The 112711-nt window shown below is 69.1% G+C and carries 96 protein-coding genes and 1 tRNA gene (1 of these 97 cut by a window edge); 39 read left to right on the forward strand and 58 right to left on the reverse strand.

Annotated elements, in window-relative coordinates; translation table 11 throughout:
- Positions 1 to 309: 309 nt before the first annotated feature.
- The 6 genes from J2851_RS15825 to J2851_RS15850 all read right to left on the reverse strand — a co-directional run bounded on the left by J2851_RS15825 (position 310) and on the right by J2851_RS15850 (position 6159).
- Positions 310 to 1023 carry a histidine phosphatase family protein gene (locus tag J2851_RS15825; protein WP_307420748.1) on the reverse strand — a complete coding sequence of 238 codons (714 nt, stop codon included), beginning with the start codon at positions 1021 to 1023 and terminating at the stop codon, positions 310 to 312.
- The gene (locus J2851_RS15830; RefSeq protein ID WP_209767350.1) at positions 1020 to 1424 is read right to left on the reverse strand and encodes a DUF6285 domain-containing protein; all 405 of its coding nucleotides are present in this window, start codon (positions 1422 to 1424) and stop codon (positions 1020 to 1022) included. The genes J2851_RS15825 and J2851_RS15830 overlap by 4 nt, the downstream gene beginning before the upstream one ends.
- Positions 1424 to 2482, reverse strand: a complete 1059-nt coding sequence (locus tag J2851_RS15835; protein WP_209767351.1) for a phosphotransferase family protein — start codon at positions 2480 to 2482, stop codon at positions 1424 to 1426. The genes J2851_RS15830 and J2851_RS15835 overlap by 1 nt, the downstream gene beginning before the upstream one ends.
- Before the next feature lies 1 nt (position 2483).
- Positions 2484 to 3680 carry an acyl-CoA dehydrogenase family protein gene (locus J2851_RS15840; RefSeq protein ID WP_209767352.1) on the reverse strand — a complete coding sequence of 399 codons (1197 nt, stop codon included), beginning with the start codon at positions 3678 to 3680 and terminating at the stop codon, positions 2484 to 2486.
- A gap of 77 nt (positions 3681 to 3757) precedes the next feature.
- Positions 3758 to 5392, reverse strand: a complete 1635-nt coding sequence (locus tag J2851_RS15845) for an acyl-CoA synthetase (protein ID WP_209767353.1) — start codon at positions 5390 to 5392, stop codon at positions 3758 to 3760.
- 122 nt (positions 5393 to 5514) lie between these two features.
- Complete coding sequence (locus J2851_RS15850; protein WP_209767354.1) at positions 5515 to 6159, reverse strand: ATP-dependent Clp protease proteolytic subunit; 645 nt, start codon at positions 6157 to 6159, stop codon at positions 5515 to 5517.
- A 204-nt stretch (positions 6160 to 6363) separates the two neighbouring features.
- Here J2851_RS15850 and J2851_RS15855 point away from each other — a divergent pair, with 204 nt between their 5' ends.
- Positions 6364 to 7074 (forward strand): Crp/Fnr family transcriptional regulator, encoded by a 711-nt coding sequence (locus J2851_RS15855; protein ID WP_209767355.1) that lies wholly within the window; start codon positions 6364 to 6366, stop codon positions 7072 to 7074.
- Positions 7075 to 7230: 156 nt separating this feature from the next.
- Here J2851_RS15855 and J2851_RS15860 read toward each other — a convergent pair whose 3' ends face one another.
- From J2851_RS15860 to J2851_RS15870, 3 genes are all read right to left on the reverse strand, one after another.
- Positions 7231 to 10101: an SUMF1/EgtB/PvdO family nonheme iron enzyme gene (locus J2851_RS15860; RefSeq protein ID WP_209767356.1), complete on the reverse strand. Its 2871-nt coding sequence runs from the start codon at positions 10099 to 10101 to the stop codon at positions 7231 to 7233.
- Positions 10102 to 10305: 204 nt separating this feature from the next.
- Positions 10306 to 12090: an adenylate/guanylate cyclase domain-containing protein gene (locus J2851_RS15865; RefSeq protein WP_209767357.1), complete on the reverse strand. Its 1785-nt coding sequence runs from the start codon at positions 12088 to 12090 to the stop codon at positions 10306 to 10308.
- 79 nt (positions 12091 to 12169) lie between these two features.
- Positions 12170 to 13321: a DUF4384 domain-containing protein gene (locus J2851_RS15870; RefSeq protein WP_209767358.1), complete on the reverse strand. Its 1152-nt coding sequence runs from the start codon at positions 13319 to 13321 to the stop codon at positions 12170 to 12172.
- A 353-nt stretch (positions 13322 to 13674) separates the two neighbouring features.
- Between J2851_RS15870 and J2851_RS15875 the strand changes: the two genes are divergently transcribed.
- Positions 13675 to 13902 carry a DUF1150 family protein gene (locus J2851_RS15875; RefSeq protein WP_209767359.1) on the forward strand — a complete coding sequence of 76 codons (228 nt, stop codon included), beginning with the start codon at positions 13675 to 13677 and terminating at the stop codon, positions 13900 to 13902.
- Between the two features lie 159 nt (positions 13903 to 14061).
- On the opposite strand, the gene J2851_RS15880 is transcribed toward J2851_RS15875, so the two are convergent.
- From J2851_RS15880 to J2851_RS15900, 5 genes are all read right to left on the reverse strand, one after another.
- Positions 14062 to 14394 carry a hypothetical protein gene (locus J2851_RS15880; RefSeq protein ID WP_209767360.1) on the reverse strand — a complete coding sequence of 111 codons (333 nt, stop codon included), beginning with the start codon at positions 14392 to 14394 and terminating at the stop codon, positions 14062 to 14064.
- Positions 14395 to 14414: 20 nt separating this feature from the next.
- Positions 14415 to 15329, reverse strand: a complete 915-nt coding sequence (locus J2851_RS15885; RefSeq protein WP_209767361.1) for an OmpA family protein — start codon at positions 15327 to 15329, stop codon at positions 14415 to 14417.
- Between the two features lie 108 nt (positions 15330 to 15437).
- On the reverse strand, positions 15438 to 17021 hold the full coding sequence (locus J2851_RS15890; protein ID WP_209767362.1) for a DUF4384 domain-containing protein: 1584 nt from the start codon (positions 17019 to 17021) through the stop codon (positions 15438 to 15440).
- Positions 17022 to 17058: 37 nt separating this feature from the next.
- Positions 17059 to 17655, reverse strand: a complete 597-nt coding sequence (locus J2851_RS15895) for a DUF4399 domain-containing protein (RefSeq protein WP_209767363.1) — start codon at positions 17653 to 17655, stop codon at positions 17059 to 17061.
- 31 nt (positions 17656 to 17686) lie between these two features.
- The gene (locus tag J2851_RS15900; protein ID WP_209767364.1) at positions 17687 to 18166 is read right to left on the reverse strand and encodes a DUF4399 domain-containing protein; all 480 of its coding nucleotides are present in this window, start codon (positions 18164 to 18166) and stop codon (positions 17687 to 17689) included.
- A 269-nt stretch (positions 18167 to 18435) separates the two neighbouring features.
- On the opposite strand from J2851_RS15900, the gene J2851_RS15905 reads away from it, so the two are divergent.
- A complete protein-coding gene (locus J2851_RS15905; RefSeq protein ID WP_246500702.1) occupies positions 18436 to 19908 on the forward strand; it encodes a mechanosensitive ion channel family protein in 1473 nt (490 codons plus the stop codon).
- Positions 19909 to 20042: 134 nt separating this feature from the next.
- Here J2851_RS15905 and J2851_RS15910 read toward each other — a convergent pair whose 3' ends face one another.
- Together J2851_RS15910 and J2851_RS15915 are read right to left on the reverse strand one after the other, a co-directional pair.
- Positions 20043 to 21212: a DUF2336 domain-containing protein gene (locus J2851_RS15910; RefSeq protein ID WP_209767365.1), complete on the reverse strand. Its 1170-nt coding sequence runs from the start codon at positions 21210 to 21212 to the stop codon at positions 20043 to 20045.
- Positions 21213 to 21243: 31 nt separating this feature from the next.
- On the reverse strand, positions 21244 to 21753 hold the full coding sequence (locus J2851_RS15915; RefSeq protein ID WP_209767546.1) for a MarR family winged helix-turn-helix transcriptional regulator: 510 nt from the start codon (positions 21751 to 21753) through the stop codon (positions 21244 to 21246).
- 361 nt (positions 21754 to 22114) lie between these two features.
- Here J2851_RS15915 and J2851_RS15920 point away from each other — a divergent pair, with 361 nt between their 5' ends.
- The 3 genes from J2851_RS15920 to J2851_RS15930 all read left to right on the forward strand — a co-directional run bounded on the left by J2851_RS15920 (position 22115) and on the right by J2851_RS15930 (position 24048).
- Complete coding sequence (locus J2851_RS15920) at positions 22115 to 23071, forward strand: alpha/beta fold hydrolase (protein WP_209767366.1); 957 nt, start codon at positions 22115 to 22117, stop codon at positions 23069 to 23071.
- Between the two features lie 169 nt (positions 23072 to 23240).
- Positions 23241 to 23570 (forward strand): hypothetical protein, encoded by a 330-nt coding sequence (locus J2851_RS15925; RefSeq protein WP_246500703.1) that lies wholly within the window; start codon positions 23241 to 23243, stop codon positions 23568 to 23570.
- A gap of 151 nt (positions 23571 to 23721) precedes the next feature.
- Positions 23722 to 24048 carry a hypothetical protein gene (locus J2851_RS15930; RefSeq protein ID WP_209767368.1) on the forward strand — a complete coding sequence of 109 codons (327 nt, stop codon included), beginning with the start codon at positions 23722 to 23724 and terminating at the stop codon, positions 24046 to 24048.
- Between the two features lie 237 nt (positions 24049 to 24285).
- Here J2851_RS15930 and J2851_RS15935 read toward each other — a convergent pair whose 3' ends face one another.
- The 3 genes from J2851_RS15935 to J2851_RS15945 all read right to left on the reverse strand — a co-directional run bounded on the left by J2851_RS15935 (position 24286) and on the right by J2851_RS15945 (position 32659).
- Positions 24286 to 26049, reverse strand: coding sequence for a methyl-accepting chemotaxis protein (locus J2851_RS15935; RefSeq protein ID WP_209767369.1), 1764 nt, complete (start codon positions 26047 to 26049; stop codon positions 24286 to 24288).
- Between the two features lie 144 nt (positions 26050 to 26193).
- The gene (locus J2851_RS15940; protein ID WP_211114344.1) at positions 26194 to 30480 is read right to left on the reverse strand and encodes a translocation/assembly module TamB domain-containing protein; all 4287 of its coding nucleotides are present in this window, start codon (positions 30478 to 30480) and stop codon (positions 26194 to 26196) included.
- Positions 30481 to 30733: 253 nt separating this feature from the next.
- Complete coding sequence (locus J2851_RS15945; protein ID WP_209767371.1) at positions 30734 to 32659, reverse strand: autotransporter assembly complex protein TamA; 1926 nt, start codon at positions 32657 to 32659, stop codon at positions 30734 to 30736.
- Between the two features lie 273 nt (positions 32660 to 32932).
- On the opposite strand from J2851_RS15945, the gene typA reads away from it, so the two are divergent.
- The 5 genes from typA to J2851_RS15970 all read left to right on the forward strand — a co-directional run bounded on the left by typA (position 32933) and on the right by J2851_RS15970 (position 37045).
- Positions 32933 to 34759, forward strand: coding sequence for a translational GTPase TypA (typA, locus tag J2851_RS15950; RefSeq protein WP_209767372.1), 1827 nt, complete (start codon positions 32933 to 32935; stop codon positions 34757 to 34759).
- Positions 34760 to 34885: 126 nt separating this feature from the next.
- Positions 34886 to 35362, forward strand: a complete 477-nt coding sequence (locus J2851_RS15955) for an OsmC family protein (protein WP_209767373.1) — start codon at positions 34886 to 34888, stop codon at positions 35360 to 35362.
- Between the two features lie 111 nt (positions 35363 to 35473).
- Complete coding sequence (locus tag J2851_RS15960) at positions 35474 to 35899, forward strand: hypothetical protein (RefSeq protein WP_246500704.1); 426 nt, start codon at positions 35474 to 35476, stop codon at positions 35897 to 35899.
- The gene (locus J2851_RS15965) at positions 35896 to 36435 is read left to right on the forward strand and encodes an anthrone oxygenase family protein (protein WP_209767374.1); all 540 of its coding nucleotides are present in this window, start codon (positions 35896 to 35898) and stop codon (positions 36433 to 36435) included. Before J2851_RS15960 ends, J2851_RS15965 begins: the two co-directional genes overlap by 4 nt.
- The gene (locus J2851_RS15970; protein ID WP_209767375.1) at positions 36413 to 37045 is read left to right on the forward strand and encodes a TetR/AcrR family transcriptional regulator; all 633 of its coding nucleotides are present in this window, start codon (positions 36413 to 36415) and stop codon (positions 37043 to 37045) included. The genes J2851_RS15965 and J2851_RS15970 overlap by 23 nt, the downstream gene beginning before the upstream one ends.
- A 57-nt stretch (positions 37046 to 37102) precedes the next feature.
- Here J2851_RS15970 and J2851_RS15975 read toward each other — a convergent pair whose 3' ends face one another.
- The 3 genes from J2851_RS15975 to J2851_RS15985 all read right to left on the reverse strand — a co-directional run bounded on the left by J2851_RS15975 (position 37103) and on the right by J2851_RS15985 (position 37957).
- Complete coding sequence (locus J2851_RS15975; protein WP_209767376.1) at positions 37103 to 37270, reverse strand: hypothetical protein; 168 nt, start codon at positions 37268 to 37270, stop codon at positions 37103 to 37105.
- Entirely contained in the window at positions 37270 to 37446 is a 177-nt protein-coding gene (locus tag J2851_RS15980) for a CsbD family protein (RefSeq protein WP_209767377.1), read from the reverse strand. The genes J2851_RS15975 and J2851_RS15980 overlap by 1 nt, the downstream gene beginning before the upstream one ends.
- A gap of 103 nt (positions 37447 to 37549) precedes the next feature.
- Positions 37550 to 37957, reverse strand: a complete 408-nt coding sequence (locus J2851_RS15985; RefSeq protein ID WP_209767378.1) for an HIT domain-containing protein — start codon at positions 37955 to 37957, stop codon at positions 37550 to 37552.
- Between the two features lie 432 nt (positions 37958 to 38389).
- On the opposite strand from J2851_RS15985, the gene J2851_RS15990 reads away from it, so the two are divergent.
- From J2851_RS15990 to egtB, 3 genes are all read left to right on the forward strand, one after another.
- On the forward strand, positions 38390 to 41002 hold the full coding sequence (locus tag J2851_RS15990; protein ID WP_209767379.1) for a glycosyltransferase family 2 protein: 2613 nt from the start codon (positions 38390 to 38392) through the stop codon (positions 41000 to 41002).
- Between the two features lie 142 nt (positions 41003 to 41144).
- A complete protein-coding gene (locus J2851_RS15995) occupies positions 41145 to 41693 on the forward strand; it encodes a hypothetical protein (RefSeq protein WP_209767380.1) in 549 nt (182 codons plus the stop codon).
- A gap of 178 nt (positions 41694 to 41871) precedes the next feature.
- Positions 41872 to 43170, forward strand: coding sequence for an ergothioneine biosynthesis protein EgtB (egtB, locus tag J2851_RS16000; RefSeq protein WP_209767381.1), 1299 nt, complete (start codon positions 41872 to 41874; stop codon positions 43168 to 43170).
- Between the two features lie 130 nt (positions 43171 to 43300).
- Here egtB and J2851_RS16005 read toward each other — a convergent pair whose 3' ends face one another.
- Positions 43301 to 44449: a nicotinate phosphoribosyltransferase gene (locus J2851_RS16005; protein ID WP_209767548.1), complete on the reverse strand. Its 1149-nt coding sequence runs from the start codon at positions 44447 to 44449 to the stop codon at positions 43301 to 43303.
- A gap of 382 nt (positions 44450 to 44831) precedes the next feature.
- On the opposite strand from J2851_RS16005, the gene J2851_RS16010 reads away from it, so the two are divergent.
- The 3 genes from J2851_RS16010 to J2851_RS16020 all read left to right on the forward strand — a co-directional run bounded on the left by J2851_RS16010 (position 44832) and on the right by J2851_RS16020 (position 47879).
- A complete protein-coding gene (locus J2851_RS16010; protein WP_209767382.1) occupies positions 44832 to 45365 on the forward strand; it encodes a flagellar basal body-associated FliL family protein in 534 nt (177 codons plus the stop codon).
- 141 nt (positions 45366 to 45506) lie between these two features.
- On the forward strand, positions 45507 to 46859 hold the full coding sequence (gene gor, locus J2851_RS16015; RefSeq protein ID WP_209767383.1) for a glutathione-disulfide reductase: 1353 nt from the start codon (positions 45507 to 45509) through the stop codon (positions 46857 to 46859).
- A gap of 123 nt (positions 46860 to 46982) precedes the next feature.
- On the forward strand, positions 46983 to 47879 hold the full coding sequence (locus J2851_RS16020) for a manganese catalase family protein (protein ID WP_209767384.1): 897 nt from the start codon (positions 46983 to 46985) through the stop codon (positions 47877 to 47879).
- 429 nt (positions 47880 to 48308) lie between these two features.
- On the opposite strand, the gene J2851_RS16025 is transcribed toward J2851_RS16020, so the two are convergent.
- On the reverse strand, positions 48309 to 49655 hold the full coding sequence (locus J2851_RS16025) for an AmpG family muropeptide MFS transporter (RefSeq protein WP_209767385.1): 1347 nt from the start codon (positions 49653 to 49655) through the stop codon (positions 48309 to 48311).
- 216 nt (positions 49656 to 49871) lie between these two features.
- On the opposite strand from J2851_RS16025, the gene J2851_RS16030 reads away from it, so the two are divergent.
- The gene (locus J2851_RS16030; protein ID WP_209767386.1) at positions 49872 to 51260 is read left to right on the forward strand and encodes a class II 3-deoxy-7-phosphoheptulonate synthase; all 1389 of its coding nucleotides are present in this window, start codon (positions 49872 to 49874) and stop codon (positions 51258 to 51260) included.
- Between the two features lie 99 nt (positions 51261 to 51359).
- Here the strand turns inward: J2851_RS16030 and J2851_RS16035 are convergent, their stop codons facing one another.
- The 4 genes from J2851_RS16035 to J2851_RS16050 form a co-directional block, all read right to left on the reverse strand.
- The gene (locus J2851_RS16035) at positions 51360 to 51815 is read right to left on the reverse strand and encodes a flagellar basal body-associated FliL family protein (RefSeq protein WP_307420759.1); all 456 of its coding nucleotides are present in this window, start codon (positions 51813 to 51815) and stop codon (positions 51360 to 51362) included.
- 140 nt (positions 51816 to 51955) lie between these two features.
- On the reverse strand, positions 51956 to 52834 hold the full coding sequence (gene panC / locus J2851_RS16040) for a pantoate--beta-alanine ligase (protein ID WP_209767388.1): 879 nt from the start codon (positions 52832 to 52834) through the stop codon (positions 51956 to 51958).
- Between the two features lie 161 nt (positions 52835 to 52995).
- Positions 52996 to 53160: a sugar tyrosine-protein kinase gene (locus J2851_RS16045; RefSeq protein ID WP_209767389.1), complete on the reverse strand. Its 165-nt coding sequence runs from the start codon at positions 53158 to 53160 to the stop codon at positions 52996 to 52998.
- A 492-nt stretch (positions 53161 to 53652) separates the two neighbouring features.
- Positions 53653 to 53727: transfer RNA gene (locus tag J2851_RS16050), tRNA-Val, on the reverse strand.
- 204 nt (positions 53728 to 53931) lie between these two features.
- Between J2851_RS16050 and J2851_RS16055 the strand changes: the two genes are divergently transcribed.
- Positions 53932 to 54816, forward strand: a complete 885-nt coding sequence (locus J2851_RS16055) for a DUF3108 domain-containing protein (protein WP_209767390.1) — start codon at positions 53932 to 53934, stop codon at positions 54814 to 54816.
- A 28-nt stretch (positions 54817 to 54844) separates the two neighbouring features.
- Here the strand turns inward: J2851_RS16055 and J2851_RS16060 are convergent, their stop codons facing one another.
- Entirely contained in the window at positions 54845 to 55156 is a 312-nt protein-coding gene (locus tag J2851_RS16060; RefSeq protein WP_209767391.1) for a hypothetical protein, read from the reverse strand.
- A gap of 148 nt (positions 55157 to 55304) precedes the next feature.
- A complete protein-coding gene (gph, locus tag J2851_RS16065) occupies positions 55305 to 55970 on the reverse strand; it encodes a phosphoglycolate phosphatase (protein ID WP_209767392.1) in 666 nt (221 codons plus the stop codon).
- A 353-nt stretch (positions 55971 to 56323) separates the two neighbouring features.
- On the opposite strand from gph, the gene glmU reads away from it, so the two are divergent.
- Both glmU and glmS read left to right on the forward strand, forming a co-directional pair.
- On the forward strand, positions 56324 to 57679 hold the full coding sequence (gene glmU / locus J2851_RS16070; protein WP_209767393.1) for a bifunctional UDP-N-acetylglucosamine diphosphorylase/glucosamine-1-phosphate N-acetyltransferase GlmU: 1356 nt from the start codon (positions 56324 to 56326) through the stop codon (positions 57677 to 57679).
- 104 nt (positions 57680 to 57783) lie between these two features.
- On the forward strand, positions 57784 to 59610 hold the full coding sequence (gene glmS, locus J2851_RS16075) for a glutamine--fructose-6-phosphate transaminase (isomerizing) (protein WP_209767394.1): 1827 nt from the start codon (positions 57784 to 57786) through the stop codon (positions 59608 to 59610).
- A 179-nt stretch (positions 59611 to 59789) separates the two neighbouring features.
- Here glmS and J2851_RS16080 read toward each other — a convergent pair whose 3' ends face one another.
- Positions 59790 to 61955, reverse strand: a complete 2166-nt coding sequence (locus J2851_RS16080; RefSeq protein WP_209767395.1) for a TonB-dependent receptor — start codon at positions 61953 to 61955, stop codon at positions 59790 to 59792.
- A gap of 205 nt (positions 61956 to 62160) precedes the next feature.
- Positions 62161 to 62748, reverse strand: a complete 588-nt coding sequence (gene mepK / locus J2851_RS16085; protein ID WP_209767396.1) for a peptidoglycan L,D-endopeptidase MepK — start codon at positions 62746 to 62748, stop codon at positions 62161 to 62163.
- Between the two features lie 452 nt (positions 62749 to 63200).
- Between mepK and J2851_RS16090 the strand changes: the two genes are divergently transcribed.
- From J2851_RS16090 to J2851_RS16100, 3 genes are all read left to right on the forward strand, one after another.
- Positions 63201 to 64517, forward strand: a complete 1317-nt coding sequence (locus J2851_RS16090; RefSeq protein ID WP_209767397.1) for a pentapeptide repeat-containing protein — start codon at positions 63201 to 63203, stop codon at positions 64515 to 64517.
- A gap of 474 nt (positions 64518 to 64991) precedes the next feature.
- Positions 64992 to 65441: an Lrp/AsnC family transcriptional regulator gene (locus J2851_RS16095; RefSeq protein WP_209767398.1), complete on the forward strand. Its 450-nt coding sequence runs from the start codon at positions 64992 to 64994 to the stop codon at positions 65439 to 65441.
- 16 nt (positions 65442 to 65457) lie between these two features.
- The gene (locus J2851_RS16100) at positions 65458 to 66111 is read left to right on the forward strand and encodes a LysE family translocator (RefSeq protein ID WP_209767399.1); all 654 of its coding nucleotides are present in this window, start codon (positions 65458 to 65460) and stop codon (positions 66109 to 66111) included.
- Between the two features lie 36 nt (positions 66112 to 66147).
- On the opposite strand, the gene J2851_RS36345 is transcribed toward J2851_RS16100, so the two are convergent.
- Positions 66148 to 66276 carry a hypothetical protein gene (locus tag J2851_RS36345; protein WP_264655835.1) on the reverse strand — a complete coding sequence of 43 codons (129 nt, stop codon included), beginning with the start codon at positions 66274 to 66276 and terminating at the stop codon, positions 66148 to 66150.
- 281 nt (positions 66277 to 66557) lie between these two features.
- Between J2851_RS36345 and J2851_RS16105 the strand changes: the two genes are divergently transcribed.
- Complete coding sequence (locus J2851_RS16105; RefSeq protein WP_307420764.1) at positions 66558 to 67574, forward strand: patatin-like phospholipase family protein; 1017 nt, start codon at positions 66558 to 66560, stop codon at positions 67572 to 67574.
- Between the two features lie 4 nt (positions 67575 to 67578).
- Here the strand turns inward: J2851_RS16105 and J2851_RS16110 are convergent, their stop codons facing one another.
- Positions 67579 to 68526 carry an SAM-dependent methyltransferase gene (locus tag J2851_RS16110; protein WP_209767401.1) on the reverse strand — a complete coding sequence of 316 codons (948 nt, stop codon included), beginning with the start codon at positions 68524 to 68526 and terminating at the stop codon, positions 67579 to 67581.
- Positions 68527 to 68743: 217 nt separating this feature from the next.
- Between J2851_RS16110 and J2851_RS16115 the strand changes: the two genes are divergently transcribed.
- A complete protein-coding gene (locus tag J2851_RS16115) occupies positions 68744 to 68989 on the forward strand; it encodes a (2Fe-2S)-binding protein (protein WP_209767402.1) in 246 nt (81 codons plus the stop codon).
- A gap of 423 nt (positions 68990 to 69412) precedes the next feature.
- The gene (locus tag J2851_RS16120; RefSeq protein WP_209767403.1) at positions 69413 to 69718 is read left to right on the forward strand and encodes a hypothetical protein; all 306 of its coding nucleotides are present in this window, start codon (positions 69413 to 69415) and stop codon (positions 69716 to 69718) included.
- 18 nt (positions 69719 to 69736) lie between these two features.
- Here the strand turns inward: J2851_RS16120 and J2851_RS16125 are convergent, their stop codons facing one another.
- From J2851_RS16125 to J2851_RS16135, 3 genes are all read right to left on the reverse strand, one after another.
- The gene (locus tag J2851_RS16125; RefSeq protein WP_209767404.1) at positions 69737 to 71461 is read right to left on the reverse strand and encodes a sensor histidine kinase; all 1725 of its coding nucleotides are present in this window, start codon (positions 71459 to 71461) and stop codon (positions 69737 to 69739) included.
- A 115-nt stretch (positions 71462 to 71576) separates the two neighbouring features.
- Positions 71577 to 72179 (reverse strand): response regulator transcription factor, encoded by a 603-nt coding sequence (locus J2851_RS16130; RefSeq protein ID WP_209767405.1) that lies wholly within the window; start codon positions 72177 to 72179, stop codon positions 71577 to 71579.
- Entirely contained in the window at positions 72176 to 74209 is a 2034-nt protein-coding gene (locus J2851_RS16135) for a PAS domain S-box protein (RefSeq protein WP_246500705.1), read from the reverse strand. The genes J2851_RS16130 and J2851_RS16135 overlap by 4 nt, the downstream gene beginning before the upstream one ends.
- Before the next feature lie 166 nt (positions 74210 to 74375).
- On the opposite strand from J2851_RS16135, the gene J2851_RS16140 reads away from it, so the two are divergent.
- The 4 genes from J2851_RS16140 (at position 74376) to J2851_RS16155 (ending at position 78460) form a co-directional block, all read left to right on the forward strand.
- The gene (locus J2851_RS16140; RefSeq protein WP_209767406.1) at positions 74376 to 75404 is read left to right on the forward strand and encodes a TRAP transporter substrate-binding protein; all 1029 of its coding nucleotides are present in this window, start codon (positions 74376 to 74378) and stop codon (positions 75402 to 75404) included.
- 283 nt (positions 75405 to 75687) lie between these two features.
- Complete coding sequence (locus J2851_RS16145) at positions 75688 to 76365, forward strand: TRAP transporter small permease (protein WP_209767407.1); 678 nt, start codon at positions 75688 to 75690, stop codon at positions 76363 to 76365.
- Positions 76362 to 77660 (forward strand): TRAP transporter large permease, encoded by a 1299-nt coding sequence (locus J2851_RS16150; protein WP_209767408.1) that lies wholly within the window; start codon positions 76362 to 76364, stop codon positions 77658 to 77660. The genes J2851_RS16145 and J2851_RS16150 overlap by 4 nt, the downstream gene beginning before the upstream one ends.
- Positions 77661 to 77806: 146 nt before the next feature.
- Positions 77807 to 78460 carry a glutathione S-transferase family protein gene (locus J2851_RS16155; RefSeq protein WP_246500706.1) on the forward strand — a complete coding sequence of 218 codons (654 nt, stop codon included), beginning with the start codon at positions 77807 to 77809 and terminating at the stop codon, positions 78458 to 78460.
- Between the two features lie 15 nt (positions 78461 to 78475).
- On the opposite strand, the gene J2851_RS16160 is transcribed toward J2851_RS16155, so the two are convergent.
- Positions 78476 to 80056 (reverse strand): methyl-accepting chemotaxis protein, encoded by a 1581-nt coding sequence (locus J2851_RS16160; RefSeq protein ID WP_209767410.1) that lies wholly within the window; start codon positions 80054 to 80056, stop codon positions 78476 to 78478.
- A gap of 53 nt (positions 80057 to 80109) precedes the next feature.
- Positions 80110 to 80832 carry a substrate-binding periplasmic protein gene (locus tag J2851_RS16165; RefSeq protein WP_209767411.1) on the reverse strand — a complete coding sequence of 241 codons (723 nt, stop codon included), beginning with the start codon at positions 80830 to 80832 and terminating at the stop codon, positions 80110 to 80112.
- A gap of 223 nt (positions 80833 to 81055) precedes the next feature.
- Here J2851_RS16165 and J2851_RS16170 point away from each other — a divergent pair, with 223 nt between their 5' ends.
- Together J2851_RS16170 and J2851_RS16175 are read left to right on the forward strand one after the other, a co-directional pair.
- On the forward strand, positions 81056 to 83107 hold the full coding sequence (locus tag J2851_RS16170; RefSeq protein WP_209767412.1) for a molybdopterin-containing oxidoreductase family protein: 2052 nt from the start codon (positions 81056 to 81058) through the stop codon (positions 83105 to 83107).
- 310 nt (positions 83108 to 83417) lie between these two features.
- Positions 83418 to 84515 (forward strand): NAD(P)H-dependent flavin oxidoreductase, encoded by a 1098-nt coding sequence (locus J2851_RS16175; RefSeq protein WP_209767413.1) that lies wholly within the window; start codon positions 83418 to 83420, stop codon positions 84513 to 84515.
- Between the two features lie 16 nt (positions 84516 to 84531).
- On the opposite strand, the gene J2851_RS16180 is transcribed toward J2851_RS16175, so the two are convergent.
- From J2851_RS16180 to J2851_RS16230, 11 genes are all read right to left on the reverse strand, one after another.
- Positions 84532 to 85560 carry a GGDEF domain-containing protein gene (locus J2851_RS16180; RefSeq protein ID WP_209767414.1) on the reverse strand — a complete coding sequence of 343 codons (1029 nt, stop codon included), beginning with the start codon at positions 85558 to 85560 and terminating at the stop codon, positions 84532 to 84534.
- Positions 85561 to 85679: 119 nt separating this feature from the next.
- Positions 85680 to 86192 carry a pentapeptide repeat-containing protein gene (locus J2851_RS16185; RefSeq protein ID WP_209767415.1) on the reverse strand — a complete coding sequence of 171 codons (513 nt, stop codon included), beginning with the start codon at positions 86190 to 86192 and terminating at the stop codon, positions 85680 to 85682.
- A 53-nt stretch (positions 86193 to 86245) separates the two neighbouring features.
- Positions 86246 to 86767, reverse strand: a complete 522-nt coding sequence (locus tag J2851_RS16190; protein WP_209767416.1) for a thioesterase family protein — start codon at positions 86765 to 86767, stop codon at positions 86246 to 86248.
- Positions 86768 to 86815: 48 nt separating this feature from the next.
- The gene (locus J2851_RS16195; protein ID WP_209767417.1) at positions 86816 to 87223 is read right to left on the reverse strand and encodes a HEPN domain-containing protein; all 408 of its coding nucleotides are present in this window, start codon (positions 87221 to 87223) and stop codon (positions 86816 to 86818) included.
- On the reverse strand, positions 87213 to 87533 hold the full coding sequence (locus J2851_RS16200; RefSeq protein WP_209767418.1) for a nucleotidyltransferase domain-containing protein: 321 nt from the start codon (positions 87531 to 87533) through the stop codon (positions 87213 to 87215). Before J2851_RS16200 ends, J2851_RS16195 begins: the two co-directional genes overlap by 11 nt.
- Positions 87534 to 87593: 60 nt before the next feature.
- Positions 87594 to 91085 carry a methionine synthase gene (metH, locus tag J2851_RS16205; protein ID WP_209767419.1) on the reverse strand — a complete coding sequence of 1164 codons (3492 nt, stop codon included), beginning with the start codon at positions 91083 to 91085 and terminating at the stop codon, positions 87594 to 87596.
- 55 nt (positions 91086 to 91140) lie between these two features.
- Positions 91141 to 91614 carry a DUF29 domain-containing protein gene (locus J2851_RS16210; protein WP_209767420.1) on the reverse strand — a complete coding sequence of 158 codons (474 nt, stop codon included), beginning with the start codon at positions 91612 to 91614 and terminating at the stop codon, positions 91141 to 91143.
- 4 nt (positions 91615 to 91618) lie between these two features.
- The gene (locus tag J2851_RS16215) at positions 91619 to 92092 is read right to left on the reverse strand and encodes a DUF29 domain-containing protein (protein ID WP_209767421.1); all 474 of its coding nucleotides are present in this window, start codon (positions 92090 to 92092) and stop codon (positions 91619 to 91621) included.
- A gap of 4 nt (positions 92093 to 92096) precedes the next feature.
- Complete coding sequence (locus J2851_RS16220; protein ID WP_209767422.1) at positions 92097 to 92573, reverse strand: DUF29 domain-containing protein; 477 nt, start codon at positions 92571 to 92573, stop codon at positions 92097 to 92099.
- A 91-nt stretch (positions 92574 to 92664) separates the two neighbouring features.
- Positions 92665 to 93546: a methylenetetrahydrofolate reductase gene (gene metF / locus J2851_RS16225; protein WP_209767423.1), complete on the reverse strand. Its 882-nt coding sequence runs from the start codon at positions 93544 to 93546 to the stop codon at positions 92665 to 92667.
- Entirely contained in the window at positions 93543 to 94526 is a 984-nt protein-coding gene (locus J2851_RS16230; RefSeq protein WP_209767424.1) for an ArsR/SmtB family transcription factor, read from the reverse strand. The genes metF and J2851_RS16230 overlap by 4 nt, the downstream gene beginning before the upstream one ends.
- A gap of 434 nt (positions 94527 to 94960) precedes the next feature.
- Between J2851_RS16230 and J2851_RS16235 the strand changes: the two genes are divergently transcribed.
- The 3 genes from J2851_RS16235 to J2851_RS16245 all read left to right on the forward strand — a co-directional run bounded on the left by J2851_RS16235 (position 94961) and on the right by J2851_RS16245 (position 98186).
- Positions 94961 to 95746: an MlaA family lipoprotein gene (locus J2851_RS16235; protein WP_209767425.1), complete on the forward strand. Its 786-nt coding sequence runs from the start codon at positions 94961 to 94963 to the stop codon at positions 95744 to 95746.
- Positions 95747 to 95894: 148 nt separating this feature from the next.
- Positions 95895 to 96467 (forward strand): MlaC/ttg2D family ABC transporter substrate-binding protein, encoded by a 573-nt coding sequence (locus J2851_RS16240; RefSeq protein WP_307420436.1) that lies wholly within the window; start codon positions 95895 to 95897, stop codon positions 96465 to 96467.
- A gap of 198 nt (positions 96468 to 96665) precedes the next feature.
- On the forward strand, positions 96666 to 98186 hold the full coding sequence (locus J2851_RS16245; protein WP_209767427.1) for a pentapeptide repeat-containing protein: 1521 nt from the start codon (positions 96666 to 96668) through the stop codon (positions 98184 to 98186).
- 66 nt (positions 98187 to 98252) lie between these two features.
- Here J2851_RS16245 and J2851_RS16250 read toward each other — a convergent pair whose 3' ends face one another.
- Complete coding sequence (locus tag J2851_RS16250; protein ID WP_465251417.1) at positions 98253 to 99323, reverse strand: BP39L family lectin; 1071 nt, start codon at positions 99321 to 99323, stop codon at positions 98253 to 98255.
- A gap of 622 nt (positions 99324 to 99945) precedes the next feature.
- A complete protein-coding gene (ettA, locus tag J2851_RS16255; protein WP_209767429.1) occupies positions 99946 to 101622 on the reverse strand; it encodes an energy-dependent translational throttle protein EttA in 1677 nt (558 codons plus the stop codon).
- A 123-nt stretch (positions 101623 to 101745) separates the two neighbouring features.
- Here ettA and J2851_RS16260 point away from each other — a divergent pair, with 123 nt between their 5' ends.
- Positions 101746 to 102213: a YaiI/YqxD family protein gene (locus J2851_RS16260; RefSeq protein WP_209767430.1), complete on the forward strand. Its 468-nt coding sequence runs from the start codon at positions 101746 to 101748 to the stop codon at positions 102211 to 102213.
- Between the two features lie 6 nt (positions 102214 to 102219).
- Here J2851_RS16260 and J2851_RS16265 read toward each other — a convergent pair whose 3' ends face one another.
- Together J2851_RS16265 and J2851_RS16270 are read right to left on the reverse strand one after the other, a co-directional pair.
- A complete protein-coding gene (locus J2851_RS16265; RefSeq protein ID WP_209767431.1) occupies positions 102220 to 103557 on the reverse strand; it encodes an exonuclease domain-containing protein in 1338 nt (445 codons plus the stop codon).
- Between the two features lie 172 nt (positions 103558 to 103729).
- Positions 103730 to 104413 carry a hypothetical protein gene (locus tag J2851_RS16270; RefSeq protein WP_209767432.1) on the reverse strand — a complete coding sequence of 228 codons (684 nt, stop codon included), beginning with the start codon at positions 104411 to 104413 and terminating at the stop codon, positions 103730 to 103732.
- A 452-nt stretch (positions 104414 to 104865) separates the two neighbouring features.
- Here J2851_RS16270 and J2851_RS16275 point away from each other — a divergent pair, with 452 nt between their 5' ends.
- Positions 104866 to 105315 (forward strand): TadE/TadG family type IV pilus assembly protein, encoded by a 450-nt coding sequence (locus tag J2851_RS16275; RefSeq protein ID WP_209767433.1) that lies wholly within the window; start codon positions 104866 to 104868, stop codon positions 105313 to 105315.
- An 18-nt stretch (positions 105316 to 105333) separates the two neighbouring features.
- On the opposite strand, the gene J2851_RS16280 is transcribed toward J2851_RS16275, so the two are convergent.
- Positions 105334 to 107121 carry a putative bifunctional diguanylate cyclase/phosphodiesterase gene (locus J2851_RS16280; RefSeq protein WP_209767434.1) on the reverse strand — a complete coding sequence of 596 codons (1788 nt, stop codon included), beginning with the start codon at positions 107119 to 107121 and terminating at the stop codon, positions 105334 to 105336.
- A gap of 259 nt (positions 107122 to 107380) precedes the next feature.
- On the opposite strand from J2851_RS16280, the gene J2851_RS16285 reads away from it, so the two are divergent.
- Positions 107381 to 107839 carry a hypothetical protein gene (locus J2851_RS16285; RefSeq protein ID WP_307420440.1) on the forward strand — a complete coding sequence of 153 codons (459 nt, stop codon included), beginning with the start codon at positions 107381 to 107383 and terminating at the stop codon, positions 107837 to 107839.
- Between the two features lie 122 nt (positions 107840 to 107961).
- Here the strand turns inward: J2851_RS16285 and J2851_RS16290 are convergent, their stop codons facing one another.
- From J2851_RS16290 to malQ, 3 genes are all read right to left on the reverse strand, one after another.
- Positions 107962 to 109626, reverse strand: coding sequence for a methyl-accepting chemotaxis protein (locus J2851_RS16290; protein WP_209767435.1), 1665 nt, complete (start codon positions 109624 to 109626; stop codon positions 107962 to 107964).
- Positions 109627 to 109938: 312 nt separating this feature from the next.
- Positions 109939 to 110418, reverse strand: a complete 480-nt coding sequence (gene bfr / locus J2851_RS16295; protein ID WP_209767436.1) for a bacterioferritin — start codon at positions 110416 to 110418, stop codon at positions 109939 to 109941.
- A gap of 129 nt (positions 110419 to 110547) precedes the next feature.
- On the reverse strand, positions 110548 to 112711 hold the 3' portion of the coding sequence (gene malQ / locus J2851_RS16300; RefSeq protein ID WP_209767437.1) for a 4-alpha-glucanotransferase. 32 nt of this gene lie beyond the right edge of the window; only the last 2164 of its 2196 coding nucleotides appear in the window; its start codon lies beyond the right edge, outside the window; the stop codon is at positions 110548 to 110550.

Consider the following 112711-nt stretch of genomic DNA (forward strand, 5'->3'; position numbering starts at 1 on the left):
CGGCAACATAGGACCGCGCCCGTTGCCGCGCCTCAACCCGGCAGAACCGCGACCCAAGCCGTCCCATCAGCGCATCCAGAGCGACCTCCCAGCCCTTCGCCTCGGCAACCGTCGTCATGCTCGGCATCCTTTCCGCAGAACGCCAACTCAACAGACGCAGAGACCGATGATCCCGGCTGTAGTACTAACCCTCCCCCACCTTCGGCGAGGGAGGGGACTGCCGCCACTCCGCGACCCAGCCCCTCCCCCCGTCGAAGATGGGGGGAGGTTGGGAGGGGGGCCCAGCGCAACCACTCCCCCACAAACACCTCACTCCAACACCAGCAGCGGCCGGAAAACCTCCTCCAGGCTGGTGTCGTGGCAACCGGCCTTGACGAGGCTCCACGGCGTGACATTGGTTGCGCGGATCAGCGTGCGCACCACCCGCCCGTCCTCCACGTCGAAGTCCAGCACGTTCAGCGCCGCGAAGTCCTGCTCGAACGCGCCCAGCGCGCCCAGCCCCGCGCCGCAGGCCCAGGACAGCAGCAGCCGGTTCACCCCGTCGTGGGCGACCAGCAGCAGGCGCGTCCAGCCGGGCTCGGCCAGCAGAGCCTCCAGGGCCGCGACGACACGGGCCTGCACCTCCGCGAAGGCATCCCCGCCGGCGAAACGAGCGCCCGGCGCGGTCGCCGCCTCGAAGCCGTAGACATAGGCGGCCTCGCGCTCCTCGCGGGGGATCAGGCGGAAGCGACCGGCGCGGATCTCCAGGAAACCCGGCGCGTCCTCCACGACCAAGCCCCGCCCCTCCACCGCCAGCTCCGCCGTCTGGCGCGTGCGCGGCAGGCCGGAGCACAGCACGCGGTCGAGCGGCACCGCCCCCAGCGCCTCTCCCGCCGCGCGGGCCTGCGCCCGCCCCTCCTCCGTCAGGCCGGCGAGCTTCGGGTTCACCGGTTGGCCGGACCCGTCGAAATAGGCGACCTTGCCGTGGCGCATCAGGTAGACGCGGCGGCGGCGGAGCGTGCCCTCAAGCGGCGTGAAGCTCACGGATTCAGCGCCTTCGGGTTGGAGATGCCCAGGCGGGCGTGGACGATCTCCTCCAGGCACTCCATCAGCGTGTCCTGGCCCACCGTGTCCTGACCGCCGTGGTCGAAGTCGCCGGCGGCGATCTCGATGCACAGCCGGTGCTGCAGGCCGTGCACCCGCTCGCGCAGGTCGTCGCCAGACAGGCTGTCGTCCGCGTCCTCGCCGTACAGCAGGGCGAGCGCGCCCAGCATGGTGTGGCCGGCCTCGTCCAGGCCGGCCATCTCGCGCTCCACGATGCCCAGCGCGTTGGCGATCATCAGGGCGGTGTAGCGCTGGGCCGGCGGGATGTGCGGCAGCAGCTCCTCGCGGAAGGTCTTCAGGGAGATGGCCAGCAGTTCGCGGGCATCGGGGCTCGTGCGCATCAACCGACTCCCGCTTCGGTGGTCAGGGTTCCGATCGCCTTCAGGTGGCGCAGCAGGTCCAGTTCGATCTCCGGCAGCATGCGGCCGGTCAGCGCCAGTTCCAGCGAGGGCTCCTCGCCCGAGGTGTGGCGGCGCCCCTGGAGGATGGCGATGGCCGCCCAGCGGACGTAGGCCGACGCCTCCCAATAGGCGACCGATTGGTGATCGACCTTGCGCCCGGACGTCTCCTCATAGCCGGCGTAGAAGTCTTCCCGGTCGGCGAGGCCGCCCGCCTCGCGGTCGTTGCGGCCGAACCGCCAGGAGCGGGCGCAGAACCAGCCCAGATCCTCCATGGGGTCGCTGAAGCCGGCGAACTCCCAGTCCAGGATCGCGGTCAGTTGGCCGTCCTTGACCAGATAGTTGCCCGTGCGGAAGTCGCGGTGGCACAGCACCACCTCCCCCGGTGGCGGAGCGTTCACCTCCAGCCAGCGCAGGCCCCAGGCCAGCACCGGGTCGCACGTGGCGACGCCGCCCATCCAGGCCTTGTAGGCGTGGACGGCGTCGAGCGCCGGGCACGGGTTCGGCACGGGCAGGTCGCCCAGGCCCGGCGTGTCCGGCCCCGCCCGGTGCAGCCGGCCGAGCTGCCGGCCAAGCTCCCGCGCCAGGTCGCGCTGCGGCTGGTCGGACTTCACCACCTTGTGGCCGGCCCCGACGCCGGTGGCGCGGCGCATCACGTAGAACTCCGCGCCCAGCACGGCCGGGTCGGCGCAGGCGGCGATGGGTTCCGGCGCCGCCACCCCCGCGTCGAAGGCGGCGCGCAGGACGGCGAACTCCTGGCCCTTGGAGATGCTGGCCTGGATTCCGGCCGCCGATTGCGCGCGCAGCACGCAGGCGTGCCGGCCGGACTGAGGCCCGCCGTCCACGTCCAGCGTCACCGCGAGGTTGAGGGAGATGGCCCCGCCGCCGAGCCGCCCTTCGTCGGCGACCGTCACGCGCGTGGCGCCGGTGGCCTCGGCCAGCCACGCTTCCAGGCGGGGCCGGCTGGTGTCGTCGATCATCGCACTCGTTTGCGCACCCATGTCAGCCCCAGCTCCAGAAGCCGTCGCCCTCGTCCATGTAGAAGCGCGACAGGACCATCTTGTGGACCTCCGACGCGCCGTCGACCAGACGGGCCTGCCGCGCGTAGCGGTACATCCATTCGAGCGGCGTGTCCTTGGAATATCCCTTGGCGCCGCACAGCTGGATGGCGGTGTCCACCGCCTTGTGCAGCGTGTCGGCGACGTGGACCTTGGCCATCGACACCTCCTTCCGCCCGAAATTGCCGCGGTCGAGCTGCCACGCCGCCTTCATGATCAGCAGGCGGCCGATCTCGATCTGCATGGCGACGTCGCCCAGCATCCACTGCACGCCTTCATGCTCGGCCAGCGTGGAGCCGAAGCTCTCCCGCTCCCGCACATAGGCCGCCGCGATCTCCATGGCGCGCTTGGACAGGCCGGTCCAGCGCATGCAGTGGGTCAGCCGCGCGGGACCGAGGCGGATCTGGGTCGCCTTCAGCCCGTCGCCGACGTTCATCAGGACATTCTCGTCCGACACCTCAAGCTCGTGGAAGCGCAGCTCGCAATGGCCGCCGTGCTCTTCCGGCCCCATGATCGGAATGCGGCGCACGATCTCCCAACCCGGCTGGTCCTTGTCGAACAGGAAGGCGGTCAGCCCCTTGCGCTTGTCGTCCGAGGTGCGCGCCATCAGGATGAAGTGCTGCGCCTCTCCCGCTCCGGTGATGAACCATTTGTGGCCGGAAATCACCCAGCGGTCCCCCTTCCGCTCCGCCTTCGTTTTCATCATGGAGGGGTCGGAGCCGCCGCCGGGGTGCGGCTCCGTCATGGCGAAGGCGCTGCGCACCTTCCCGTCGATGATCGGCTGCAGCCAGCGCTCCTTCTGCGCGTCGGTCGCCACCTTGTTCAGCAGCTGCATGTTGCCGTCGTCGGGGGCGGCGCAGTTGAAGCAGACCGGCCCGAAGATGGAGCGGTTCATCTCCTCGTAGCTGGCCGCCATGCCGACGATGCCCAGCCCCTGCCCGCCGCGTTCCCTGGGCATCTGCGGCGCCCACAGGCCGGCGGCCTTCACCTCGGCCCGCACGCGCTCCAGCACGGCCGGTGCGATGTTCTCATGCTCGTCGTAGGAGGCGGGATCGGCTTCCAGCGGCAGGATGCGCTGCTCGACGAAGGCGCGCACGCGGCGGCGGAAGTCGTCGACGGGCGGCGGCAGGGAGAAGTCCATCGGTCTCGGTCCTCTCGGAAACGTTGTTGTTGTTCGTCCTTTCAGTGCGGGAGTTGGGCCCAGCTCCCGCACCCCGCTCACAACCCCTTCGCCTGGTCGCGCAGGACGAATTTCTGGATTTTCCCCGTGGAGGTCTTTGGCAGGGCGCCGAACACCACCGTGCGCGGGATCTTGTAGTGGGCGAGGTTGTCGCGGCAGAAGGCGACGATGTCCGCCTCGGTCACCAGCCCCTCCGATCCGGGCTTCAGCGTGACGAAGGCGCAGGGGGTCTCGCCCCATTTCGCGTCGGGGCGGGCGACGACCGCGGCCTCCATGACGTGGGGATGCTTGTAGAGCACCTCCTCCACCTCCAGGGAGGCGATGTTCTCGCCGCCGCTGATGATGATGTCCTTGGCGCGGTCCTTGATCTCCACATAGCGGTCGGGGTGCAGCACGGCGAGGTCGCCGGTGTGCAGCCAGCCGTCGCGCAGAGCGTCCTCGGTCGCGCCCGCATTCTTCAGGTAGCCCTTCATCACCGTGTTGCCGCGAAGCGCCAGCTCGCCCAGCGTCTCGCCGTCGGCGGGCACCTCGCGGCCGGTGTCGGGGTCAAGCACCGTCTGTTCCGACATGGTGACGTTCGGCACGCCCTGGCGCGCCATCTTCACCGCCCGCTCCTCCAGGGGCAGGTCGGCCCACTCCTCCTGCCAGGCGCACCCGGTGGAAGGGCCGTAGCATTCCGTCATGCCGTAGAGGTGGGTCAGGCGGAAACCCATGCGCTCCATGCCCGCGATCACCGCGCTGGGCGGCGCGGCCCCGCCGGTGGCGACCTGCACCGGGCCATGGTCGAAACGGCGCTTCACCGCGTCCGGCGCGTGGATCAGCATGGTCAGCACCACCGGCGCGCCGCAGAGGTGGGTGACCTTCTCCTCCGCGATCAGGCGGAAGATCTCCGCCGGGTCCACGGTGCGTAGGCAGACGTGCGTGGCGCCCACGGCGGTCACCGCCCAGGGGTAGGTCCAGCCGTTGCAATGGAACATCGGCAGCGTCCACAGATAGACGCTGTCGGGCTGGAGCCCGAAGGTGATCACGTTGCCGAGCGCGTTCAGATGGGCGCCGCGGTGGTGATAGACGACGCCCTTCGGGTTGCCCGTGGTGCCGGAGGTGTAGTTCAGCGCGATCGACTCCCACTCGTCCTCCGGCGTGCGCCAGGGCTGGGCGGGGTCGCCGGAGGCCAGGAAGTCCTCGTATTCCGTGTCGCCGACCGGATCGACGGCTTGCGCGTGGGGGTCGTCGATCCACACCACGCAGGGCGGGTTCGCCAGCCTCTCCAGGGCGGCGCGGGCGACGGTGGACAGGCCGCGGTCGACCAGCAGCAGGCGGCTCTCCGCATGTTCCAGAATGAAGGCGACGGTCGGGGCGTCGAGGCGGGTGTTGATGGCGTTCAGCACCGCCCCGGCGCCGGGCACGCCGAAATGCGCCTCCAGCATCGTGGGCGTGTTGAAGGCCAGGACGGAGACCACCTCGCCCGGCCGCACCCCGGCCCCGGCGATTGCCGAGGCGAGCGACTTGGCTCGGCGCTCCACCTCCGCCCAGCTGCGGCGCAGGGGGCCGTACACCACGGCCATCTTGTCCGGATAGACCATCGCGGAGCGGCGGAGGAAATCGAGCGGGGTGAGCGGGACGAAGTTCGCCCGGCGCTTGGCGAGTTCGGCGGACGGTGCGCTGTCGTCCACGGGCGTATCCTCCCATCGCTTTTTGGGGCGCCTCAAACTGAACGCCTAACGAACAATGGTAGGCACGAACTTATGGGCGGGACAAGTTTCACCTTTGGTTACGGTACGGGGATGACCTTTTGTCAGCGCGACGCGACCAGCGTGGTCACGACGTTCGCCTGCGCCGTGACCAGCGCGTCGGCCCGCAGGCCATAGTCGAGCCGGCCGGAGAAGCCGCCCTGCTCCACCACCGCCTTCATCCAGGCAGCCGAGGCGCCGAGGCCGAGCAGGCGGTTGATCATCCCCTGCGTCGTCCGCAGGGTCATCGTCCCGGTGCGGTCGTCGCGCGGGGCGTGCACCATGAACCAGGCGCCGGGCTCCGCCGCGCGGGTGGCGCCGGCCATGAAGACGCCGACGCACATGCTCTCGCAAGACGCGCCGGCGCGCACCAGCGTGTCGACCCGCCGCCCCTCCGCGCGGTGGCGCAGCACCGCGTCGATCATGGCGTAGCCGGCCTTCACGAAGCCGCCGGGGCTGTCCAGCTCCACCAGCACGGCGCGTCCGGCCGGGGCGGCGTCCAACGCGGCGATGAAAGCGGCGGCGACCTCCTGCGTGATGACGCCGGTCAGGGCCACGCGCACCCGCCCGCCGTCCATGGTCACGGCCAGTGAGCCCGACAGGCCCGCCTCGCCGTCCGCGGGCGGGGCTGGCACCGGCGCGATGCTGGCCGTCTCGGCCGCGCAAGGCAGCGCCAACACCAGAAGCAGGACGGTCAGCAGGGCGCGCATCGCAGGGTCTCCATCCGGGGATTGGCCCGGACGGTACGCAAAGTCGGCGGGGCGCGCTGTGCAGGCGCTCACATCCGGCGCGCCTTGCGCTTCCCCGTTCAATCGGGGTGCCGGGGGGCTGGCGCGTTAACGCCTCTGGCGCCGCGGAACGACGTGCGGAGGCTTGTAGTATGGACGGGCTGCAACCCGCGCGTGGGGGAAACAATGACGGCGGTTCGGATTGCGTTCGACAAGGAACTCGTGCTGGCCGGGCACTTCCTCCTGAAGCATCTGGAAAAGCCGGAGTTGCAGCGGCTGGCCGCCAGCGCCCGCCTCGCCTATTACCGGCCCGGCGCGATCATCTTCCAGAAGGGCGACCCCGGCGACAGCATGATGGCGGTCATCCGCGGGCGGGTGAAGATTTGCTCCCACTCCACCGACGGGAAGGAGCTGGTGCTGAACATCATCAACAAGGGCGGCCTGTTCGGCGAGATCGCCCTGCTGGACGGCGAGCCGCGCACGGCCGACGCCGTGGCGCTGGAGGAGACCGACCTGCTGGTGCTCGACCGCTCCAAGTTCATCCCCCTGCTGAACGAACGCCCAGCGGTGGCGCTCCAGCTGATCACCGTGCTGTGCAAGCGCCTGCGCCAGACCAGCGAGCACCTGGAGGACACGCTGTTCCTGGAGGCGGCCTCCCGCTTCGCCCGTGCGCTGATGCGCTTGGCCGAGGTCTTCGGCAAGCCGGCCCCGAACGGGCTGAAGCTGGACATCAAGCTGTCGCAGCAGCAGCTGGGCTGCCTGGTGGGCGTGTCGCGGGAGAGCATCAACAAGCTGCTCGGCGAATGGCAGCGCAACGGTGTCATCGCGATGGAATCCGGCCGGATTACCCTGCTGGATCGCGAAGCGCTGGAGGAGATTGCGGAGGCGAATGGGTGATTGGGTGAGTGGTCGAATTGGGCCCCCACCCTAACCCTCCCCCATCTTCGACGGGGGAGGGAACTCCGCCGCACCTGCGCCAAGTCCCTCCCCCCGCGAAGTGGGGGAGGTTAGGAGGGGGGCCCAGTGCAACCACTCACCGCCCTCAATCGCCCGTCAATTTAATTCCCGCAGCACCCGCATCCCATTGTTCAGGTACCGCACGTCCACGTCGTAGAACAGGCGGGCGGTGTCGCTGATGTCGGTCTTGCTGGTGCGCCAGGAGCCGCCGCGCAGAACGCGCTCGCGGCAGTCGCCGGTGACCCAGGCGCTGCCGTCGGACGGGGCGCCGCTGTAGTCGGGGTGCCAGCAGTCCGCCACCCACTCCGCCACGCTGCCGTTCATGTCGTGCAGGCCGAAGGGGTTTGGCTTGTAGCTGCCGACGGACGCCGGGGTCAGACGCTCGTGCGGGCCGCCGCAGTCCTGGCAGTTGGCGAGCACGCCCGCCTCGTTGCCCCACCAATAGCGGCCGGTGGTGCCGCCGCGCGCGGCGTATTCCCACTCCGCCTCGGTCGGCAGGCGGTAGCGCTGGCCGGTCTTCTGGCTCAGCCACTTCGCGTAGGCCTGCGCCTCCTGCCAGGAGATGTTGTGGATCGGCGTGTTGTCGTTGGGGTTGGTCATCCGCGGCATGCCGTTGGGGCAGCCGCCGCCGTCCACGCAGGCGCGGAATTCCGCCACCGTGACCTCGTAGGCGCCGAGCGCGAAGGGCTTGGCGATGGTCACCTTGCGCACCGGCTTCTCGGACCGGTCGCCCTGGTCGCTGCCCATGGAGAAGCTGCCGGGCTGGATGCGCACCATCACCGGGCATTCCGGGCAGTCCTGGAAGCTGTTGGACTTGCTGTGGTTGCGCACCGCCCCGCTGCCTGGGGCCGATGGCGCTCCTGCCACGGCGACCTGCTGTTCCTCCGCAGGTGGCGGCGCCGCGGCCTGCTGCTTCTCGGGCTGCGGTTTTTCCGGTGGCGGGGGCGGGGCGGCCTCCGTGCGGTCCGCCGGGGGCGTCATGTGGACCAGCGGTGCGAAGACGTAGCCCTGCGACCCGTCGCCCAGGGTCACGTGATACCAGTTGGCCCCTGGCACGCGGCCCATCACGCGCAGCGTCGTGTTGCGCGGCAGGTTGGCGAGGCGGGTGGCGTTGTTGGCCGGGCTGGAGCGCAGATTGGCGTCGGCCACGGTGACGTAGGTGCCCTCCTCCACCGGTTCCAGCTTCGGCTGTTCGGGCTTCGCGGCCTCGGGCTTGCTATCAGGCTTGCTCTCGGGCTTTCCCTCCGGCTTTGCGGGTGCCGCCATGGCGACCTCCGTGCCGGCCACGGGCAGCTCGCTCTTCTTCGCCACGGTGTTCAGCGCGCCGAGCTTCTGCCGCGCCAGCCCGGCGTAGGACCCGTTGGCGAACAGGCGCAGGAAGGCTTCGAAGTCGGCCGGGTCGTTGCTGTTCTTGACCATCTGCCAGATGGACTCCTCCAGCGCCGCCGGCTGCGGGGCGGTGCCCGACGCGCCGATGTCCAGCTTGACCGTCCCGGTGGCGCGGCCGCCCTTGCCGTCCTCGACCAGATAGGCGAAGGCGCCCGCGGGGCCGGGCGCCGCCTCCTCCGGATCAAAGGTCAGGCGGTTCAGCGTCTCCGGGGCCAGCCGGTCGCTGGGGCGGATCAGGGTGGCGCCGTCCTTGACCTTGCCGCGCTCCGGCACGGCGGTGACGGTGATGGTCAGGGCGTCGCCGTCCGGATCCACGGGCGGCTCGATGTTCAGCGGGTTCGGGATGGCGCGCAACGTCCGTTCCGCCATCACCACGGGCGCCCGGTTGCTGGGCTTGATGGCCATGCGCACGCCGCCGCGCACGATCCCGCCGCGCCCGTCCATCACGGTGAAGTCGAAGCTACCGGCGTCGCCGACGACGGTCGCGTCCGGCTTGAAGCTGGTGGCGGCCAGCTGCTCCACGGTCAGGTAATCGCCGATCAGCACGACGCGGTCGCCGATGCGCACGCTGCCGCCGCGCGGCAGGCCGGACACCTGGGCGAACAACTGGTCGTCGTCCGGATCGGTCGGGCGGCCGATGCGCAGCGGCTCGGCGTCGGCCCGGTCGGTCACCTCCAGCGCCTTCAGCTCGCCCAGCACCGGCGGCCGGTTCGGCGGGCGCGGGTTGAAGTAGAAGGGCGTGGCGCCGAGCGACCCGAAGATGTAGGGCTCCTGCCGGCCGTTGGTGGACTGGCGCACCGTGTCGCGCACGTTGCGGAAGAACAGGCTCAGCTCCAGCCCCGGCGTCTCCAGATGCTGGAGCAGCGCCGCCGAGTAGGGGCTGTGGTCGCCCTGCCCGTCTTCGGCCAGCTGGTCGGCGCGGGTGGCCATGGCGACCAGCGTGTCGCTGGGCGTGTCGTCGATGCGGGCGAAGCCGTAGTTGACCTGGATGCGGTTCTGCCCGGCCTGCTTCAGCCGGTCGACGAAGGGGTTGTTGCGGCAGGCGTCGAGCATCAGGATGCCCAGCTTGCGGGCCTGCGACAGCTCGCCCATCATCAGGTTCAGCGGCATCGCCTCGTAGACGAGGTCGCGCTCGCGCTCCAGCCGGGCATCGGACGGGACGATGTAGTTGTTGCCGCCGACCTGGATGCCGTGGCCGGCGTAGAAGATCACCGCCACGTCCGCCTGCGACGCGCGGATGCCGAAATCGCGCAGCGCGCGCTCAAAGGTCCGGCCGTCCAGGTCGAACCGCTCGTCCACATCGAATTGCAGCTTGCGCAGCGCGTCGCCGATCGCCTTGGCGTCGTTGCGGGGGTTCTGGAGTTCGGGGGCGTATTCGTACTTGCCGATGCCGACGACCAGCGCGATGCGCTTTTCCGGCGAACCGGACGACGTCGCCGGTGGAGTCGCGACCTTTTGCGCCCAGCCGTCGCCCACCGCGCATAACGACGCGCCGACCAACACGAGAACGCCCAGGCAGGTGCGCGCCATCCACCAGAACAGGCCCGGCCAGCGTTGCGCCATTGGTCCGTTCGTCATCGCGCCGGCTCCTTGCTGGGACAGCCGCAATCCACGGGATTTATTGTTGCTGAAGAGGGCAGAATAATCTTTCGGATCGTTCGCTCCAAGCGATCATTCAGCCTAATCCCGAAAACGGGCGTGGGCCATGCACCAAAGGACTACCGCGTCTTGCGATCGCCACCACCAGGACTTTCCTAATTTTCCCGCCTTCGCGGGCTGGCCTTATTCCCCCGCCTTGGCGGGCTGAACGGCCTGCGGATCCTCGTCGTCCAGGATGAGCCAGGTGCGCACCGCCTTGCGCTTGCCCTTCAGCGCCATTTCCCCGACGGGGAGCCCCGGAACCTTGCCGTCCACCGCCGCCCAGGTCGTCTCCCCGATGACGATGCGGCTGTGGGTGGAACTGCGCCGGGCGACCGTCTTGCCCAACGCCTCCAGCCGCGCCGCGGTGTTGGCCGTGTCGCCCAGCAGCGAATATTCCATGTGCCGCAGCCCGCCCAGGCTCCCGGCGACCAGTGGTCCGGTGTGGATGCCGATGCGGATGCCGATGGGGGGCAGCCCCTCCGCCTGCCACTGCTGGTTCAGCGCGCGCAGTTCCCGCCCCATCTGGAGCGCGCAGCGCACCGCGCGCTCGGCATCCGCGTCGATCTCCGCCTGCGTCGTGCGGGCGACCGGCGCGCCGAAGACGGCCAGGATCGCGTCGCCGATGAAGCGCAGCACGATCCCGTCATGCGCCGCGGCGATGCGGACCATGGCGTCGAGATAGCCTTCCAGCCAGCGGATCAGCGGCTCCGGCTCCAGCGCCTCGCAGACGGTGGTGAAGCCCTCGATGTCGGAGAACAGGACGGTGGCGGTCAGCTCCTGCGGGCGCGGGCGGCCGCCGGCCAGGAAGGTCGCGCGCTCCCGCCAGATCTCGTCGGCGACGGGCTGCGAGACGTGGTTGGCGAACAGCTGCATCAGGCTGTGGCGGTCGGCCCGCTCCTTCAGCGACTGGTGCGCGGTCATCACCGCAATGCCGCCCAGCCATGCCCCCGACGGCGCCATGAAGGCCACCAGGGGGCCGCCGTGGGCGAACAGCGCGATCCCCGCCGCCCACAGCGCGACCAGGATCAGCAGGCTGGCCGAGACGAGCAGCCACATGGGCAGCCCGGCCACCGCCAGCCCCACGCCCGCGGCGGCGAGCGCCACGACCAGCGCCGCTTCCCAGCGCAGCGGCAGGCTGCGGCTCGTCCGGCCATCCAGAAGCTGCGCCAGCACATGGGCCTGGATCTCCACCCCCGGCGTGGACAGGCCGGCGACGGCCAGCGGGGTGCGGTGCTGGTCCACCCCGACCAGGACGGTGCCGACCACGGCGATGCGCCCGGCCAGCCACGCGCGCGGCAGCATCGGCACGGTGTCCGCCGGGTAGACCGGGAAGGGCGCCGCGCCCGGCGCCGGCCCGGCGAGCCAGTCGACGCGGAAGGGCTCCGCCGGGATCGCGGCGCCGGCGACCATCGCCAGCCGGGCCGGGAAGCTCGGCGTGCCGTCCGGCGCGCGCGGGACGTGCCAGCGCACCGTGCCGTCCAGCCGGTCCTTGGCGAGGTTGGCGTGGCCGTTCGGGATGCCGTCGAGGAAGCGGCCGAGGTATCGCCGCTGCTCCTCCGTCAGGGGCGTGTCGCCGAGCGCCGTGATGCCGACCACCGGCACCGACGCGTCGCGGATGCGCCGGCGCAGCCGGTCGTCCAGCGCCGGGACGGTCGGCTGGTCGAACAGGATGTCGAGCCCGATGGCCCGCACCCCCGCCTTCTCCAGGTTGCCGACGAGGTCGGCGAGGAACCCGCGGTCCACCGGCGAGCGGCAGGCCAGGGTGGAGAACAGATCCTCGCCCAGCGTGATCAGCACCACGCCCGGATGCTGCGGCGCCGGCGGCGTGAAGTAGGCGATGGTCAGGTCGCGGAAGCTCTCGTCGGCCGAGCGCAGCGGCGGCAGGAGCCGGGTCAGCCCCAGCGCCGCCGCGGAGACCCCGACCACCGCCGCCGCCCCGAAGAGCCACGGGAGCAACCACGGGGGCAACAACGGGGCTGGCCCCGCCTTTCCCAAGGCGGCGCCCTCACTCGACGCGCAGAATGACCTGGGCCATCACCAGATCGGTCTGCTTCAGCGAATTCAGCGTCTGCTCCAGCCTCACCGCGGCCTCGTCGGTGAGGGGGCGGAAAGCGTCGCGGCGGCCCGGCAGGTCGTTGCCGAGATCGCGTCCAGCCGCGAAGCAGCGCACCTCCTGATCGCCGGGCTTGCCGCCCCCGCTGTCGCCCGCGCGCAGCGGCATCGGCATGCGGTCGCCGGGCAGCGACAGCGTCTGGTGCCCTTCCACCAGCGACGGCGCCGACGGCCCGGACGGGAAGATGGGCGTCAGCTGCCCGCGCGTGTTGCGCAGGTAGCAGTAGACGTGGGCGTCGCGGTTGGTCTGCAGCACCAGCTTGACCGGCTCCCCGGACCGGTAGGTGGGGTAGAGCCCGCGGTCGGTCGACAGGTACAGGTTCAGGGGCGCCATGCCGTCCCGCACCGGGCTCAGCAGGGCGGCGGCCTGCGCGGCGCAGCCCGCACCGGCGAGCCGGACGGCCAGCGCCGCCCCCTCTCCGTCGCTCTCCACCACGCGCAGGCGCAGCGTGTGGCGCGGCTTGCCGTCCGGGCCGGCCACCGACAGCTCCTGCCCGTCCTTCAGGGTAAGGTCCTTGGGCCAGGGTACGGCGTTCGCCTTGTCCCAGCGGACGGTGGCCGAGGTGCCGCGCGCGATGTCGCGCAGGGTCGCCGGGACCAGCGCCGGGTCGCGGGGCTTCTGCACCATGACCGTGCCGCCGGCCTTCACGCACTGCGTGCCGGCCACGCCCGGATCGACGGCGAAGACCTGCTCCGCCCCCTTCTGCATCGGGCTGTTGAGCGCGCGGGCGGCGCCGAGGTCGGTCTGGAAGAAGCGTTCGCCGCCGACCAGCGTGCCGACGCCGTTCCAGCTCGACGCCTCCGGCATCTTGTCGAGGGCGCCTTCAAACGGGCCCTTGATGCGCACCATGCGCCCGTTGGCGAACAGGAACAGCGCGTTCGCCCCGTCCGGCACGGTCACCGGCGTGCCGTCGGCCACCAGCTGCCCCTGCGCGTAGCCGGGGGCGGTCGAGGCGACCACCACCGCCTCCGCGGCGGCGGCCGGGGGCGTGATCGCGAGGCTCGCGACGGTCGCGGCCAGCACCGCGCCCAATGCTCTGGACATGTTCGCCTCCATAGGCGGGGAACGGGAAATCATTGGCGTTTCCCGGACCCCTGTCCAGGCAACGAAGGGGGAATGCCCGGCCGGCGATTCCCGCCGGAATTGGGTGTGGCAACGGTCCCGGATGGACATGTCGAATCCTCCGAATTGGGCCCGGCGGCGAGGTTGCCGCGAGCGTTCGCGCTCCGAACCCTAGCCCTCCTCCCCCCGAAGAGGCTGTGAGCCGCGCCACATCGGGACGCGGGACCTCCGATCCTTTTGTCGCGCCGCTGTGGCGGCCATCACAGCGGGACGGAATTCGGCAGCCTACACTGCCGCCCAGACCGACCATTCCCGAGCGTTTCGAGGAGCCCGCCATGACCGCCCCGCACGTCGCCCCGCACGTCGCCTTTGCCGCCACGGACAGCAGCTTCGCCCGCTACGGCATCACGGACGTGGCCTACACGCGGACCGTCCTGCTCGAAGGCCGCACCGCCTACGCCGTGCACGCCGCCGACGGCACCTGCCTGTGGCTGGACACCGACCGCGAAACGGCCGTCGCCACGCTGAAGGACCACGGGATGAGCCTCGTCAGCGTGCATTGAGGGGGTCGTAAATTTCGAGAAAAGTGGTCGCGCCGGGCCCCCACCCTGACCCTCCCCCATCTTCGACGGCGGAGGGAATCGCTCCTCCCCCCGTCGAAGATGGGGGGAGGTTGGGAGGGGGGCCCGGCGCGACCACTCGTGTCATCGCCGCGAAGCGACCTATTCCTTTTCCCTCGGGCTCAACATACAGGACGTGCGGTTCTGGCTGACGATGGACAGGGTCCGTTCGGGCTCGCCCGCGCGGCGGAAACGCAGGGCGTTGATCTGGCTGGCGACGCTGAGGGACAGGACGTTCAGGTCGGCCTCGTCGATGATCTTCTCGCCGTCCTGCCAGCATTGGACGCGGACCCGGCCACGGGCGACGCCGATCTCTATGCCGCCGGACTCCGGGCCGACGCTTTGGCCGTTCTTGCGCACCACCGTGGCGTCGGCGGCCCCCGAAAACACGGGGACCGCCGCCACGGCGAGGAGGAGCAGGAGAATGCGGACCATGATGGCCTCCCCTGCCCGGCTTACTGGACCGGCCGGAACTCGACGCGCCGGTTGCGGCTGTCGGTCGGGTCGGGGGTGAGTGGCTGGGTCTTGCCCATGCCGGCGATGGCCAGCCGCTGCGGCTCCACATGGTGGACGCGCACCAGATACTCGCCCACCGACACGGCGCGGCGCTCCGACAGGCCCAGGTTGTACTGGTCGCCGCCGATCGCGTCGGTGTGCCCCTCGATGACGAGGCGCAGGCTCGGGTCCTGGTTCATCAGCCCGCCGACCGCGTCGACGTAGGAATAGAACTCCTTCGGGACGTCGGCCGAGTTGAAGGCGAAGTTGATGCGGAAGCCGAAGCCGCTGGTCGGCTGCTCCTGCTTGGCCGTCGCCTCCTCCTGGGTCGACAGGGTGGCGGGCTGGACCGCGGTCTGCTGGCGCTGCGCGGGGCGCGGCGTCGCGGGCACCGGGGCCGTCGGCGGGGCCGCGGCTTCCTGAACGGCCGGACGCTTCGGTTTCGGCTGGGGCGCGGGCTCCGGCTGCGCCATGGCCGGCTGCTGCATCGGGGCCTGCTGCATTTGCTGCATGGGCGCCTGTTGCATCGGCGCCTGCTGCACCGGCTGCTGGTAGGTGGACGGCGAGCCGTAGGCGGCGGATTCGGTCTGGCGCGGGCGCTGGGCGTTGTTGATGCCGCTGCCGACGATCTCGATGCTGCGGGTACGGATCTTTGATTGCCCCTGGGGCTGTTCCTGCCCGTCGACCGGTGCGCCGGGCTTCACCGCCTCGCGCAACTCGTCGACGGTGGGCGGGCGGTCGAACATCATGACCTTGTTGCTGCCCGTGCCCTCCACGGTCTGGGCCAGCGCCGGCCCGGCGCAGGCGACGACCAGAACCGGCAGCGCCACGCGGCCCAGGAGACGGAAGCTGAGTTTCGAAATCGGACGCGGCATCGGTGGCCTCCCATGAAACGGCGAGTGAGGTGTCTTGCCTGCCTGTGTACGCCCGATGGCCGGCCCCGCGCTGTGAGCCGGCCAACAGTCGGAGCGCGTTTCCGGACGTCACTTCATCGCCGCGACCGCGGGCAGAACCTGCACCTTCATCTGCCGGGTGCGCACGCTGGTGCCCTGGATGCTGCTGTAGGAGGCGAGCACGTCGGCCAGCGTCGCGCCGGGAATCGGTTGCAGGTCGGCCGTCTTGAAGCGGTCGGGGATGCGCGTCCCGATCTCGTCGGGCGAGACCACGCAGGCGATGGTCTCGTCGGCGCCGGGCCGGTCCATGCGCAGGTTGAAGGGCTTTTGCGCGCCCGGCGGCACCTCCACCTGCTGGTTCGACTGGAGGAAGCTGTCCGGCTGGAAGCGGTTGGGGAAGATGCGGGCGACGGCGCCGCTGGCGTCCTGGTAATAGCAGTAGACGAAGCCGTTGGCCGTCGGCTGCACGCGCACGACCAGCGCCTCGCCCACGCGGTAGCGCGGCTGCGGCCCGCGGTCGGAGCCGAGCGTCAGGTCCGGCGCCCCGGCCGCGCTGGGGCTGGGGGTGGCGCGCGGCAGCCCCTCGCCGCCCGCGTTCGACACCGATTGCAGGCGCGGCGCGCCCGTGCCCTTCTGCCCGGCCGGCTCGGCCAGCATGCGCTGGTAGAGGTCGAAATCGACGCGCCCCGTGGCGATCAGGTCGTGCTCGGCCTGATAGCGGCCGATGGCGTCGCGCGTGCGCTCGTCCAGTTGGCCGTTGTCCGGCCCCTCGTAATAGCCGCCGGCGGCGAGCACGCGCTGCACGTAGGCGACGCGCTGCGTCGGCGCCATGCCCTCGAACCAGTCCCGCGCCTGGCCGGCGAAGGCCGGGTTCGTCTGGTCGATGCCCAGGCACTGCCAATAGGGCACGCGGGTCATCTTGCCGAGCGCCTCGATGGCGCTGAGTTCGACCAGCGTGCGCACCGCCTGGTGCAGCCCTTCGGACTTGTTGAGCGAGACGTTGAAGGACAAGCCGGCCTTGCCGATCACCGCCCCGGCGTCCGCCCCCTTGCCCGACGAGATGACGGCGAGCGAGTTGCTGGACGACAGGCCGGGGATGATCTGGCGGGTCGCCAGCTCGCCGATGTTCAGGTCGACGGAAATGACCGACATCACCTGGTCCGCGGAAACGCCCAGGTCGACGCTGGGCAGCGAGATGCCGGCGCTCGCCGCCTCGCTGACCACGTTGTCGTCCAGCTGCGTGATGGCGCCGCGGATGTAGTAGGAGGGTGCGCGGAAGTTCGGCTGCACGCCGATCATCCAGTAGAGCGCGTTGACGTCGTCCAGCGTCGGTTCGAAATCCACGAAGCGGAAGGCGTTGGACCGCTCCGACATGCGCGACACGGCGGTGATCAGCATCTCCTTCGTGCCGCCGGCCACCTTGCCCGTGGCGTCGGGAATGCCGTTGGAGGTGATGAAGATGTCGCGCTTGCCGTGGTCCCACAGCAGGGTGTCCATGCAGCGCAGGGCCTCGCTGAAGTTGGACACGGTGCGCACGGCCGGCGTCTTCGGCTTCTGCACGACGGTGGCCTGCTCCCCCGACGTGACGCAGGCCCCCAGCGGCAAGAAAGCCAGCAGCAGGAGGGAGGCCGCCGCTGAAGGTTTCAAAGGCACGAACCGCCAAACGAACGCCATATGGTCGCCTCCCTGGACAGCAATCGTCACGCAGCCATCAGCGGGCCGAGACGCGGGTGTTGTCCCCGCCCGCACGCACGGTGATGGTGATCTTCTTCGACATGACCGGCGGGTCGTGCGGGATGTGCTCCGAATCGCCCATCAGAAGCTGAAGCGTGTGCTTGCCGGGTGGCAGCTCCACGTAGGTTTCCGTCTGCCCCTTGCCGAAATGGATGTGGTTCTTGTCGTTGGGGATCGGCTCGTCCATCGGCGGCAGGTCGACGTCGACCAGCAGATGGTGGTGCCCGGTGTTGTCCTTCCGGACGCCGGCCGGCGCCACACCGAAGTTGCGCAGCCCGAACCAGACCTTGAAGCGGCCCTGCACCACCTCGCCGTTGTTGGGCCAGCCGATGTAGACGTAGGCGTCCTTGGGCGCCTTGGTCCGCCCGGCCTTGGCGGCGTCGGGGGTGGTCGGGGTGCTTTCGTGCTCGTGCCCCGGGCTGGCGGGCTGCGGCGTGTTCTTGGTGTCGGCCAGCGGCCTGTTCAGCGGGTCGGCCTCCGGCGACGACTGCGCCGCCGCGGGGCCGGCGGCCAGCAGCAGTCCAATCGCGACAGTGCCGATCAGAGCAGGCAGCTTGGCGGCGGTGTGCGTCATGACATCCTCCCTTCGGCGCGCAGCTTGGGGTTCAGGGCACCGTGATCGTGATCTTCTGCGACATGACGGGCGGGTCGAACGGGACGTGGTCGGCGTCGCCCAGCACCATTTGCAGCGTGTGCTTGCCCGGCGGAAGCTCCAGACGCACCTCCGTCTGGCCGCCGCCGAAATGCAGCGACTGCTTGTTGTTGGGGATGGGTTCGTCGTAGGTGGCGAGATCGGTGTCGACCAGCAGGTGGTGATGGCCCGTGTCGTCCTTGCGGATCCCCGCCGGCGCCACGCCCATGTTCTGGAGGCCCATGCGCACCCACAGCTTGCCGCCGGAAATCACGGCGCCGTTGTTGGGCCACATGATGTAGGCGCGCGCGCCGTCCGGCGCCTTCGCCCTCAGCTTCGTATCCTGACCCGTCTGGTTTTGGGCGGTCTGGTTCTGCGGATTTTGGTCTTGGGCCAGCGCGGCGCCCGGCAACAGGAGCAGCGCGGCCGCCATCACCATGGCGACACGGGTCATCGACTCCCCCCTTTTGCTTATGTACCGCCAATCTTATGCCCTGTCGCGGCGCAGTGATCGGGGTTTTTCGACCCTCATCCTTTCACCCCCGGCCCGCCGAATATTTGGTATCGACGCGGCCGCTTCTTCATCCCATTTTGTGGGCAGAAGTCGGCGCGAACACCCTATTCCTTTGCGAGCTTGACGGCACCGCCACCGGTGCGAAGGTCGCAAGGGGGCGGACGGAGCCCCGGCACTCCCCTTGGCATGCCCAACGGAACCAACGCGCCATGCCCGACTCGTCCCGCCTCGCCCCCCTTCCCATCGGTCCCGCGGGGGCGCCGTCCCGGCCGAGCCTGCGCCTGCTGCTCGTCCCGGCGCTGCTGACGGTGGGGGCGACCGTGGCGACGGCGCAGCGGCCCTGGCTGGCCGGGCACGTGGCGCCCGTGGTCGGCGTCATGGTGGCCGACGCGCTGTCCATGCTGCTGGCCGTCGCGGCCTGGCTAGGCGCGGCGTGGCTGGGGTCGCGCATCATCGACCTTGTGGTGGCGCGCAACGCGCGGGCAACGCCGATGCCGCGGCTGGCGACCGACCTGCTGCGCGCGCTGATCTACGGGATCGCGGTGCTGGGCATCCTGGCCTATGTGCTGGGCCAGCCGGTGACCGGGCTGCTCGCCACCTCCGGCGTGCTGATCGCGGTCCTGGGCTTCGCGCTGCGCAACATGATCGCCGACATCTTCTCCGGCATCGCGCTGAACATCGAGCATCCCTACCGGATCGGCGACTGGATCGAGCTTCCGCCGGGAATCGTCGGCCGAGTGGACGAGATCAACTGGCGCGCCACGCGGCTGGTCGCGCTGGACGGCACCACGCTGACCGTGCCGAACGGGCTGGCCGCGGGCAGCCGCCTGATCAACTACAGCCAGCCCGGCAGCGGATTCCGCACCAGCGTGTCGATCACGCTGGACGCCGACATCCCGGTGCCGCGGGCCAAGCGCATCCTGCTGTCCGCGGTGGTCTGCTGCGACCTGATCCCGCCGGAGCCTCGGCCGGACGTGATCGTCGAATCGGTCACCCTGAACGGGGTCGCCTACAACGTCCGCTTCTGGGTCAAGGACTATGCCCGGCTGGCTGCCAGCCGCGACGCGGTGGCCACGGCCATCCTGGAGCAGCTGTCCCGCGCCGGGCTGGAGCCCTCCTACCCCAAGCAGGAGGCGGCGCGCACCCACCGCGCGACGATCCCCACCACACCGGAGGGGCTGGGGCGCGAGCTTCTGTCCCACGTCGACCTGTTCGCCGCCTTCCGCGAGGACGAGCTGGCCGAGCTGGCGGCCGGCATGCACCTGCGTCACGTCGCGGCGGGCGACGCCGTGGTCCGTCAGGACGAGACCGGCACGTCGCTGTTCCTGGTGGCGGAGGGCGCGCTGGACGTGCGCGGCAACTTCGGCGGGCGGACGATCCTGCTCGACCACATGGGGCCGGGCGACGTGTTCGGGGAGATGTCGCTGCTGACCGGCCAGCCGCGCAGCGCGTCGGTGATCGCCAACACCGACGCCATGGTCTACGAGCTGGACAAGGAGATCCTCGACCCCATCCTGCGCCGCCGCCCGGAGCTGGCGTCGCGGCTGGCCGACCTGATGGGCCTGCGCCAGCGCCGCAACGACGCCCACCGCCGCGCCTCCGCCAATCCCTCCGCCGCCGCAGCCCCCGCGGTAGCGGACCACGATTTGCTGGCGCGGCTGAAGACGTTCTTCAAGTTGTGAGGGGATGGGGGTGAGTGGATGCACTGGGCCCCCACCCTAACCCTCCCCCACTTCGCGGGGGAGGGAACTAAGCCCCTCCCCCCGTCGAAGATGGGGGGAGGTTGGGAGGGGGGCCCAACTCCCGGCGCCTATCCTCACTCCCCCAACGGCGAAAATGGCAGTCCCGCCTGTTCCATCGCGCGTTCGATCACCTCGGCAGAGGTCTGGTCGAAGAGCTGGAGCAGCAGGTCGTCGACCTCGCGGTCGTCGCTGTTGCCGCAGCCGTCGAACAGCGTCGCGATCGCCTCCGTCTGGAAGCGCTCGCGGCCCTCGTCGCCGCCCTGGTAGTGGAGCGCCTTGGCGACCGCGATGACGATGCGGAAGGGCTTCATCAGCGTGAAGGACAGGCCGGCCTTGGCGAACAGCCCCTTCAGCGCGTGCGGGCCTCCGTCCCAGGCGAGCTGGCGGGCGTTTTCCGGCGGCAGGTGCGCGCGCACCGCCATGCCGGCGTTGAACAGCGCGATCTCCCCCGCGCAGAGCGCGCGGAACAGCAGCGGCGCCGTCAGGCGGCCGCGGATCAGCAGGTGCCGGGCCAGAAGCTCCACGTCCGCCTCGCCGGTCGTCAGCGGCTTTAACAGAAGAAGCGTCGCGGCCTCCCGCGCGCGCTGGACCAGCTTGCCGATCAGCTGCGGGTTCAGCCGGTTGGAGCGGATCAGGCGGGTTCGGATCTCCTCCGACACGAAGAGGATCAGCTTTTCCAGCACGGCGGCCGACAGATCCGGCCGGGCGGCCATCGCCTCGTTGACGGTGGCGACCGCCCCGAAGCGGTCGAGCACGTCGTGCAGGGTGGGCTCTGCGATCACGGCGCCGCGGTTGCGCAGAAGCTGCGTGATGACGATGACGTTGCCGCTGCGCACCAGCGCGTCGGACACGGCCGGGGTCAGCGTCTTGCGGCCGGCGATGGCCAGCTCCTTGGCCGGCCGCCGCTCCGTCAGGATCTCTAGCAGGAGGCCTTCGCTGAGCTTTTCCGCATGGCGCAGGATGGGAAAGGCCACCCGGTCCACGTCGCGCGCGAGCCGGGCGGCCAGATCCTCGGTCAGCAGGCGGGAGTTGTGGATCTGCCAGGCCACGGCCTCGCGCACCGCGGTCACCGCGTCGGCGGCGAAGCGCTGGAGGATCTCCAGCGCCAGCGTCCGCTCGTTCTCCGCCAGGTCCCCCGCCTCCAGGTCGCGCACCAGGTTGGTCATGGTGTCGATGCGCGCCTGGGCGTCGGGCGCGGCCAGAAGCCGCTGGACGTCCTTCTGGGTCAGGGAACGCGGTGCCATGCGCGATGTCTTCCGTGCGAACGCTCGGGGATCAGAAGTCCGGCGTATCGTAGCGGATCAGATCGCTCCATGCCCGTTCCAAACGACGCAACGTGCGGTAGGTGGTGTCGAATTCCGCCGCCTCCTCGTCGGACCGCACCAGCCCCTCGGCCCGCATGGCCTCCAGGTTGCGCAGGGCTTCGCAGAGCTTCAGGCCGCGGTCGGACAGGCGCAGGCGCGCCGTGCGGCGGTCGCGCTGGGAGGCGGTGCGGTCGACATAGCCGGCCTCCACCAGATGCTTCAGGTTGTAGGAGGCGTTGGATCCCAGGTAGTAGCCGCGCTCCAGCAGGTCGCGGACCGACAGCTCCTCGCCCCCGATGTTGATCAGCATCAGGGCCTGGCCGGGGCTGAGGTCGTCGATGCCGATGCGCGCCAGCTCCATGCGCAGGACATCCAGGAACCGGCGCGTCATGCTTTCGATGATGCGGCCGAGGTCGGTGTAGACGGCAGGCACGGCGCCACGGGTGGAACCGATCCGTTCAGGCTCGCGCTCGTCAGCCATACGGTTCGGCGCGTGCGAAACGTGCTTGGCGGCGGCGTTCATGGCGATTCTCCCGCTCTTTGATGGGCATTCATCGATTATGCTTTGCGTATCATCGGCTTTTGAACCGGGGAAAACCGTATCTCCCCAGATCACATAGAATGATAAGATTTTAGTTTAATTTGTCGAAACAATGTTGGGACATCACCGGCCACCACCGCAGGAAAAGCTGCGGCCGGAAGTCGGGGCTGCTGCGCAAGGGAACACCCAAGCCTGCGTTCTGTTGCATGAGGGCCTGCCATCCACCCCGGAGGAGCCCCGCGATGCCGCCGACCCCGACGACGATCCGCCGCCCCGTCCCCACCGACCGGAGGGCTGGCTGATGCGCAGCGGATTGGCCTTCGCCGCCGGCCTGCTGGCCGGCCTGTGGCTGGACACCACCCGGCGCAAGGCGCGCGCCGAGCGGCAGCACCCGCCGACCGGCCGCTTCGTCAACGCCGACGGCGTGACGCTGCATTACCTCGACCGCGGCCCCCGGACAGGCCGGCCGGTCGTCTTCCTGCACGGCAACGGCATCCTGGCCGACGACTGGGCGCTCAGCATCCTCGACCGCGCGGCCGAGAAGCGGCGCTGCGTCTGCTTCGACCGGCCCGGCCACGGCTACAGCGAGCCGGCGCACCTGCACTCCAGCCCGTCCGCGCAGGCGGCCATCCTGAACGCCGCGGCCCGCAAGCTTGGGCTGGAGAAGCCGATCATCGTCGGCCATTCGCTGGGCGGGGCCGTGGCGCTGGCCTGGGCGCTGGACTTCCCCGACGAGGTCGGCGGGCTGGTGATCCTGTCCGCCTTCACCCACCCGACGCCGCGAGCCGACTTCATCCCCTTCATGGGCCCGGCGATCCCCGTGGTCGGCCCGGCCATGAGCCGCACGGTGCTCCAGCCGCTGGACCGCCTGATCATCGGGCCTCTGGTCCGGCACATCTTCGCGCCGAACCCGGTGCCGGAAAGCTACGACAGCATCCCGCCCGACCTCCTGCTGCGCCCGACGCAGCTGGAAGCTGCCGCGGCGCACACCGCGGCGCTGATCCCCGGCGTGGCGGCCATGGCGCCCCGCTATCCGGACATCCGCTGCCCCACCGCGATCGTCGCAGGCTTGGAGGACCGCATCGTCGATCCGCACGCCCACGCCGTGCCGCTGCACGACGCCATCACGGGGTCCACGCTGCACCTGCTGGCCGGCACCGGCCACATGTCCCACCACGCCCGGCCGGAGGCGGTTCTTGCGGCCCTTGAGCGTGTGGAGCGGGAACTGGCGGCGGAGCCCGCCAACGCCGCGTCCTGAAGGCGCCGGGCAGGATTCTTAGCCGATGGAGCGTGCATCGATTGCGAATCGAAAAAAGCGACTCGATGCGACTCGGGTGAGCGATGGTTAACAGTTTGGTTACGATCCTAGGGCTAACGTTCCTCTCAGAACGCACCACCCAGCGCCCCAAGGATTTTGACCGATGTCCATGGCTGCCGACGTTGACACCATCGAACGCACCTCCATCGTCGCGTACACTCTCCTCAACGAGCTGCACGACGTGCTCGCTCTGCCCAAGGCTCCCGACGATGTGACGCTCGGCATCCTCATGGGCCTGTCCATGTTCATGGACGACAAGGTCGGCCCGATGCGCGCCAAGCGCCTGATGTCGGAGGCCCCGACCATCGTCCTGAAGACGGACGCGCACGTCACGTCCGACCAGATGCAGCGCATTCTCCCGGTGCTGCGCGCCTTCGGCGACCACCTGAAGGACCTGCGCGCCAAGGCGGCCCGTCCGGTCGACGACACGGTCGCCTGACGCAGGGCAGCCTTGCAAAGAACAAAAATGGGCTCGGCCGCAAGGCCGGGCCTTTTTTGTGTCCGCGCGGTGTGCTGGTGCGGATCTTGACCATGCCGCCGATTCGGCGGATGCTTCGGCTCTTCGTCCACCGCAGGTATGGATCGGGGCCATGGACGGGCTTTCCAGCGGCTGGCTATCGGCGGTCTCCTTCGTCGCCCTTCTGGCCGGCGTGACCATCAGCGTCGTGGTGCTGGCCGCCGTCGGGTCGATCCGGCGCAGCCTGAACGATGGCACGGCCCGGCAATCCCAGCAGATCCGCAAGCTTGCGGAAACCGTCGCCACCCTGAACGCCCAGCAGCGCAACGCCGAAACCCGCATCCAGCAGCTGACCGACGCCAACCGCAAGCTGACCGAGGAACTGGCGGCGCTCCGCGAACGGCTCGGTGATGGGGAGTCCGTTCCGCGCGCAACGGGGGCTGCGCGGCTTCTGCATTGATTTGGCGGGGAGTGGTTGCGCTGGGCCCCCACCCTAACCACGGTCGCTCGCAAGTCTCGCGACCGCGCTCCGCCTATGATCGCCTTCGGCGCTCATCCGGCCTTCGGCCGTCGGCTCTGCGCCCCCACTTCGCGTGGGAGGGAACTGCCGCCACAAATGCGCCAAGTCCCTCCCCCCGTCGAAGATGGGGGGAGGTTAGGAGGGGGGCCCAACTCCCGGCGCTTAGCCCCCCTTGAATTACGCCCGCAGCCGGAAGCGCGACACCATCTGGTCCAGATCGTTGGCCAGCCGCCCCAGCTCACCGGCCGCCGCCGCGGTCTCGGTGGCACCGCTGGCGGTTTCGCTGGAGATCTGCGCCAGGAAGACCACCGCATCCTTCACCACATGCGCCTGGTCGGAGGTCTCCACCGTGTCGCGCGCGACCTCGCGGGCGGCATCGGCGACCTGGGAGACGTTGCGGCCGATCTCCGCCGTGGTGGCGCTCTGCTGGTCGACCTCGTGCGCGATGGAGGCGGCGATGCGGTCGATCTCCCCGATGACCTCGTTGATGGAGGCGATGGACTCCGTCACCCGCTCCATCATCGTCGCGACTTCGGTGATGGAGGCGACGCTGCGCTCCGTCTTTTCCTGGGTCGTGGTGATCTTCTGCTCGATCTCCTCGGCGGCGCGGGCGGACTGGGTGGCGAGGTGCTTGACCTCGTTCGCCACGACGGCGAACCCCTTGCCGGCCTCGCCCGCCCGCGCGGCCTCGATGGTCGCGTTGAGCGCCAGCAGGTTGGTCTGCTGCGCGATGTCGGAGATGACGCGGATGACCTCCCCGATCTCCGTGCTGGCGGTGTCGAGCTGGCGGATGGTCTCCACCGCCTGCGTCATGGCGTTCTCGGCCTGGTCGAGCACGTCGCCGGCCTGACGGGCGGTGGAGAAGGCCCTGTGCGCGACCTGCGAGCTGTCGGCGGCGTGGCGCGCCACTTCGCGGATGCTGGCGCCCATCTCCTCGGCGGCGGCGGCGACCGCTTCGGCGTTGGCGGCGAGCTGCTCGGCGATGGAGGACAGGTCGCTGACCGCGCCGACGACGCCTTCCACCGCCTGGGCGATGCCGCCCGCCTTCTCGTTCATGCGTTCGGCGTTGCGGCTCATGTCGCCGGCCGAGGCGGTCAGCTCGACCGAGGCGGAGGACACCGACGCGCTCGCCTCGCCGACGCGGGCGATGCTGTCGCGGAGCGTGCCGATCAGCCCGTTGAAGTCATGCGCCATCGTCGCGATCTCGTCCTTGCCGTCCACCTCGGCGGTGCGTGACAGGTCGCCGGCGGAGGCCGCGGCGATCACCGCCTGCACGCGCGGGATCGGCCGCACCACCGCGCGAACGATCAGCAGCGCCGTGGCGATTCCCGCCAGCATGATCAGCGCGCTGATCCCGCCGAGCGCCCAGGCGGCCCGCGCGAACTCCCGGTCCACGTCGTCCACGTAGAGGCCGGACGCGATGACCCAGCCCCAGGGGGCGTAGGTCTTCACGAAGCTGATCTTGGGGAAGGAGAGCTTCGGGTTCTCGCCGGGTTTCGGCCAGGCGTAGGAGGCGAAGCCGCCCTCCGCGTTCGCCCGCGCCGCCGCCAGCATGGCGTTGATGAAGGCAACGCCGTTGGGGTCCTTGGCGCCGGTCAGATCCTTGCCGACGAGGCTCGCGTCCGCCCCGTGGGCGAGCATGATGCCCTTGGGGTCGAGGACGAAGAAATACTCGGCCCCGTTGTGGTGCAGCGCCGTCACGGCGGCCAGCGCCGCCTTCCGCGCCTGCTCCTCGGTCAGGCGGCCAGCCTTGGCCTCCGCCGCCTCATGGGCGACGAGGTCGTGGGCGACCTCCACCACGCTGCGCACCCGCTGCTCGCGGTCGGCGAACATCTGGGCGCGCATGGTGACCAGCGCGTTGGCCACGATCAGCGCCAGCCCGATCAAGCAGACGCCCAGGATCAGGCCGACCTTCACACGGATGCTGAGATTCTTGAACACGCTTCGCCTCTCCGGGGACCATACGTACGCCTATGGAAGCATAGCGTGCATCGCCGGCCGGATCGCGTGTTTTCTCCAAACGGAGTACCCATTTTTGTTCAAAACGCGGGTAATTTTATGTCCAACGTGACCTGCGCTTAGGGCTCAGTAGTTCCACTCCCACTTCACGCCCAGCCGGGTTTCTGAATCGGCGCCCATGTCAGCCTCGGCCTTGATGTTCTTGGTGATGTCGACTTCGACGGTGGCGCGGCTCTGGTTCGCGCCGATTCCTTGCTCCACGCCGACATAGACCCGGTCGCTGACGTAGCGGCCGGCCTGGACGGCGCCGCCCCGGCCGTTCTCGCCGGAGGTGAACTCCAGCCGGTCCACGCCCAGCGACTTGCGCACGCGGGTCAGCAGCCCGCCGCCCCCGCCGCCGAAGCCGGCGAGCGTCGCGGCGGACTGGGCGAGCTGCACCGCCTCCCCCGCGCTGAGGCTGCTGACCGACTTGCCGAACAGCACGCCCGACAGTACCTCGTCCTGCGGCAGGCCCTGGGGCGAGGTCAGCTCCAGCTTCGGCTGCTTGGCGGTCCCGCCGACCACCACGTTGGCGGTGATGTTGTTGGCCGACGCCTCGGCCAGAAGGTCGAGCCGCGGGTCGATCTGCGGCCCGCCGTCAAACTCGATGATGCCGCGCTTGAAGTCGAAGCTCTTGCCCAGCAGGTCCAGGCTGCCCTTCAGCATGGTCAGCCGCCCGGTGACCAGCGGCTGGCTGGAGGTGCCGGCCACCCTGAGGTCCGCGGAGAATTCCGATTCCAGCCCGCGGCCGCGCACGAAGATCTGGTTCTGCGCCTGCACCGTCAGGTCCAGCGCCATGGCGAAGGGGGCTTCCGCGGCCGGCTGGCCGTTGGCGGGCTTGCCGTTGACTTTGTCCTTGGCGCCATTCCCGTGCCGGCCGCCGACCTCCACCACCTTCAGGTCGACGACGTTCGGCGGGGTCTGGTTGGGGATCTGGATGTCGGCCCTCTGGATGCGGATCGGCCCGGCCAGCCGCGGGTTGGTGAAGGTGCCGGTGAGGCTCAGGGAGGCGCCGATGTCCGCCGTCGCCAGGTCGTTCTGTGCCAGCCGCGCGTTGTCCGCCTGGATTTGCAGGTCGAGCTGCTGGGTCTCCGTCGCCCCCGGCCGGATCACGCCGCGCACGCCCAGCGCGCCGCCGTTGGCCGTGTTGGCGGTGAAGCTCTCGATGGTGAAGACGTCGCCGGTGCCGACGATGCGGGCGTTGATGTTGCGGATGATGGCGCCGGACGCCCGGTTCTCGTAGCGGGCGTTCTGCAGCGTCACCACGCCGCCGAGCTGCGGCTTGCCCACCGTGCCACCGACGCGGACGTCGAGATTCAGCGCGCCGCGCGCCCGGTCGCCGGTCGCGGCCAGCAGGTCGTTGGCGATGGACGCGTCGATGGTGCCGTTCAGCGCCCCCTCCAGCGCCCCGCGCTCCGGCACGGAGACGGCCATCGTGTCTGCGTTCATCACCAGCGGCGCCCCGGCGGTCAGGTTGATGCGGCCGGCGCCGTTGCGGGTGGCGGCGTTGCCGGTGACCGACACGCGCTGGTCCTGCCAGCGGGCGTTGACCGTGGCGTCGACGCCCGGCACGCCGGCCTGGGTCGCCTGCTGCGCCTTCAGGTTGGCGACGCGCACGGTCGCCTCGGCGCGCGGGCGGGCCAGCGTGCCGCCCAGCGTCGCCTGGGCGTTCAGCGTGCCGTCCAGCCGCAACGTCGGGCTGGCCAGCCGGGCGAGCGCCATCGGCACCTGGTCCAGCCGCAACTCTCCCGACAGCCGGTCGCCGACCATGCCGAGGTCGGCGACGAGCCGCGCGTTGCCGCTGACCAGCTGAAGCCCCTTCACCTCGTAACGCCGGTCACCCAGCGCGACATTGGCGGCTTGCGTCAGCCGGAAGGACTCGCCCATGTAACGGCCCTGGAGCCGGTCCAGCCGGATCCGGTTCAGCCCATTGTCCTGGGCGAAATTGCCGGCGAGGTCGAGCGCCAGCGGGTCGCGCCCGGCCCCGGCGGCCTCCGCCCGGAACCCGGCCTTGGCGAGGGAGCCGTCCACGCTGGCCGTCACGCGGGCGAGGTCGTTGCCGGCCGCCGCCCCGTCCAGCAGCTCCAGCCGCGCCTTGCCGGTCGGGCTGCCCAGCGCGTCCGCCACATCGGCGTTGGCGGTGATGCGGCGGGCGACCAGCAGCGGCGCCCCACCATTGTTCCCCTGCCCTTCAACCCGCAGGTTGTTGGCGTTGGCGGTCAGGGTGGCGGCCTGCTTGCCGTTCGGCGCGTCGAGCGCCACGGTGAAGCCCGCGGCCCCATCCAGCGGCACCCCGGCCAGCTCCGACAGGGTCTTCAGCTGCGGCAAGGTCCCGTCCAGCTTGCCGGTGGCGGTCAGCGCGTCCAGCGCCACGCGCACCGCGCCGGTGATGCGGTTCGCCCCGTTCGCCAGCGCGAGGTCGCTGACCTGGAGCACCTGCCCCTCCAGCGCATAGGCCGCGTCGGCGGTCAGCCCGGCGCCGGCCAGTTCGGTGCGGGCGTTGATCCGGCCACGCGGGCTTGAGGGCAGGTTGGCGGCGGTGGCGGTCAGGTCCGTGGCGCCGAAGCGGCGGCCTTGCACGGTCAGCCCACGGGCGTTCAGCTTGGCCTCCGCCGCCAGGGCATCGAGCGGGCCATTGGCGGTGGCGTCCAGCGCGATGGTGCCGGCCATCTCCGTCCCGACCTTCTCCCCGACCGGGGCGAGGTCGGCGATCTCCAGCCGGGTCTTGGCGTCCACGCGGTTGTCGACCAGCGCGGCGGTGCCGGTCAACCGCCCGTTGCGCCCGTCCACGTTCAGATCGTTCAGGCGCATCGCCCCGCCCGGCTCCATGCCGGCGGCCAAGCGCAGCGTCGCGGCGTCGCCCAGCACGGCATCCGCCGGGGTGCCGGTGTCGAGGTTCCGCAGGTCGCCGTTCAACTCCGCTGTGATGGCGCCGTCGGCCGCGCGCCGCACCGGCCCCTGGACGGTGACCGCCCCGCCCAGCGGCCGCCCGGCCAGCCCGGACAAACGCGACAGGTCGTCCGCGGTCAGCGCCAGCGTCATGTCGGCCGTCTGCCCCCAGCCGGCGGCGCTGCCCTGCGCCGTCGCGGTCGCGGCGGCGCTCGTCAGGGTCAGGCCCTCCAACTGCACGTTCCCGTCGCCGGTGGACAGGCGCGCGCGCCCGTCCAGCCGCACCTCCGGCCCTGCCGCCGCGGATATCGCCGGGTCGTTGCTGTAAAGGTCGCGGATGACGCCCTGCACGGCGACGGTCAGCGCATCCAGCGTGCCGGCGGCGCTGCCCGTCACCACGCCTTCCCGCCACGCGATGTCCGGCGCGAGGCCGTGCAGAGCGGAGTCCGGCCCGGCCGCGACCTCGTAGGTCAGGTTCAGCGTGCGCCGGTCGGCGCCCACCGTGCCGTTCAACGTCGCCGTCCCGGCAGCGGCCTGCACCGCCACGGGCCGCAGAGTCAGCGCGCCGTCGGGCGCCACCAGCACCGTGCCGTTCAGCGCCGGCTGCGGTCCCACCAGCGGCGCCACCTGCGGCCCCAGCAGAGCGGCCACGTCTCCGCCGGCCGCCAGCGTCACCGCGTGCCCCTCCGGCACCGCCTTCACGGTGGCGTCGGCGTTCAGGCGGGCGGCGTTCTCGGCGGTCGCGGTCAGCGTGCCCTTCCAGTCGTCCAGCGTGCCCTGCCCGTCCAGCGTCGCCGCGACCGGCGGCTCGCCGGGGATGGCCAGCGCTTTCGCGATCAGGCCGCCCGCCGGTTCCAACGCCTTCAGATTCAGGTCCAGCCGCTTTTCGTCGGGGTTGAAGGCGGCGTCGAGCTTCACCTGGCCCGGCTGGCTGTCGATGCGGTCCACCGCAAGGTGCGTCTCCAGCGACGACCCGCCGGACGCGAGGTCGAGCGATCCCTCGACCCGCAGCACCGCCGCCTGGCCCAGCAACGGCTCCGCCAGCCGCAGCTCGTCCACCTTCAGCTGGCCCACCGCGACGCCGACCGGCAGGCTGGGCAGCAGGGAGGTCGGCCCCTGCTGCGGCGCCGGCGGGTCGGCGGGCAGCGGCGCGCGCTCCACCGTCACGCGCTGCGCCTCCACCACGTCGGCCTTGGCGCGGCCGGTCAGCAGCGCGGTTGGAGCGAGGTTGACGTGCAGCTGCTCCAGCTTCAGCCAGACGCCCTGGCGGTCGGCAACCGAGACTTCGTCAATGGTGAAGTTGAAGGGCACCGCCCCGCCGATGGTGCCGATGGTGACCTGGAGGTCCGGGCCGCTGACCGCCTTCTCGATGGTTTGGGCGATCCAGCGCCGCACGGCGTTCGCCGGCCCCCAGCCGCCGCCCGCCGCGTCGGCGGCGAGCGCGCTTCCGCCCGCCGCCGCGCCGCCCAGGGCGACGAGAACCATCGGAACGACAATCAGACGACGCAACCCCGTCACCACGCACCCCTTGGCGGTATTACCCGAACGATACAACGGGAAACAGGGAGTTGCGTCCCAAACCAAGGGGCATTTTTCGGGCGCGGCGCCCCCTCCCACCCGCTCCCGCGGGCACCCTCCCCCGCGTTGCGGTGGAAGGGAAGACGGCGGCAGTCCCCTCTCCCGCGCAGCGGGGGAGGGTTAGGGAGGGGGCATCGGTCGAGGGGGCAACACGCAGCCCTCAAAAAGCCTGCCCCAGGCTGATGTAGAGCTGCCATTTCGCGTCCCCGGACTCCGCGTTCACCGGAAATCCCACATCCACCCGCAACGGTCCGAAATCCGTGTAATAACGCGCGCCGATGCCGGCGCCGACGCGCAGCTGCTGGCTGAAATCCGGGAAGGCGCTGTCGTAGACCGTGCCGGCGTCGACGAAGGGCACGACTCCGATGGTGTCGGTCACCTTGATTCGCATCTCCAGCCCCGCCTCGAACAGGGACCGCCCGCCGGTCGGGTCGCCGAACACGTCGCGCGGCCCCGCCTTCTGGAAGCCGAAGCCGCGCACCGACCCGCCGCCGCCCGCGTAGAAGCGGTGGTCCGGTGGAATCTGGGCCAGCGACGCCCCCGCCGTGCCGCCCAGCCCGATGCGCCCCGCCGCGACGTAGCGCCCGTCGCCCGTCAGGTCGTGGTAGGCCGACGCGTTGACCTGGAGCGTGGTGAACTGGGTGTCCGTGTCGCCGCCGATGGGAAACCACGGCGTCCCCTGGAACGACACGCGGTAGCCCTCGGTCGGGTTCAGCAGGTTGTTGGACCCGTCCCAGGCGATGCCCACCGGCACGCCGACGAAGGCCGTCTGAAATTCCTGCAGGTTGGAACGCACCCGCCCGCGTTCCCCGCTGACGCTGATGGAGCTTTTCAGCTGGTCGGTCCACTGCCGCTCCAGCCCGGCGGACAGCAGCGTCGCGACGCGGTCGTAGGCCGGAAGCTGCTCCGACGCGACCTGGAAATTCGCGATCAGCGACTGCTGCGTGGCGAGGAAGTCCGGCTTGCGGAAGCTGGCGGAGAAGCGCAGGTCCGGCAGGTCGAGGTCGCGCCCGCGGGCCGAGCCGCTGCCGTTGTCGCCGGCGATGCGCCCAATGTCGACGCCGAGCCTCAGCTGCTCCGCCCCGCCGAACAGGTTGCGGTGGCCCCAATAGGCGCCGCCGCCGACGCCGTCGGTGGAGGAATAGAAGACGTTCGCCCCGATGAAGCGGAACTTGCGCTCCGCCAGGGTCACGGTCACTGGGGTCGAGCCGCCCGGCCCCGGCTGATCCGCCAGCCGCACGCTCACCGTGTCGAACACGCCGAGCCCGGCGATCTGCGTCCGCGCCTTGTCCAACAGCGCCGTGTCGTAGACCTGCCCGCGCGCCCAGGGCAGCCGGCCCAGGATCAAGTCCTCGTCGACGTCCTTCAGCCCCTCGATGCGGGTGTCGCCGAACACGACCAGTTGGCCGGGGGCGACCGTGTAGGTCACGTCCATGCTGCGCTCTTCGTGGTTCACCACCACGCGGCGCTCCGCCACCGTCGCGAAGGGGTGGCCGCGGTCGGACAGGCGGCGCAGCAGCGCGCTCTGCCCGTCCACCACCAGCGGCGCGCGGGCGCGGTCGCCGGGCGTCAGCCCGATGTCCTCCGCCGTGATCGGGGCGCCCGGCAGCGGGGCGGCGTCGGCCGAGGCGATGGTGATGGTCTTGAACCGGTAGGCCGGCCCCGGCTGCACGGCCACCGTCACCTTCGCCGGCTGCCGGTCGGCGTCCACCCGGATGTCCAGCGTCGCGTCGTAATAGCCCTCCGACCGCAGGGCCGTGTGCAACCGCTCCCGGTCGTCGGCCGCCCGCCGTTCCAGCCCCAGCACCGACGGCGGCGGGTCGTCCCTCAGGCCGACCAGGGTGGAGGTGTCGTTCAGGATCTTGTTGAGGCCGCCGTCCTCGACGCCGGTGATCTCCACCTCGTAGGGAACCTTGGGCCCGGCCTCCGGCTGGGCGGAGGATGGCTCGGCCGGAGTTTCGGCGGGCGTTTCCCCGGCGGGCGGCGGTGTCGGCTCCTGCGCGCGCGCGTCAGGGCCCGCCTGGGAGGCGAGCGCACCGGTGAGCAGCAGGATGGCGAGGCGGGAAGCGGAAGCGCGGCGGATCATCAACGGGCAATGTGGGTTGCCGAGACAAAAGCGCCAGTCGCGCCGCTGTCGCACCCCCATAGAAATTCCGCATATCCGATTTGGGGGCGAAGGAACGCCTCTCCGCTTGCGTTATGAAGCCGGATCATTATATTGCGTCGCAACAGTTTCCCCGACAGAGCCCCCCGATACTCCCTCGGAGGGTTTTTTTGTTGTGCGCGGCAGGGGTGCCGCGGTGTCGGGGCGGCATTGCGAAACGGAAGCCCCGGAACCGAGCTTACGAGTCCCCGACACATGAATCTTCGAAACGTTGCCATCATCGCGCACGTCGACCACGGCAAGACCACCCTGGTCGACCAGCTCCTCAAGCAGGCCGGTTCGTTCCGCGAGAACCAGCAGGTCGCGGAACGCGCCATGGACTCCAACGACCTGGAGCGCGAGCGCGGCATCACCATCCTGGCCAAGTGCACGTCGGTCCTGTGGAACGACCTGCGCATCAACATCGTCGACACCCCGGGCCACGCCGATTTCGGCGGCGAGGTGGAGCGCATCCTCTCCATGGTCGACGGCGTCGTCCTGCTCTGCGACGCGGCCGAGGGCCCGCTGCCGCAGACCAAGTTCGTGCTGGGCAAGGCCCTGAAGCTCGGCCTGCGCCCGATCGTCGTCATCAACAAGGTGGACCGGCCGGACGGACGTCCGCACGAGGTGCATGACGAGGTGTTCGACCTGTTCGCCTCGCTCGACGCCTCGAACGAGCAGCTGGACTTCCCGACCCTGTTCGCCTCGGGCCGCAACGGCTGGGCGACCACGGACCTGGAGAACGGCGCCCGCGAGACGCTGACCCCGCTGTTCGAGCTGATCCGCGACCATGTCCCGGCCCCGAAGGTCGAGGAAGACCTGCCCTTCACCATGCTGGCGACCACGCTGGAGGCGAACCCGTATCTGGGCCGCATCCTGACCGGCCGCATCCAGACCGGCAGCGTCAAGGTCAACATGGCCATCAAGTCGCTGAGCCGCGACGGCAAGCTGATCGAGAACGCCCGCATCAGCAAGGTCCTGGCCTTCCGCGGCCTGGAGCGCGTTCCGGTGGACGAGGCGCACGCCGGCGACATCGTCGCGCTGGCCGGCCTGACCACCACCACCGTGGCCGACACCATCTGCGCGCCGGAGGTGGCCGAGCCGCTGGCCGCCCAGCCGATCGACCCGCCCACCCTGGCGATGACCTTCTCGGTCAACGACAGCCCGCTGGCCGGCCGCGAGGGCGACAAGGTCACCAGCCGCATGATCCGCGACCGCCTGATGCGCGAAGCGGAAGGCAACGTGGCGCTGCGCGTCACCGACACCGAGGGCGGCGACGCCTTCGAGGTGGCCGGCCGCGGTGAACTGCAGCTGGGCATCCTGATCGAGACCATGCGCCGCGAGGGGTATGAGCTGGCGATCAGCCGTCCGCGCGTGCTGTTCAAGTCCGACCCGCTGAACGGCCAGCGCCTGGAGCCGATCGAGGAAGTCGTCGTCGACGTGGACGAGGAGTTCTCCGGCACCGTCGTCCAGAAGATGGCGGAGCGCAAGGCCGACCTCATCGAGATGCGCCCGTCGGGCGGCAACAAGACCCGCATCGTCTTCCACGCCCCGTCGCGCGGCCTGATCGGCTACCAGAGCGAGTTCCTGACGGACACCCGCGGCACCGGCATCATGAACCGGCTGTTCCACGGCTATGCCCCCTACAAGGGCACCATCGCCGGCCGGCGCACCGGCGTGCTGATCTCCAACGCCGACGGCACCGCGGTGGCCTACGCGCTGTGGAACCTGGAGGATCGCGGCCCGATGCTGATCGATCCGGGCGTGCCGGTCTACCAGGGCATGATCATCGGCGAGCACACCCGCGGCAACGACCTTGAGGTCAACGTCATCAAGGGCAAGCAGCTGACGAACATCCGCACGACCAGCAAGGACGAGGCGGTGCGCCTGACGCCGCCGATCCAGATGACGCTGGAGCGCGCCCTGTCCTACATCGGCGACGACGAGTTGGTGGAGGTGACGCCGAAGTCGATCCGCCTGCGCAAGCGCTACCTCGACCCGAACGAGCGCAAGCGCCACCAGCGCGCGGCCGAGGCCAGCTGAGTTGGCGGGCTGAGTTCCAGTCCGAGTTAGGGTGTTTTTGCGGGAGGGCTTTGCCCTCCCGTTTCTTTTCAGGGCTCGGTTGCGCGACTACCCTTCCCTCGCAATCCATCGGGAGGGGAACGGACCATGTCGGCGCACGACCACCGCTACAGCGCGACCGTGACCTGGACGGGCAACCAGGGAACCGGAACGTCCGGCTACAAGGCCTACAGCCGCGACCACGACATCGCTATTCCCGGCAAGCCGGCGATCGCCGGCTCCTCCGACCCGGCCTTCCGCGGCGACGCGACGCGCCACAACCCGGAAGACCTTCTGGTCGCCTCGCTGTCGGCCTGCCACATGCTGTGGTACCTGCACCTCTGCGCCGTCAACGGCATCGCCGTGACCGCCTACCGTGACGACGCCTCCGGCACCATGACCGAGGGCGACGGCCGCCCCGGCCGCTTCACCGAGGTAACCCTGCGCCCGCACGTGACCATCGCCCCCGGCAGCGACCCCGCCAAGGCGGACTCCCTGCACCATGAGGCGCACGAGCAGTGCTTCGTCGCGAACTCGGTGAATTTCCCGGTGCGCTGCGCCCCGGTCATCGAAATGGGCGGGTGATCCGCACAAGCCATCCAGCGAAATGGCCGGTCGGACAAAAGCACGCACCCCGTTGCGTCCTGTAAGTGAATACCATTAACTTAATGATATTCACTTACGCAGGATGCTGCCATGCCACACGCTCCCGACCCTGCTTATCCCGACCCTGCCCCCAACCCCGACCGCTGCCTCGTCCTTGGCGCGCTGGCCGGGCTGGCGATCCTGAAGCTCGCTATGCTGGCGGGGCAGTTCACACAGACGCCGCCCCATCCCCCCTTGGCTTTTGCACCGTTGTTTGCGGCCTCGCTGGCCCTATGCGCGCTGTGTGCCGCGCTGCTGATCGCACGCTCCCACTGGTTTGCGCTGCCGGCGGCCCTGGTCACGTTGGAATCGCTGCTATCCTTCGGCCCGCACAAGCTCTACCCCGGACCGGCGCCCTACTTCGCCCAAACCAGCGCCGTCTACCCCGTCATCCTCGTCGGTTCGGCGCTGATCGCCCTGCTCGTGGCGGGAAGCTGGAAGCTGGTGCGCAGCGGCGGGCTGAGGATGCCATCATGAGCGGGCACGACCTCGACCGCGGTCTGCGGCTGCTCGCCACGCTGTGGGCCGGCGTGATGGCGGGCTTTTTCTGGTCGTTCTCGACGGTGGTGATGCCGGGGCTGGCGTTGGCCGACCCGCAGACGGCGCTCGCCTCCATGCAGGCCATCAACGCCGCCGTGCGGAACGCGCTGTTCGCGACCGGCTTCTTCGGCGCGCCACTGCTCTGCGTTCTCGTCGCCATCCGCGCGCGGGCGCTCCGGGACGGGACCAGTGCGCGGCTGGCGCTGGCCGGAAGCACCGTCTACCTGCTGGGTGTCTTCACGGTAACGTCGGTGGGCAACGTGCCGCTCAACCGGGCGCTCGCCCTGCTCGACCCGGCCCTGACCGAAAGCGGGGCGGCGATGACGGTCTACATCCGGGAGTGGACAGGCTGGAACGATCTGCGCACTGTGGCCGGCACGATCGCCTTCGTGCTGCTGGCTGCCAGCACCCTCCGTCCAACCGCCCCCGACACAGCCCATCAGGTCCCGCATGGTCCGCCCGCGCAAGGATGAGCGCATCGACATCAAGACCCGCGCCGTCGAATCAGCGGCGCGGCTGTTCGTGGAGCGCGGCACCGACGCGGTGACGATGCAGGACATCGCGGCCGAGGTCGGCTGCCGCGCGCCCGCGCTCTACCGTTACTTCCCGAACAAGGAAGCGCTTTTGTTGGCGGTCCACGACGATGGGTTCCGGCGCCTTTACGCCCACAAGGCCGCCGCGGGCCGCACCGCCGGAGACGACGCCTACGAGCGGTTGCGCCTCGGCGGCCTTGCCTATGTCCGCTTCGCGCTGGAAAACCCGAATCTGTATGAATTGATGTTCATCGAGCGCGGACCGTTCCTGCGACTGAACGCGCTCCGCGCAGCCGGCAATGCCGAGGCGGAGGACATCGGGCAGCGATCGCTGGAGTTCCTGAAGACGTCCATTCTCGCCTGCCAGAAGTCGGGCTATCTGGAAGGGCTGGATCCGGACGCCGCCGCCTTTACTTTCTGGTCGGTGGTGCACGGCGCGGTCAGCCTCGCGCTGCGCCGCCGGGGGCCATTCCACGCGGTCGAGCCGGAGCGCATCGTCGCACAGGCGGTCGAGACGATGATGGCTCTGGTCGCCAGGACGAGCCGGTGAGGCCCGGAACGCCGCCTCAGACGGCGGGCTGCCGGGAGCTGGTGCTCCCGGCCTGTCTCAATCCCGCAAACCCTTCTTCTTGATCTCGTCCTTCTCGCCCATCTCGTCGAACTTTTCCTGGACCGGCTTTTCCGGGTTTCCCGACGCCTTGCCGGTCTCTTCGACGAGCTTGTCCTCGATCCGCTGCGCGGATTCGGAGGGGGCGTCGTCCTTGCGGCCGGACATTACTTGTTGCCCCGCAGGACGTCCTTCACCTTGCCGATGACCTTGTCGACCTTGCCTTCGGCCTTGTCGGCGCGGCCTTCGTCCTTCATCTCCGGGTTGCCGGTCAGGTCGCCGGTCTGCTTCTTGGCCTCGCCCTTCAGTTCCTTGCCGGCGCCCACGATGCGATCGGTGTTCATGATGGTCCCCTCCTTTTGCGTTGACACATGCCGGCTTCAACAGCGGCGGGGAGGAAACGTCACGGTTGTGCTTGCGTGATGAAGGTGGCCGATGCCGGCCGTCCTATTTTTGGCCCAACCGCTCCCCGATCGATCGGATAAGGCTGTCCCGCTCCGCCGGGTCGTAGCGCTCGGCGAAACCGGAGCCCCAGACCGGCCCCGGCCAGGCCGGGTCGGAGCGGGTGCGCGCGATCACGTGGACGTGCAGCTGCGGCACCATGTTGCCGAGCGCGCCGACGTTGATCTTGTCCGGCCGGACCAGTTGCTCCAGCGCCGTCGAGGCCTGGGCGATCTCGTCCACCAGCCGGTGCCGCCCGGCCTCGTCGAGCTGGTGGATCTCCGTCAAATCCGGGACGGCCGGCACCAGGATCAGCCAAGGCCAGACCCGGTTGTCCATCAGCAGCACCCGGCAGAGCGGAAGCTCCGCCACCGGTGCCGTGTCGGCCTGGAGACGTTCATGCAGTCGGAACATTTGGTCACCCACCCTTGTCTTTTGCCTTCGGGAATAAACGCCGGGCTGATGTGTTCGCCAAACCAGCCATGTGGGCCGTGGTCGCGGCCATGGTTGCGGGGCGAAGAAAAATGTATAAACTCCCCGACGATCTTTATTCGGTCCGGCGCCGTTTTACAAAGGCGACGCATGACGCGGGAAGGTCGTCGCGCTCCGCCAAGGGTGGACAGCCACCGGGCCGGAGCGGGCGGGCTTTGCGTGCGGACCTGAAAAGTCCAGCAGCCAGCGTGGGTTAGGGGGTTCGGTCCGAAGACGGTGTCGGGGCGGCACGACCGCCCTCATGCCATTTTTGGGGCGCCGTTTGCGGGTATGAGGGGGATGCGGCCGGGGCGGGGATCGCCAAGATTCCATCGCCAGGACGGCCGCCGAATGCTTGGGAATAGAAAGACGGACATGCGCAAGTCGGCGATCGCGGCTCTTCTTCTCGTGATCCTGGGCAACATCGGAGTCTGGGCGCTGTGGAACCGCCCGGTGGCCGAACGGTCCTGGGGCGGCGCCATCAGCGGCGTCGGCTACACGCCCTTCCACCCGGACAAGAGCCCGTCCAAGGGCGACAAGGCCTCGGCGGAGGACATCGAGAAGGACATGCTGGCCCTGGAGGGGTCGGTCAAGGGCGTGCGCATCTACTCCACCACCGACGGGTCGGAGCAGGTGGCCCCGGTCGCCCGCAAGTACGGCCTGCCCGTCACCGCCGGCGCCTGGATCGCGGGCAAGCCCGAGATTGACGAGCCGGAGATCAACGGCCTGATCAAGCTGGCCCGCGACAACAGCAACGTCCGCCGCGTCCTGGTCGGCAACGAGGCGATCCTGCGCGCCGACGTCACCGTCCCGCAGGCCATCGACTACATCAAGCGGGTGAAGAAGAAGGTCAACGTCCCGGTCTCCACCGCGGAGCCGTGGCACGTCTGGCTGTCCCACCCGGAGCTGGTGGAGGCCGTGGACTTCCTGGCCGTGCACCTGCTGCCCTACTGGGAAGGCGTGCCCGCCGACCAGTCGGTCGATTACGCCATGGTCCGCTACAACGAGCTGAAGACCAAGTACCCGAACAAGCACATCCTGATCTCGGAAATCGGCTGGCCGGCCGAGGGCCCGTGGCGCCGCGGCGCGGAGGCGAGCCAGGTCAACCAGGCCAAGTTCATCCGCACCTTCCTGAACGTCGCGGCGCAGAACAAGCTCGACTACTTCATCATGGAGGCCTTCGACCAGCCCTGGAAGCGGGAGATCGAAGGCACCGCCGGCACCAGCTGGGGACTGTGGGACGCGTGGCGCAAGCCCAAGTTCCCGATGATCGGCGAGGTGACGGAGCTGCGGAACTGGCCGCTGCTGTGCGGCATCTCCATCGCCGTCGGCTTCCTGCCGCTGGTCTTCTTCCTGTGGCGCCGCGGCGGCGACCTGAAGTTTGGCGGGCAGATCTTCTACGGCGGCATGATCCAGGCCGTGGCCTCGGTCCTGGTCTTCTCGGTCAGCGTGGCCAGCGCCGCCGGCCTCGCCACCACGACGGAGATCGCCTGGGGCATCCTGCTGTTCTGCCAGCTGGTCCTGCTCGCCGTCATGCTGATCGACGGGCTTGAGCTGACCGAGGTGGTCTGGCAGGACCGTTTCCGGCGCAAGTTCAACCCCTGCTCCGCCGCCCCGGCGCCGAACGCGCCGAAGGTCTCCATCCATGTGCCCTGCTACAACGAGCCGCCGCACATGGTCATCCAGACGCTGGACGCGCTGGCCCGGCTGGACTACCCGAACTACGAGGTCCTGCTGCTCGACAACAACACCAAGGACCCGGCCGTCTGGCGCCCGGTCGAGGAGTATTGCAAGCAGCTGGGGCCGAAGTTCCGCTTCTTCCACCTGGACAACTGGCCGGGCTTCAAGGCCGGCGCCCTGAACTTCGGCCTCGCCCAGACGGCGCCGGACGCGCAGCACATCGCGGTCATCGACAGCGACTACCAGGTCCACCCCGACTGGCTGAAGGCGACGATCCCGCACTTCGACCGGCCGGAGGTCGGCTTCGTCCAGTCGCCCCAGGACTACCGCGAGTGGGGCCACGACCTGTTCCAGCGCATGATCAACTGGGAATACGCGGGCTTCTTCCACATCGGCATGATCCAGCGCAACGAGCGCAACGCGATCATCCAGCACGGCACGATGACCATCATCCGCAAGTCGGCCCTGGAAGAGGTCGGCCGCTGGGGCGAGTGGTGCATCACCGAGGACGCCGACCTGGGCCTGCGCCTGTTCGAGCACAAGTACGAGGCCGTCTACATGCCGGAGAGCTACGGCAAGGGCCTCGTCCCCGACAGCTTCTCCGCCTACAAGACGCAGCGCTTCCGCTGGGCCTACGGCGCGGTGCAGATCCTGAAGCACCACTGGCGCGACCTGCTGCCGGGCGGCCCGCGCCTGACCGCCGGGCAGAAGTACCATTTCATCACCGGCTGGCTGCCCTGGTTCGCCGACGCCGCCCACATGATCTTCGGCATCGCCGGCATCATCTGGTCGATCGGCCTGCTGGCCTTCCCGAAATATTTCGAGTTCCCGCCCAACGTCTTCATGATCCCGACGCTCAGCGTCTTCGCCTTCAAGGTCGGCGCGTCGCTCTGGCTGTACGAGGCGCGGGTGAAGTGCGGCTTCTGGGACAAGGTCGGTGCCGCCATCGCCGGCATGGCGCTGACCCACACGGTCGGCCGCGCCATGTGGCTGGGCATGTTCACCTCCGGACGGCCCTTCGTCCGCACGCCGAAATGCGAGAACCAGCCGGCCCTGATGCAGGCCTTCCTGATGGCGCGGGAGGAGATCGCGCTGCTGCTGGGCCTGTGGGGCGCGGCGCTGGCCATCGTGATGGTGTTCGGCCACGAGAACCGCGACGCCTTCATGTGGTCGGGCCTTCTGGTGGTGCAGTCCCTGCCCTACCTGTCGGCCTTCGTCACGGCGCTGATCAACGCCTTCCCGAACATCAAGTTCGGCAAGCCCCGTCCGGAGCCGACCGAGGTCGCCGGCGCCGGCGCCGCCGACTGACCGACGTCTTCCCGTCCGAAACGAAGAGCCCCGCCCCGGCGGGGCTCTTTTCGTTTGGGCAACCCGGCGGCCAACCGTCACCTTGACAAGGGCGCCACTGTCCGTAGACTAAACTATCCACACTTTCGTGGTGGAGGCCGCCATGGCCGACACGTTCATCAGCCGGTCTGAACCGCTGGTCCGCTCGCCCAACATGGTCGAGCGGCCGGGGAGCGCCACGGATCGACAGCATCGACGCGACGCCCGACAGGACCGCCGCGACCGGGAGGAACCCAACCGGAAGCGCCGCCGGATCTACGACCTCCTGTTCGACGAAATCGACGAGATCGACAGCCTGGAGCCGGCCCAGCGCGCGCGCATCAAGCAGAACCTGCGCTCCCACTTGGCATCCCGCACGCCGCCTCCCGCCTCCTCCGCACCGCCGGAGGCCGACGAGGAGCGCATCGCGGCGACCCTGATCGAGGACTCCGCAACGGCCGTGCCCGTGGACCATGACCACATCGTCCACATGGCAGCCCCGACGCACGCGCATCTTTCGGCACAAGAGACGGAAGAGAACGCCATCCTCGCCAAGCAGCTCCGTGATTGCCTCAGCCGCCACACCCTCACCGCGCGCCGCGTTGCCGTCTATCTGCACCTGCTCCTGACCCTGGACGGCGCGCTGCGGCCACACACCATCATCGATGCCTGACGAACAAGCAGTCTCGCCCCGGCTCCGCCGCAAATTCGGGCACATCCTCCCCCCGATGCGCCGCACCAGCCGATGACGGGTTGCGGCACAATCGGCGGCGATGTCCTCCGGCGACGGGCCGACGCGCCGTCCGGCGCCCTTCCCGCCGCGGAAACCCCGCTCCCGCGAGGAGGCCCCCGTGCCCGATTCCCACATCGCCAAGCACGCCCAGCCGTCCGGCGACGCCTTGCGCCAGTCCCTGGCGACCCGCTTCCAGAAGGCCCGCGGGCGCACGGCCGAACTGGCCGCGCCCCTGTCGCCGGAAGACCTGATGGTCCAGTCGGTTCCCGACGGCGCCCCGGCCAAATGGCATCTCGCCCACACCACATGGTTGTTCGAAACCACCGTCCTGGTGCCCGACAGCCCCGGCTACCGCCCCTTCGACTCCGCCTTCCTCGACCTCTTCGCGGCGCGCAGCGACCGCTTCGGCAACCACCAGCTTCCCTCGCCGACCCTGCGCCTGCTGTCGCGGCCGAGCGGGGCGGAGGTCATGCGCTACCGCGACCACGTCAACGCCGCGGTCCTGCACCTGCTGGCCCAAGTCGACGACGCCGGCCTGGCCGAGGTCGCCGACCGTGTGGAGGTCGGCATCGCCCATGAACGGCGGCACCAGGAGCGTATGCTGACCCACATCAAGCACGCCTTCTGGAGCAACCCGCTGCGCCCCGCCTACGAGCAGCCGCCGCAGGTCTACCCGACCGCGCCGCAGCCGCAGGACTGGATCGCGCACGAGGGCGGTCTGGTGGAGATCGGCCGCGCCGACGCTGGCCCCGGCTTCGACCACGAAGGGCCACGCCACCGCGTGTACCTGAATCCCTTCCGGCTGGCGTCCCAGCCGGTGTCCTGCGGCGAGTACCTGACCTTCGTCGAGGAGGGCGGCTATTCCAACCGCGCGCTTTGGCTGGCGGACGGTTGGGAACTGGCGCGCTCCGAGAACTGGCAGGCGCCGCTCTATTGGGAGTGGCGCGACGGCGCCTGGCAGATCTTCACGCTCTACGGCATGCGCCCGCTCGACCCCGCCGAGCCGGTCTGCCACGTCAGCTGGTACGAGGCCGACGCCTTCGCCCGCTGGGCCGGCAAGCGCCTGCCGTCGGAGGCGGAGTGGGAGACCCTCGGCGCGCGGTGCGAGAGCATGGGCAACCTGCTCGGCACCGGCTACCGCCACCCACGGGCCTGCCCCTGCCACGGCGAGGGGCCCTGGCAGATGTTCGGCGACATCTGGGAATGGACGCTCAGCCCCTTCGCCCCCTACCCCGGCTATCGCCTGCCGGATGGGGTGGACGAGGCCGTGCACGGCCGCTTCATGATCAACCGCATGGTCTTGCGCGGCGGCAGCTGCGTGACCCCCTTCGACCACGCCAACCCGACCACGCGCCACTATCTGCGCCCGGACACGCGCCTGTCCTTCACGGGGATTCGGCTGGCTGAGGATGCGTGAGGGAAGTGGTCGCCTTGAGCCCCCACCCTAACCCTCCCCCACTTCGCGGGGGAGGGGACTGACTCCTCCCCCCGTCGAAGATGGGGGGAGGTTGGGAGGGGGGCCCGACGCAACCGCGCCCCACTCCATCTCACTTCCTGAACAGGAACTCGCGGCCGACCTTTACGCGCCGTTCGCCATCGTACTCGATGATGTCGGCGGTGGCGTAGGTTTCGGTCCAGCGCTCCGGCAGGTAGCTGCCGGTGCCGATGATGTCCACCGGCGCGTTGGCCTCCGCCATCAGGCGGCACTTGGCCGGGCCGAAGCCGGAGCTGGCGACGATTTTCACGGCCGGGAAGCCGGATTCGTCCAGCTTCTCGCGCATGAAATGGATGGCCGCCGCCGACACGCCGGTGCCGATCAGGTAACGCAGTTGGGTCTCGTCGCGATAGCCGCGGATGGCGTGCGGCGCGTGGCGCTCCAGCACGGCGTAGGAGCCCGGCGGGTCGAGCCCTTCCAGGAAGCGGCCGCCCGGCGTGTCGAGCCGCACCGCCAGCTTGCCCTGTGCGGCCAGCTCGGGGAAGCGGCGGCAGACCTCCAGCGCGTCGGTGATCTCGCGGCCGAAGTAATCGACCAACACGGTCAGCGGCAGTTCCGGAAAGGTCTCGTGGAACATTTCCGCCGCGCGCACGGTGGACCCGGCATAGCCGATCAGCGCGTGCGGCATGGTGCCCATGCCCTTCTTCTGGCCGAAGAAGTGGGCGGTGGCGTCGGTCGCGTTGCCGATGAAGCCCTTGGCGCCGACCTTCCGCTTGGCCCGGTCCGACCCGACAGAGGCGGCGTAGGCCATCATCTCTTCCATCTCCGTGCCGGCGCAGTGGCGCGCCTCCATGGCGAGGAAGGCGGTCTTCGGCAGGTCCGCGCACATGGTGAAGGCGTTGTAGGCGCCGACGCAGGCGGGACCCAGCTTCTGGAGGATGATCGTCTCGGTGTCCACCAGATGGTAGAAGGAGCCGGTGATGTACATGATCGGCTCACCGGCGCCGACCCACTTCCCTTCCGGGTAATTCAGCTCGATCTCGACGTCGAAGCCGCGTTCGCGGGCGACCGCCTCCAGCCATTCGATGGCGAGTCGCGGCGCGCAGACGACGGGACGGCGCATGAAGATGGCGTAGGTGACCTTCTTGTCGCCGAACTTCCCGACCGCGTCCTTGGTCCGCTTGAAGTAGGTGTCGGTCCATTCGGGAATGGCCGCGGAAGGGGGATGACTGGCCGGCGGCCGGTTCTTGGTCTCGTCCATGGCGTTGTCCTTCGTCTCCCCGCTCATGCCCTTCGCACTGGTCCGGTCCGGATGACGCACCCCGCGCGGGAACGCCGATCCAATTGGGAAACCAGCATTATACGCCCTGGGCCTCGGGTGGAAGAGGCTTCCTTGCTGATAACGCCGAACAAGCGGTGGCGTTGCGCCGCAGAACGCCGCCTCCGGTCGGCTTCAAAATTGCTTCGAATTTCGAAGCGTTTCGACGCCAATCCACGTCGTAATCAAGCGCAAGATTGCCAGAGGAAATACTTCGCATTCGACAGTCTAAAATACCGTTATTTGACGCCGCCGCTCAGACGATCCAAAGTGGTAGCCGACAGTCGGGTCCCGATTTACCGGGTCCAAAGGGATGAGGTGGGACATGGCCCAGGCGATCGCACAAGCTCCGCTGACACAGCGGCCGGCCATTCCCCGGATTGCGGACCCTCGCGCATCGCGCGGTTTTTCCACGCTCGACCGGATCAGCGGCAAGATCATCCTCGGCCTCATGCTGCTGATGGTCGGGCTGAGCGCCGCCGGTGCCGGCAGCGCCTTCCTGCTGAAGCCGGCCAAGGCCCGCGCCGGCCGTCCGGTGGCGGAGGAGACGCCGGCGCTCGCCAACTACGCCCGCCTGCCCACCATGAACTTCACGCTCAGCGACGGGGACCGCCTGCGGGACGTGCGCGTGCGCGTGGTGCTGGAGATGGACCCGCAGGCCCAGCCCAAGACCGTCGAATCCTACGGCCCGCGCATCTCCAGCGCCATGAGCACCGCGATGCTGGACGTCAGCGCGGCGGAGCTGCGCGGCGGCGGCGGCACCGCCTTCATCAAGGACGCGGTGATGCAGACCGCGTCGAAGGAACTGCGCCCGATGAAGGTGCGCCAGGTGCTGTTGCAGGAACTCGTCCTGCGCTGACCGGTCTCCGTTCAAGCCCCCCCGCCCTGCGCGCCGCGCGGGACACGCCACCCGCCCTTGCGTGCGCCCGCCCCTCGACAGGGCGCACGGAATGCGGAACACTCCGGGCACGTTCGGGACATGGGATGGAAGGAGACGGCTGTGGCCGAATTCGATTTCGACCTCTTCACCATCGGCGCGGGCTCCGGCGGTGTCGCGGCCAGCCGTCGCGCCGCCTCCATGGGCGCCAAGGTCGCCATCTGCGAGGGCAGCCGCGTCGGCGGCACCTGCGTCATCCGCGGCTGCGTGCCGAAGAAGCTGCTGGTCTACGCGGCGCAATTCCGCGACGCCTTCGAGGACGCCTGCGGCTTCGGCTGGGACGCGCACACGCCGGCCTTCGACTGGGCGACCCTGATCGGCCGCAAGGACACGGAGATCGACCGGCTGAACGGCATCTACCTGAAGATGCTGGAAAACTCCGGGGTCACTCTGTTCACCGGTTTCGGCCGGCTGATCGACCGCCACACGGTGGAGGTGGGCGGCAAGCGCTACACCGCCAAGACCATCCTGGTCGCGACCGGCGGCTGGCCGTCCCTGCCGAAGATTCCGGGCATCGAGCACGCCGTCACCTCCAACGAGGCGTTGCAGCTGGGCCACCTGCCCCACTCCGTCATCATCCTCGGCGGCGGCTACATCGCGGTGGAGTTCGCGGGCATCTTCCGCGGCCTGGGTGCCGAGGTCACCATCATGATTCGCGGCGAGGAGCTGCTGAACGGCTTCGACGACGACATCCGCGTGGCGCTGGCGCAGGAGATGCGCAAGCGCGGCATCAACATCGTCGCCCGCACCCAGCCGGTGAAGGTGGAGGAAGGGCCGGGCGGCTTCACCGTCACCGACCATCTCGGCCGCGAGCATTCCGCCGGCCTCGTCATGGCGGCCACCGGCCGGCGGCCGAACACCCGCGACGTCGGGCTGGAGTCGGTCGGCATCGACCTGGACGACGGCGGCGCCATCCGCGTGGACGAATACTCCCGCACCAACGTCGACAACATCTTCGCCATCGGCGACGTGACCGACCGCATGGCCCTGACCCCCGTCGCCATCGCCGAGGGCCGCGCCTTCGTCGAGACGGTGTTCAACGACAACCCGACCAGCATCAGCTACGAGAACATCCCGACCGCGGTCTTCTCCATCCCGCCGCTCGGCACCGTCGGCCTGACGGAGGCGGAGGCGCGGGCCAAGTTCCCGAAGGTCGACATCTACAAGGCCGGCTTCCGCCCGATGAAGCACACCATGTCCGGCCGCGACGAGCGGGTGCTGATGAAGCTGGTCGTGGACGGCGACAGCCAGCGCGTGCTGGGCTGCCACATGATGGGCATGGACGCGCCGGAGATCGTGCAGGCGCTGGGCATCGCCCTGAACTGCGGCGCCACCAAGCGCGACTTCGACCGCACCATCGCGCTGCACCCCTCCACCGCGGAGGAGTTCGTCCTCATGCGCGAAAAGGTTGCGTGACGACGCCTGCGTGAACGCGAATAATTTTCTGGAACGCCTCTAAAAAGCAGCTGTTGACCGCACCAAGGCGCCCACCGAACCGGGCGCCTTGGTCCGTCATCACGAAGCGGGAGGCTCCTTCGCATGTTCATGCACAACAAGAACCTGATGTACACCGTGCGCGTTTCGGAACCCGACCCGAAGCTCGCCAGCCTGATGCTGGAGCAGTTCGGCGGCCCGCAGGGCGAGCTGGCGGCGGCGCTGCGCTATTTCACGCAGGGCCTGTCCGATGACGATCCGGCGCGCAAGGACATGCTGATCGACATCGCGACCGAGGAACTGAGCCACCTGGAGATCATCGGCAGCATCGTCGCCATGCTGACCAAGGGCGTGAAGGGCAAGCTGGCGGAGGGCGCCGAGGAGGTGACGGAGCTGTACGCCAACATCGCCCAGGGCAACGGTTCCCACACGCTGGCCGTGCTCTACGGCGGCGGCCCGGCCCTGACCAACTCCGCCGGACAGCTGTGGAACGCCGGCTACATCGACAGCATCGGCGAGCCGACGGCCGACCTGCGCTCCAACATCGCGGCGGAATCGCGCGCCAAGATCATCTACGAGCGCCTGATCAACCTGACGCCGGACGCCGGCGTGAAGGACGCGCTGACCTTCCTGATGACCCGCGAGGTCGCGCACCAGAAGATGTTCGAGAAGGCCCTCTACTCCATCGAGAACAACTTCCCGCCGGGCAAGCTGCCGGGCCACCCGGACTACACCGACAAGTACTACAACATGAGCCAGGGCGCCGGCGACGCCCGCGGCCCCTGGAACCAGGGCGCTCAGTGGGAGTTCGTGGACATCAAGCCCGACCAGGCCCCGGTCAACGGCGGCGAGGGCAACCCGACCGTCCGCCTCGCCGCGGAAGAGCTGAAGGCCGTCAACCAGGCCGCCATGCGCACCAAGTCCCGCACCGACGTCAACCCGGTGACGGGCGCCGACCTCGGCGCCGGCCCGGGTGCCGGCAAGACGACGCCGGTGAAGTAAGAGTCCTCGCGTCGGGCCCCCACCCTAACCCTCCCCCATCTTCGACGCTACGGTATGCACACATTTCGCCATTGCGGTAAGTGGCTGATACGGTGGAGGAAAAGCCCCTCTCCCTTGAGGGGAGAGGGGTTTGGGGTGAGGGTGGCGCCGGCCACAGGCCGGCCGGAACCATCCACCGCGGCCGGGTTTGAGATTTTCTCCGGGCTGCCGCCCGTAACGACCCCTCACCCCAACCCCTCTCCCCCAAGGGGAGAGGGGCTTTTTCTATGCTGCTCAATGCATTACCGCATCCGCGAGATGTGTGCATACCGTAGATCTTCGACGGGGGAGGGAACTCCGCCCCGCGTCCCTCAAAGCCTTCCCCCGCGAAGTGGGGGAGGGTTGGGTGGGGGCCCCAACGCGACCACCTCACCCCACTCCCCCAAACTCCTACGTCTTCACCACCGCCGGCTCCATCCCCCGCGTCCGCCCCTGCAACCACAGCAACAGCAGCAACGCCGGCAGCCCCGCCGCGGTCGCCACCAGAAAGAAACTCACCCAGTCAAGCCTTGCAGCCAAAAACCCGCTGCTCGCCCCGAACAGGTCGCCGCCCAGCTTGGTGAAGCTGGTCAGCAGCGCGTATTGAGTCGCCGTGTAGGCCACGTTGCACAGGCCCGACAGGTAGGCGACGAAGGCCGAGGTCGCGATTCCCGCGCAGACATTCTCGACCGCCACCGTGACCGCCAGCGCCCTCACGTCGTGCCCGGCGTAGGCCAGCAGCACGTAGCCGAGGTTCGACAGCACCTGCGCCACGCCGCCCAGCAGCAGCGCGCGCTGGATGCCGACGCGGCTGACCAGCACCCCGCCGATCACCCCGCCCGCGATGGTCGCCCACAGGCCGAACACCTTGGACACCGCGGCCAGTTCGGTCTTCTCGAAGCCCAGGTCGACGTAGAAGGGGCTGGACATCACGCCAGCCATCACCTCCCCCATCTTGTAGGTGGCGATGAACAGCAGGATCAGCGCCCAGTGGTTCCGCGTCATGAACTGGGCGAAGGGCGCCACCACCGCGCCGTAGACCCAGGCCAGCAGCTCCGCCCGCCAGCCGTGCAGATGTGGCCGCGCGTCCAGCCACTCCGCCACATGCTTCTCCCGCGCCGTGGATTCGGCCGACGCGGCCACCGCCGGCTCGCGGTTCAGCAGGATCGTCACCATGCCAACGGAGACGAGCGCCGCCATCGCCGTGTAGGCCGCCTGCCAGCCGAAATACTCCGCGACCAGCAGCGCGCCCGCCCCCGCCGCCAGCATGCCGAAGCGGTAGCCGAGCACCAGCGCCCCGGCGCCCGCACCCTGCTGGTCCTCCGACAGGCTTTCCACACGGAACGCGTCGATGACGATGTCCTGGCTGGCCGAGCAGAAGGCCACCACGACCGCGAACAGCGCCGTCCACCACAGCTCCGTCACCGGGTTGGTGCTGCCCAGCGCCAGCAGCGCCAGCGCAAGGCAGCCCTGCGTCAACAGGGCCCAGCCCCGCCGCCGCCCGAACAGGCGCGTGACCACCGGCAGGCGCAGCCGGTCGATCAGCGGCGCCCAGGCGAACTTCAGCGCGTAGGGCAGCGTGACCAGCGAGAAGAGCCCGATGGCCTCCTTGCTGACCCCGCCCTCGCGCAGCCACAGGGACAGCGTGGAGCCGGTCAGCGCCAGCGGCAACCCTTCGGAAAATCCCAGGAACAGGATGGCCAGCACGCGCGGGTCGAGATAGACGGAGGCAGCGGTCCTCCAGGAGGATGGTTTCACCGGACGAGCCCTTCAGGTTCCCTGCCCCTTGTGTATAGGGCGCGGCGCCCGTTCCCCGCCAGCGCGCTTTTTCGGGCGGGGCACGGCTTCGTCCGTTGCGAAAGTTGCTCCCGAAACTATGGAAAAATTGCCCGACTCCGGCTATAGGGATGATCCCCCGGACCGAGTCTCGGTCTTATGGAGGCACCCCAATTTATTCAGGAAAGAGTGGGCGTCATGGTTGAACGTTGGTCCCCCGACAGCTGGAGGTCGAAGCCCGCGAAGCAGCTTCCGACCTATCCGGACCCGTCCAAGGTCGAGGCGGTGGAGCAGCGTCTGTCCTCCTATCCCCCGCTCGTCTTTGCCGGCGAGGCGCGCCGGCTGAAGGAAAACCTGGCCGCCGCCGCGAACGGCAACGCCTTCCTGCTGCAGGGCGGCGACTGCGCGGAGAGCTTCGCGGAGTTCCACCCCAACAACATCCGCGACACCTTCCGCGTGCTGTTGCAGATGGCCGTGGTGCTGACCTTCGGCGCGGCCATTCCGGTGGTGAAGGTGGGCCGCATGGCCGGCCAGTTCGCCAAGCCGCGCTCCGCCGACACCGAGGTGATCGAGGGGCAGGAGTTGCCGTCCTACCGCGGCGACATCATCAACGGCTTCGACTTCACCGCCGATGCCCGCATTCCGGATCCGGAACGCATGATGCAGGCCTACACCCAGGCGGCATCGACGCTGAACCTGCTGCGCGCCTTCGCCCAGGGCGGCTACGCCGACCTGCACAAGGTGCACCAGTGGACGCTGGGCTTCGTGGAGCGGTCGCCGGCCGGCGAGCAGTTCCGCGAGATCGCCACGCGGCTCGACGAGACGCTGGCCTTCATGGCCGCCTGCGGCATCACCGCGGCGACCACCCCGCAGATCCGCGAGACGGAGTTCTTCACCAGCCACGAGGCGCTTCTGCTGCCGTTCGAGCAGGCGATGACCCGCGTCGACAGCACCACCGGCGACTGGTACGACGTCTCCGCCCACATGCTGTGGATCGGCGACCGCACCCGCCAGCCGGACGGCGCGCATGTGGAGTTCCTGCGCGGGGTGAAGAACCCGATCGGCCTGAAGTGCGGCCCGACCACCGACCCGGATGAGCTGATCCGCCTGATCGACATCCTGAACCCGACCAACGAGGCCGGGCGCCTGACCCTGATCGTCCGCATGGGCGCCGACAAGGTGCAGGAGAAGTTCCCGCCCCTGCTCCGCAAGGTGCAGCGCGAGGGCCGCGTGGTCGTCTGGTCCTGCGATCCGATGCACGGCAACACCATCAAGTCGTCCAGCGGCTACAAGACCCGGCCCGTGGAGAAGGTGCTGTCGGAGGCGAAGAACTTCTTCGCCGTGCACCAGGCCGAGGGCACCCACGCCGGCGGCGTGCATTTCGAGCTGACCGGCCAGGACGTGACGGAGTGCACCGGCGGCGCCCAGGCGATCACCGATCACAAGCTGGCGCTGCGCTACCACACCGCCTGCGACCCGCGCCTGAACGCCAGCCAGTCGCTGGAGCTGGCCTTCCTCCTCGCCGAGGAACTGAAGCGCGCCCGCCACCAGCGCGACGCCGACCGCCGCGCCGCCGCCGCGGAATAACGGCACTCTCCCCCTCTCCCTGCCCCGCAGGGAGAGGGAGGGCCCCGCGCCGAAGGCGTGGGAGGGTGAGGGCAAGGTTTTATCTGTAAAAAAACGCCCCTATCGAACGACCATCCGCTCCAGCAGGACTTCGCGGACGCGCATGCTGCGTGCCTCGCGGTCCACGACGGACGTCAGGGCGCTTTTCATCAGCTTCGCGCCCTCGGCCCCGGACAGCTGCTCCGGGTCGATCTGGCGCATGCGGTCGGCCATCTGGTCGGCGATGCGCGGAACGAAGGAGCTGGCCTGCTTCGGATCGACGGTCGGATCGATCTCCAGCAGGACGCGCACGTCCACCATGCGGGCGTCGCTGCCGCCCAGCGTGAAGGTCATGGGCGGCAGCGCCGCGTAGTTCTTCGGCGGGATCGAGCGGTCGCTGGACGACGAACGGCCGCCCTTCACGGCGACCACGCCCCAGGTGCCGAGCGCGGCCAGGACGACCAGAACCACCGCGACGATGATCGGCGCGAGGGAGACCGTTTCCCCGTCGGGACGCCGACGAACCAACCGCACCACGCCGCCTTTCCACCCCATGCAGGGTTACCGCAACAATCATACACCAAAAGTGTAAGGAAAATCCTTGGACAGGTCAAATCGTCTCACGCGACCGCCAGACAGTTTCCACAATCGACGAACGAGGCTGGGCAACCCTTCGTTTATCGCGGCAGGACGGGCACGTTGTCGATCAGACGGGCCTTTCCCATCCAGGCGGCGGCCAGCAGCCGGGCCGGACGATCGACGCGGACCACCGGCTCCAGCGTCTCGGCGTCGCGCAGTTCGACGTAGTCGATGGTGCCGAAGCCCGCGCCCTGAAGGCGTGCCCGCACCGTGTCCAGGACGGCGCCGGACTCCGCGCCGCCCGACAGGGCCTCCGCCGCCTCGACCAGCGCCCGGTTCAGCTCCGGCGCGCGGGCCCGCTCCTCGGCCGACAGGTAGGCGTTGCGCGAGGACATGGCCAGCCCGTCGGCCTCCCGCACCGTCGGCAGCCCCTCCACCCGCACCGGGATGTCCAGGTCGCGGGCGAAGCGGCGGATCACCATCAGCTGCTGGTAGTCCTTCTCGCCGAACAGGGCGACGTCGGGCAGAGCCTGCAGGAACAGCTTGGTCACCACCAGAGCCACGCCGCCGAACATCTGCGGCCGGAAGGCCCCGCACAGCCCCTCCGCCGGGCCGCCAACGCTGATGGCGGTGGCGAAGCCCTCCGGGTACATGCCGCGTACCGTGGGCGCGTAGAGCAGGTCGCAGCCGGCCGAGGCGAGCTTGGCGGAGTCTCCCGCCTCGTCGCGCGGGTAACGGTCGAAATCCTCATGCGGGGCGAACTGGGTCGGGTTCACGAAGACGCTGGCCACCACGTGGCCGGCCAGTTCCCGCGCGCGGCGGATCAGCGCCAAATGGCCGTCGTGCAGCGCCCCCATGGTCGGGACGAGCGCCACGGTGCCGCCTTGGCCGCGCCACGCAGCGACTTGGGCGCGCAGGTCCTCCACCGAGCGGACGATCGGCAGGGTATCGGTCGAAGCGGGGGCCAAGGTCACCATGGCGGGTCTCCGGCAGCGTCACAAACGGCGCTGGGATAAACCGCCGGGCCGGCGCTGTCCAGTCACAGAACGAATGCCGGCCGGCAAATTTTCGTAACTTTATATTCCGCGGGCAGGAGCGCCGGGCGGTTCCCCCCGCCCTGCCCCTGCCATAGCGGGTGTCAGCGCTTCAGGGTGATGCCGACGAGATAGGTCAGGTTCAGCCAGGCACCGACCGTGGCCAGCAGGACGGTGATGGCCGGGGACAGGATCACCGAGCCGAGGATCACGACGAGCGCCACGACCAGCAGGCCGAGGGCGAGGAACGTCACGCGGGTATCTTCCATGTCGCTGCTTTCCAGTGAGAGGAATCAAAAGACGGAGCGCAGCGATAAACGAAATCTCCGGGATCCGTAGCTGATCTGAATCAATCCTGCAAACTTTCGCACGAAAAAAGCAGCCCTGGTTTTTTCCATTCTCCATACGTGAAATGCGACGGTCCTGCCTAAGCCCGAAGCAGTTGGAGCGCTTTTTCTCGCAACGCTGAAAATTCGTGCAGAGCGGGCAGGCTGCGTCAGCCGGCGTGCCGGTTCCGTGCGCGCCGGACGCGCGTCATCTCGAACAGCGCCATGCCGGCCAACATGAACGCGACGAACAGGCTGCTCCACCGGCATTGCGATCTTCATTGAATTATTCAACTCTAATTCAATGGCGCCAATGAGTCCGATCAAGCCCGTTCGCGGAAAGGAGAACGGCCGAAAACAGCAAAACGACCACCGAAGGCCCTGCCCTGGCGACCGAACTTGCTGCGTGCTGAAGAAAGCGCCTTGAGGTTGGGATGGTGGGCGCAGTAGGGATTGAACCTACGACCCCACCCGTGTGAAGGGTGTGCTCTCCCGCTGAGCTATGCGCCCATCCCAACAGACCGTGGCGTGGATCGGTGATCCGTGCGAGGTCTTGAACCGTGGCGGTGGTTGGCTCGTTTCGCTTTCGCGTCGTTGCCGCCGCTGCGGTGAGGCGGGTTTCTAAAGGGCTCGCCCCCGCCTGTCAAGCACCTGTTTCGCACCAATATGAAAGAAATTCGTCAGCCCGGTTCCAGCCCGCCGCCAGCCAGGAGAATGACCGTCGTGACCGCTTCGACCGTCCGCCGCGCCATCGCCCCCGCTCTGCTCCCCGCCCTGCTGGCCGCCGGGCTCGCCGTGACCGCCCCGAAGGCCGCGGAGGCGCAGCGGTGGACCCTGACCTACCGCGTGCATGTGGGCGGCGTGGCCGTGCTCGACGCGCGGGCCGAGTTGGCCTTGACCGGCGACCGCTACAGCGTCGGGGTTGACGCGGCCACGGACGGATTCCTCGGCCGCATGTTCCCGTGGGAGACACGGTCGCGCAGCGTCGGGATGATCCGCCCCGACGGACCGGCGCCCCTGCGCCACACCCAGGTCAGCACGCTGCGCGGCAGCCCGCGCAACGTGACGCTGGAGTATGACGGCCGTGGCGGCGTCCGGGCGGAGGTCACGCCCCCGCCGCAGAACGACGACCGCGAGCCCGTTCCGGACGCGCTCCTGCGCGGGACGGAGGATCCGCTCAGCGGAGTCGTGGGTGTGCTGCTCGCCGGCTTGCGCGGCGAGGGGTGCCAGCGCACCGTCCCGGTCTATGACGGGCGGCGGCGCTACGACATGCTGTTCGCGGACGAAGGGATGCGGCTGGTCGGGGCGTCCCGCAATTCGGTGTTCGCCGGCGCGGCCCGGCAATGCCGGGTGTCCTACACGCCGATCGCGGGCTACAACCGCAAGCCCGACAGTTCCTTCTGGCGCCGCGGCGGCGAGGAGCAGCGGCCGCCCGTGGACGTGTGGATCGCGCCGGTCACGACTGGCGGCCCGCCCCTGCCCGTGCGGCTGGAAACCGACAGCGGGTTGGGAAGCGTCGTCATCCACCTGACCGGTGCCACCATGGACCCGCAGACGGCGGAACGGCCTGCGGCAGAAGCACCGGCGCAAAAGCGCTGAAAACGGGGGTTCAGGCGAGTCGGGGGGATCAGGCGCAGCGCAGCGCGGCGCCCTGAACGGCGGGGCCGTAGAAGGCCGGGTGGCACAGCACCTCGGCGGAGTCATGGTCGTCCCGGTCATCGGCGGAGCGGCGCTCGGCCGCTTCCAGGTCGCGGAAGGCCTCGGCGCACAGGCGGTTGAACTCGTCCACGCGGCGCTCCAGGTCGGCGTGGTGGGCCATCATGCGGTCGAAATCGGCGGTCGCCGATTCGATCTGGCGGCGCGCGACGCTGCGGGCGGCCTGATCGCGGCTGGCGTCGACGGGCAGGGTCTTCCCGGGGAACGAAAGGATTTGAGCCATCGCGGACCTCCTTCACTCGCCACCAATCGATGAGCCCAGTTAACGGCATTTACCTTTCGTTAGCCACTGTTAATCGCTTGTTAACCATGACAAGGATGAGACCTACGGCCCCGGCCGCGCTGGGGGTGCCAGCCAGGGCTGTAACGCCTCAACCGCCCAGCGCCCGCAGCGCGCCCGGCAGGTCCGCGAAGTGGTCGAGCACGACGTCGGCGCCCAGTTCCGCCACCGGCATGCGGGGATAGCCGTAGCTCATCGCCACCACGGGAATGCCGACGGCGCGGGCGGCCTTCACGTCGTTGCCGTTGTCGCCGACCATGGCGGCGCGGCCGCCGCCCAGCTGCTCCACCACCCACGACAGGTGGCGGCCGTCCGGCTTCTTCACCGGCAGCGTGTCGCCGCCGGCCACGGCGCCGAACAGGTCGGTCAGGTCGAGCATGCCCAGAAGCTTGCGGCTGATCCGCTCCGGCTTGTTGGTGCACAGGCCCAGCCGCACCCCCTCCTCCGCCAGCGCCCGCAGGGTCGCCGCGACGCCTGGATAGAGCTGCGACGGCTCCTCATGGTCGAAATAGCTGTCCAGGTAATGGCGCAGCACCGGCTGCACGGTCTCGTCGTCCAGCGGGGCCCCGGTCGCCGCGAAGGCCTGCCGGACCAGATTGGCCGACCCGTCGCCGACCATGGTGCGCACCTGCGCCTCGGTCAGCGCCGGACGGCCGAACTCGCCCAGCGTCCGGTTCAGCACCCGGGTCATGTCCGGGGCGCTGTCGATCAGCGTGCCGTCGAGGTCGAAGACGATGCAGGAGAAGGGAAAGGGCATGAGCGTGCTTCCATTGAGCGTCGGAACGGGCCTTTCGACCGGTCCTTCGATACCATGGCGCCGCGTGGGCGACGACCGCCCTTTGCGCACGGCACCGGACCATCTTCAGCGGGCCATCTTCAGCGGGCCATCATGCATGGGCGGTCATAGGCGGGTTGAACCAGGGAATGAGCGGTGCGGCTAAGCCCTCCGGCCCCGGATGTGTATGACAGGCTGACACAAAAGTTGACTTGGGGTTGGGCCGGAGACTGTGGCACTGAATAGCCATGGAACTCCGCAACCCATGATTTGACGCACCCGCTTTCACGCCGACCCTGCATAACGCTCACGCCATAAGAAGCAGAGACCCCGTCATGACGACCCACCGCCCGCTCGCCTGTGTGATCCTTGCCGCCGGCAAGGGCACCCGGATGAAGTCCGACCTGCCCAAGGTCCTGCACCGCGTCGCCGGACGGCCCATGGTCGGCCATGTGCTGGCCGCCGTGAAAGCGCTGGACCCCGACCATGTGGTCGTGGTGGTCGGCCCCGGCATGGACGACGTGGCGGCCGCCGTCGCCCCCTACCCCACCGCCGTGCAGCAGGAGCAGCGCGGCACCGCCGACGCGGTGCGCTCCGCCTTCGGCCTGCTGGAGGGATTCTCGGGCGACGTGGTCGTGCTGTATGGGGACACGCCGCTGGTCACGCCGGACACGCTGCGCGCCATGGTGGCCGCGCGCCGGCAGGCCAGCGACCCGGCGGTGGTCGTGCTGGGCATGCGCCCCGACGATCCCGGCGCCTACGGTCGGCTGATCCTGAACGCGCGCGGCGGGCTTGAGAAGATCGTCGAGTACCTCGACGCGACGGAGGAGGAGCGCCGGGTCGGCCTGTGCAACGCCGGCCTGATGGCCTTCGACGGCGCGCGCATGTTCGAGCTGATCAACCGCATCGGCAACAGCAACGCCAAGGGCGAGTACTACCTGACCGACGTCGTGCAGATCGCGCGGGGCGACGGCATGGCCTGCGCGGTGGTGGAGGCCGCCCCGGCTGAGGTGGTCGGCGTCAACTCCCGCGCCGAGCTGGCGGAGGTGGAGAAGCTGATCCAGCGGCGCCTGCGCAAGGCCGCCATGGACAACGGCGCCACCCTGACCGACCCGGACAGCGTGACCTTCAGCGTCGACACGCGGCTCGGCCGCGATGTCGTGGTCGGGCCCTTCGTGGTGTTCGGGTCCGGCGTGACGGTCGGCGACCGCGTGGAGATCAAGTCCTTCAGCCACCTGGAGCAGGTGCGCATCGACACCGGCGCGCAGATCGGCCCCTACGCCCGCCTGCGGCCGGGGGCCGAGATCGGGCCGGACGCCCACATCGGCAACTTCGTCGAGATCAAGAACGCGAAGATCGAGGCCGGCGCGAAGGTCAACCACCTGACCTACATCGGCGACGCGCGGGTCGGGGCGAAGGCCAACATCGGGGCCGGCACCATCACCTGCAACTACGACGGCTTCGCCAAGAGCCACACGGACATCGGCGCCGGGGCCTTCATCGGCTCCAACAGCGCGCTGGTCGCCCCGGTCCGGGTCGGCGACGGCGCCATCGTCGGGGCCGGCAGCGTGGTGACCACAGACGTGGAGGGCGACGCGCTGGTCGTGGCGCGCGGCCGCCAGCAGGCTTACTCCGGCTGGGCCCGCCGCTTCCGCGAGCGGAAGCAGGCCGAGAAAGCGAAAAAGGCGTAGAATTCCGTCCGGCCACCACGTCCGGACGCGCTTCTTGTAAGTTTCGATTACGGTTCGTCAGGCAGGGCCACCATCCCGGGCCAGAAATCAGGAGTTGCAGGTCCATGTGCGGCATCATCGGCATCATCGGCACCCAGGATGCGGCGCCCCGTCTCGTCGAAGGCCTGCGCCGCCTCGAATACCGCGGCTATGACAGCGCGGGCGTGGCGACGCTGGTCAACGGCGGGATCGACCGCCGGCGCGCGGAAGGCAAGCTGCTGAACCTCGACGCCAAGCTGCGCGAATCCCCCCTGCCGGGCGTCATCGGCATCGGCCACACCCGCTGGGCCACCCACGGCGGCCCGACGGAGAACAACGCCCACCCGCACGCCACCAAGCGCGTGGCCGTCGTCCACAACGGCATCATCGAGAACTACCAGGAGCTGAAGGACGAGCTGATCGCCCACGGCTACGTGTTCGAGAGCGCCACCGACACCGAGGTGATTGCCCACCTCGTCACCTACTACATGGAGAAGGAGGGGCTCGGCCCCGTGGAGGCCGCCGCCGCGTCCTTCAAGCGCTTCACCGGCGCCTTCTCGCTGGTGCTGCTGTTCTCCGGCCATGAGGACATGCTGATCGGCGCCCGCCACGGCACGCCGCTGGCCGTCGGCTTCGGCGAGGGCGAGATGTACTTCGCCTCCGACGCCTTCGCGCTGGCGCCGCTGACCAACCGCATCTGCTACCTGGAGGACGGCGACTGGGTCGAGCTGACCCGCGAGGGCGCCGTGATCCACGACGCCAGCGACGCGGTGGTGGAGCGCGCGGTGAAGACCACCGCCCTGTCCGGCGCCCTGATCGGCAAGGACGGCTACCGGCACTACATGCTCAAGGAAATCTACGAGCAGCCGCAGGTCATCGGCGACACGCTGAACGCCTACATCAACCCCGAGACCAGCCGCATCACCCTGCCGGAGTTCAACTTCGACATCGCGAAGGCCAGCAAGCTGACCATCGTGGCCTGCGGCACCGCCTATTACGCCGGCGTGGTGGCGAAATACTGGTTCGAGACGCTGGCCCGCCTGCCGGTCGAGGTCGACATCGCGTCGGAATTCCGCTACCGCGAGGCCCCGCTGCCGGAGGGCGGCGTGGCGCTGTTCATCTCGCAGTCGGGTGAGACGCTGGATACGCTGGAGGCTCTGCGCTACTGCAAGCGCCAGGGCCAGAAGATCCTGTCGATCGTGAACGTGCCGGAGAGCACCATCGCCCGCGAATCCGACGCGGTGCTCTACACCATGGCGGGGCCGGAGATCGGCGTCGCCTCCACCAAGGCCTTCACAACGCAGCTGACCACGCTGGCCTGTCTGGCGGTGACCACCGGCCGCGCCCGCGGCGTGATCCCGGCGGAGCGCATGGCCGCCATCGCCCAGGCCCTGCGCGAGGTGCCCGCCCGCGCCGCCGACGTGCTGGCCCACGACGAGCGCCTGCACGAACTGGCGCAGGAGGTCGCGGAGGCCCGCGACGTGCTCTACCTCGGCCGCGGCGCCATGTACCCTCTGGCCCTGGAAGGCGCCCTGAAGCTGAAGGAGATCAGCTACATCCACGCCGAGGGCTACGCCGCCGGCGAACTGAAGCACGGCCCCATCGCGCTGATCGACGAGAGCGTGCCGGTGATCGTGCTGGTGCCCTCCGACGGCCTGTTCGAGAAGACCGTGTCGAACGTGCAGGAGGTCTGCGCCCGTTCCGGCAAGGTCCTGCTGATCGCCGACAAGAAGGGCATCGACAAGATGGGCGACAAGGTCCGCTGGTCGGTCGAGCTGCCGACCTGCGACCCGCTGGTCGCCCCGCTGCTCTACGCCATCCCGGTGCAGCTGCTGGCCTACCACGTCGCCGTGCTGAAGGGCACCGACGTCGACCAGCCGCGCAACCTGGCGAAGTCGGTGACGGTGGAGTAAGAACGCCACCGCCAGCCCAGCAAACAGAAAGCCCCCGCCGGGATGGAACGGCGGGGGCTTTTTGTTTGGCCGGAAGCGGTCGCTGTTGGGCTGCGCTGACGCTCCGGCCCAACCCACCCCGGCGTATCGTTCGGGTAGGTTGGGCGGAGTGCCAGCGGAGCCCAACGGCAACCACGCCGTCAGAAGCTGGTGTTCAGCGTCACCAGGAAGGTGCGCGGGGCGCCCGGGGTGATGTTGTTGTTGCTGTTGGCGGTGCTGAAGTACTTCGCGTCGAACAGGTTCTGCACGTTCAGCTGCGCCTTCACGTTCTCCGTCACGTTGGCGTAGACCGCGGCGTCGAAGCGGGTGAAGCTCGGCAGGGTGACGGTGTTGTCCACGGCGGCGTAGGTCTTGCTCTGGTGGATCACGCCGAGGCCGGCGCCCCAGGTGTCGGTGAACTGGTACTTGTTCCACAACGAGAAGGTCTGGCGCGGCACCAGCGGCACCGTCGCGCCCGCCGCGGCGGCGGAGGTGCGGTTGACGATCTCCGCGTCCTGCAGGGCGTAGCCGCCGGCGATCTGCCAGCGCTCCGTGATGTTGCCGGCGATCCCGACCTCGAAGCCGCGGGTGCGCTGCTTGCCGGTCTGCACCACGAGGCCCGGGTTGACCGGATCGGGGGCCGACGTGTTGGTCCGCTCAAGCTGGAACAGGGCGGCGGTCAGGGCGAGGTTGGGCAGAATCTCGTACTTGGCGCCGATCTCGTAGTTCTGGAACTTCTCCGGCTCCAGGTTCACGGTGGTGCTGGTCAGTGAGGTGAATTGGTCGCCGGAGCTGGGCAGGTACGACACGCTGTAGCTGGCGTAGAAGGACAGCGGCTGGACCGGCTTGTAGACCACGCCCACGCGCGGCGACACCAGCGTGTCCTGGCGGTCCAGCGACTGGCCGTTGCGGCGGTTGTCGAAGTCGATGTCGAACCGCTCCACGCGCACGCCGCCGATCAGCTGCCACTGCTCCGTCAGCTCGATCTGGTCCTGGACGTAGCCGGACACCGTCGTGGTAGTGGAGGTGGCGTTGGCGTCCGTGGCGCTCTGCCGGAAGGTGACCGGGCCGAAATAGAGCGGGTTGGACACGGGCACCAGCACCGACGTGGCCGTGGAGCCGGCCCGGCCGAAATAGCCGGTGTTGCGGAAGCTGTCGGTCTTCTGCCGGCCCACTTCCAGGCCGGTCACCACCGTGTGCTTCACCGACCCGGTGTTGGCCTTGAAGATCAGGTCGGTCTGATTGAACAGGTTCTCGCGCTTGGTGGAGTTGTTGTAGGCGGCAAGGCTGTCCTGGGTGCCGGCGGCGTTGACCGCGCCCGCGAAGATGTTCTGGTAGAACTTGTCGTAGTTGGCGTAGCGGAAGCGGTCGCGGATCGTGATGCTGCTGTTGAACTCGTGCTCGATCAAACCATCGACGGCGTGCGCGTTCACGCGGGCGTTGCTGAGGTCCGGGTTGCCGAAGAACGTCGACTCCCGCGTCTCCAGCGGCGCGCCGCGGAAGGACGGGATGCCGCGGTCGGCTGTGCGGTCGTCGCGGAAGAACTCGTAGCCCAGCCTGATCTTGGTCGAATCGGTGGGCGTGTAGGTCAGGGTCGGGTTGATGCCGTACCGCTCCAGCCCGACATAGTCGCGATAGCTGTCGGAATTCTCAACGACGCCGTTCAGGCGCACGGCGAAGTCCGGCGTGATCGCCTGGCCGACGTCGCCGGTGGCGCGCTTGGTGTTGAAGGAGCCGCCCGTCGCGCTGAAGTTGCGGATGGTGCGGCCGTCCGCCTCCTTGATCACGCGGTTGATCACGCCGCCGCCGCCGCCGCGGCCGAAGATCATGGCGTTGGAGCCCTTCAGCGCCTCGACCCGGTCGACGTTGTAGAGGTCGCGGTAATACTGCACGTCGTCGCGCACGCCATCGACGAAGAAGTCGGCGGTGGTGCTTTGGCCGCGGATGGTCAGCTGGTCGCGGTTGCCCTCACCCTGGCCCGGCGAGATGCCGGGGATGTAGCGCACCACGTCGGACAGGCTCTGCATCGCCTGATCCTTGATCAGCGATTCCGGCACGACGGTGATCGACTGCGGCACGTCCTGCAACGGCGTGTCGGTCTTCGTCGCGCTGGTGGTGCGCTTGGCCACATAGCCCTCGACCGGCGAGGCCGACGGCGCCGAGGCCCCCACCGTCACCGGGTCGAGCACGACCGCCCCGCCCGTTCCCGTCCCCTGCGCCTGGGCCTGTGCGGCGCCCCCAGCCGCGAACAGAACCGCCATCGCCGTCGTCGTCCGCAGCCATCCCGCGCGCCGCCCCCGCGCGCCCCGCGCAACCATACCCGTCATGCTCCCGCCTCGTCGTAAGGATCGAATTTTGCAATTGAGAATAGTTCTCAAAACTCGACCTCTTTCATACGGGGTAGATCGATCATTCGCAAGCTAAATTGCGAATGACTCGCATTCCTATCTGCCGGGTAGCAAAAAGCCCCGCCGGTGAACCGGCAGGGCCTCTCTGAAAGAACGATTGAACGCGGAGAATCGGGCGTGGCGTTCAGGCGGCCGACCAGTGCCGCATCGGGCCGACATCGACGTGCACGAAGTCGCTGTCCGGGTAGTAGCCGACCCCGCCGCCGCGCAGGCTCAGCGCCGCGCGCTGAAGGTTGCGCAGCGCCAGCCCCGGCACCCGCAGGTCGATGGCCTTGCCCTGCATGTGGAAGCTGTTCTGCGCCACGCCGGAGCCATCGCGCTCGCGCAGCCACGCGTTGGATTCCGGCGAGCGGTAGCCGGAGATGATGTGAACCGGGCCGCGGTTGCCGACCTTGCGGGTGAGGTTGTGCAGCAGATCCAGCAGCTTCGGGTCGATGGGGTGGATCGCGCCGGTGCGGTGGTCGCGCAACAGGTGGTTGATCTCGCGCAGGCCCTCGCGCTGATAGCGCCCCTTCGACCAGTACTCGGTCCGCACCCGCTCCCCGGTGTGGAGATTGAGAAGGGTCAGCATCCGGGGCGGAGCGCGCAGCGCCGCTTCCGACACCTCCGGTGCCATGACCATTCCGGCGGCCGCGGCCGCCAAGCCCAAGCGCAGCAACTCGCGTCGGCCAAGCTTGCCCGCTCCGGTCGACGTGGGTTTCGCTACGGTCATATCGCCTCCATCAGGTCCCAAACCGGGCTGGCTGAACACGCCATAGCCCTTTCGTTTGAGACTTTTTGGAGTCAGACCCCCACCCGGTGTCAAGAAACCAATGGTTAACGATTGCCCGATAGGGCGGATTTCCGCGGATTTTCGCGGATTGCCACGCGACTCGATCGGCCCGATCGGTCCGTTACAACGCCGAAACACAACGCGACTCCGCCCCGAGTCGGCCCTGGAGCGCGACCGATTCGCACCGCGCGCAAGGCGTCGTGGCGCAGGGCCATGGCGATACCGCGGCAGCGGTACGCTGTCCAGAGCATGTTTCCAAATCGCATCAGCGTGTGACAAGGATGCCACAACAATCAGCAACCAAAAGCGGTGCTGCGGCGAATTGTACCGTTTAGGCTTCGGTAAGGAATCCACCCCCATAGTTTGGATAGTGAAAAACTGTGCGGCGATTTATGTCCGTGTCCGCGGTCACCACAGCCCCTCCCCCCGCCTCTCCCACGCTCAGGCCCGACCAGCTGGCCGAGGTGCTGGAGCGGCACGCCCGCTGGATCAAGGGCCAGCCGGGCGGCGCGCGGGCGAACCTGTCGCACGCGGACCTGGAGGGGGCGGACCTATCGCAGCGCGACCTGCGCGGGGCGCGGCTGGCCGGCGCGCGGTTGGCCCGCAGCCGGCTGAACGGAACCAACCTCGCCGGCGCCGACCTGTTCGCGGTCGACCTGCGCGACGCCGACATCACCCGCGCGAACCTGATGCAGACCGACCTGCGCGGCGCCCGCCTGCGCGCGGCGGACTTTTCCAACGCGAACCTGCGCGGCGCCGACCTGCGCGCCGGAACGCTGGAACCGGGTGGCACCAGCCGGCGCAGCCCCGGTCCGGACCTGACGCAGGAGGCGGAAACCACCCGGCAGATCCACCGGACGGCGCTGGCCCGCCTTCAGGGTGAGGCGACCGCCATGGGCGGCATTCCGACCGACCTGACGGGCGCCCTGCTGGTCAACGCCAACCTGACCGACGCCGACCTCACCGGCTCCATCCTGCAGAACGCCGACCTCACCGGGGCGGTGCTGACCAACGCCAACCTGTCCGGCGTGCGCCTGAACGGGGCCAACCTGTCCGGGGCGCTGCTGGACGGCGCCACCTTCGACGACGCGGACATGGTCGGCACGCGGATGGCCGATTGCGACCTGTCGCAGACCAACCTCGGCAACGCCCGACTCACCCGCCCCATCGACAGCATGGGGTCGGAGATCCAGCGCGCCATCTTCGACCACGAGCGCTGGATCGAGAGCTTCGGCCAGCGCGGCGAACGGGCGGAGTTGGACGGGGCGGACCTCAGCCGTGCCGACCTGCGCCGCGTGAACCTCAGCGCCGCGTCGCTGCGGGGGGCCAACCTGTCGGACGCGGCCCTGACCGGCGCGCAGCTGATGATGGCCGACTTGTCCGGGGCGAACCTGGAAGGCGCCAACCTGATGGGCGCCGACCTGTCCGGCGCGAACCTCAGCTACGCCAAGCTGTCGGGCGCCGACCTGACGCGCGTGAACCTCGGCCCGGCGGAGATCAAGGACCCCACCGGACGGCCGACCGGCCGCTCCTGGGCGGCCAACCTGATGGGGGCGGACCTGCGGCAGGCGCTGCTGGTCGGGTCCTGCCTGACCCAGGCGAACCTGACGGAAGCCGACCTGGAGAACGCCGACCTCGACGGCGCGGATCTCGCCGGCGCCAAGCTCCAGCACGCCCACCTCCGCGGCCGCCCGCCCCGCCGCCGCTGAGGCGTGGACCCAACCGGCCTCGTCGTCCCAGCGAAGGCTCTACGGTATTCACACATCTCTCGGTTGCGGTAGTGCATTGATCAGCAAAGAAAAAGCCCCTCTCCCCTTGGGGGAGAGGGGTTGGGGTGAGGGGTCGCTTACGGGCGGTAGCCCGGAAACGAGTCTTTTAAGGTTGAGCAACAACGAAGCTTCTGGCCGGCCGAGGCCGGCTGCCACCCTCACCCCAACCCCTCTCCCCTCAAGGGAGAGGGGCTACTCGCCTCTTGGCATACATATCCTGCTGCGAATGCGAAACGCGCCTGCGAGATGTGTGAATGCCGTAGAGCGAAGGCTGGGATCCAGGGCACCCCGACCAGTCTCCGATGAGCCCTGGATTCCCGCCTTCGCGGGAATGACGGCTGTTTCCCTGTCGACGAACCGCTCCGCAAAAAGAACCTCTTGCACACAGAAGCGATCAGTGGAAAATTTGCGGTCATGGACGATATTGACCGCAAGATCATCGCGCATATCCAGCAAGACGGGCGCGCTTCCTACGCCGACATCGGGGCGGCGGCCGGACTGTCCGTGTCCGCCGTCAACGAGCGGCTGAAGAAATTGCAGGCCGGCGGGGCGATCCAGGGATGGGGTGCCCGGCTGGCGCCCAAGGCGCTCGGCCTCGACGTCCTCGCCTTCGTCGAGGTGCTGCTGGAACGGCCGGAGCACGACGCGCCTTTCCGCGCCGCCGTGCTGGCCATGCCGGCCGTGCAGGAGTGCCACCACGTCACCGGGGAGTGGTCCTATCTGCTGAAGGTGCGCGTGCCCGACACGGAGGCGCTGGAGCGCTTCCTGTCCGACCGGCTGAAGACCCTGCCGGGCGTGACGCGGTCCCACACGGTGATCGCGCTGTCTTCTGTGAAGGACACGCCGGCCCTGCCGGTGGAATAGGGTTGGGAGTGGGACCATGGACAGCCTGCCCGTCCTGCTGAAGGGCCTTGCCATCGGGCTCAGCATCGCCGCACCGGTCGGGCCGATCGGGCTGCTGTGCATCCGCCGCACGCTCGCCGACGGGCCGGCGCATGGCTTCGCCAGCGGCCTTGGCGCGGCCAGCGCGGACGCGGTCTACGGCGCCATCGCCGGGTTCGGCGTGGCGCTGGTCACCGACGCGCTGGTCGGCAGCCAGACCGCGTTGAAGCTCGTCGGCGGGCTGATGCTGCTGTGGCTGGGCTGGAGCACGCTCCGCGCTCGTCCCTCGGATCGGCCAGCGGACCGGCCGGCCGCCGCGCGGACCGCCGGCGGGCTTGCGGGGGCCTACGCCTCCACCTTCCTGCTGACGCTCGCCAACCCGGCGACCATCCTCAGCTTCGCCGCGGTGTTCGGCGGGCTGGGTCTGACGCCGACCTCACCCACGAACGGCGGAACGGGAGACAGCACGGCCGTGGCCGCCGTTCTCGTGCTCGGCGTGTTCGTCGGATCGGCATTGTGGTGGCTTGCGCTCAGCGCCTCGGTCGGCGCTTTCCGGCGTCGGGTCACGCCCGCCGCCATGCTGTGGATCAACCGCGCGTCCGGCGCGGTTTTGGGAGGTTTCGGGATCGCGGCGCTCGCCTCGCTCCTCTAAGCGCCCTCCCGGCGCTCCTGCCTTGAGACGAAAACCTTACAGAAGGGCCGTGACCGGACCGCCGAGGACGACGGTGGCGACCACGAGCAGGGCAACCGCCACCAGCTTCTCCGCCGGCGACCAGCGCTGCCAATCCTTCTTGAAGCTCTTCAGATCCTGGGCCATGGCATCCTCCGCCATCCCTGAAAGTCCGTGCCTGCGTCAATCCTGCGCTTGACCAGTTGATGTTTGGTTAACGCGCAGCAGCTGTTGGCTCTTCCATGAAAATGCCACAGCCCCTCCAAAATATAGGATGATCCAGATCAAGTAGAAGAAAATTTGCCGACAATTTTGGGGATCGCCTTGCGGGGCTCTCCGGCGGGTGTCCGGTCCCACCGTTCGAAGGGTTCCCCCGGCCGCGCCGGAGCCCCAAATTGTCAAGAAAGAGGCTGGTGGGGGTGCGTGGCGTGAGTGGACTGAAGATCGGCCTTGCGCTCGGCAGCGGGGCCGCCCGCGGCTGGGCGCACATCGGCGTCCTGCGCGCGCTGGAGGAGATCGGGGTCGCGCCGGACGTGATCTGCGGCACCTCCATCGGCGCCGTCGTCGGCGCGGCCTACCTGACGGAGCAGCTCGACGAATTGCAGAGCTGGGCGCAGAACATGGGCTGGCTCGGCATGCTGGGCATCATCGACCTCACCTTCCGCCGCGGCGGGCTGGTGGCGGCCGAACGCGCCTTCGACCGCTTCCGCAACCACCGCACCGAGGTCGCCATCGACCAGCTGGACCGGCCCTTCGCCGCCGTCGCCACCGACCTCAGCACCGGCCGGGAAATCTGGCTGCGCGAAGGGCCGCTGCTCAGCGCCGTGCAGGCCTCCGCCGCGATGCCCGGCCTGTTCCCGGCGGTGCGGCGCGACGATCACTGGCTGGTCGACGGTGCCCTGGTCAACCCGGTGCCGGTGTCGCTGTGCCGCGCGCTCGGCGCCGACGTGGTGATCGCCGTGAACCTGAACAGCGAGCTGTCGCCGCTCGCCCGCCCTGCCCTGCGCGGCGCCCCGGCGGCGGCCCGCGCCCGTGCTGCGGCGGCCCCGGCGCCGGCGCCGGTCGTGGTCCCGGAAGCGGCGGCACCCGCGGGGGACGCCACCTCGCCGGCCTTCACCGGCTTCACCTCGCAGATCGCCTCCTGGCTCGGCCGCCGCCCGGTGCCGCGCACGCGCTTCCTGGCGAACCAGCTGGACCACACCACGGCGCCGGCCCCCAACGTGATGCCCAGTGTGATGGACGTGATGGCGGGATCCATCGACATCATGCAGGACCGCATCACGCGCTCCCGCCTCGCCGGCGAGCCGCCGGACGTGCTGATCGCCCCACGCCTCGCCCACATCGGCATCCTGGAGTTCGACCGCGCCGAGGAGGTCGTGGAGATCGGCTACGCCGCCGCGTCCATCCTCCGCCCGGCGCTGGAACTGGCGCTGCGGCGGGCGTGAGGCGTCACAAAGGAGCCGCCGGCCACATCCACGTCAGCTCGTGCTTGTTGTGCGACAGGTGCAGCACCCGGCCGCCGGGGATCGCGGCGAAGGCGCGGGCGGTCTCGTGGTCGGTCTCGGCCTGAAACTTCAGCGTGCAGATGAAGCGCTTGGCGAGCCCACTGTCCATCCACTGCTGCACCAGACGCAGCAGCCGCGTCGGGTAGCAGATGACGTCGCAGCACAGCCAGTCCACCGGGCCGACGTCCTGCGGCTTCAGGCCGAAGGCGCTCTCCTGGCGGAACTCCACGCGCGGCAGGGCGGCGATGGCGGGGTCGAGCGGCGCCTTGTCCACGCTGACCACGCTGGCGCCCAGCTCGTGCAGCACCCAGGTCCAACCGCCGGGACAGGCGCCCAGGTCGATGCAGCGGTCGCCGGGGCCGGGCTGCTCCCCGAACAGCGTCAGGGCTTCCCACAGCTTCAAATAGGCGCGGTTGGGCGGGGCCGTCCGGTTCTCGACGAAGGCGACCTCGCCGTGGCGGTACGGGCTGGAGCAGCGCGCCGCCGCGACGATGGTGTTCTCATCCAGCAGCGTCCAGGACCCCAGCGGCGCCGTCGGCAGCGCGGAGGGGAACACGACCGGCTTCGCCGAGACGTGCGGCAGGTTCTCCTGGATCAGGTTGGCCCGGCGGTGGTGGCGCAGCGACCAGAGCGCCCAATTGCGCTGAATCCCGCGCAGCGCCCGCGCCCCGTCCTTGATCGAGGCGATCTCGATTTTCACCGGGTCATACCAGATGTTTTGCGCCCAGGCGGCCGGCCGCGCCGGGCCGGGCGCGAAGACCAGCCGGTCCTCCACCGCCGACACGTCGCCCAGCTCCGCCACGAGGTCCTGCACGAAGCCCTCGGGCGCCAGATAGATGGTCTGCCCCAGGGGCTCGTGCCCCGGAGTCGTGGAGTGCGCTGCGTCAGTCATGCGCAGGGGCTACCGCTCCCGCGGCCGGAATGCAAGCGAAGTCCGCACCCGCCCGGCGTACCCCTGCGACACCGCGCCACACCCCGTGAGAATCACTGGACCTGTGACCTGGATCATTTGACAATCATTCTCAGTCGCACTACACCAATTCACGCGAACCAGCGCATCCCCGGCCCCCTTACGGCACGGTCGCGGATCACAGCGATGACGAGGGCTCATGTACGTTTGCATCTGCCACGCGTTGAACGACAAGCAGGTCTCCAAGGCCCTCGACACCGGCGCGCACACGCCGGCTTCCATCTTCCGCCACCATGGCTGCCAGGTTCAGTGCGGCAAATGCGTGCCCCTGATGCGGGAAATGGCCCAGGATCACCGCAGCCGCCAGTGCGGCGCGTGCGCCACCACCTGCACGCCGGAGCCGGCGAACGCCGACGCCTATCCGTACGGCGTCGCGGCGGAGTAACCCGCCCGGTCACCCCTTCCGGAATCCTGCCCGGAGTCTTGCCCTGAGTCTTGTGGGGACACAGCCGTACTTTCGGCTGCGACAATGCGTCCCTGTTCTATGCAAATGGTTTGGTTGACGAACCGTCCCGAATGCGGCAGAACCGCACCACCAACCAAACACAACAAAAGCTGAATTCCGGGCCGGACCCAACCGCCCGAAAACAGGGACGCTTGATGAAATAATCAAACTTCGGGAACCGGGCACGTCTTGCGTTGTATATGCAGGACAACCCGGTCGGTTTTCTTTTTGGCAGCGCAGCGCACAACCTGTTGCAATGCACCATCGCGACAGCAAGCATTGTGCAAAGCACAGGTTCATTGAACGCCCGACACCCTGCTGCCGGCCGATCAACACCGAAGAGATCCAAAGGGGGATCCATCCATGAGCTGCCGTCAACGGCAAGCCCACGATACGTTGTGCCGTGATCTTCTCTTCCACGCCACGGACCGGCTCGACCGGCTGCGCAGCCTGGTCGAGCGCCGGACCCAGCCGGACCGGGAAGACATGGAACGTACGCTCGACGCCCTGCGGGGCCTGCTGAACCGCGTGACCGGCCGGATCGAGGCCGCGCACCTCGCGACCGACGACGCCTGGCCCTTCGCCCGCGCCATGGCCGACCAGGCGATCGAGGAGCTGGTCGCCAGCCTCGACGCCGCCGAGGCCCGTCTCAAGCGCGCCGCCGCCTGACCGCGGCGCGCACCCTTTTTACTCCACCAGCGACATCCCGGCGGGGAGCGGTTCGGCGGGCAGCGTGATGACCACCGTCGTGCCCTCCCCCGGTCGGCTGCGCACCTCCAGCCGGCCGCCGTGCGCCTCGACGAAACGCTTGGCGAGCGGCAGCCCCAGCCCGGTGCCCGACTGCGACTTCGTCATGTAATTGTTGATCTGGCGGAACGGCTGCATGGCGATGCTGACCTCTTCCTCCGTCATGCCGATTCCGCTGTCGGTGATGAACAGGGCCACGGCGCCGTCGGCGTCGCGGCGCGCGTCGGTGCGGATGGTTCCGCCTTCCGGCGTGAACTTGATGGCGTTCGACAGGATGTTCAGCACCGACTGGCGCAGGCGCAGGCTGTCGGCGTCGACGACCAGATCCGGCGGCACCGCCCCCGCCTTCACCGTGATCCCCTTGCGGTCGGCCAGCGCTTCGACCAGTTCCAGGCATTCCATCACCAGCGTTCCCACCGTCACCGGCTCGCGGTGCAGGTCGAGCCGCCCGGATTCGATCTTCGCCATGTCCAGCACGTCGTTGACGAGCGTCAGCAGATGCTGGCCGGAGGCATGGATGCTGGCGATGTATTCGCCATGCTTGGGCGGGCACGGCCCGAACAGCCCGCTCATCAGCGCTTCGCTGAAGCCGATGATGGCGTTCAGCGGCGTGCGCAGCTCGTGGCTCATGTTGGCCAGGAACTCCGACTTGGCGCGGTTGGCCGCCTCCGCGTGGTCCTTTTCCGCCTCCAGGTGGCGGCGCTGCTCCACCAGCATGGCCTCGCGCGCCGCGCGGGCGTCGCTTTCGGCCTTGCGTCGGCGGTGGTAGTCGCGCGTCACCACGAGGCCGAGCACCAGCGTGGCCATGCAGGCGACGAGGCCGCCGGCGGTGATGGTCCAGCGACTCTGCACCAGCTTGCCGCGCACCTGCGCCGCCGGCACGCCCAGCGCGACCGCCCACCCCGTCTCGGCCGAGCGGTGGATGACCGAATAGACGAGCTGGCCGTCCTTGGTGACCAGCGGATACAGCCCCTGCCGGTTGCGGGTCAGCATCTCCTCCAGCGACGGGGTCACGCGCTGGCCCACATACAGCTCCGGCTCGCGCGAACGCGCGGCGATGATCAGCGCCGGATCGATGGCCGCCACCGTCCAGGACGACGGCAGCCCCGCGGCGCGGACCACCGCGTCAAGGCTGTCCAGCCCGACCGCCAGCGAGAAGACGTGGCGGATCGCGGCCGATCCCAGGATCGGGGAGCGGATGATCAACGCCGGCCGCCCCGGCGGGCCGCCGGGCGGCAGGACACCGCCGACCACCGTCTTCCGGGTCTCCACGACGCGGCGCGTCACCGGGTCCAGGCGCGGCGGCGGAAGATCGGCGCCCAGCGGAAACTGCGTGTGGAACAGGAAGGTGAGCGTGTCCGCCTCGACCAGCCCGGCGGCCAGCCAGCCCGGCTGGTTCTGCACCGCCTCGATCGCCTCCGCCTGCAGCGTGGGCAGGTCGTCGATCGAACGGCGCCCGAGCGCCGCCAGCAGTTCCAGCGGACGGGCCTGGCTGACCAACTCGCGGTCGATGGCCAGCGAGAGCGAGCGGGCGTGGCCGCGCAACTCCGTCTCAAGCTCCTCCTGCTGCTTGTGATCGAGGATCCACACCACGATCACCAGGAACAGCAGGAGCGGGGTGATGGTGGCAAGCCCCAGCCCCAAGGTCGAAGACGGCAGGCGCAACGGTGTCTCCGGCAAGATCGCGGACGCCCTTTGCGCGGGCCCCCGTCACGATTCGTCCGTGTGGCGACGCTCCCTGTCAAGCCGGACTCTCGGCCCAACGGCGAAACGGGCGCGCTCAGCCCACGGCGGCGAGGATCCGGGCCAGCTCCACCGCCGTCTTGACCCCCATCTTCTCGAAGACGTGGGCGCGGTGGACCTCCACCGTTCGCATGCTGATTCCCAGGTCGTCGGCGATGACCTTGTTCAGCTTCCCGGCGATGACGAGGTCCATCACCTGCCGCTCGCGCTGGGTCAGCGAGGCGAGCCGCGCGGCGACGCCCGCCTGCCCCGCCTCACGCTCCCGCTGGTCGGCGTCGAAGGCCATCGCCTCGATGACCCGGTCGACCAGGTCGTTGTCGTTGAACGGCTTCTCCACGAAATCGCGGGCGCCCTTCTTCAGGGCCGACACCGCCTTCGGCACATCGCCGTGGCCGGTCAGGAACAGCACGGGCATGCGGCAGCCCAGGTCGCGGAGACGGTCGAACAGCTCCAGCCCGCTCATCCCGTCCATGCGGATGTCCAGCAGCAGGCAACCGGCGAGGTCCGGCGCGTAGTCCGCCAGAAAGGCTTCGGCCGAGGGCCAGACGGCGACGGGCACGTTGCGCGACTGGAACAGCCAGCCCAGCGCGTCGCGGATCGCCTCGTCGTCATCGACGATGTGCAGCTTCGGCTCGCTCATGATCCGACAGGTCCGCCTGCAGGCAGGGAAAAGACGAAGGCGGTGCCGCCGCCGGCAACTCCCCCAGGGGCGGGCTCGAACCACAGGCGGCCCTGGTGGTGCTCGATGATGGACCGGCAGATGTTCAGGCCCATGCCCATGCCCTCGGTCTTGGTGGTGAAGAACGGCGAGAACAGTTTTTCCGCATTTTCCGGCGAAATTCCACAACCGCGGTCGCGGATGCGCGTGATCACCGCGCCGTCCCCAGCCTGAGAGGCAACTTGCACGGAGATGGACAGGACCCGCTCCTCCGGCCGGCTGCCCGCCATGGCCTCGATCCCGTTGCGCATCAGGTTGGTCACCACCTGCTGCAACAGGATGCGGTCGCCGGCCACCGCGGGGATGGCGCCGTCCGTCTCCAGCACCAGCCGCACGCCCTGCTGCTTGGCGTCGGCCTCCATCAGCGCCACGCAGTCCTCCACCACCCCGACCAGGCAGCAGGGCGCGACGTTGGGCTCGCTCTTGCGCACGAAGTCGTGGATGCGGCGGATGATCTGCCCGGCGCGCCGGGCCTGGGCCGACAGCTTGTCGAGCGCCGTCGCCAGCTCGTCCGGCTGGATGCTGCCGGCGCGCAGCCGGTTCAGGCAGCCCGTGCAATAGCTGGCGATGGCCGACAGCGGCTGGTTCAGCTCGTGCGCCAGGGTGGAGGCCATCTCGCCCATGGTGATCAGGCGGGCGGTGTGCTGCAGCCGCTCCTGCTGGCGGCGGGCCAGCTCCTCCGCGCGCTTGCGCTCGGTGATGTCGAGCACCGATCCCATCCAGCCGGTGTGCCGCCCCCGGGCGTCGATCAGCGGCGCCTCGTAGATCAGCGCGTCGAAACGCTCCCCGTTGGAGCGGCGGAATCGCAGCTCGAAGCCGTTCGGCGGGGCGTTGCCGGCCAGGACGGCGCGGAACACCTCCTCCGTGTGCTCCCGGTCCTCCGGCAGCCAGTAGGGCATGACCGGGCCGCTGCCCACCAGTTCCTCCGCCGTCCAGCCGACCATGCGGCAGAAGGCCGGGTTCACGTAGATGATCCGCCCCTCCAGGTCGCGGGCGCGCATGCCCACCGTCAGGCTGTCCTCCATGGCCTTGCGGAAGGCGTGCTCGGCGCGCAACGCCTCCTCGGCCCGGATGCGCCGGTCGATGTGGCGCCGCACCGCCCACAGGCTCCACAGCGCCGAGGCGGTCAGGGCGAAGATCGCCGACACCAGGATGTTGCGCCCGACGTTCCCGCCGGACTGGTGCACGGTCGCGACCAGCATCAGGCCATGGCCGGGCGGGTCGAAGGCGACGGTGTGGCTGTGCCGCGGCTCCGGCACGTCGATGCGGGACTTGGCCCCGAGCACCGCGCCATAGGGGTCCACGACCTCCAGCTGGTAGCGCTGGGCGAACCACCACGGGACATGGTGGGTCAGCATCGCGTCGATGGACAGCACGCCGGCCAGCGCTCCGGCGAACTCCTGTCCCTTGAAGACCGGGATCACGATCTCGAAGGCGCTGTCCGTGCCCTCCAGCCGGTAGGGCGCGGAATAGGCGCGCCGGCCGGAGGACTGGGCGATCAGGAAGGCGTCGGCGCGCGGGCTGGGGCCGAAGGCGTCGTCCTGGGTGGGGTCGTCCTCGACCGGCGGTTCCGACAGCAGCGGCCGCCCTTGCGCGTCCAGGCGGACCACCCGCTGGATCGCCGGGTTGGCGGTGACGACGTAGCGGGCCATGGCGGCGAAGCGGGCGGGATCGGTGTCCTCCCGCCCCAGCGTCTCGGCCAGATGCTGAAGCTTCTCCTCGTCGGACGTCAGCTGGAAATGGAGGTTCTGCTCCACCCACAGGATGTCCTTGATGAGGGTGAGGGTCTCCTCCTCCCGCTCGCTCCGGTGCAGGAGCCAGAGGAAGACGCCGAGCAGCAGGACCACCAGCACCATGGCGACGACCGGCATGGCCTGCATCGGGCCGCGGTGGCCGAGGCCGGTGCCGGAAAAAAATTTGCTGACGGCGGTGCCGTTGACGCTCAGGCTCATGGTGGGACGACGCTGTGCTGCGGTTCCGAAGGCTCATCCTTCCGGATACGGATTTCCACAATAGCGGCCCGGCTCGAAATTATCGAACAATGTCGTCCGCTCAAGATATCGACAATCTGCGGCCTGAACGATGGCCGCCCAACAAAATCAGTGGAGGACGTCCCTTATGAAGCTCGTGAAGCTGCTGAGCGCCGCCGCGGCGGTCGGCTGCCTGATGGCCTCTCCGGTCGCCCTGTCGGGCAAGGCCTACGCCCAGGACCAGATCGTCATCAAGTTCAGCCACGTCGTCGCCCCCGAGACGCCGAAGGGCAAGGGTGCGGAGAAGTTCAAGGAACTGGCGGAGCAGCGCACCGGCGGCAAGGTCAAGGTCGAGGTCTACCCGAACAGCCAGCTCTACAAGGACAAGGAGGAGCTTGAGGCCCTCCAGCTCGGCGCCGTCCAGATGCTGGCGCCGTCGCTCGCCAAGTTCGGCCCGCTGGGCGCCAAGGAGTTCGAGGTCTTCGACCTGCCCTACATCTTCCCGAACAAGGAAGTCCTGCGCCGCGTGACCGAGGGCCCGATCGGCAAGCAGCTGTTCCAGAAGCTGGAAAGCAAGGGCATCATCGGCCTCGCCTACTGGGACAACGGCTTCAAGATCATGAGCGCCAACAAGCCGCTCATCAAGCCGGAGGACATGAAGGGCCAGAAGATGCGCATCCAGTCCTCCAAGGTTCTGGACGCCCAGATGCGCGCGCTCGGCGCCCTGCCGCAGGTGATGGCCTTCTCCGAGGTGTACCAAGCCCTTCAGACCGGCGTCGTCGACGGCACGGAGAACCCGCCGTCGAACATGTACACCCAGAAGATGCACGAGGTGCAGAAGCACGCCACGCTGACCGAGCACGGCTATCTCGGCTATGCGGTCATCGTGAACAAGAAGTTCTGGGACGGCCTGCCGGCCGACGTCCGCACGACGCTGGAAGGCGCGATGAAGGACGCCACCACCTTCGCCAACGACATCGCCCAGGCGGAGAACGACGGCGCGATGACCGCCATGAAGGCGTCGGGCAAGACCACCTTCCACGAGCAGACCAAGGACGAGCGCGCGGCCTGGGTGAAGGCCCTGTTGCCGGTCCACAAGGACGCCGAGTCCCGCGTCGGCAAGGATCTGATCCAGCAGATCTACAAGGAAGCCGAAGCCGCCGGCTTCAAGATGTAACGACACGGTCGGGAACCCTCGTCCCTTTCGCGATAAGGGTTCCCGCCAGCATTTTCCACCGTCATCCCCGCGAAGGCGGGGATCCAGGGCAACACGGGAAGTCCTCGAAATGCCCTGGATCCCCGCCTCTCACGCTGGCAGAGCCAGCGCTGACGGCGTCAAGCGGACCGAAGGTCCGCTGAGAGCCTTCGCGGGGATGACGAATGAGGGCGAAGGCCGGAAACAACCGACCCCACCCGCTACGCGAGGGCGCTCTTTTTCTATGCGCGCCGGAGCCACCGCCATGCTCATGAAACTGCTCGACCGGCTTGAGGAGGTGTTGATCGCCACCCTCATGGCCGCGGCGACGCTGATCATCTTCGTCGCCGTCGTGCACCGCTACGCCTCCGGCGTGCCGGTGATCCAAGACTACGTCCTGCACTGGAACTTCGCCTGGGCGCAGGAGCTGTGCATCTACATGTTCGTGTGGATGGCCAAGTTCGGCGCCGCCTACGGCGTGCGCACGGGCATCCACGTCGGCGTGGACGTCCTGATCAACAAGCTGGACACGCCCGTCCGCGCCAAGTTCATCGTCTTCGGCCTGCTGGCCGGCGCGCTGTTCACCGGCGTGGTCGGCACGCTGGGCGCCAACTTCGTCTGGCACATGGCGGACACCGACCAGACCTCGGCCGACCTGGAATGGCCGATGTGGATGATCTACCTGGCGATCCCGCTCGGCTCCTACCTGATGTGCTTCCGCTTCCTGCAGGTGACCTGGAGCTTCATCCGCACCGGCGAGCTGCCCCACCACGACCACGGCCATGTGGAGGGTCTGGAGGAGGACAAGACCGACCCGCAGCGGGCGGCGCAGGACGTCAACTGGTACGAGATGGACGACAACCTGCACCCGCACGACCGCGCCCACCACAACGGGCCCAAGGACTCCGGCCCCAACGGTACGGGTAAGGAGACGAAACGATGAGCGCCGCCATCATCTTCGGGCTGCTGCTGGTCCTGATGCTGACCGGCATGCCGATCTCGATCTCGCTCGGCCTGACGGTCCTCACCTTCCTCTTCACCATGACGGAGGTGCCGATCCAGGCCGTGGCGCTGAAGCTGTTCACGGGCATCGAAAAGTTCGAGATCATGGCGATCCCGTTCTTCATCCTGGCCGGCAACTTCCTGACGCACGGCGGCGTGGCGCGCCGCATGATCAATTTCGCCACCTCCATGGTCGGCCACTGGCACGGCGGGCTGGGGCTGGCGGGCGTGCTGGGCTGCGCGCTGTTCGCGGCGGTGTCGGGCTCCAGCCCGGCGACGGTGGTCGCCATCGGCTCCATCATCCTGCCGGCGATGGTGAACCAGGGCTTCCCGCGGCAGTTCGGCGCCGGCGTCATCACCACGTCGGGCGCGCTGGGCATCCTGATCCCGCCGTCCATCGTGATGGTGATGTACTCCGTCGCCACCAGCGGCAGCGCCCATTCCGCCTCGGTCGGCCAGCTCTTCATGGCGGGCGTGATCCCCGGCCTGATGCTGGCGGCCCTGCTCGGCGGCGTCACCTGGTACCGCGCGCGCAAGTTCGGCTACCCGCGGCTGGAAAAGGCGACGGTCGCCCAGCGCTTCCACGCCTTCCGCGAGGCGATCTGGGGCCTGCTGCTGATCGTCATCGTCATCGGCGGCATCTACACCGGCGTCTTCACCCCGACCGAGGCCGCGGCGATGAGCGCCGTCTACGCCTTCATCATCGCGGTGTTCGTCTACAAGGACATGCCGCTGTCGGGCGTGCCGAAGGTTCTGCTGTCGTCGGCGAACATGTCGGCGATGCTGCTCTACATCATCACCAACGCGGTGCTCTTCTCCTTCGTCCTAACGTCGGAGAACATCCCGCAGACCATCGCCGACTGGATCGTCGGCCAGGGCTTCGGCGTCGTCGCATTCCTGCTGGTGACGAACATCCTGCTTCTGGCGGCCGGCAACTTCATGGAGCCGTCGTCGATCGTCCTGATCATGGCGCCGATCCTGTTCCCGGTGGCCGTGAAGCTTGGCATCGACCCGGTGCATTTCGGCATCCTGATCGTCGTGAACATGGAGGTCGGCATGTGCCACCCGCCGGTGGGCCTGAACCTCTACGTCGCGTCGGGCATTACCAAGATGGGCATCACCGAGCTGACCGTGGCCGTCTGGCCCTGGCTGCTGGCGATGCTGGGCTTCCTGGTGCTGATCACCTACGTGCCGATCCTGTCGCTCTGGCTGCCGCGCACGCTCGGCATGATGTAGCCGAGCCGGCGAGCCCACGCTTTCCGCAACCCTCCGCCCCCGTGGCGGAGGGTTTTTCTTTTGCCGCTACCGGCGCACAATCGCCCGATCCTTCGAAGCACCCCGGCCCGATGGCCGGCGGGCGCAAAAATCAGGGAGAGACCGGGTTGGACACGCTTCGCATCTGGGGCCGCGCGAATTCCGTCAACGTGCAGAAGGTGCTGTGGTGCTGCACGGAGCTTGGCTTCGCCTTCGAACGCATCGACGCCGGCCTGCATTTCGGCCAGGTGGACACGCCCGAATACCGGGCCATGAACCCGAACGGGCGCGTGCCGACCCTGGTCGACGGCGACGTCGTCCTGTGGGAATCGAACGCCATCATCCGCTATCTCGCCCTGAAGCACATCGAGCAGGCCCCCGATGGCGCCGGCGGTCGCCTCTACCCCGTCGGTGCGGCGCCCCGCGCGCGGGTGGAGCGCTGGCTGGATTGGACGCTGGCGACCTTGCAGCCGGCCGAGCGCGACCTGTTCTGGGGCATGGTGCGCGTCCCGCCGGAGAAGCGCGACATGGCGGCGATCACCGCTTCGGCGAAGGCCTCGGGCGCGGCCTGGAGCGTGCTGGACGGCCATCTGGCCCACGGCCGACCCTTCGTGGAAGGCGACCATTTGACCCTCGCCGACATCGTCCTCGGCGGCTACGCGCGCCGCTGGTACGGGGTGGAGGTGGCGGACCGGCCGGACCTCCCGCGGCTTCGCGCCTGGTACGACCGGGTCGCCGAGCGGCCCGGCTTCCAGCGCTACGTCGCGCCGCCCCTCACCTGACCACCTTTCCCGCCCTCACGCCGCCTTGATCGCGGTCAGGAAGCGCTGCACCTCGTCGCGCAGGGCGACGAAGCGGGCCTGCAGGGTCTGCGCGACCTCCACCGACTCCCGCGCGGCGGTCGCCACCTCCGAGGAGGCGTCGGTGGCGACGGCGATGCTGCGCGTCACCGTCTCCGCCTCGCCGGCCACGGTGCGGACGCGGTCGGCGATCTCGCCGGTGGCCTCCAGCTGCTCCTCCACCGCCCGGGCGATCTCCGAGGAGCGCTGGGACAGCTGGCCGATGGTCTCGGTGATGGCGCCGATGGCGCCGACGGTGTCCTGGGTGACCGACTGGATCGCGCCGATCTGGGTGGCGATCTCCTCCGTCGCCTTGGCGGTCTGGCTGGCCAGGTTCTTCACTTCGCTGGCCACCACCGCGAAGCCCTTGCCGGCCTCCCCGGCCCGTGCGGCCTCGATGGTCGCGTTCAGCGCCAGCAGGTTCGTCTGCCCGGCGATGGAGGTGATCAGGCTGGTGATCTCCCCGATCTTGGCGGCGCCGGCGGCCAGCGCCTCCACCGTCTGGCGGCTGGCGTCGGCCCGGTCGATCGCCTGGGCGGAGATGGCGACCGACTGCTTCACGCTCTCCGCGATGGAGCGGATGGACTGGGTCAGCTGCTCGGCTGCGGCGCTGGCGGTCTGGACGGTGCGGCTGGTCTCGTCGGCGGCGCCGGCCACCGTGGCGTTGCACTGGTCGGCGCGCAGCGCGCCCTCCAGCATGGAGCCGGCGCTCCCCTTCATCTGCGCGGCGGCGGCGGAGGCCTCCCCCACCGTGGTCTGGACGGAGCGGTCGAAGTCCGCGGCCAGCCGGGTCAGCCGCTCGCCGCGCTGCAGCTCCTCCGCCTGGCGGGCGAGCTTTTCCGCCTCCAGCCGCTCGCGCTGCTGGGCGTTCTGGCGCAGCATGTCGATGGTGCGGGCCATCGCGCCGACCTCGTCGCGCCGCTCCAGCGCCGGCACCGCGACCGCATAGTCGCCTTGCGCCAGCCGACCGAGCATGGCGGTGATCTTCAGCAGCGGCCCGGTGATCGCCGAGACGACGATGTAGAGCGCCGCCATGATCGCCAGGAAGGCGACGGCGCCGACCACCACCTGCGTCACCGCGTCGCTGGCGACGCGCGCCTCCACCCGGTCGGTGCGCAGGCGCAGCACGAACTCCCCGATGGCCTTCTTCTGCCCGGCCTGCCCGCCGACGATGGGCCGCGCCACCTCGACGAAGCCGGCGGCGCCGCGGGTATCGCCCACCTCCGCCACCAGCTTGCCCTTGTCGTCGCGCACCAGGGAGCCGAGGAAGTCCGGGTCGGAGGCCGGAGCCTTGGCGACCTCCTTCACCTGCTCGGTGTCGAGGTCGTAGAGCGGGATGGCCGCCGCGCGGGCCTGGAGGGTGGCGACCATCTCGGCGCGGGCGGCCAGCGTCTCGTGCGCCTGGGTGGTGGAACCGTGCACGCTCCAGGCGATGGCGAGCGCCTGATAGACCAGCAGCACGCCGCCGATCAGCAGCAGGGCGCGCTGCCGCAGCCCCATCCCGCCGCCCGTCCGGCTCCCCGTTTCATTGAACGTCATGGCCCGCCCCTTCTCTTGCCAACAGCCGTCAACCGCGCATCCCCGGGCGGCCCTTACTGGCTCGCCTTGAACCCGCTCTCCAGCTTGGCGAGCAGCGCCTCGGCGTCCGGCGCCTTCTTCGACACCACGACGTAGACGTCGAGCCCCTGCACCGGCGTGGCCTTCAGCTCCGGCGCGGCCTTGCCGCCGAGCGCCTGCTGCATGGGCAGGCTGTATTGCAGCAACACCGGCGCCCGGCCGGCCTGGAGCAGCTGCAGCGCCTGGTCGGCGGTGCGCGCCTCGACGATCTGCACCTTGTTCGCCGGGTCGTCCATCCAGGCCCGCCAGCCGCCGTAGGAATATCCGTTCAGCGCGATGACCGCCTTGCCCGACAGATCCTCCTTCGCCTTCACCGCCGGGGCGTCGCCCACGCCGTAGGCGTTCAGCTCGATGCGCGCGATCGGCGCGGCGCTGACCAGCGTCGTGCCCTCGAACTCCTTGACCGACTTGATGCCCAGGAAGACGTGGAACTCGCCGTCCGCGATGCCGGAGAACAGGCGGCGGGCCGGGGCCGATTCCGCCGTGTAGGCGATGCCGGCGGCCTTGGCCGCCCTGTCGAAGGCCTCCACCAGGCTCCCCTTGGCGGTCCCGCCGTCGGTCTGGGTGTAGGGCGGGAATTCCACATAGCCCAGCTTCACGGCCTGCGCTGCGGCACCGGAGATCCCGAAGCCGAAAGCCACCCCGAACACACCCGCCGCCAGCGCCCGCCGGGCACCCCGAAGCACCGTACCGATCATGGAAAACCCCCTTGCGACGCCCGCCCCCCGTGCGTCTGTTGGAGTACAAATCAAAAGGCGATCATGCGGCGCAATATATCGCCTTTTTCGACTCTTCTCCACAAGGATAGGGCTGCAATGTTGAAACCGTGTGGCAGAAATTAAACAATCCCGAGGGATTGCGGAAAGCCGTTCCGCCGCCCTAAGCTTTCACCACCCGCCCCCAGCGCCGAGGCTTTGTCCCGTGACCTCCCCGTTTCTGCCGACCGCCTGCCCGCACGACTGTCCCAGCACCTGCGCGTTGGAGGTGGAACAACTGGCCCCCGACCGCATCGGCAAGGTGCGCGGCGCCGCAGCCAACAGCTACACGGCCGGCGTCATCTGCGCGAAGGTCAGCCGCTACGCGGAGCGCGTGCATTCCCCCGACCGGCTGAAGACGCCCTTGCTGCGCACCGGCCCCAAGGGCGCCGGACAATGGAAGGAGATCGGCTGGGACGAGGCGCTGGACCGCATCGCCGACGCCTTCCTCGCTGCCGAACGGCAATACGGGGCGGAGGCCGTCTGGCCCCACTACTACGCCGGCACCATGGGCCTCGTGCAGCGCGGGGCGATCCAGCGGCTGCGCCACGCCAAGGGATACTCGCGGCAGATCAGCACGGTCTGCGACACGCCGGCCAACATGGGCTGGCTGGCCGGCCACGGCGACATCCGCGGCGCCGACCCGCGCGAGATGGCCGACAGCGACCTGATCGTGAACTGGGGCGGCAACCCGGTGGCGACGCAGGTCAACGTGATGACCCACGTCAGCCGCGCCCGCAAGGCCCGCGGGGCGAAGCTGGTCACCATCGATCCCTACCGCACCGGCACGGCCGAAGTGTCGGACCTGCACCTGATGCTGCGGCCGGGCACCGACGGCGCGCTCGCCTGCGCGGTGATGCACGTCCTCTTCAAGGAGGGCTTCGCCGACCGCACCTACCTCGACCGCTATGCCGCCGACGTGGCGCGGCTGGAAGCGCATCTGGAATCCCGCACGCCGGACTGGGCGGCCGCCATCACCGGCCTGACGGCGGAGGAGATCGTCGCCTTCGCCCGGCTCTACGGCGGCACGAAGCGCAGCTACCTGCGGCTCGGCTACGGGCTGACGCGCGCCCACAACGGGGCGGCGCAGATGCACGCGGTGTCCTGCCTGCCGGTGGTCACCGGCGCCTGGACGCAGAAGGGCGGCGGCGCGCTCTACTGCTCGTCGGGCATCTACACGATCGACCGCACCCTGTCGGAGGGGCTGGACCGGCTCGACAGCGCCGTGCGCGGCTTCGACCAGTCGCGCATCGGCGCGGTGCTGACCGGGGAGGACATCAAGGACGGCCCGCCGGTGACGGCGATGCTGATCCAGAACACCAACCCGGCGGTGATCTGCCCGGACAGCGCCAAGGTGCGCCGGGGTTTCCTGCGCGACGACCTGTTCGTCGCGGTGCACGAGCAGTTCATGACCGACACGGCGCGGCTGGCCGACCTCGTCATCCCGGCAACGACCTTCCTGGAACACGACGACCTCTACCGCGGCGGCGGGCAGATGCACATCCTCATCGGCCGCAAGGTGATCGAGCCGCAGCACCAGGCGCGCGAGAACCACTGGGTCATTTCGGAGATCGCCCGCCGCGTCGGCGCCGAGCATCCGGGCTTCGGCATGACCGCGCTGGAGATCATCGACAGCATGCTGAAGACCTCCGGCCTCGGCGACGCCGCGACGCTGACGGAGCAGCGCTGGATCGACGCCCAGCCGGACTTCGAGACCTCGCATTTCCTGAACGGCTTCGCCTTCCCGGACGGCCGCTTCCGCTTCGCCCCGGACTGGGCGGCGCTGGGGCCCTATGGCAACGACGTGCTGCCGGAACTGCCGGACCACATGATCCCCGGCCGTCCGACCGACGCGGAGCACCCCTTCCGCCTCGTCACCGCGCCGGCGCGGCAGTTCCTGAACTCCAGCTTCACGGAAACCGTCACGTCGCAGCGCCGCGAAGGCCGCCCCTCCGCCCTGATCCACCCCGACGACGCCGCCGGCCTGTCGCTGGCCGAGGGCGACGCGGTGCGCGTCGGCAACCGCCAGGGCAGCGTGGTCGTCCACGCCAAGCCCTTCGCCGGGGTCCCGCGCGGCGTGGTGATCGTGGAAGGCATCTGGCCGAACACCGCCTTCGTCGAAGGCATCGGCGTCAACACCCTGACCTCCGCCGAACCCATCCCGCCCGGCGGCGGCGCGGCCTTCCACGACACCGCCGTGTGGCTGCGCGCGGCCTGACCGAAATCCCCTCTCCCCTCCGGGGAGAGGGTCAGGGTGAGGGGGCGCCCGCAGGGCGGAAACGCAGCCTCATTGCAGCGCTTTTCCGGTCTTCGGCCGCCCCCTCATCCCAACCTTCTCCCGCTCTCGGCGGCCAGAGGCCGCCTGTCGCCGGCAGCGCCCGCAAGCGGGCGCGAGGGGCCAGAGGGGAGAAGGAACAAGGCACGCCATCACCCGGCGTGAACGTCTCCATCATAACAAATCATTTTTCACGATGGCGGATTCGCCCTAGCCTTCCCGCACGATCACACGCTTCGTGGAGGGTGAATCCATGCCGGTCCAAACGATCCTGACCCAGCGGCTGGGCCTGACCCACCCCATCGTTCAGGCGCCCATGGCGGGCGGCGGCGACACGGCGGACCTCGTGGCCGCCGTGGGCGAGGCCGGCGGCATCGGCTTCATCGGCGCGGCCTATCTCACCCCCGCCCAGATCGCCGAACGGGCACAGGCGATCCGCGCCCGCACGGACAAGCCGTTCGGCATCAACCTCTTCGCCCCGCTGCCGGCGCCGGTGCCGCCCGCGGACGCGTCCGCCGCGCTCGACCGCGTGGCGCCCTACTACGCCGAACTCGGCCTGCCGGGCCCCGGCACGCCGGCGCTCGGCGCCGACGCCTTCGCGGACCAGGTGGCGGCGGCGCTGGACTGCGGCGCCGCGGCCTTCAGCTTCACCTTCGGCATCCCGTCCCCTGAGGTGATCGCCGCCATCAAGGCGCGCGGCATGCTGCTGGTCGGCACGGCAACCACGGTCGAAGAGGCGGTGGCGCTGGAGCGGGCCGGCATGGACGCCATCGCCGCCCAGGGTGGCGAGGCCGGCGGCCACCGCGGCACCTTCGCCATCGGCGATGCGCCTGCGGACTTCGGCGCGGCCCAGGTCGGCACCATGGCGCTGGTGCCACAGATCGTCGATGCGGTGCGGCTGCCAGTGCTGGCGTCGGGCGGCGTCATGGACGGGCGGGGAATCGCGGCGGCGCTGGCGTTGGGCGCCTGCGGCGTGCAGATGGGCACCGCCTTCCTGACCTGCGACGAGGCCGGCGTGCCGGACGCCTACAAGCAGGCCATCCTGACCGCCCGCGCGCACGAGACGCGGATCACGCGCGCCTTCTCCGGCCGCCCGGCGCGCGGCATCGTCAACCGCGTCATGCGCGAGGTGGCGGAGGAGGAGATCCTGCCCTTCCCGCTCCAGAACGCGCTGACCCGCCCGATGCGGACCGCCGCCGCGCAGCAGGGGCGCGCCGAGTTCCTGTCGCTGTGGGCCGGCCAGGGCCTGGGTATGGCGCGGCGCCAGACCGCGGCGGACCTCGTCGCCCGCCTGGCGGAGGAAACCGACGCGGCGATCCGCGCGCTGTCCGGCCGCCTGTCCGGCGGCTGAGGTTAAGGCATTGAGGTTACGGCGCCTCGGCGGCGACGCGGTTGCGGCCGCCGCGCTTGGCCGCGTACAGCGCCTCGTCGGCGCGGCGCAGCAGGGCCATCAGTTCCTCGCCGGTGCGGTACTGCGCCGCGCCGATCGACAGCGTCACCGAGCCATAGGAGGCGTTGCGCGCCCGGTTGACGATGTGCCGCGACCCGACCGAGGCGCGGAGCTGGTCCGCCAGCGTGACGGCGTTGGTCAGCTCCGTCCGCGGCAGGACGACGGCGAACTCCTCGCCGCCGTAGCGCGCGACGGTGTCGCGCCCCTTGATGCCCTCGGTCAGCACCTTGGCGACCAGCTTCAGCACATGGTCGCCGACCAGATGCCCGTGGGTGTCGTTGAAGGTCTTGAAGTGGTCGATGTCGACCATCAGCAGCGACAGCGGGGTCCCGTCCTTCAGCGCGCTCTCCACGGCGGCGACCAGCGTCTGGTCGAAGGCGCGCCGGTTGGCGATCCCGGTTAGCCCGTCGGTCATCGCCTCGCGCCGCGCGGTGTCCAGCACGACGCGCAGCTCCGCCAGCTGTTGGCTGGATTCCTGGAGCTGGCCTTGCAGCCGCGCCTGCCGGTCCACGATGGAGGTGGTCTCCGCAGCGATGGCGGCGACCATGGCGCGCAGTTCCTCCACGGTCAGCGCCTGGTCAAGCTCCCCCCGGAAACCCGCGAGCGCCTGGCCGTAGCGGTCCGTCTCCGACCCGACGGTGCCCAGCTGGTCGAGGATGCGGCCGAGCGCGGTGCGCGCGCGTTCCGATGTCTCCCGGATCGCCTGCGCCTCCGCATCGAGCGTGAAGAAGCGCTTGAACAACTCGTCGCAGTGGGTCTGAGACAGGGTGATGCCGTCGCGCCGGGCGATGTCGATGGCCCGCGTCAGGTCCGGCAGCTGGCCGCCGAAATAGGCATACCAGAGCGTGAAGTTCTCCGGATTGGGCGCGAGCTTGTCCGCAAGCATGCGGTCCATGGCGCGCCCCGCGAGGTCGCGCGCCTTTTCGAAATCCTCGATGCCCGCCATGCCCGCAGCCCTTTCCCGATTCCAAGTGAAAATTCTATCGCGGCAGCGAAGACAGGGGCAAGCGACTTTCGGACGCAGCAATTATATGACGAACTGAATTTGCGTTACTGTCTCTGCGGCTAATTGCACTGTCCCAGTGATTTCTCCGCGCAGACAGTTTTGCCGTCGACCCAGGTTGCCCCCGACAGGTCGGCGTGGCGCAGATCGGCGCCCGTCAGCTTGGCGCCCGTGAAGTCGGCCTTCACCAGGATCGTGCTGACCAGGCTGGCGTTGCGCAGGTCGGCCTCCTTCAGGGAGGCGCCGGACAGGTCGGCGCGCGTGAAGTCGGCCTCGATCAGCCGCGCCCCGTCCAGCTTCACCCCCGGCATGGTCGTGCTGACGAACTTGGCCCGATAGGCATCGGCGTTGGTCAGGTCGGCGTTGGTCAGGTTGGCGCGCTGGAAGGTCGCGTCGCGCAGCACCGCGTCCGACAGTGTGGCGCCGCTCAGGTCGCGCCCGTCGAAATAGCAGCGGCGCCACGTGACCTTAGCCTGCGCCGGGTCGGTGCAGTCGGCCAATGCGGGGATTGGAAGGAACAGGGTGGCGGACAGCGTGGCCGAAACCACGAAGGCGGCGAAAATTGTCGTCTTCATGCGCCAAGACATAGGTTGGCGCGCGGGAATTGCCAAACGGGAATGCCGTTCGCCTACGGGGTTTTTCCGCCGGGGCCCTGGGAAGCGGGCCGCAGGCCGACCGCCTTCCCGGCCTGCGGCGGCCGGGGCAACCGGGCGTGATCCGCCGCGGTGCGGGCGATCCGATCCGCCGTATCCGGCGCGAAGGGAATGGCGCGGCGCTCCGTCAGGTCGACATGGACCAGCATGAATTCCGCGGTGGCGGCCAGGAAGCCGTCCTCCTCGTGGTGCATTTCGTGGAACAGGTGCAGCCGCTTGCCGTCCGCCCCCAGAATGCGCGAGGAGAAGCGCAGCCCGTCCCCCTCCGTCACCTCGCGGGCGTAGGTCAGGTGTGCCTCGACCACGAACACCGACTTTCCCTCCCCTTCCGCGTAGGCCTTGCCGACGCCGAAATGGTCCAGCACCGCGTCGGTCGCATAGTCGAAGGCCAACAGGTAGTAGGCCACGTTCATGTGGCCGTTGTAATCGATCCACTCCGGACGCACCGTCTCGCGGTGCAGGTCCAAGGGGCCGCTGGTGGGGGCTGCTTCGCTCATGGAAACAAGATAAGCGAAGGCTGGGCGCTTGCAAACCGGCCTACGCCGTCAGGGAGCAAGCCCCAGGAACGCCACCACCTCCGCCCGCACCGCCTGGATTTCCGCGAGCCAGGAGGCGACCTCGTCGCCTCCAACCTCATCAACCGGATCGTCGAACGGGCTGGATCCCGGATACCGGTACGCAAAGCCGAAGGGCGTAAATCGTTCCAGCGGCACCAGGAGCGGGCGCAGGGGGTGGTTCAACGGAACGTCGTCCACCAGCGCCACGATGTTGTGGATTTTGGGCGGACTCCGGCCGAGTGAGACCAACACCAGTTTCACCAGCTTCTCGGCGGCCTGCTGGCAATGGTAGGCGGCCACGGCAGGCGTGGGCTCCGGACCGAACAGGTTGTTCCGGATGCTGGCCATGTCCCGGTCCACAACAACCAGCCATGCTAAAACGTGCTTAATGTCCATACACCAGCACTCCCGCATGGCTGGCCTCATAGCTCAACGTGCCCACCAAGTCCTTCGCCCGCTCAAAGCCTGTCCGGGTGCACGGCACGATGTCCGCGGGGACGCGGGTTGCGCGGCTGGCCTCGAAGGCATAGCGCAGGCTGCGCCGCTCCTTCGGCGTGTCGTCGGGCACGACGACCAGCAGGTCGTAGTCGCTGTCCTCACGGAAGTCGCCGCGCGCCCGGCTGCCGAATAGGTAGACGGCTTCCGGGTTCATGGCCGGGACGATCCGGTCCAACAGGATTTTCAGCTTCTCGTCGACGACGGCCATGGGATGCCTCCGCTCCCCCCAACTACACGGGTATAACATGGGAGCGGAGGCGTCGCCTCATCAGACGCTGAAGTACTTCGCGCGCGGGTGGTGCAGCACGATGGCCGAGGTGCTTTGCTCCGGGTGGAGCTGGTGCTCGTCGGACATTTCGATGCCGATCCGGCCGGCGTCGAGCAGCGTCAGCAACTGCTCCTGGTCCGCCAAGTTCGGGCAGGCCGGGTAGCCGAAGCTGTAGCGGCTGCTGCGGTAGGCCTGCTGCAGCAGCTTCTCCTTGTCGCGGCTGTCCTCGGCGCCGAAGCCCAGCTCCGCGCGGATGCGGGCGTGGACGTATTCGGCCATCGCCTCGGTCATCTCCACCGACAGGCCGTGCAGGTAGAGATAGTCCTGGTAGCGGTTCTCGGCGAACCACTCCCGCGCCACCTCCGACGCGTGCTGGCCCATGGTGACGACCTGGAGGCCGATCACGTCACGCTCCGGATCGTTCACGTCGCGCAGGAAGTCGGCGATGCACTCGCCGTCCTCCTTGGCCTGCCGCGGCAGGGTGAAGCGGGCGACCTCGCTGGCGCCGTCCTCGGCGAACAGGATGACGTCGTTGCCCTCGGCCGCCGCCTTCCAGTAGCCGTAGACCGCCTGCGGCCGCAGGATCTCCTCCTTCGCGGCGATCTGGAGGATGCGGTCCAGAACGGGGCGCAGCTCCTTCTTCGCCCACTCCTTGAACTCCTCGAAGGACTTGCCGTCCTTCCGGTAGCCCCACTGGAGCTGGTAGAGCATCCGCTCGTTCAGGTAAGTCACCAGAGTCTTCAGCGGCACATGCTCGATGACCTTGGCGCCCCAGAAGGGCGGCGTCGGCACCGGCACGCCCTCGGCCAGCCGGTGGCGGCGCGCCCGCGCGGCGTCCTTGTCCACCGGGCCGGTGGCGGCGCTGGTCGCCTGCCCCAGCACGCGGCGGCGGTTGACCGCCTTGCCCGCGCGCTTGGCCTGCTGGATGGCCAGCTGCTGGTCGAAGCTGCCCGTCACCACCTGGTCCATCAGCGTCAGCCCGTCGAAGGCGTCGCCCGCGTAGGCGACGCGGCCGGAGCCATAGGAGGCGACGCAGTCCATCTCCACATAGGCGCGGGTCAGCGCGGCGCCGCCCAGCAGGACCGGCACCTCCAGCCCCTCGCGGCTCATCTCCTCCAGGTTCTCGCGCATCACGACCGTGGACTTCACCAGCAGGCCGGACATGCCGATGGCGTCGGCCTTGTGCTCCTTGGCGGCCTGGATGATGGCGCCGACCGGCTGCTTGATGCCCAGGTTGACGACCTTGTAGCCGTTGTTGGTCAGGATGATGTCCACGAGGTTCTTGCCGATGTCGTGGACGTCGCCCTTCACGGTGGCCAGCACCATGGTGCCCTTCTGCTGGCCCTCGATCTTCTCCATGTGCGGCTCCAGCCACGCCACGGCGGCCTTCATGGTCTCCGCGGACTGGAGCACGAAGGGCAGCTGCATCTTGCCGGCGCCGAACAGCTCGCCCACCACCTTCATGCCGTCAAGCAGGTAGGTGTTGATGATCTCCAACGGCGGATGGCTCTTCATGGCCTCGGCGAGGTCGTCCTCCAGGCCGGTGCGGTCGCCGTCGACGATGCGCTCCTTCAGCCGCTCCTCCACCGTCTCGGCGCGCGCCTTCTTCTTGGCGTCTGCGGCCTTGCGGCCCTCGAACAGCGCGATGAAGGCCTGGAGCGGGTCGTAGCCCTCGGCGCGCCGGTCGAAGATCAGGTCCTCGGCGGTCTTGACCTCCGTCTCGGGGATCTGGTGCAGCGGCATGATCTTCGACACATGCACGATGGCGCCGGTCATGCCGCGCTTCACCGCGTGGTCTAGGAAGACCGAGTTCAGCACGTGGCGCGCCGCCGCGTTCAGGCCGAAGGAGACGTTGGACAGGCCCAGGATGATCTGGCAGCCGGGCAGTTCGCGGCTGATCGCCTCGATCCCCTCCAGCGTCCAGATGGCCAGCTTGCGGTCGTCCTCGTTGCCGGTGGCGATGGTGAAGGTCAGCGGGTCGAACAGCAGGTCGTGCGCCGGCAGGCCGTACTCGTTCACCGCCAGGTCGTAGAGGCGCTTGGCGACGGCGAGCTTGCGCTCCGGCGTCTTCGCCATGCCCTCCTCGTCGATGGTGAGCGCAATCACCGCCGCGCCGAACTTCTTGGCGAGCGCGAGGCGCTTGCGCGCCGGCTCCTCCCCGTCCTCGAAGTTGATGGAGTTGATGATGGCCTTGCCGCCGTACAGCGCCAGCGCCTTCTCCAGCACGATGTATTCGGTGGAATCGATGACCAGCGGCGCGGTGACGGAGCCGACGAAGCGCTGCACGACCGCCTGCATCTCGGCGACCTCGTCTCGGCCGACGAAGGCGGTGCAGACGTCCAGCGAGTGGCTGCCCTCCTTCACCTGCTCGCGCGCCATTTCGACGCAGCCGTCCCAGTCGTTCTTCTCCTGCAGCTCGCGCCACTTCTTGGAGCCGTTGGCGTTGCAGCGCTCGCCGATGGCGAAGAAGGCGTTCTCCTGCCGCAGCGTGACCTGGCTGTACAGCGAGGCGACGGCCGGCACCCAATGCACCGTGCGGTTCTTCGGGCTGGGGCGATGCGAACCGGCCGGAGCCAGCTTGCGCAGCATCTGGTTGGCCGCCGCGATGTGCGGGACGTTGGTGCCGCAGCAACCGCCGACGAGGTTCACCCCGTCCTCGGTCACGAAGCGCTCCAGCCAGTGGGCGAAGTCATCGGCGCGCAGCGGGTAGTGGGTCTTGCCGTCCACCAGCTCCGGCAGGCCGGCGTTCGGCTGCACGGAGACGAGGCCCTCCCAGTTCTGGGTCAGCCACTTCACATGCTCGCTCATCTCCAGCGGGCCGGTGGCGCAGTTCAGGCCCATCAGCGGCACGTCCAGCGCCTGGATCACCGTGGCCGCCGCGGCAATGTCGGTGCCGACCAGCAGCGTGCCGGTGGTCTCCACCGTCACCTGCACGAAGACCGGCGTGTCGGTGCCGGCCTCAGTGCGAGCGCGCTTGATGCCGTTGACGGCGGCCTTGATCTGCAAGGGGTCCTGGCAGGTTTCCACCAGGATGGCGTCGGCGCCGCCGGCGATCAGGCCGGCCGCCTGGACGAAGAAGCTGTCCTCCAGCTCCTGGTAGGCGATGTGCCCCAGGCTCGGCAGCTTGGTGCCCGGCCCGATGGACCCGATGACGAAGCGCGGCTGCCCGTCCTTGAAGGTCTCCGCCGCCTCGCGCGCCAGCTCGACCGCGCGCTGGTTGATCTCGAAGGCCTTCTCGGAAATCCCGAACTCGCCCAGCGTCACCGGGGAGGCGCCGAAGGTGTCCGTCTCCACCATGTCCGCGCCGGCCTCGAAATAGCCGCGGTGGATTTCCCGCACGATGTCCGGGCGCGACAGCGGCAGGATGTCGGTGCAGTTCTCGTGCCCCCAGTAATCCTTCTCCACGTCGAGGTCGAGCGCCTGAATGCGGCTGCCGAACCCGCCGTCGCAGAGCAGGACGCGGTCGCGGAGAGTGTCGAGAATGTGCGGCATGGGAAGGGTCGGGTCCGTGTCGGAATGAAGGTCGGGCGAAGGGTTTCGAAGAAGTTCAGTCGATGCCGTGCCGATTCACCGGCCACCAGTCCTCGTCGAGAAGCTGGTCGAGCGTGTAGGGGCAATCGGGCGGAAGCTCATTCCGGGCGAGTCCATCGCGTGCAAGCCCGTCCGACGCCAAGCGATGGGCGTGGCGGTAAACACGGTCGAGATCCAGGCGCCTTCTGAGGCTCGGGCTGGCCTCCAATTCCTCGATCGCCTCGATGCGATGGTTGAGGACAGACGTGCGCCAACCGGCCCGAGGTTCCCAAGCCGGAGAGTGTTCCAGCTTCAGCAGATGTTCGAGCACCCGCATGAGCGCGCTGGACAAAGCCTTCACCTCCGAACGGCCCACGGTTTCGATCTCCTCGGCCAAATTCTCGAAATCGATGGGCGTGTTCAGCCGCTCCCGCGCCGCTTCGCGCAGCAGGCGGGCCTGCTCCTGGGTCCAGGCGTAGAAGTCGTCCTCATAGCCGATCCGGCTGTCCATGGCTTCAGCCCTCCAGCCCATGGCGGTTCACCGGCCACCAGTCCGGATCACGAAGCTGATCCAGCGTGTAGGGGCATTCCGCCGGGACGGCATCGGCATTGATGCTGTCGTCCTGAATGGCGTCGGCGTAGCCGTCCAGCCACGAGCGCTCCAGGATTTCCGCCGGCCAGTTCCTGAGGCTGGGGTGATCCTTGACCTTGTCCTCCAAATGCCGGCGCGCCTTCATGACGGATGCCCGCCATTTCCGGCGCGGATACGCGTCGGGCGAATGTTCCAACTTCAGGAGATGCTCGATCACGGTTGCGAGGTGGCTCTGGATGGCGTCCTTGATCTGCCCGCCCATGATGTCGAGTTCCTCGGCGATGTGCTCGTAGTCGATGGGCGTGTTCAGGCGTTCGCGGGCGGCCTCGCGCAGCAGGCGGGCCTGTTCCTGGGTCCAGGCGTAGAAGTCGTCGTCGTATCCGATCCGGCTGTCCATGGCTTCAGCCCTCCAGACCGTGCCGGTTCACCGGCCACCAGCCTTTTTCGGTGATCCGGTCCAGGGACCAGGGGCACTCGGCCGGCAGGGCGTCCACGTGTACGCCGTCCTGGTCCAGGCCGAGCGCGGCCAGTTCGCGGGCCGTCTCATAGACGTCGGGCAAGTCGATCTTGCCGCGCAGGCTGGGGCTGGCCTTCAGGTCGCGCAGGACGCGGCCGCGATGCTCCACGACCGACGCCTTCCAGCCGTTGCGGGGATCGGCCGCCGGGGAGAATTCCAGCTTCAGGAGGTGTTCCAGGATGCGCGTGAGCGCGCTTTCGACCGCCCGCGTCTCGGAACGCCCCATGTCCTCGATCTCCCCCGCCACATGGTCCCAGTCGATGGGCGTGTTCAGGCGTTCGCGGGCGGCTTCGCGGAGAAGGCGCGCCTGCTCCTGGGTCCAGGCGTAGAAGTCGTCGTCGTATCCGATCCGGCTGTCCATGACCCTGCCCCTCCGTGACCGCGGTCTCCGCACCACCCTAACATAGGGGCGGCGCGGAAGCCTGCCCGCTCCCCCCGGTTACGACATGCCCTTATGAAATGGCCGGCTGCTTCGCCTTCACGCCGAGCATCCGGCAGATGGCGACGGTCAGCTCCGACCGGTTCAGCGTGTAGAAGTGGAAATCCTTGATGCCCTGCGCCTGGAGCGCCTGGCACTGCTCCGCCGCGACGGTGGCGGCGACCAGCTGGCGGGTTTCCGGGTCGGCGTCCAGCCCTTCGAAGGTCTCGGCCAGCCGCTTCGGCATGGAGGCGCCGCACTTGCCGGCGAACTCCACCGCGCGGGCGAAATTGGTGATCGGCAGGATGCCGGGCACGATAGGCACGGTGATGCCCGCCGCGGCGCAGCGGTCCAGGAAGCGGAAATAGGCGTCGTTGTCGAAGAAGAACTGGGTGATCGCCCGCGTGGCCCCGGCGTCGACCTTGCGCTTCAGGTTGTCCAGGTCGAACTGCGCGCTCGGCGCCTCCGGATGGGTTTCCGGATAGGCGGCGACGGAGATCTCGAAGTCGGCAACCTTCCGCATCCCCTCCACCAGGTCGGCCGCGTAGGCGTAGCCGCCGGGATGCGGGACGTAGCGGGCGCCCACACCCCCTTCCGTCTCCGGCGGATCGCCGCGGAGCGCCACAAGGTGGCGGATGCCGGCGTCCCAATAGGTCCGGGCGATGGCGTCGATCTCGTCGCGGGTGGCGCCCACGCAGGTGAAGTGTGCCGCGGCGGCGATGCCCGTTTCCTTCTGGATGCGGGTGACGGTGTTGTGCGTGCGCTCGCGCGTCGAACCGCCGGCCCCGTAGGTCACCGAGACAAAGGACGGCCCAAGCGGGGCGAGGCGCTGGATCGCCTGCCACAGGCTCTGTTCCATCTTCTCCGTCTTCGGCGGGAAGAATTCGAAGCTGACCGACGGGATGCCGGACGTCATGGCTGGGCTCCGCTGCTGGAGAGGATGGTCGAAGGGGTGGCGGGCGTGGTCTTGGCGACGCGGGTGGCCGGCCAGATGGAAACGGTCAGGGGGGCGCCCGGCAGGTGCACGACCGGGCCGCAGTCGAGGCCGGCCAGGTGGCACCAGGCGGCGACCTCCTCGTCGGTGAAGCCGAGGCGGCGGTGCGCGTGCTCCGCGCGGAGCGATTCGAGCTGGTGCGGGGCGAAGTCGACGGCCAGGAGCAGCCCGCCGGGCTTCAGCACCCGCGCGGCCTCCGCCAGCAGGTCGGCCGGGGATTCCGCGAAGTGGAGCACCTGATGGACCACCGCCGCGTCGAAGGAGCCGGACGGGAACGGCAGCTGGTACATGTCGGCCTGCCGCACATGGCAATGGCGCAGGCCGGCCTCCTCCAGCTTGGTGCGGGCGATCGCCAGCATCTCGCGCGACTGGTCGACGCCCACCGCCCGCTGGGCGCGGGGGCCCAGCACCTCCAGCATGCGGCCGGTGCCGGTGCCGATGTCCAGAAGCTCCCCGACGCCGTCCGCGGGCAGCAGGCGCAACAGCGCCTCCTCCACCTCGCGCTCGGGAACGTGGAGGGAGCGGATCTCGTGCCAGCGCGCGGCATTCTCCCGGAAGTAGCTCGCCGCCGATTCGGAGCGGGCGCGCTTGATCGCCTCCAGCCGTTCCAGGTCGAGCGTCAGCGTCGGGTCGTCGGACGGGATGGCGTCCACCAGCACGCGGGCGAGTTCCGCCGAGACGCCGCGCTCCGCCAGCCGGTAGAAGGCGAAGGTGCCCTCCCGGAAGCGGTCGAGCAGGCCGGCGTCGCACAGCAGCTTCAGATGCCGCGACACGCGCGGCTGGCTCTGGCCGAGGATCTGCGTCAGCTCGGTCACCGTCAGCTCGCCATGGGCGCACAGCGCCAGCAGCCGAAGCCGCGTGGTTTCCGCCGCCGCCTTCAATGTCGCAAGCAGATCGTCCATGACCGCCGACCGCACTCCTGTCCGGGAATAAGAGCGAGTCGCGCCGTCGCGCCCGCCCACCGCGGATACAGATATAAAGATATCTTTATGCAGCGTAAACACGTTTTCGCATCCGGCCGCGCAACGGACCGCCCGCTGCCCGCAAACGCGCCACCATGACGCCTTTTCCGGCCGTCTAGAAGGAAACGCCGGACGCCGCCGCGGCAATCCTATCACATTGGTCAGGCTGCCGTCCGTGACCTCGCGTGGCACGCTGGTCAAACGGCTGCGCCTGTGTTAGTGGACAAGTTCAGCCCGGTGTTGTGCGGTCCCCTCCGGACAACGTCGGGTTTCGATACGCCCTGTCTCCGACCGCCCGGGGAGCCGAGGTTCCCGGGGTGCTGCGTTGATTGTGCGCCCCGTGCCAAGTGTGCTTCCAGAAAGAGCCGTCGCCGATGAAGCTGGTCACCATCACCCGCTCCCTCCTTCGTTCGGCCGCCGCGGCCGCGCTCGCCCTGTCGGTCGCGGGATGCGCGACCACGCCGGCCACCTCCGAGGGGGAAACCACGGTCAACGATCCGCTGGAAGGACCGAATCGCGTCGTCTTCGCGGTGAACGAGGCGGCGGACAAGGTGGTGATCCGCCCGGTTACGGAGGTCTATGTCGCCGTCGTGCCCGATCCCTTGCGTCAGGCGGTGCACACGTTCATTCAGAACCTGATGTCGCCGCTGTACATCGCGAACCACCTGCTGCAGGGCAATTTCGAAGGCGCGCAGCTGGCGACCGGCCGCTTCATGACCAACACGATCCTCGGCCTCGGCGGCATCGCCGACGTCGCGTCGGAGGCGGGCCTGCCGGAGAAGCCGGCCGACTTCGGCCAGACGCTGGGCGTGTGGGGGCTGGGCTCTGGCCCGTACCTCGTGCTGCCGCTGTTGGGTCCGTCCAACGTCCGCGACGCGGTCGGCTACGGCGTGGATACGCTGGGCGATCCGTTCCGCATCTGGACCAACGGCGTCGGGCAGGACGGCCTCCAGTGGGGCCGCACCGGCGCCTCGGGCGTCGACCGGCGGTCGCAGGTGCTGCGCGAGATCGACGATCTGCGGCGCAACTCCATCGACTTCTACGCCACGGTCCGCAGCCTCTACGCGCAGCAGCGCGACGCGGCGATTCGCGGCAGCAGCGCGCCGGCGAACCCGGAATTCCCCGAGTTCCCGGAGTACAACACCCCCGCCAAGAAGTGAGGACCGGCGAAACGCCGCGGACGGCCGCCCCGCACGGCGGCCGAAGCGCTTTGTGCATGATGAGTGTTGACAAAGCCTCCGCGGCAGCCACCTTTGCCTTGCCATGCTGACACGTCGTCTTTTCCTAGTGTGCGCGGCCCTGCTCGCGGTGAGCAGCTGGGCCGTCCGTCCCGCCGCCGCGCAATCGGCCGATCCGGGCGCGACTGCGTTCATCCAGAAGCTGGGGAACGAGACCGTCTCCACCTTCGCCAACAAGGGCCTGCCCCGCGAGCAGGCGGTCCAGCGCTTCCGCACCCTGCTCTACCAGGGCTTCGACGTGCCCTACATCGGGCGCTGGGTGCTGGGCCGCTACTGGAATTCGGCCTCGCCGCAGCAGCAGAACGAGTACCAGAAGCTGTTCGAGCAGCTGATCGTCAAGACCTACGCCGACCGCTTCGTCGATTACTCGGGCGAGTCCTTCAAGATCACCGGGTCTCGGCCGGAAGGCGAGTCGGACACGATGGTGACCACCCAGGTCCTGCGGCCGAGCGGCCCGCCGGTCAACGTGGACTGGCGCGTGCGCCATCGCGACGGCACCTACAAGATCATCGACGTGGTGGTGGAAGGCGTCAGCATGGGGGTCACCCAGCGCCAGGAATTCGCCTCCGTCATCAGCCAGAATGGCGGCCAAGTGCAGGGCCTGATCCAGGCGCTGCGCCAGAAGGTCGGCCAGACGGGCTGAGGGTTCTGCAGGACACGCGCTCCGGCGCATCGCGAAAGGCCGCCCCCCGGGCGGCCTTTTTCTTTCGTAGGCCCTTGCCGAGTGTATCAAAATAACCGTTCACATTTTTCGCGGCCCCCGATTCCGTGACGCGGCACGCGGAACGGGTTATGTTCGCCACCAGCGCTTCTTTTCCGATGCGTTGGGCACAGGAACCCCATGGCCGAGCGGACTGCGAACGACATCGAGGCGATCAAGGCGATCATCGCCGCCCATCACGCCTGGCTGAGACGCCGCGGCGGCCGCCGCGCCGACCTCAGCTTCCGCGACCTGTCCGGCCTGCCGCTCGACCGCGTCAACCTGACCGGGGCGAAGCTGGCCGGCGCCAACCTCGTGGGCGCGCGGCTGGCGCGGGCCGACCTGACGCAGGCCGACCTGTTCGGCGCCGACCTGGAAACGGCGAACCTGACCGCGGCAACCCTGACCGGGGCCGACCTGCGCGGCGCCAACCTGCACCGCGCGACGCTGACGGACGCCAACCTGCGCGGCGCCGATTTCCGCGGCGGCGCCCTGATGGACAGCCCCGATTCGGGCGACGGCGAGCCATCGCGGTCCGGCGCGCGGCGCATGGACGGCGTCACTCGCCTGACCGAGGCGAAGATGGAACGGTCCATCCTCGCCGGCGCCAACTTCACCGGCTGCGACCTCAGCGGCGCCGACCTGAACGACGCGGACCTCACGGGGGCGGAACTGACCTCCGCCGTGCTGGTCGGCACCGATTTCTGGGGCGCCACGCTCGACGGCGTGACCTTCAGCGGCACGACCATCGACCAGGCGACGCTCGACCGCACCTACCTCCCCTTCGAGGTCGGGGCCGGCGCCATCGTCCAGCCCACCTACAAGACCATGACGACGGCGGAGTTCCTGGAGGCCGTCGCCGCGCACGAGCGGTGGGTGGACAGCCACGGCGCCGACGGCCGCCATCTCGACCTCGACTTCGTGTCGGTGACGGGGGTGGACCTGAACGGCCGCACGCTGGCCGGGGCGCGGCTGCGCCGCTGCCGCCTGATCGGCGCGCGGCTGGCGAGGGCGAGCCTGGACATGGCCGACCTGTCCTATTGCGACCTGACCGGCGCCGACCTGACGGAGGCGGTCCTGCGCGGCACCAACCTGCGCCGCGCCGCCCTATCCCGCGCGGTGCTGGTGCGCGCGGACGCCCGCCCCGCGGCCCTGACCGGCGACCGGCAGTGGCCGGCGAACTTCGACGGCGCGACCCTGACCGGCGCCGACCTGCGCGACGCCCGGATGGGGGCGGCGGTCCTGCGCTCCGCCACGCTGACCAACGCCCGCCTCGACGGGTCGGACATCACCCTGCCGGAGGCCGCCGTCCCGCCCCCGCCGCCCAAGCCGCAGGAGCGGCGCAAGCAGAAGCGCTATGTGCGGCCCAGCCTGATCGTGCAGACCGACCGCGGCACCCACCCGACGCGCAACTGGTCCATCGGCGGCCTGTGCCTCCAGGTTCCCGGCCCGATGCCCGATCAGGCTTTCCGGGAAGGCGAGACGCTCAACGCCCGCGTCACCATCGCCGGCCGGGAGGAGATCACTGCCACCGCGCAGTTCGTCGTCCTGCACCTGAACCGCGGCAGGGGCCATGTCTCCGTCCGCTTCCACCAGTACAGCGACGAGTTGAAGCAGTTGCTGAAGACGGCCTTCCTGGAGCACCAGAAGACCGAGGGGTAAAAAGCCACTCCCGCAACGGAAACGCCGCCGCTTCGTGGAAGCGGCGGCGCTGTGCCGTGGCGGGGGTCAGGCCGGCGTCGGCAGGGTGGTCGGGCCGCTCCAGGGACCGCCCTCGGTCACCCAGAACACGCTCAGCGTGCCGTTCTCGTTGCTCACGAAGGCGTCGGTCTGGTTCAGGCCGAACTGCTGGGACGCCGCGACGAACGAGCCCGGCACACCGCCGGCGCCGAGGGCGTTCGGACCGCTCCACGGACCCAGGCCGGTCACCCAGAAGACGCTCAGCAGGCCGGAGTTGCCGACGACGAACACGTCGGTCTGGTTCAGGCCGACCTGCTGCGTGGCCGCGACGAACGAACCGGCCGGGGCGAAGGACGCCTGGCTGATCTTGTTCGGGCCGCTCCACGGACCGTCGTTGGTCACCCAGAAGACGCTCAGCGTGCCGGTGCCGTCGACCAGGAAGACGTCGGTCTGGTTGGCGCCGACCTGCTGCGACGCCGCGATGAACGAGCCCGGCTTGGCGTAGTTCGACGCGCTGATCGCGGTCGGGCCGCTCCACGGGCCCACGCCGGTGACCCAGAAGACGCTCAGCGCGCCCGAGTTGCCGACGACGAACACGTCGGTCTGGTTCAGGCCGAACTGCTGCGAGGCCGCGATGAACGAGCCCGCCGGGGCGAAGTTGGGGGCGCTGATCTTGTTCGGGCCGCTCCACGGACCGTCGTTGGTCACCCAGAACACGTTCAGCGCGCCGGTGCCGTCGACCAGGAAGACGTCGGTCTGGTTGGCGCCGATCTGCTGCGACACGGCGATGTAGGAACCCGGCTTGGCGAAGCCCGGGCCGGTGATCTTGGTCGGGCCGCTCCACGGGCCGGCGTTGGTCACCCAGAACACGCTCAGCGCGCCGGTGTTGTCGACCACGAACACGTCGGTCTGATCGAGGCCGAACTGCCGGGACGCGGCCACATAGGCGCCCGGCGGGGCGAAGTTCGGGCCGCTGATCTTGGCCGGTCCGCTCCACGGGCCGTCCGAGGTGACCCAAGTCACGTTCAGCGCACCGGTGCTGTCGACGGCGAATACATCCGTCTGATTCAGTTCAAACTGCTGCGAAACCGCAAAAGGAGTGACGCTCTGATAAGCCATTTTTCTTCCTCCAAATGATCGACATCACGAAATTCATAGATATCATCAACGAGAGTCAAACGATTCTTTTCTTTGTCGCCTAATCCATACCACTGTAATTGAAGAGTCCATGCGAATGTATATTGTTATCTTACTAGACTACTGACCATGCATCATGATTGAAACTGTTACAGAACGATAAACCTTTTTTATTCACAGGATGCTTTCGAATCAATTTGCTGCAATGTTGTACATTGAAGAAACGAAGCCAGGAAAAGCGGCAATACCGTCGGCGCAATGGACGCGGCGAGGCGCATGGCGTTCGCGACGTGACTTGCCGAGGATCGCCTTCCAGGCGCGCGGTCGGAGCTCGCCGATTACACATCCTGGATTGCACACACCAACGACTACAATAATTTTCATTGTACAGACTGAACACGCTTTTACTGGGCAACACATCGGCATTCGCTGGACCGGATAGCGACGTGACGAGGGGGAATCGGCGCCTCGCAAACCCCGCCGGACTCGACGCCGGCTCGCGAATCGACCTGGCGCGGCCACGGTGGTCCAGGCATGAAAAAACCCTCCTCCCTTGTGGGAGGAGGGCTTCGCGTGGACGGCCGCCCGGTTGCGAGCGGATCGGTTACGAACGGACCAGCGGCTTGTACTTGATGCGGTGCGGGTTGACCGCGTCCTCGCCCAGGCGGCGCTTCTTGTCGGCCTCATAGGCTTCGAAGTTGCCCTCGAACCACTCCACGTGGCTGTCGCCCTCGAAGGCCAGGATGTGGGTGGCGAGGCGGTCGAGGAACCAGCGGTCGTGGCTGATGACCACGGCGCAGCCGGCGAAGGTCTCCAGCGCCTCTTCCAGCGCGCGCAGCGTGTCGACGTCCAGGTCGTTGGTCGGTTCGTCGAGCAGCAGGACGTTGGCGCCGGACTTCAGCATCTTGGCGAGGTGGACGCGGTTGCGCTCACCGCCGGACAGCTGGCCGACCTTCTTCTGCTGGTCCGGACCGCGGAAGTTGAAGGACGAGACATAGGCGCGGCTGGGCATCGACTTCTTGCCCAGGTCGATGACGTCCAGCCCGTCGGAGATCTCCTCCCACACGGTCTTGTTCGGGTTCAGCGAATCGCGGCTCTGGTCGACATAGCCCAGCTTCACCGTCTCGCCGACGCGGAAGGCGCCGGCGTCCGGCCCGTCCTGCCCGGTGATCATGCGGAACAGGGTGGTCTTGCCGGCGCCGTTCGGACCGATCACGCCGACGATGCCGCCCGGCGGCAGGCGGAAGGACAGGCCGTCGATCAGCAGCCGGTCGCCGAAGCCCTTGTTGATCGTCTCGGCCTCGATGACGACGTTGCCCAGGCGCGGCGGCGTCGGGATGACGATGCGGGCCTCGCCCGTCGTCTCCTTCGTGCTCTCGGCCAGCAAGGTCTCGTAGGCGGAGATGCGGGCCTTGCTCTTGGCCTGGCGGGCGCGCGGGGACTGGCGGATCCACTCCAGCTCGGTGGCCAGCTGCTTCTGGCGGGCCTCCTCGGCGCGGCCTTCCTGCTCCAGCCGCTTCTGCTTCTGCTCCAGCCAGGAGGAGTAGTTGCCCTCCCACGGAATGCCCGAGCCACGGTCGAGTTCGAGGATCCAGCCCGTCACGTTGTCCAGGAAGTAGCGGTCGTGGGTGACCAGGACGACGGTGCCCTTGTAGTCCTCAAGGTGCTTCTGCAGCCAGGCCACGGACTCCGCGTCCAGGTGGTTGGTCGGCTCGTCGAGCAGCAGCAGGTCGGGCTTTTCCAGCAGCAGCTTGCACAGCGCCACGCGGCGCTTCTCGCCGCCCGACAGCTTGGTCACGTCGGCGTCGCCCGGCGGGCAGCGCAGAGCGTCCATGGCGATCTCGACCGTGCGGTCGATGTCCCAGGCGTCGGCGGCGTCGATCTTCTCCTGCAGCTCGGCCTGCTCGGCCAGCAGCGCGTCGAAGTCGGCGTCCGGGTCGGCCATCGCCTCCGACACGGCGTTGAAGCGGTCCAGCAGCGCCTTGGTGTCGGCCAGCGCCTCCAGGACGTTCTCCTGGACGGTCTTGGTCGGGTCGAGCTGCGGCTCCTGCGGCAGGTAGCCGACCTTGGCGCCCTGCGCGGCCCAGGCCTCGCCGGAATAATCCTTGTCCAGGCCGGCCATGATCTTCATCAGCGTGGACTTACCGGCGCCGTTGACGCCGAGCACGCCGATCTTCACGCCGGGCAGGAAGGACAGCCAGATGTTGTCCAGAACCTTCTTGCCGCCGGGGTAGACCTTGGACAGGCCCTTCATCACATAAACATACTGATAGGACGCCATGCGCCGCTCCGACCCTTCTGCACAAAAAGGAAAAATTCAGCACGCCACCCGCGGCGCCGCTTCGCTCGCCAAGGGTTTTAGCGCATAAGGACGCGACATTAAACGGCGAAGGAGGGAGGCCGGGTGGTCGAGATTTATGTGGATGCCGACGCCTGCCCAGTAAAGGCCGAAATCTACCGGGTGGCCGGCCGTACAGGAACAAAGGTCTGGATCGTCAGCAACGGCCCTTTGCGCCTGCCGACCGAATGCGTGTCGCAGCTCGTCGTCGTCGGGTCGGAGTTCGACGCCGCCGACAACTGGATCGCCGAGCACGCGACCGAGACCGACATCGTGGTCACCGCCGACATCCAGCTGGCCGACCGCTGCGTCAAAAAGCGCGCCGTGGTCATCGGCCCCACGGGGCGCCCCTTCACCGAGGATTCCATCGGCACGGCCATCGCCACCCGCGCCCTGATGCAGGACCTGCGCGACATGGGCGTGGTCAACGGCAACAACAAGCCGATGAGCCAGCAGGACAAGTCCAAGTTCCTCCAGGCGCTCGACCAAGCCGTCCAGTCCCTCAAGGCCGGCCGCCGGCCCCGCTGGAAGTAGGGGCCATCACCGGCGCTGCACCTGCACCTGCCCTTCGGCAAAGGCCCGCGCGGCGCCGTGGCTGTCGATGCCCCGCCCGTCCAGTTGCAGCAGGATCGCCGCCGCCAGTTCCGCCTGGATCAGCGCCGGGGCGAAGACGTCCGGCCGCGGGTGCGGGGCGATGCCGAACGCGGCGCACAGCCGGTCCAGCGGCGCGCCCTCCAGCGAGCGGTCGAGCGCCGTGGCCAGCCGGCCGAGATCGAGCGACAGTGGCCGTTCCAGCGTGGGCCGTTCCAGCGTGCCCGCCGGCCCCGCCCGCACGAAGTCGCGTTCCAGCGCGTCGAGCGCCGCGTCCACATCAAGTCCGACGACCATGCAGCCGTGCAGCGCCTCGGCGATCACCGGCCAGGATTCAGCGAACGACCGCGCCCCCTGCACCATGGCGTCGGTCACGCCGTGCCGGGCGGTGGCCTCCGCGGGAATCGGCCGGCCGGGATCGACGAACAGGTCCAGCGACAGCGACCGGAAGACGCGCGGCCCGGCCAGCCGCACCGTGCCGACGGCGACAACGGCACGATCGTCCCCGTCAGCCTCCCCCGTGGTCGCGACCCACAGGCTGACCATGGGCAGGGTCAGCAGCGGCTCCTCGTCGCCGAGGTGCGGGGCGCGCGACAGCGGCCGCAGCACCACCCGGTCGCCGGCCAGCAGCGCCGGCGTGTTGACGCTCCGCGCCGGGAAGACCAGCGCGACCCCGGCCTGCAAGCCGAGGTCCCGAACGCGCACCTGAATCTCGCCGCCCTGCGCGCGACGCAGCAGGGCGGAGACCATCTGCCCGCTCTCCCGCGCCCGTTCGATGGCGCGGAACAGCTCGGGCCGGGACAGGTGGTCGTAGATGTCGGCGCCCACCGCGATGCCCAGCTGGCCGGCGGCGGCCGCGTTCAGAAGCTCGACCCGCCCGAAATCGTCCAGCACGACCACCGGCTCCTCCAGGGCCGCCATCACGCCGGTCAGCCGCGCGCCGCCACCCGCCGCCGCACCGGGCCGGTCGTGGCGCAACGCCTCCGCGGCGGCCTTGGCGAGGCGCCCGGCCTCGTCGTCACGGGCGTCCTTTGCGAGATCGACGGCCAGCCGACCCCGCGGCGCCGCCAGGGCGTCCCGCAGCCGCTCCACCTCGCGGAAGTGCCGGCCGAGCCGCGCGAAGGCCGCCCACAACGCCACCACGCCAAGCGCGACCGCGCCCATGTCGGTGTAGTAGGCCTCGCGGTCGTCGCCGACCAGCCGACCGATGTCCATGCCCAGATAGGCGAAGGCCAGCCCCGCGACCGCTAGCCCCAGCACCGCCGAACGCCACGCACCGCCCGCCATCGGGCCGCCTCCCAACGCCAAAACCAGCGTTGAGTCTATCGCTCCCGATCGTGAACGAAAAGGGAAAGGCCGTAGGTTGGGTGAAGCGCAGCGGAACCCAACATCTTCGTCCGGGCGGAGGATGTTGGGTTCCGGCTTCGCCTGCACCCAACCTACGGCATCAAGGGCAACATCACTTCTCCGCGAAACAGTACAGCAGACCCGCCCCGCCGGTGCTCTTCAGCGCGTCCTGGCTGCACCCGCCGCGCGACAGGTGCGAGGAGTTCCAGGACTTAGCCGGCGGGTCGTCGCTCAGCCCGATGCGGTCGCTGTGACCCAGCATCGCGGCGCCCTCCGTCCCGCTCCGGGTCCAGTTGCCGCAGGTGCGGTCCTCGGCGACGGCGAAGGCGGTGCCGTCCGGCTGGGTTCCGGTCAGGATGTCGTGCATGTTGGGGGTGTCGCCGCGGCCGTTGACGACCTCGCCTTTCTCCGTCAGGGCGGTCTGCTTGGTCAGGTTGTTGGTGCCGTGCAGCTCCTCCGCGTTGCGGGCGATCACCTGCCCCTTGGCGTTCTGCCACGGGCCGGCGCCGATGCGCTCGCGGGCGTTCACCGCGTTCTGGCCGGGAATGGCCTGGGTGCTGAGATAGGCCTTCCACGTGCGGTTCCCGGCGCCGACCGCCTCGGCCAGCTTCTGGCAATGCTGGTCGGCGCCGGCCAGCCCGCCGAGGTCGGCGCCCTTGCCGAGTCCCGTGCTGGTGACGAAGAAGGTCATGGCGTTGGCGCCGCCGGCCTGCTGCGCCTGGGCACCCCCGCACAGCGCGGCGAGCGCCACCCCGAACATAAGCCCACGAATGGTTCGCACCGTCGTCCTGTTCATCGTGTTCCTCCCTGTTGTTGGCCCTGTTGTTGGCCCCGTTGTTGGACGCATATCGGAACAGTGACGCTCCAGCACCGCGGTTTATTCCCTACCCTCCGCGCAAATGACAGGCGGCGCCATTTCGCCCGCCTTTTGGCCCCGAATTGTCCACCGCACGGGTGCCGGTCATTCCCTATGCTGCATTCGGGTTCCTGCGCTCACGGCGTTGCTCCACCAGCGGGCAACGCCCTTTTCGCGCGAATTTATTCCGAATTTCGAACCATTTCGGCGGCGTTACGCGCGCACTATTCCCGGAACTCTAAAGAATAACGATAGAATATAGCGGTAGATTTCTTTATCGCGGTTTGCCCATCCACCAACATCTTGTTCGCCGGCAAATTGTTAATCTCTTTTTAAACTCTATTCTGCACATTTTCGGGACTTTCTCCTTCCCATGCATTTGGAGACTGCTGATGGTGATGGTGTACCACCCCTACTCGCTCCGGCAGCACGAGGAGCGGCGCAGTGGCAGGAAGGCTGTGGTCGCGGTGCTTTTCGCGCTTGCCGTGCCGCTGGCGGTGGGGGCCGGATACACCATGGACGCGGTGCGCGGCTACGCGGTGCAGGCGCGGCTGTCGCAGGCGGTGGACGCCGCGGCGCTGGCCGGCGGCCGCGTGATGTTCGACGACCAGCGCGACGGGCACATCCGCACCTTCTTCTCGATCGCCTTTCCCAACGGGTTCCTGGGGTCCAACACGGCCCCGCTGGCCATCGCCGACGACCCGCGCGCCGGCACGCTGACCGTCAGCGCGCGCGCCACGGTGAAGGCGCTGTTCACCCGCCTGCTGGGCGGCGACGACGTGACGGTGGAGGCGCACTCCATGGTCCGGCTCGGCGGCGCACACGGCCGCAAGCCGCAGTAAAGGCGGCTCGGCGCGGCGTCAGTCGGCGGGGTCGGCGAGCCAGGGACGGTCCAGGCTCGGCCGGCCGAAGCGGTAGCCCTGGAGCAGCCGCACCCCTTCCCGCCGCAGCGTCGCCGCTTCTTCGTCGTTCTCCACGCATTCCGCGACGGTGGTCATCCCGAATCCGTTGGCCAGCCCGACCAGCGTGCGGATGAAGAGAAGCGCGTCCGGCCCGTCCTTCAGCTCGCGGACGAAGGAGCCGTCGATCTTCACGATGTCGATCGGCAGCGCCTTCAGGTGCCGGTAGGACAGGTACCCCGCCCCGAAATCGTCGAGCGCGGTGCGGCAGCCGAGCGAGCGCACCGCGGCCAGAAAGCCGGCGGTGTCCTCCAGATCCTCGATGGCAGCGGTCTCCGTGACCTCCAGGATCAGGCGCTGCGCCAGCTCCGGCCGCGCCCCGAGCCGCTTGTCCAGGGCATCGAGCCAAGTGCGGTCGGCCGTCGTCGTGGCGGACAGGTTGAGCGACAGGACCACGCCCGGGTGCCGCTCCAGCTCCCGCACCGCGTGGTCCAGCGTGTGCAGATCGATGCGCCGCGCCATGCCCAGACGTTCGACCGCCGGCATGAAGGCGCCAGCCGGGACCGGCGCACCGTCCGCCGCCATCAGCCGCAGCAGGCATTCGTAGAAGGCGACCTCCGGCCGCCCCACCCCGTCCACGCCGCCCCCATCCAGGCCGACCACCGGCTGGAAGGCGAAGCGCAGCCCGTCGGCCTGGAGCGCCGCCTTGACCATCTGCCCGGTCGCCAGCGCGTTGCGCAGGCCCGTCTGCTTCGGGCTGGTCGCGCGGTGCGGCCAGAAGCAGTCGCCGCCCTGCCGCTTGGCCTCCTGAAGCGCGGTCTCCGCGCGGGTCATCACCTCGTCCACCCGGCATTGGCCGTTGTCCGCGCCCGCGCATTTGGCGATGCCGCCGGCCGACACCGTGACGAGGATCGGCCCGACCGGCGTGTCCACCGGCGCCGCCCGCACCGCGCGCAGCAGCTTGTCGGCCACATGGACCATGTCGTCTTCCGGGCAGCGCGGCAGCACGACGCCGAAGATGTCGCCGCCGGCGCGCCCCACCGTGTCTCCGGGGCGCAGGACGCGCCGCAGCCGGTCCGCCACCTCGCACACCACGGCGTCCGCCGCGGCGTGCCCCATGGCGTCGTTGACGAGGCCGAGCTTGTCGATGCCCACCGCCAGATACAGGCCGCCGAGCGCCGCGGGGCAGTCGTCGTCCATTTGGCTGGTGCGGCAGGTGCCGGACAGGGCCTCGCGCAGGCGGTGGCGGTTGACCAGGCCGGTCAGCGGGTCGAAATGGGCCTGGTGTTCCAGTTCGACCTCGTAGGCCTTGCGGCGGTCGATGACGCGCAGCACGCCGCGCAGGCGCACGGGCATGCCGTCGCCGTCACGTTCCACCTGGCCGCGGTCGTGGACCCAATGCATCCCGCCGTCGGCCAGCCGCAGGCGGTAGTCGCAGTCGAAGGAGCTTCCCGTCTCGATGTGCTGCGACAGAGCGACGCGGCGCCGCGCCCGGTCCGACCGCTCGATCCGCGCCCGCCACGCCTCGCCGTAGGCGATCTCCGCGGGCGTGCCCAGCTGGGCCACCGCGCTTCCGGCCCAGGAGATGGAATCGGTGGCGATGTCCCAGGCGTAGGCGATGTCGCCGGACGCGTCCAGGGCGGCCGCGATGAGCTGTGCATCCATCGGGGCGTCCATCCGGCCATCGTCCAGGACCAGCAGGTCCATGGCCAGCTCCCCCACCGGGATTCCGTCGATCGGTCGCGACACGCCGCCTGCCCCCTTCAGCGCCGCTGCGCCTGTCGGCGCGACTCGGAGTCCCTGCGGGGCTCCCGGCGGTCTCCGGAAATACGGGATTAACATCAAATAGTATGCACCGACCCGAAACCGCGGGCAACAGCCGCAGAGGTGCTCCACAATTTTTAAGGATTCGGGAAGCCATCCCCTGCTAAGGTGCCGGTTCGAGTCGCCCGGAATCCGCAACCCCGCACCGCTCAAGCCCGCCCCCTCCAGCCCCGGACCGCCGCCCGTGTCCAGCATCCCCGCCCTTCCATCGCCGGCCAGCGCGCAGCCCCAATCGGGGCTCAGCCGCATTCGGCAGATGCTGGCCAGCGATGCCCCGGCGATCCAGCCGGTCCGGCGCGTTCCCGGCCAGCAGGAGCGTCCGCAGCGGCAGGACGTTTCCGCGACCGATGACGCGCTGAAAGGCGGCAAGAGCGCGCAGTTGGACGGCGCGGACGGAAGCCGGACGCGACGGTCGGGCGCCTCCGGCGGCTTCTCGCTGAACACGGATGATGGGGAAAAGCCCGTCACGCCCGGCCCGGTCCCGCTGACCGCGACGCCGAACGCCGGCTTCGTCGCGCAGAGCATCCACCAGGACGCGATGGGGGATGGCCTGCACATCGAGCCCTGGCCCGCGGCCATCCAGGCCTATGAAAAGGCCGCCGGGGCCGCCCTGGGCGCGGCGGCCGGCGGCGTTTCGGTCTAAGCAGGTTTCTCCAGATCGGGCCATGGGCCCGGCCTGGAGAAACCTGCGGACTCTACGGTTTTGCAGGTTTTCCGAGCCCGCCCATGTGTGGGCGGAGTTCGGAAAACCTGCATAGGTCCGAATCAGGCGGCGCGGATACCGGCCAGGAAGCTTTCGACCTCCTGCTTCAGCGTTTCGGACTGGCGGGCCAGTTCACCCGACGCGCCGAGCACCTGGGCGGCGGCCGCTCCGGTCTGGGTGGCCGCCTCGCTCACGTCCACCACGTTCATGCTGACCGCGTTCGTGCCGGCATACGCTTCCTGGACGTTGCGGGAAATTTCGGCGGTGGCCGCGCCCTGCTCCTCGATGGCCGAGGCGATGGAGGTCGCCACTTCGCTCACGGTCGCGATGGTCCGGCTGATGCCGCTGATGGCCTGCGCGGCGCCATTGGTCGCCCCCTGCATCGACGCGATCTGCTGACCGATGTCTTCCGTAGCCTTGGCCGTCTGGTTGGCCAGGCTCTTCACCTCGCTGGCGACCACCGCGAAGCCCTTTCCGGACTCGCCGGCGCGCGCCGCTTCGATGGTCGCGTTCAGCGCCAGCAGGTTGGTCTGCGACGCGATGTTGTTGATAAGCTGCACGATCTCGCCGATCCGCTGCGCCTGCTCGACCAGACCCTGCACCTGGGCGTTCGTCTGCTGCGCCTCGCTGACCGCCTGGTCGGCGATGGCGGTGGAGCGTGCCACCTGCCCGCTGATCTCGTTGATCGAGGCGGACAGCTCCTCCGTGGCCGCCGCGACGGCCTGCACGTTGGCCGACGCCTCCGCCGACGCGCTCGCCGCGGCACCCGCCCCCTCGTTCGTTTGGGCCGCGATGCCCGACATGCTGTTCGCCGTCACGTTCAGTTCGGTGGCGGCGGAGGTCAGGGCGTGCAGGATTCCGCCGACCGTCTTCTCAAAATGGCCGATCAGCCGCTCGATCGCGAGCGCGCGCTGCTCCTTGGCCGCGCGTTCGCGCGCCTGTTCGGCCTCCAGGCGGTCGGCCGTCTGCAAGGCATCGCGGAAGGTGGAAACGGCGCTGGCCATGGCCCCGACCTCGTCGTCGCGCGACGCGTCCGACAGGTCCACCCCATAGTCCTTGTGCGTCAGGCGGTCCATGGTCGCGGTCAGGCGGGCCAGCGGCTGGACGACGCTCCGGCGGGCGATGATCCAGGACAGAAGCGCTCCGGCCAGCATGCCCACGAGGCCGACCGCCGTCATCAGGTCGCGCACGAAGCCTTCGGTTTGCTCCACCCGCGCGGTGAGGCTTGCGATCTCCTCCGTCCCGGCCACGATGATCGGGTCGGTCAGGGCGGAGGCGGCGCGCTCGCTCTCGCGCACCTCGGTGCGGAACAGCTCCTGCGCCGCGTCGCGCTTGCCCGACACGGCAAGGTCGCGTGCCTTGACCAGCGTCTCCATCACCCTGGTCTGCAACGGGCCGATTCGCCCGGCCTGCGCGTTGCCCGACGCGACGAGGAGCTGTTCAAGCAGGCGGTTCTTCTCGCCCATCTCGGCAACGCGAGCGCCAAACCGCTCGGCGATCGCGGCCTGCCCTGCGGCGTCCTCTACGATCAGGTTCAGCGCATCGCGTTGCAGCGCCCGGCTGACCGACCGCAGTTCCGATGCCGCGAGAACCATCCGGTCGGTCCGGATCAGGGCTTCGTTGGCGGTGCCAATGCGGTTCAGCCCCCACATCGACGTGGAGCCGATCACCGCCGACACGGCGGACAGCAAGAATACCGGCAACAGAATTTTGGTGGACAGCTTCATCGTTGGCTCTCACGCGGGACCATCCGCCAGCGGTTCCCACACCGGCGTCCGCGCAAAGCTTCGCATTTGAACTGTTAAGAAACCAATACATATCCGCGCATGTCACGCGCCAGGGATCACGCCTGACGGATCGCCCTCAACGGAAGGCGTGCACGGCGCCCTTTCGTTGCGTCGTTGGTTTGCGCCGGTTGGTCCGCGCCGTTGCCCGGTCCAACCGGCTGTCATCCATCAATCGGAAACGTCAAACCCGGTTCTTGCCCCCGGGACGGTCATACGGTCGGCGGATGAACACATCCAGTGCCGCCGTCCGTATCACTCGTCGCCCTTGTACAGCTGCTCCTGCTGGTAGGCGTTCAGGCCGATGCGCTGGATCAGGTCCAGCTGGGTTTCCAGCCAGTCGATGTGCTCTTCGGTGTCGTCCAGGATCTCGCGCAGGATCTCGCGGCTCTGGAAGTCGCGCACGGCCTCGCAGTCGACCATGGCTTCCTGGAGGTTGCCGCGGTTCAGGCTCTCGATGCCGAGGTCGGCGTTCAGCATCTCCGGCAGGTCCTCGCCGATCTTCAGCTTGTGCAGGTCCTGGAGGTTGGGCAACCCTTCCAGGAACAGGATGCGCTCGATCAGCTTGTCGGCGTGCTTCATCTCGCCGATGGACTCTTCGTAGACCTTCTTGGCGATCCGCAGCAGGCCCCAGTTCTTCAGCATCCGGGCGTGCAGATAGTACTGGTTGATGGCCGTCAGCTCGTTGGTCAGGATCGTGTTGAGATGGCGGATGACCTTCGGATCACCTTTCATGTTCCCCTCCGTGTTGAACCGTCGCGCGGGCGTGTACCCCCGGCTCCATTTCCCGTAATCGGCGTGTGGGGAAGTGTAAGCGCTACGGCGTAAAAGACAAACCACTTTGGCCGTACATTAGAACTTTCGTCAGTACCGATCCCGCTCCGCGCGAACGGCGTCCGCCAGGCGTCGCAGTCCCTCGTGGCCGGGCATCGCCTCGACCGGGACGGACAGCCGGCGGCGCCAGTTCGGGTGCTGGTCGACGGTGCCAGGCAGGTTCGGCTGCTCCGCTTCGCCCAGCGCGTCTTCGACCTGGACCATGGCGATTCGGCCGGGCGAGCGCGCGAGGTAGCGGTGCACCGCCTCCATCAGCTCCGCCGAGAAGGGCTGGGAGCCCTCGTCGGTCGGGTAGCTGGCCGGCTTCAGCCCCTCCGCCGACAGCGCCTGGAGCATCCGCCAGCGGTCCACGCCGCGGTCCCAGCTGTCCTTGTCGCGGGCACCATTGTCCGGGTAGAGGTCCAGCCGCTGGCGCCACTCCAGATCCCGGTTCGTCCAGAAGCCCTTGAAGGTGGCGAGGTCGTGGGTGGTCACCGTGACCATGGCGTCGGCCGGATACTCCCCGGGCCGCTTGAAGCCGCCGTCCGCGCTGCGCTCGAAATACAGCACGCGGTAGCTCAGGATGCCGGCGCGCTCCATGGCCGGGCGGAACCCCTCCGGCACGGTGCCCAGGTCCTCGCCGATGACGATGCAGCGGTTGCGCCGGCTTTCCAGCGCGATGATGCGCAGCAGGTCCTGCATCGGGTACTCGACATAGGCGCCGTCGCTGCCGTCCGCCGGGATCCAGAACAGGTGCTGCAACGCCATGACATGGTCGATGCGCAGGGCGCCGGCGTGCCGCATGTTGGCGCGCAGCATGGCGACGAAGTTGGCGTAGGCCGTCTCGCGCAGGCCCACCGGCGACAGCGGGGCGAGGCCCCAGTTCTGGCCCTTCAGGTTGAACTGGTCGGGCGGCGCGCCGACGTTGGCGCCCTGCACCAGGATTCCCGAATCGGCCCAGGCCGCCGCCCCGCCGGGGTGCGCCGCCACCGCCAGGTCGCGGTAGAAGCCGATGGCGAGCCCAGCCTTCCGGCCGCGGTCCGCCGCCTCACCCAGCTGGCGGTCGGCCTCCCATTGCAGGTATTCGAAGAAGTCCAAGCGATCGGCCCGCTCTGTGGCGAAGGCCTGGACCTCCGGGCTGTTCGGGTCGTGGAAGGCCGGCGGCCAGCTGCGCCACATCCACAGGTTCGGGTCCTGCCGGTAAAAATGCTCGTGCAGCGCCTCGAAGGTCGCGTGGCGGCGCAGCGGCTCGCCCATCTCCCGCCGGAAGGTCTCGAAGGCCAAGCGGCGCGGGTGGCGCTCCGGCAGCGCGCGGAAGGTGGCGTGCAGCGCCTCCAGCACCGGCATCTTCAGCGCCGACACGGCGGGGTAGTCCACAAGCTCCGCCGAGCGGACGGCGGCGAGGCGGGCGCGGAAGTCCTCCGCCGCGATCCGCGTCCGCGCGTCCGGCGTGGCGTCCAGCTCCGGCACGCGCTCCACGTCGATGTAGAGGATGTTCAGGAAGCTGCGGCTGGATGGCGAATAGGGGCCGATGTGGTTTGGGTCCGCCGGGAACAGCGCGTGCAGCGGGTTCAGCCCGACAAGCCCGGCGCCCAGCCCCCCCGCGGCCTCGGCGAAGCGGCCCAGGTCGTCGAAGTCGCCGATGCCCCAGTCGTCGCCGCTCTTCAGCGCATACAGTTGCAGCCCGATGCCCCAGGTGCGCCCACTGGGGACCACCTCCTCCACCGTCAGGCAGCGCTCCGGCGCCACGATCAGCGTCGTGCTGCCCTCCAGCGAGCCCCCCACCCCCTTGGGCCGGATCTCCACCGACAGCCGGTGGTAGCCGAGCGGCAGCCGCGACGGCAGCCGCGTGGACACGGTGCGCCGCTCGAAGGCCACGCCGTCGATCACCGCGCGGTCGGCCACCGGCAGGTTGCCGACGGTCAGCGCGGCGCGGTGGCTGACGCCGGTCTCCTCCGTCAGGGTCCAGAACAGGTCGGCGTCGTCCAGCCCGGCCGGCAGGGCGAAAGTCAGCGCCAGCGGCGCCTGCTCATCCAGCACGATCACCGGCGGCAGCATGCGCCGCCACGCCCGCTGGTCCACCGCGCGCAGGCTGGCCTCCACCTCCTCGTCGGACCCGGCGGGCAGGCCCATGGCGGCGATCAAGGCCCGCTTGGTCGCGTCGGACGTCTCCCGCCGGTTGCCCCAGATGTCGTGGTAGAAGGGCTCGATGCCG

This window comes from Azospirillum rugosum (assembly GCF_017876155.1).
GTDB lineage: Bacteria > Pseudomonadota > Alphaproteobacteria > Azospirillales > Azospirillaceae > Azospirillum > Azospirillum rugosum.

What these genes read in the sequence shown, in the direction of transcription:
- J2851_RS16165 (WP_209767411.1), bottom strand. Translation starts at nt 80,832, where the DNA reads ATGATCGGTACGGTGCTTCGGGGTGCCCGGCGGGCGCTGGCGGCGGGT.
- gph (WP_209767392.1), bottom strand. Translation starts at nt 55,970, where the DNA reads ATGCCCTTTCCCTTCTCCTGCATCGTCTTCGACCTCGACGGCACGCTG.
- J2851_RS16230 (WP_209767424.1), bottom strand. Translation starts at nt 94,526, where the DNA reads ATGGACGATCTGCTTGCGACATTGAAGGCGGCGGCGGAAACCACGCGG.
- J2851_RS15965 (WP_209767374.1), top strand. Translation starts at nt 35,896, where the DNA reads ATGAGCGGGCACGACCTCGACCGCGGTCTGCGGCTGCTCGCCACGCTG.
- J2851_RS16140 (WP_209767406.1), top strand. Translation starts at nt 74,376, where the DNA reads ATGAAGCTCGTGAAGCTGCTGAGCGCCGCCGCGGCGGTCGGCTGCCTG.
- J2851_RS16095 (WP_209767398.1), top strand. Translation starts at nt 64,992, where the DNA reads ATGGACGATATTGACCGCAAGATCATCGCGCATATCCAGCAAGACGGG.
- mepK (WP_209767396.1), bottom strand. Translation starts at nt 62,748, where the DNA reads ATGACCGTAGCGAAACCCACGTCGACCGGAGCGGGCAAGCTTGGCCGA.
- J2851_RS16160 (WP_209767410.1), bottom strand. Translation starts at nt 80,056, where the DNA reads ATGACGTTCAATGAAACGGGGAGCCGGACGGGCGGCGGGATGGGGCTG.
- J2851_RS16235 (WP_209767425.1), top strand. Translation starts at nt 94,961, where the DNA reads ATGAAGCTGGTCACCATCACCCGCTCCCTCCTTCGTTCGGCCGCCGCG.
- J2851_RS15955 (WP_209767373.1), top strand. Translation starts at nt 34,886, where the DNA reads ATGTCGGCGCACGACCACCGCTACAGCGCGACCGTGACCTGGACGGGC.
- J2851_RS16115 (WP_209767402.1), top strand. Translation starts at nt 68,744, where the DNA reads ATGTACGTTTGCATCTGCCACGCGTTGAACGACAAGCAGGTCTCCAAG.
- J2851_RS16195 (WP_209767417.1), bottom strand. Translation starts at nt 87,223, where the DNA reads ATGGACATTAAGCACGTTTTAGCATGGCTGGTTGTTGTGGACCGGGAC.
- J2851_RS15850 (WP_209767354.1), bottom strand. Translation starts at nt 6,159, where the DNA reads ATGCGCGCCCTGCTGACCGTCCTGCTTCTGGTGTTGGCGCTGCCTTGC.
- metH (WP_209767419.1), bottom strand. Translation starts at nt 91,085, where the DNA reads ATGCCGCACATTCTCGACACTCTCCGCGACCGCGTCCTGCTCTGCGAC.
- metF (WP_209767423.1), bottom strand. Translation starts at nt 93,546, where the DNA reads ATGACGTCCGGCATCCCGTCGGTCAGCTTCGAATTCTTCCCGCCGAAG.
- J2851_RS15860 (WP_209767356.1), bottom strand. Translation starts at nt 10,101, where the DNA reads ATGACGAACGGACCAATGGCGCAACGCTGGCCGGGCCTGTTCTGGTGG.
- J2851_RS15900 (WP_209767364.1), bottom strand. Translation starts at nt 18,166, where the DNA reads ATGACCCGTGTCGCCATGGTGATGGCGGCCGCGCTGCTCCTGTTGCCG.
- J2851_RS15905 (WP_246500702.1), top strand. Translation starts at nt 18,436, where the DNA reads ATGCCCGACTCGTCCCGCCTCGCCCCCCTTCCCATCGGTCCCGCGGGG.
- J2851_RS15940 (WP_211114344.1), bottom strand. Translation starts at nt 30,480, where the DNA reads ATGGTTCTCGTCGCCCTGGGCGGCGCGGCGGCGGGCGGAAGCGCGCTC.
- J2851_RS16190 (WP_209767416.1), bottom strand. Translation starts at nt 86,767, where the DNA reads ATGAGCGAAGCAGCCCCCACCAGCGGCCCCTTGGACCTGCACCGCGAG.
- J2851_RS16175 (WP_209767413.1), top strand. Translation starts at nt 83,418, where the DNA reads ATGCCGGTCCAAACGATCCTGACCCAGCGGCTGGGCCTGACCCACCCC.
- J2851_RS16290 (WP_209767435.1), bottom strand. Translation starts at nt 109,626, where the DNA reads ATGAAGCTGTCCACCAAAATTCTGTTGCCGGTATTCTTGCTGTCCGCC.
- J2851_RS15910 (WP_209767365.1), bottom strand. Translation starts at nt 21,212, where the DNA reads ATGGCACCGCGTTCCCTGACCCAGAAGGACGTCCAGCGGCTTCTGGCC.
- J2851_RS16270 (WP_209767432.1), bottom strand. Translation starts at nt 104,413, where the DNA reads ATGAACAGGACGACGGTGCGAACCATTCGTGGGCTTATGTTCGGGGTG.
- J2851_RS15980 (WP_209767377.1), bottom strand. Translation starts at nt 37,446, where the DNA reads ATGAACACCGATCGCATCGTGGGCGCCGGCAAGGAACTGAAGGGCGAG.
- J2851_RS15920 (WP_209767366.1), top strand. Translation starts at nt 22,115, where the DNA reads ATGCGCAGCGGATTGGCCTTCGCCGCCGGCCTGCTGGCCGGCCTGTGG.
- J2851_RS15925 (WP_246500703.1), top strand. Translation starts at nt 23,241, where the DNA reads ATGGCTGCCGACGTTGACACCATCGAACGCACCTCCATCGTCGCGTAC.
- J2851_RS15930 (WP_209767368.1), top strand. Translation starts at nt 23,722, where the DNA reads ATGGACGGGCTTTCCAGCGGCTGGCTATCGGCGGTCTCCTTCGTCGCC.
- J2851_RS15880 (WP_209767360.1), bottom strand. Translation starts at nt 14,394, where the DNA reads ATGGTCCGCATTCTCCTGCTCCTCCTCGCCGTGGCGGCGGTCCCCGTG.
- J2851_RS16150 (WP_209767408.1), top strand. Translation starts at nt 76,362, where the DNA reads ATGAGCGCCGCCATCATCTTCGGGCTGCTGCTGGTCCTGATGCTGACC.
- J2851_RS15975 (WP_209767376.1), bottom strand. Translation starts at nt 37,270, where the DNA reads ATGTCCGGCCGCAAGGACGACGCCCCCTCCGAATCCGCGCAGCGGATC.
- J2851_RS15875 (WP_209767359.1), top strand. Translation starts at nt 13,675, where the DNA reads ATGACCGCCCCGCACGTCGCCCCGCACGTCGCCTTTGCCGCCACGGAC.
- J2851_RS16215 (WP_209767421.1), bottom strand. Translation starts at nt 92,092, where the DNA reads ATGGACAGCCGGATCGGATACGACGACGACTTCTACGCCTGGACCCAG.
- panC (WP_209767388.1), bottom strand. Translation starts at nt 52,834, where the DNA reads ATGGTGACCTTGGCCCCCGCTTCGACCGATACCCTGCCGATCGTCCGC.
- J2851_RS16060 (WP_209767391.1), bottom strand. Translation starts at nt 55,156, where the DNA reads ATGGCTCAAATCCTTTCGTTCCCCGGGAAGACCCTGCCCGTCGACGCC.
- J2851_RS15835 (WP_209767351.1), bottom strand. Translation starts at nt 2,482, where the DNA reads ATGGGTGCGCAAACGAGTGCGATGATCGACGACACCAGCCGGCCCCGC.
- J2851_RS15830 (WP_209767350.1), bottom strand. Translation starts at nt 1,424, where the DNA reads ATGCGCACGAGCCCCGATGCCCGCGAACTGCTGGCCATCTCCCTGAAG.
- J2851_RS16130 (WP_209767405.1), bottom strand. Translation starts at nt 72,179, where the DNA reads ATGAGCGAGCCGAAGCTGCACATCGTCGATGACGACGAGGCGATCCGC.
- J2851_RS16045 (WP_209767389.1), bottom strand. Translation starts at nt 53,160, where the DNA reads ATGGAAGATACCCGCGTGACGTTCCTCGCCCTCGGCCTGCTGGTCGTG.
- J2851_RS16100 (WP_209767399.1), top strand. Translation starts at nt 65,458, where the DNA reads ATGGACAGCCTGCCCGTCCTGCTGAAGGGCCTTGCCATCGGGCTCAGC.
- J2851_RS16220 (WP_209767422.1), bottom strand. Translation starts at nt 92,573, where the DNA reads ATGGACAGCCGGATCGGATACGACGACGACTTCTACGCCTGGACCCAG.
- J2851_RS15915 (WP_209767546.1), bottom strand. Translation starts at nt 21,753, where the DNA reads ATGGCTGACGAGCGCGAGCCTGAACGGATCGGTTCCACCCGTGGCGCC.
- J2851_RS16030 (WP_209767386.1), top strand. Translation starts at nt 49,872, where the DNA reads ATGGTTGAACGTTGGTCCCCCGACAGCTGGAGGTCGAAGCCCGCGAAG.
- glmU (WP_209767393.1), top strand. Translation starts at nt 56,324, where the DNA reads ATGACGACCCACCGCCCGCTCGCCTGTGTGATCCTTGCCGCCGGCAAG.
- J2851_RS16055 (WP_209767390.1), top strand. Translation starts at nt 53,932, where the DNA reads ATGACCGTCGTGACCGCTTCGACCGTCCGCCGCGCCATCGCCCCCGCT.
- J2851_RS16210 (WP_209767420.1), bottom strand. Translation starts at nt 91,614, where the DNA reads ATGGACAGCCGGATCGGCTATGAGGACGACTTCTACGCCTGGACCCAG.
- J2851_RS16005 (WP_209767548.1), bottom strand. Translation starts at nt 44,449, where the DNA reads ATGGACGAGACCAAGAACCGGCCGCCGGCCAGTCATCCCCCTTCCGCG.
- J2851_RS16010 (WP_209767382.1), top strand. Translation starts at nt 44,832, where the DNA reads ATGGCCCAGGCGATCGCACAAGCTCCGCTGACACAGCGGCCGGCCATT.
- J2851_RS15990 (WP_209767379.1), top strand. Translation starts at nt 38,390, where the DNA reads ATGCGCAAGTCGGCGATCGCGGCTCTTCTTCTCGTGATCCTGGGCAAC.
- J2851_RS16185 (WP_209767415.1), bottom strand. Translation starts at nt 86,192, where the DNA reads ATGAAGACGACAATTTTCGCCGCCTTCGTGGTTTCGGCCACGCTGTCC.
- J2851_RS16145 (WP_209767407.1), top strand. Translation starts at nt 75,688, where the DNA reads ATGCTCATGAAACTGCTCGACCGGCTTGAGGAGGTGTTGATCGCCACC.
- J2851_RS16020 (WP_209767384.1), top strand. Translation starts at nt 46,983, where the DNA reads ATGTTCATGCACAACAAGAACCTGATGTACACCGTGCGCGTTTCGGAA.
- J2851_RS15995 (WP_209767380.1), top strand. Translation starts at nt 41,145, where the DNA reads ATGGCCGACACGTTCATCAGCCGGTCTGAACCGCTGGTCCGCTCGCCC.
- J2851_RS16120 (WP_209767403.1), top strand. Translation starts at nt 69,413, where the DNA reads ATGAGCTGCCGTCAACGGCAAGCCCACGATACGTTGTGCCGTGATCTT.
- bfr (WP_209767436.1), bottom strand. Translation starts at nt 110,418, where the DNA reads ATGAAAGGTGATCCGAAGGTCATCCGCCATCTCAACACGATCCTGACC.
- J2851_RS15890 (WP_209767362.1), bottom strand. Translation starts at nt 17,021, where the DNA reads ATGGCGTTCGTTTGGCGGTTCGTGCCTTTGAAACCTTCAGCGGCGGCC.
- typA (WP_209767372.1), top strand. Translation starts at nt 32,933, where the DNA reads ATGAATCTTCGAAACGTTGCCATCATCGCGCACGTCGACCACGGCAAG.
- J2851_RS15840 (WP_209767352.1), bottom strand. Translation starts at nt 3,680, where the DNA reads ATGGACTTCTCCCTGCCGCCGCCCGTCGACGACTTCCGCCGCCGCGTG.
- J2851_RS16245 (WP_209767427.1), top strand. Translation starts at nt 96,666, where the DNA reads ATGGCCGAGCGGACTGCGAACGACATCGAGGCGATCAAGGCGATCATC.
- ettA (WP_209767429.1), bottom strand. Translation starts at nt 101,622, where the DNA reads ATGGCGTCCTATCAGTATGTTTATGTGATGAAGGGCCTGTCCAAGGTC.
- J2851_RS15855 (WP_209767355.1), top strand. Translation starts at nt 6,364, where the DNA reads ATGACGGCGGTTCGGATTGCGTTCGACAAGGAACTCGTGCTGGCCGGG.
- J2851_RS16180 (WP_209767414.1), bottom strand. Translation starts at nt 85,560, where the DNA reads ATGGCGGGCATCGAGGATTTCGAAAAGGCGCGCGACCTCGCGGGGCGC.
- J2851_RS15985 (WP_209767378.1), bottom strand. Translation starts at nt 37,957, where the DNA reads ATGTTCCGACTGCATGAACGTCTCCAGGCCGACACGGCACCGGTGGCG.
- J2851_RS15960 (WP_246500704.1), top strand. Translation starts at nt 35,474, where the DNA reads ATGCCACACGCTCCCGACCCTGCTTATCCCGACCCTGCCCCCAACCCC.
- J2851_RS15945 (WP_209767371.1), bottom strand. Translation starts at nt 32,659, where the DNA reads ATGATCCGCCGCGCTTCCGCTTCCCGCCTCGCCATCCTGCTGCTCACC.
- J2851_RS16275 (WP_209767433.1), top strand. Translation starts at nt 104,866, where the DNA reads ATGGTGATGGTGTACCACCCCTACTCGCTCCGGCAGCACGAGGAGCGG.
- J2851_RS16265 (WP_209767431.1), bottom strand. Translation starts at nt 103,557, where the DNA reads ATGGCGGGCGGTGCGTGGCGTTCGGCGGTGCTGGGGCTAGCGGTCGCG.
- J2851_RS16135 (WP_246500705.1), bottom strand. Translation starts at nt 74,209, where the DNA reads ATGAGCCTGAGCGTCAACGGCACCGCCGTCAGCAAATTTTTTTCCGGC.
- J2851_RS16090 (WP_209767397.1), top strand. Translation starts at nt 63,201, where the DNA reads ATGTCCGTGTCCGCGGTCACCACAGCCCCTCCCCCCGCCTCTCCCACG.
- J2851_RS15970 (WP_209767375.1), top strand. Translation starts at nt 36,413, where the DNA reads ATGGTCCGCCCGCGCAAGGATGAGCGCATCGACATCAAGACCCGCGCC.
- J2851_RS15870 (WP_209767358.1), bottom strand. Translation starts at nt 13,321, where the DNA reads ATGTCCAGAGCATTGGGCGCGGTGCTGGCCGCGACCGTCGCGAGCCTC.
- J2851_RS15885 (WP_209767361.1), bottom strand. Translation starts at nt 15,329, where the DNA reads ATGCCGCGTCCGATTTCGAAACTCAGCTTCCGTCTCCTGGGCCGCGTG.
- J2851_RS15895 (WP_209767363.1), bottom strand. Translation starts at nt 17,655, where the DNA reads ATGACGCACACCGCCGCCAAGCTGCCTGCTCTGATCGGCACTGTCGCG.
- J2851_RS36345 (WP_264655835.1), bottom strand. Translation starts at nt 66,276, where the DNA reads ATGGCCCAGGATCTGAAGAGCTTCAAGAAGGATTGGCAGCGCTGGTCG.
- J2851_RS16080 (WP_209767395.1), bottom strand. Translation starts at nt 61,955, where the DNA reads ATGACGGGTATGGTTGCGCGGGGCGCGCGGGGGCGGCGCGCGGGATGG.
- glmS (WP_209767394.1), top strand. Translation starts at nt 57,784, where the DNA reads ATGTGCGGCATCATCGGCATCATCGGCACCCAGGATGCGGCGCCCCGT.
- J2851_RS16250 (WP_465251417.1), bottom strand. Translation starts at nt 99,323, where the DNA reads ATGGCTTATCAGAGCGTCACTCCTTTTGCGGTTTCGCAGCAGTTTGAA.
- J2851_RS16200 (WP_209767418.1), bottom strand. Translation starts at nt 87,533, where the DNA reads ATGGCCGTCGTCGACGAGAAGCTGAAAATCCTGTTGGACCGGATCGTC.
- J2851_RS16110 (WP_209767401.1), bottom strand. Translation starts at nt 68,526, where the DNA reads ATGACTGACGCAGCGCACTCCACGACTCCGGGGCACGAGCCCCTGGGG.